The organism is Pseudomonas sp. LBUM1670 (genome assembly GCF_059695695.1).
Genome location: NZ_CP166783.1, coordinates 1,813,927 through 1,929,269 on the forward strand (window position 1 = coordinate 1,813,927; position 115,343 = coordinate 1,929,269).

Sequence of the window (115,343 nt, forward strand, 5' to 3'; positions counted from 1 at the left end):
TACCAAAGGTTTCTCATATCGACATGTGATCACTTCGTATTTATTGACAAGGCCGTTCAGCAACGATTTTCGATTGCCATGGGCGAGAATCATGCTTTTGATATTGTTCAAAATCCATTCAAGGGCGCTGCTGCAAGTGGAGCGCTGCCGGATGAGTTCGAAGCGCTCAAGAAGGATGGAAAAGTAATATTCGCCATTGCAGGCCGTATAGAAAATGGAAAGGGAGTTCTAGAAATCTGTAGCTCATTTCAAGCGCTTGCTCCTCCAAACGCAGTACTATTAGTCGTCGGCGGCGGGTCGAGTGGGTGTATTGTAGAACTGAAGGCCATTGCCGAGAAATCCCAAGGATCTATCGTCTATCTGGGACAGATTGCTGATTTACAGTCAACTGGATTCTTTGGGGAAATTGACTTCCTGGTCCGAGGCGAGCCGTACTTCTGCACCGGCCGGACCGTCTATGAGGCTCTTTATTCTGGTTCAAAAGTCATCGTTCCCGGGGCGGATAGGGACTTGGAAGGGGATGAGGTGTTGGTGGAATTCAAAGAGAAGGTTTTTTGCTACAATCCTGGAGATTTTGAAGGGTTGATGAAGATTGTCAATAAATTATCCAGTAGCGGAAAGTCGTCAGAGAATAAATATGTTCGTGACAATTATGACAAGTACTCTGCTGTGCTAAATGCTATTTATTCGAAGGTGGTTAAATGAGCGGAAAGAAAGCGCTGATCACGGGTGTTACGGGTCAGGATGGTTCTTACTTGGCCGAGTTTCTATTGGCTAAAGGTTACGAGGTTCATGGCATCAAGCGTCGCGCTTCTTCTTTCAATACTCAGCGTGTCGATCATATTTACCAAGATCCACATTTGGATAATCGAAATTTTGTTCTCCACTATGGTGATTTGAGCGATTCATCCAACCTCACGCGTATCATTCAAGAAGTGCAACCGGATGAAGTATATAACTTGGGCGCTCAGTCCCATGTGGCCGTGAGCTTCGAGTCGCCTGAATATACTGCTGATGTGGATGCAATGGGTACATTGCGCATTCTTGAGGCCATTCGCCTGCTCGGGCTGGAAAAAAAGACCCGGTTTTACCAAGCCTCGACCTCAGAGTTGTATGGCCTGGTTCAAGAATCCCCGCAAAAAGAAACGACCCCTTTTTACCCGCGCTCTCCTTACGCGGTCGCCAAGCTTTATGCCTATTGGATTACGGTTAATTACCGCGAAGCCTATGGAATGTATGCCTGTAACGGAATTTTGTTCAACCATGAGTCTCCGCGTCGTGGGGAAACCTTTGTAACACGTAAGATTACTCGGGCATTGGCCAACATTTCGCAGGGGCTAGAGCAGAATCTGTATCTCGGCAACATGGACGCCTTGCGTGACTGGGGACATGCCAAAGATTATGTCCGGATGCAATGGATGATGCTCCAGCAAGAGCAACCGGAGGACTTCGTCATCGCAACCGGCGTCCAGTATTCCGTTCGTGATTTTGTGCGCTGGTCGGCCGCAGAGCTGGGTGTCACGCTGCGCTTTGAGGGTGAAGGAGTAGACGAGCAGGGTGTGGTTGACAGGATTGATGGTGATTTGGCGCCAGCGCTGAAAGTCGGTGATGTTGTCGTTCGTGTCGATCCACGTTATTTCCGCCCAACCGAAGTGGAAACCTTGCTCGGAGACCCTACCAAGGCCAAGGAAAAACTCGGGTGGGTGCCGGAAATCACCGTTCAGGAAATGTGTGCCGAAATGGTTCGCGAGGATCTGAAGCAGGCTCAGCGCCATTCGTTGCTCAAGCAGCATGGTTTTGAAGTACCGGTTGCCGTGGAGAACTGATGATGTCGCGCGATTTAAACCAAAGCGTCTTTGTTGCAGGTCATCGCGGCATGGTGGGTTCCGCAATCGTTCGGCGTTTAAAGGCCATCGGGTACCGTCATATACTGTTTGCCGGTCGGGATGAACTTGATCTCCTCGATCAGCGAGCAGTACGTGCTTACTTTGCTGAACACCAGATAGATCAGGTTTACCTCAGCGCTGCGAAAGTTGGGGGCATTCACGCAAATAATACTTTTCCCGCTGATTTCATCTATGACAACTTGATGATTGAAGCGAATGTAATTCAGGCGGCGCATCAGTCGGATGTTCAGCGGATCCTGTTCCTGGGTTCTTCTTGCATTTATCCCAAGCATGCCGAGCAGCCAATGAAGGAAGAGGCATTGTTAACGGGCGTGCTTGAACCTACAAACGAACCTTATGCAATTGCCAAAATCGCAGGAATCAAGCTGTGCGAGAGCTACAATCGCCAGCATGGTCGGGATTATCGCAGTGTCATGCCGACCAATCTGTACGGTCCTCATGATAACTACCATCCTCAGAACAGCCATGTGATACCGGCGCTGCTAAGACGGTTTCATGAAGCGGTCAGGGATGAACTGCCTGAAGTGATAATTTGGGGAAGTGGCAGTCCGATGCGTGAATTTTTGCATGTGGATGATATGGCGGCTGCCAGCGTGCATGTCATGGAACTGGATTCGGATATCTACCAAGCCAACACTCAACCTATGCTCTCCCATATCAATGTTGGAACCGGCGTTGACTGCACCATTCGCGAATTGGCGCAGACTATCGCGAAGGTAACCGGCTTCAAAGGGCATCTGGGTTTTGATGCTACCAAACCGGATGGCGCGCCTCGTAAACTGCTGGACGTGTCACGGCTGCGCTCATTGGGTTGGGACGCCACCATCGGTCTGGAAAGTGGGTTGGAGGATGCTTATCGCTGGTTTGTCGCGCATGAGGTAGAGGCTAGAGGTTGAGGAGCCTTTACCTGCGTCGGAATTTTGAGTGGTCCTGGGGTCGACACTTCTGATCGCAGGCTGCTTCAGGTCATCCTTACAAAGGAATGAGTATTTTGGGAAAAGCACCTGTTCGGACGATGTCTGCAAGCCTTCAACCTGCGTTCATGAGACTATTAGCTCGTATCTGTTCGTATTGATCTAGTAAAAGTCAAAGGACGATTTTTGATGTTACTTCCGGTAATCATGGCGGGCGGCGTGGGCTCCCGTCTCTGGCCCCTGTCCCGCCAGCTCAATCCCAAGCAATTTTTGCCCTTGGTCGATGCCGAGCAATCGATGCTGCAGGCGACGATCAAGCGTTTGGAGGGGCTGGGCTGTAGCTTGCCTTTGTTGATCTGCAACGAACAGCATCGTTTTCTTGCGGCGGAACAATTGCGCCAGCTAGAAATGGATGAGGCCTGTATTTTGCTTGAGCCTGTAGGGCGTAACACTGCGCCGGCGATTGCCCTGGCGGCAATGCACGCTACGGCAGCAGGAGAAGACCCGATCTTGTTGGTGCTTGCAGCCGATCATCTTATTCACGATGTACAAGCTTTTCACGCCAGTATCCGCAATGCATATGAGTTGGCCGGGGCAGGGAAGCTGGTTACTTTTGGCATCGTCCCCACTCATCCGGAAACTGGCTATGGTTATCTGGAGAAAGGGGCGGAACTTGCTCATGGGGGGTTCGTTGTATCCCGTTTCGTGGAAAAGCCCGACCTGGAAACTGCGCAAAGCTACCTGAGCAGTGGTCGGTATTACTGGAACAGTGGCATGTTTATGTTTCGTGCCAGTCGTTACTTACAAGAGCTGGAGCAGTTTGCTCCAGACATCATGACTGCCTGTCGCACCTCTTTTGCAAATATTCAACAGGACATGCATTTCACTCGCGTCGACGCTGAGGCGTTCGCGGCCTGCCCGGAAAACTCCATAGATTATGCAGTCATGGAACATACGGCAGATGCCGTCGTTGTTCCCCTTGATGCGGGATGGAGCGACATTGGCTCTTGGTCAGCGCTATGGGAGGCCGGCAGCAAGGATGGTGAAGGCAATGTGCTCAGAGGCGATGTGCTTATTGAGCGCACGAACAATAGCTACCTGCATGCGACCCATCGATTGGTGGCGACGGTGGGGATTGATGATCTGGTTATCGTCGAAACAAAGGATGCTGTGCTGGTTGCTCATAAAGACCGTGTGCAAGATGTAAAAAAAATCGTCGATCAATTAAAAAACCGTAAGCGTCACGAACATACGAATCATCGTGAGGTGTATCGCCCTTGGGGCGTTTATGATTCGATTGATAATGGCCTTCGTTACCAGGTCAAGCGAATCACCGTCAATCCGGGTGCCAAGTTATCTGTACAGATGCATCATCACCGTGCGGAACACTGGATTGTCGTCAGTGGCACTGCACGTGTCACAAACGGGGACAAAAGCTATCTCGTAACAGAGAATCAGTCTACCTATATACCAATAGGCCAGATTCATGCGTTGGAAAACCCCGGCATTATTCCGCTAGAACTCATTGAAGTTCAATCAGGCACGTATTTGGGTGAAGATGATATCGTTCGCTTCGAAGACAAGTATGGTCGCAGCTAGGTGTTAGCATTGAAAATTTCTATTATTACAGTTTGCTATAACAGTGCTGAAACCATTCGCGATACTATTGAGTCGGTTTTGTCGCAGAGCTATCAAAATATTGAGTATATTGTTGTTGATGGTGCATCCAAAGATAACACCCTCGACATCATATCCCAGTTCGGAGATCGCATTTCCAAAGTCATAAGCGAGCCCGATAAAGGTATCTATGATGCCATGAATAAGGGTGTCATGGCGGCAACTGGTGATTTTGTTGGTATTTTGAATTCCGATGATATATTTGCTGGTGTCAATACTGTTAAGGATTTGGTGACGTACCTGCAAAATAATCCCCACGCAGATGCTTCGTATGCGGATTTGGTTTTCGTACAGCGTGAACAAACCGATATTGTAACTCGCAAGTATTCGTCGGCTAGTTTTACCCCTTGGAAGATTCGTTTTGGCTTTATGATTCCTCATCCGACTTTTTACGCACGTCGGCAATTGTTCGAGGCGTTGGGTAGTTACAAGTTGGGCTATCGTGTTTCAGCTGACTTTGAATTGATGGCGCGTTTTTTTTCGCGGGGCGTAAAAATGATCAGGTACCCGGCCGTCATGGTGAAAATGCGCGAAGGTGGAATCAGCACCACGGGGTTTTGGTGGCGCGTTCATCAAAATCTGGAAATAGTAAGAGCCTGTAAAGAAAATGGCATCTACACGAATATCTTATTGGTTGCAATGAAAGTCCCATTCAAACTGGCCAGCTATTTAAAGCGATGAAGCCAATGAATCGGATTTTAATGACGGGTAGTACAGGGTTTGTGGGACGTAGATTGCATAGGGAGCTCAGTTCTGCGTACTCGGTGGTGGCGACCTCTCGGTCGCCCCAGACGTTGTTTGACGGTTCCTCGGCTGTCGTTGTGGGTGATCTTTCAGCTGAAACCCGTTGGTCCGGTGCCTTACCGGGCGTCGATTGTATTGTGCATGTTGCCGGTCGTGCTCATAAATTGAATGATGCTACAGGCGATCCCTTGGGGGCCTTCAGACAAGTCAACGTCGAGGGAACTTTCAATCTTGCGCAACAGGCGTCTGATGCCGGCGTGAAACGATTTGTTTTCATCAGCTCAATTGGGGTCCACGGTGCAGTAACTGAAGGGGCACCGTTAAACGAACTCTCTCCATTGATCCCTCACGCGGATTATGCGTTATCGAAAATGGAGGCGGAGAGGCGATTGCGAGGTGTTGCGGACGCCAGTGGCATGGAACTTGTTATTATTCGCCCACCGTTGGTTTATGCGGGGCATGCACCAGGAAATTTTCAACTCTTGCTGAAGCTGGTTGCGAGCGGAATACCGCTACCCTTTGGCGGGGTGAACAATCAGCGAAGTATGATTGCGCTGGAAAATCTGATCGATCTGATCGCTCTGTGCATAGAACACCCTAACGCTGCCAACCAGACTTTTCTTGCGTCTGATGGCATTGATGTTTCGACGCCGCAAATCATTCGGTATTTGGCCGAGGGGATGGGGCGCAAGGCTCGGCTTTTTTCGGTCCCTGATTTCGCATTGCGTGGAGGGGCGGCTTTACTGGGCAGGAATACTGCCTACCATCAACTTTGCGGCTCTCTTGCCATAGATTCCGCTAAAGCGCGCAACCTGTTGGCGTGGATGCCTCGCCTAGCTCCTGCAGATGCCTTATTCAAAGCTGGGCAGGATTACGTTTCTGCGCAGCACCGCTGACGACTCAACAGGTTAGTTTTTCTTCCTCCTCACCTTAATGGACTACATTCGTTCAATGTCTCCTTGGATGCTAATACCTCTCGTTGCTCTACTGTCGCTTTTACTGACCGGAGCATTGCGTCGATACGCACTTGCTCGAAGCATCATCGATATCCCCAACGCTCGCAGTTCTCATACGGTGCCTACGCCTCGAGGTGGTGGTGTCGCAATTGTTCTGAGTTTTCTGTTGGCGTTACCGGTATTGGCGTTTTTCGGCGGGCTGCCTTGGTCGGCTACGTGCGCCATGTTGGGTGCGGGGGGAGGCGTGGCGATTCTCGGTTTTCTCGATGACCATGGGCATATAGCGGCGCGTTGGAGGTTGTTGGGGCATTTTGCTGGGGCGTGTTGGGCTTTGTATTGGTTAGGTGGCCTACCGACTATAGTCGTGTTTGGTTTGAGTCTTGAGATGGGCTGGCTGGGGAATATCTTGGCCATTTTTTATCTTGTCTGGATGCTCAACCTCTATAACTTCATGGATGGCATTGATGGAATTGCGAGCGTCGAGGCGGTTTGCACGTGCCTTGGTGCCTGCTTTATCTATTGGTTGACAGGAAATGAAGGGCTGATGATCGCCCCTATGTTGTTGGCCATGGCGGTCATGGGTTTCCTCTACTGGAACTTTCCACCCGCCAGGATTTTCATGGGTGATGCAGGAAGTGGTTTTCTCGGCTTGATCCTCGCGATCCTCTCCGTACAAGCTGCCTGGGCGGATCCGACGCTTCTCTGGGCCTGGTTGATTCTGCTAGGTGTTTTTATCGTAGACGCAACATTTACGTTGGGAAGGCGTTTGTTGCGAGGCGACAAAGTCTATGAAGCCCATCGCAGCCATGCTTACCAATTTGCGTCTCGTTTGTACGGGAGGCATCTTCCGGTGACTCTCGCCGTGCTGGTTATCAATCTACTGTGGCTGTTACCGCTTGCACTATGTGTGGCTTGGTGGAAGTTGGATGGCTTGTCGGGTTTGATCCTGGCTTATCTACCCCTGGTTTTGTTGGCAGCCAGATTCCATGCCGGAGAGCTTGAGAAGTGCTGACGAGAACGGTGGCATAGAGCCGTTTTCGAAGGTTGTTTTATCGAGCGCAGCGTGGCGCTGCTGTACACTCTGGAAACGGAACATGTCTTAGGAGCGGCTGAGGTGCGAAGAGGGTTTATGGAGAAGTTGAGAGAAAGCATGTTGGGTTTACCTAGACGTTTCAAACGTGCTCTGCAGGTAGTCACCGACGTTGTCTTGATCTGGCTTGCCCTATGGTTGGCTTTTCTGGTCCGTCTGGGCATCGAGGACGCTGCCGGCCCAATTGAAACGCATCCATGGCTTTTTATTTCCGCACCGATAGTTGCGATTCCGATTTTCATCCGTTTCGGTATGTATCGCGCCGTCATGCGTTATTTTGGCACCGATGCACTGATTACGATTTCTAAAGCAGTCAGTCTATCCTCGCTGCTGCTTGCTTTGGTCGTATTCTGGTACGGCAATCACACTGTAGTCGTACCGCGTTCGATCGTACTCAATTACTGGTGGTTGAGTTTGATCATGCTCGGTGGTTTGCGGTTGATCATGCGTCAGTATTTTCTTGGGGATTGGTTTGCCACCACTCTGCACGTGCCTTTTTACAATCGTGACAATGGGCTTCCCCGGGTAGCCATCTATGGCGCAGGTGCAGCCGGCAATCAACTGGTTGCGGCGTTACGCATGGGGCGAGTGATGCGTCCTGTGGCGTTTATCGATGACGACAGCAGTATTGCTGATCGCGTCATTTCAGGGTTGCAGGTCTACAAGCCTGAAGGTATTCAGCAGATGATCGATGCTACGGGGGCCGAAGAAATTTTACTTGCGATTCCCTCATCAAACCGTGGCCGCCGTCGAGAAATTCTGGGTTTTCTTGAGCGTTTTCCGCTACATGTCCGCAGTGTCCCGGGTTTTATGGATCTCGCGAGCGGGCGTGTGAAAGTCGATGACATTCAAGAAGTGGATATTGCCGATTTGCTGGGACGCGATACAGTTCCGGCCCAGGCCGATCTGCTCGCCCATTGCATAACCGGGCAAAATGTATTGGTGACGGGCGCAGGGGGGTCCATAGGTTCGGAGCTGTGTCGGCAGATCATTGCGCTCAAACCAACTTCGCTGCTTTTGTTCGACCACAGTGAGTTCAACCTCTACTCGATTTTATCGGAACTTGAGGCACGTATTCACAGAGAATCGTTGTCTATTCAACTACTGCCGATTCTGGGATCGGTGCGCAACCAGACGAAACTTCTAGATGTCATGAGGACTTGGCACGTTGACACGGTGTACCACGCCGCAGCGTACAAACACGTGCCCATGGTCGAGCACAATATTGCTGAAGGTGTTCTGAACAATGTGATCGGTACGCTCAATACTGCCCAAGCGGCTTTGCAGGCGGGGGTGGCGAACTTTGTATTGATATCTACGGACAAGGCTGTGCGCCCGACGAATGTAATGGGCAGTACCAAACGATTGGCAGAGTTGATCTTGCAAGCGTTGAGTGGGGAACTGGCACCGGTTTTGTTCGGTGACAGTTCCAACGTGTCCCGAGTCAATAAAACCCGTTTCACCATGGTGCGTTTTGGAAACGTCCTGGGTTCTTCCGGATCGGTAATTCCGCTGTTTCATAAGCAGATCAAGTCCGGTGGGCCGTTGACGGTCACGCATCCAAAGATCACCCGCTATTTTATGACCATCCCCGAAGCCGCCCAGTTGGTTATTCAGGCCGGGTCAATCGGTTTGGGAGGCGATGTTTATGTTCTGGACATGGGCGAGCCGGTCAAAATCATCGAGCTGGCTGAAAAGATGATTCATCTGTCGGGTTTGAGCGTGCGTTCGGACAAAAATCTGCAAGGCGATATTGCCATCGAATTTACCGGTTTACGCCCTGGCGAAAAGCTCTATGAAGAGTTGCTGATTGGCGATAACGTCGTTGCGACCCGACATCCAATGATTATGAGTGCAAACGAAGATTATTTGCCATGGGATGTTCTCAAGGCCAAGCTTGCCGAATTGCTGGTAGCCGTTGACCAGGACGACTATACCCGTGTCCGGCAATTGCTGCGCGGTACTGTCAGCGGCTATGCGCCGGACGGAGAGATTGTCGACTGGATATACCAGCAGCGCCGCCTGGAGCCTTGATAAACACAGCAGGCACCATTTTGATGTACTCATCATGATGGGTAATCGTCATTCATACTTCTTTTAGCGGCTCTTATGCGCGATTTTGATAGACCAGGCATTGTTCATTCATTTGTGGCCAATAAAACGGGTCGTGATTTCGTAGTAGGCGATATCCATGGTCATTTTGATCTACTACATGCTCTCATGACACGTGTCCGGTTTGATTACAATAGTGATCGATTGTACGCAGTCGGTGATGTCATTGATCGTGGTGCGCAGTCCCAACAGGTTGTTGGATGGTTAACAAAGCGCTGGTTTCATAGCGTACGTGGTAACCACGAACAAATGATTATTGATTGCACAGACGGTGATGGAGATATCCCGAGGCACTCTCGAAATGGCGGTGCATGGTTTTACTCTCTGTCGGCTACGGCACAGGCAAGTATCGCTACTGCATTACGAGAGCTTCCTTTGGCCATGGAATTGGAGCTGTCGAACGGGAATAGGGTGGGCATCATCCACGCCGAAGCACCGCTGTTGAATGCCAGTGATGACTGGCAGCAAGGCATGGCTGCTCTCACAGGCCAACGTGGTCAAGATGCCCTTCATGCGGCTAAAAATTTGGCCTTGTACGCTCGAATGAAATTTGACAATCGAGACGATGCGATCACCAACGGAATAGAAACTCTATACGTTGGTCATACGACGGTCCCCACGATTACGCGTCTTGGGAATACTGTTTACATGGACACTGGATGTTCCTTTTCGGATGGAGCGCTAAGTATCCTTGAACTAGACACCGGCTCAGTGACCACCATGGCCTGATCACTGTAGTTTGAAAATAATTAATTGAACAACATGCAACACCGGACATCAACGATCTCAGCTTCGACGAACGCCTCGGCCTGATGGTCGACCGCGAGCTAACCGAGCGTGAAGACGCTCGCCGGGCCACTCGCCTCAAAGACGCACGACAGCGCCATAACGCCTGCCTGGAAGACATCATGCTCGGGAAGTTAGTGGATGATCTCGATGCGCGGTAGATCGGCGGGCAGAGGCTTGCGTTTGCCGCTTGGTTGGCGCAACGACCTCTTTCTCTGCTGCTTCGGCGAGGGGCTCGGCGACGCTCTCCGCTTCATTGAAAAGGGTCAATTGCGGCGTTGCCGGATCAGCCGATTGTCCGGACTTGCGTCCGAACAAACACTGGCTTTGAATGTGGGTTCATGGAGCGCTTACGATTGTTTCACATCCTGCAACAGACACATTTTTGACAGTTTCAAGACATTGTCTAAATTTGGGTTACAGCTTCGGAAAAGCTGTTTCCCAATCGATGTCATGGAGCTTCATCTATGCGTACTGGCTACTTCAACTCTCTGGTTTTTGCCCTGCTCACCAGCACCTCTATTGCCGCAATTGCTGCCCCAACGGTCAAGCCCGAGGTCAGCAATGCACCACATACCATGGAGGCTGCACCTAAGATCCAATCTGACAAAGTCGATTTGAACCAGGCCGACGCTCCGACTCTGCAGCGTGAGTTGGCGGGAGTGGGGGAGGCGAAAGCCAAGGCTATTGTTGCTTATCGAGATAGCAATGGACCTTTCGCATCGATAGACGAGTTGTTGGAAGTAAAAGGGATCGGGAAGGCAATATTGGATAAAAATCGCGAGAAAATTGAAGCGAACTAAGCAACATGGCGTGATAGGGGGCCGGCATTTGCCGGCCTTCTATCGGATAGAATATCCAGGTACCCTTTACAGCAATCGAAAAGCACGTCGACTCAAAGCTAGCGCAACGCCTAGAGATAGACCAAGTAAAAGACCGAGCCCGGCGATTAGGGTTTTCCTTGGCTTAACAGGTGACTGAGGTTCAGCCGCAGGTTTGTCAATACGTACCAACTCAAGTTGATCAAAATTGATTGTCAAACTTTTCAATCGTGCGAGATCTGCACGGCTATCCACAAAGCCTTTGACAAACAATTCTTGATTTTCACGCTCTTTCAGAGCGCCCGCCTCGCGGTTGGTAGCCAGAAGGCTGAGCTCTTTCTGAATTTGATCAATGCGTGGCTCGGTGAAATCATCCGAGCGACGAGAAACTAAAGTTGAGCGTTCCGCTTCAAGAGCTAACTGTCCCATGAAATAAAGCGGAATTTGCTGGTTATTAACTTCGGTACGAACCGTGTTGCCTTCTCGATTACTACCCACTTCGGCTAATGAGGAGGGGGTGGAAGGTTTTGTAATACCGAGTTGTTTTGCAATCCCTATAGCCTCATCAAGTTCCTTGATACGGTTTTGCTTTCGGGTTTGCAGTTGCTGGCGCAATGCTTTCAGTTCGTCTTGAAGCCTCTGCTTTTTGATTTCATCCTTCTCAAGAAGGCGAGCTATGTCTGCGCTCGTATTAGCTTCATAGGCCGCTTTCTGGGAGTCGAAATTTTTCTCTATTCTGTCGATCCGGTTGGCAATCAAGGTCTTCAGGTTGGATTCGATTTTATCTTTTTCACTTGAGACCACAAACGTTGTGAAGTCATTCACGATACCCACACCATCAATATCCTTCGGATATCTTAAAGTCAGATCAATGGAATCTGAAAGGCGTACGTTCTTTTTTGAGTCATTCTGCGTTATGGACAAAGCACTGTTAAGCGACTCAAACGCCTTCTCTATCGAACTGCCCGGTGCACGGACTGGCTCCAGATATTGCGGGTAAGCCGTGAAAAACTTCAATCTGACATCATAAGACTCCATGGCGGAGCCGATTCGCTGTAACGCTTCCAGAGGACTTATTTTGTAGAGACCGGACTCATTGAGCTCATCGAGATCAGTAAATCCTACTGGCCTGATGGATGTGCTGATTTCATATTCTGGTGTGACAAGCGATGCATAGGTAAGCGCAGCAGCAAATCCAATACCAGTAAACAGTAGAACGACAGCTCGCTGCTTCCAGATGCTTTTTACTATTTCCCTTATTTCAATTACGTCGAGTCTATGGTCATGCATTATGTTGGCTGGAGTATTCATTGCTCGCTCAAACGTGATAGGCACTGTATCCAAACGTGCCTGGAGAATAGTCGTACTATTTGGTTGAGATATACATCGACTTACATTTTCATTTTTGCGCATTGAGCGACCCACTGCAAGATAGGAAGGGTTTTAATCTCTTGCGATAGACACCTCCGTTAAAATCTCAGACCCCTAGGGTTGCCATTTTTATGACACAAGCATTACCTCTAACCTTGTGTAGCAAAACTCACGTTAAAACGTTCTCGAGTGCACGCGTCGACTATGCTCATTCGGAGAGTTTTTTGGGTGCAGGTTGGCCTACAAGAGGTGGGCATCGCGAAGGATGGATGTTGATTGGCCGCGGTAAGAACGATGAGGAATTCGCCATTTATCGGAATAGAAAATTACGCATATAATATTTAAATTAAATTGTGCCTATAATCTATGTTCACCTCACGATCCGCAGGCGTCGGGCGTACAGGTTATTCCAACCATCCCAGGAGCACTGTCATGAATTCCGTACAAACCCAAGGCACAGCCCTCGTCACCGGGGCTTCAGCTGGCATCGGCGCTGTTTACGCCGAACGGTTGGCTGCACGCGGTTTTGATTTGGTGCTGGTCGCTCGTGACGAGCAACGTCTGGAAGCCGCAGCGACCAAGCTGCGCGCCGAGCACGGCGTTCAGGTCGAGGTGCTCAAGGCGGATCTGACGCAAAAGGATGAGGTCCTGAAGCTTGAACAGCGCCTTCGCAGCGATTCGAGTATCAGCCTGTTGCTGAACAACGCCGGTGTCGCTGCGGATGGCTTGCTGGCCAACGCCGATATGGAGCAGTTGGAGCGATTGATTCAACTCAATGTGACAACGGTCACGCGCTTGGCATCGGCGGCGGCCGCCAGTTTTGCCAAGGCTGGTCGGGGTACGATCATCAACATCGCCTCGGTGGTGGCGCTATTTCCCGAGCGCTTCAACGCAACGTACAGCGCCAGTAAGGCTTATGTGTTAAGCCTGACTCAGTCATTGAACGCCGAGCTCAATGGCACCGGTGTCAAAGTACAAGCCGTGTTGCCTGGCGTAACACGCACCGAAATCTGGGAGCGCTCCGGTATCGACGCCAGCCAGATACCCGCGGAGATGGTGATGGAAGCGGATGAAATGGTTGATGCAGCACTTTCGGGTCTGGACCAGGGCGAGCTGGTTACTATTCCTTCGTTACCGGAGGCAGCCGACTGGGATGCCTTTGTGGCGGCGCGACACGTGATGGCGCCAAACCTTTCCAAAAGCAAAGCCGCTGCGCGTTACAAATAACACACCAGGAATCGGCATGAGGACATTGCGGTATGAGTAATCGTCGAGTGGTTGTAACGGGCATGGGGCTGGTGTCGCCGCTGGGTAGTGGTGTCGAAGCGGTCTGGGCGCGTCTGTTGTCCGGACGTTCCGGTTTGCGCAATTTGCCGGACGAAGTAGTGGCCGATCTGCCGGCCAAGGTCGGCGGTGCAGTGCCGACGCTGGCCGATGACGCCGAGGCGGGTTTTGATCCGGACCGGGCCACGCCACCCAAAGAACAGAAGAAGATGGACCGCTTCATATTGTTCGCCATGGAAGCGGCGCGCCAGGCGCTCGAGCAAGCCGGTTGGCAGGCGCAAACCGCTGATGCTCAGGAGCGCACGGCCACCATCATCGGCTCCGGCGTCGGCGGTTTCGGCGCGATTGCCGATGCGGTGCGCACCACGGACAGTCGTGGCCCACGGCGTTTGTCGCCATTCACCATTCCTTCTTTTCTGGTCAACCTGGCCGCAGGCCATGTGTCGATCCAGCATGGTTTCAAGGGTCCTCTGGGTGCTCCGGTAACGGCGTGTGCGGCCGGGGTTCAGGCGATTGGCGATGCGGCGCGGCTGATTCGGAGCGGCGAGGCGGATATTGCGGTGTGTGGCGGAGCGGAAGCGGCGATCGATCGCGTCAGCCTCGCCGGGTTCGCCGCTGCTCGCGCCTTGTCCAGCGGGTTCAACGACACCCCGGAACGTGCTTCGCGCCCGTTCGACCGTGATCGCGATGGCTTCGTCATGGGCGAGGGCGCAGGTCTTCTGGTGATCGAATCCCTGGAACATGCTCTGGCTCGTGGCGCGCAACCGCTGGCGGAACTGGTCGGTTACGGCACCAGTGCCGACGCCTATCACCTGACCGCTGGCCCCGAGGATGGCAGTGGTGCGCGACGGGCGATGTCACTGGCGTTGGCTCAGGCGGGTATTTCACCGGCGCAGGTACAACATCTCAACGCTCACGCCACCTCAACACCGGTCGGCGATCTGGGGGAGCTGGCGGCGATCAAGTCGTTGTTTGGCACGGAAAACCGGATTGCAGTGACCTCGACCAAATCGGCTACCGGGCATTTGCTCGGCGCAGCGGGCGGGATCGAGGCGATCTTCACCCTGTTGGCGATTCGCGATCAGGTTGTGCCGGCCACTCTCAATTTCGATAACCCGGACCCGGCCACACAAGGTGTGGATATCGTTCACGGCAAGGCGCGACCGATGGCCATCGAATACGCGCTGTCCAACGGCTTCGGCTTTGGCGGGGTCAACGCCAGTGTATTGTTCAAACGCTGGCAGGGTTAATCCCGGGGTTGTTTGAGAAATTCGCGTGTGACGTCGAGAATCCGCTGAGCCAGCTCGGGGCTTTCGACACTGCGCGACAGCATCAACGCCCCGACCAGCGCAGACATGATGAAAATGCTCTGGTCGGCGGCGTCCTCGCCTTCAAGTGTGCCTTGTATTTGTTCGAGCCTCGCGTTGAGCACCACATCCGAAGTCGGACTTGGCTGTCCACGCAAGCCGAGCTCCGATGACATGGTTGGCAGCGGACACCCTTCATCGGGCGAAGTCTGGTGCCAGTCGGACAAATAGGTGTCGATGAACGCCTCCAGCGGGTGCTCCTGGGCGAACAGCTCGGCGCAGACAACGTCGCATTGCTCGCCAGCAGCCTGCAGGGCTTTTTCTACCAGTTCATCCTTGGATTTGAAATGCGAGTAGAAGCCACCGTGAGTCAAACCCAGCGCTTTCATCAGAGGTTGCAGGCCGGTCGCGCCAATACCGTCGCGGCGAAATCGCGCTGAAGCTTCCTTGATGATGCGTTGATGGGTCTGGGCTTTATGGTCCTGCGTGTAACGCATCTTGAATCTCCGCAACAATGCGCCATCTTAACCAATGAAAATGGGATGGTGACTGTACTTCAACTTCTAAAAAGCATGCAGATGCGTCCAACGCCGTCATGGCTCATTGAATGAGCTGGCACGGATAGTGATTACTCATTCGCTGACGATTGTTGAACAATCAGGAGGCGATGAGTATGAACAGCGGACTGTCTCTGGCCGATCACATCACATTGGAGTTGCGTGCCGACATCATTGGCGGCCGCTTGCTCCCCGGCATGGCGTTGGTGGAAAACGATCTGGTCTCGGCCTACAACGCTTCCCGCAACACGATTCGCGAAGCCTTGCATCGTTTGGGGCAGGAAGGTCTGACCCGTTATGTGCGCAATAAAGGCGTGATGGTGCGCAGGCTGGGAGCGGAGGATGTGCGTGACCTGTTCAACGTGCGTCGCACCCTCGAATTGCAAGCCATCAGCGCGAGTCAGCCATTGCGCAACTATCAGTCCGACCGGATGCTGGAAGCGCTGGAAGCCACCGAGCTGGCCCGTGAGCGCGAGGACTGGCGCGCCGTCGGCACTCACAGTCTGGCGTTTCATCAACACATCGTCGGGTTGCTGCGCAGTCCGTTGTTCGATGAGTTCTTCACCAATGTCGTCGCGCAACTGCGCCTGGTGTTTTGCACCGCTCCCGATGAATCAAGGTTTCAGGCGCCCTGGCTGGCGCGCGACCGGCAGATCCATGAGCTGCTCGCCGAAGGCGACAAGCGCGCCGCCGAAGATGCCATGAGCCTTTATCTCGACGACTCCGAACAGTTCCTGTTGCAAATGCTTGCCCCAAACTCCCATCACTGATCGAGGATTTGTGCCATGTACAAAGACTATCCGGCGGCTTATCAAGTCAGCAAAGGCTCGGCCTTGCAGGTGGATAAAGCCTTCTACGAAAAGATCCGGGATACGAAGGAGGGGCGCACGCTGATCGAGCAGTTCGAAGTGCCGATCCGCACCGGCCGCGCCTGGAAAGTTCCGGCCGGGCACGTGTTTCGCGTGACCACGCCGGTGGGTCCGCAAGTGGGAGATTTCAACGTCTGGAATGCCAACGATCCGCGTGAACGCTTGTGGGCGGCGCGAACCCGGCAGTTGCAGGGCGCGCACGTCAGCACCCATGACCGGCTCTGGTCGAACCTGCCTTTTTTACGCCCGCTGGTGACGATCACCGATGACAGCCTGGCCGGTTACGGCATCGACGAACATGGCGGTCGCCTGCACGATTTGCTCGGCACTCGCTGCGATCCCTATGTGAACAAAATGCTCACCGGCGAAGACTTCCATCATCACTGCCACTCCAACCTGACGCGCGCCGTGTTGCCCCATGGCCTGACCGAATTCGACGTGCATGACGTGCTGAACATTTTCCAGTGCACGGGCCTCAACCACGACGACATGTACTTCATGAAAGCCTGTCCGGCGCAGAAGGGCGATTACCTGGAGTTCTTTGCCGAGATTGACTTGTTGTGCGCGCTGTCGACCTGTCCGGGCGGTGATCTGTCGCTGGCCATGTGGGGGCCGGATGCGCAGGACCCGCTTAGCGTGTGTCGCCCGTTAGGGGTGGAGATTTACACGTTGGAGGATTCGTTGCTTGAAGGCTGGAGCCAGCCGGAACGTGCGGCCTACAAAGGGCTGCATGGCTTGCACATTGCCAAGGCCGAATGGGAGAAATAAACCCATGCCCTTATGGAGCTCGCTCGCGAAGAACGTTAACGATAACGCGCGCTTCCTGACCAAACGCGGCGCCCTCAGGTGCATCGCGAGCAAGCTCGCTCCTACAAAAACAAACCCCGCTCATAACAGCGGGGTTTTTGATCTAGCGGTCCTGCGCATCCTTGGCATCCGCTTCCGCGTTGCGTTCAGCGACGCGCTTACGTTGCTCTTCGGTCAGTTCAACTTTGTTGGCGGTGTCGCGCAACATCATCAAACCGCCCACGATCGAACCGATTGCAACGACCAGAATCAACCAGGCATACCAGGGCATAGGGGCTCTCCTTGAGGGCAGGCCGGTTGACGGGTTTCGCCAACCGATCGTGCATACCACTTTGAGCGAATCAATTTCGCAGTGGTTCCATTCTATGCCTGATATGCGCGCAGCACGGCGACTGTTTAGAGCCCGGTCAGCATCGCATCCGCCGGCGCATCGGCACGCAGTTGCGCAGTCAGCATGAAGTACACGAAACCCGCCGCCATGAAGCCGAGAAAAATCAACCCGATCAGCGCGTTGAACCAGGCCATTGCCACCAGGCATACCACCGCCAGCAACAATGCAATGAACGGCACCAACGGGTAGCACGGCGCGCGGAACGTACGCTCCAGGTTCGGTTCGGTTTTACGCAGTTTGAACAGGCTGAGCATGCTCATGATGTACATCACGATGGCGCCGAACACCGCCATGGTGATCATTGCCGCCGTCAGCGTCATGCCGCCCAGGTTGATCAAGCCGTCGCTGTAGATCGCGGCGATGCCGATGACACCGCCGGCGATGATGGCCCGGTGTGGCGTCTGGAAGCGCGAGAGTTTGGCCAGCGACGCCGGCAGATAACCGGCACGGGCGAGGGCGAAGAACTGCCGCGAGTAGCCGAGGATGATTCCGTGGAAACTCGCCACCAGGCCGAACAGGCCGATCCACACCAGCATGTGCAACCAGCCAGAGCTTTCGCCGACCACGGTTTTCATCGCTTGTGGCAGCGGGTCGTTGATGTTCGACAGGGTGCGCCAGTCGCCGACGCCGCCAGCAAGGAACATCACACCCATCGCCAATAACACCAGGGTCAGAATGCCGCTGATGTACGCCTTGGGGATCGTGCGTTTCGGATCCTTGGCTTCTTCGGCCGCCATGGCGGCGCCTTCGATAGCGAGGAAGAACCAGATTGCGAACGGAATCGCCGCGAACATTCCGGCGATCGCCGGCGCCCCGAATACATCAGAACCGGCCCAGCCGTTCAGCGCGAAACTGCTGAGGCTGAACGCCGGCGCCACCACGCCCATGAACACCAGCAACTCGGCGACTGCCAGGACGCAGACCACCAGCTCGAAGGTCGCCGCCAGTTTCACCCCAAGAATGTTCAGGCCCATGAACACGATGTAGGCGCCGACCGCTGCGTGTTTCGGGTCGAGAGCCGGAAACTGCACGTTCAGGTAGGCGCCGATCGCCAGCGCGATGGCCGGTGGGGCGAAAACGAATTCGATCAGCGTCGCCAACCCGGCGATCAATCCTCCTTTCTCGCCAAAGGCGCGGCGGCTGTAGGCAAAGGGACCGCCCGCGTGGGGAATGGCGGTGGTCAGCTCGGTGAAACTGAAGATGAAGCAGGTGTACATGGTGGCGACCATGAAGGACGTCACCAGGAAACCGAGTGTGCCTGCCACGCCCCAGCCGTAACTCCAGCCGAAATACTCACCGGAAATGACTAGCCCGACCGCGATACCCCACAGGTGCAGTGTGCCCAGCGTGGGTTTGAGTTGTGTGTTCATCGTTTGCTCCCTGAACGGTTTGGAAAGCTCGGGGGAGGGCGTGTGCAGTGGGCGTGCCAGTGTTGCGATGGCCGTCGTAAAGCGTAAAAAGGTGTCGTATCGGGGATGTTCGGCGTTGGATGTATGGGTTTTATGCATCAGTTGGGGGCATTGTTGCCTGTTATGCCGCCTTCGCGAGCAAGCCCGCTCCCACATTTGGAATGCGTACCCTGTGGGAGCGGGCTTGCTCGCGAAGAGGCCAGAACAAACGCCGCATAACTTGGCTGTAACAAAGCCATAAACCCACTCTTTACGCTTTTTTTATGCCCTGCCGCACCCCTCGATCTCGTTCCTTTACAGCCTTCCTTCCGACAATGACTCCACACGCGGCAATACGCCGTAACACGGAGAACTTCCATGAGCGTTCTGGATGGGGTGTCACTGCTGCTGGCAGTGGGGCTGTTCATTTATCTGTTGGTTGCGCTGTTGCGCGCGGATCGGAACTAGGAGGGACTATGCACAGTTATGACTATTGGCTGATCCTGGCCTTCTTCGCCGTGGTGCTGATTCCGGCACCGTTTCTCGGGCGCTTCTACTACAAGGTCATGGAAGGTCAGCGCACCTGGCTGACACCGATCCTGGGACCCGTGGAGAGTGGCTGTTATCGGGTGGCCGGCGTCGATCCGCAGGCCGAACAGAGCTGGCAGAAATACACCCTGGCGTTGCTGGCTTTCAACCTTGCGGGCTTCCTGCTGTTGTTTGTGATCCTGTTGTTCCAGGACCACCTGCCGCTGAACCCGCAAAACCTGCCGGGTCAGGAGTGGACGCTGGCCTTCAACACGGCCATCAGCTTCATGACCAACACCAACTGGCAGGCCTACAGCGGTGAAGCATCGCTGAGCTACCTGAGTCAGATGGCCGGCCTCACCGTGCAGAACTTCGTCAGCGCCGCCACTGGCCTCGCTGTGCTGGTTGCGCTGTGTCGCGGTATCGGTCGCAAATCGACCAGGACTCTGGGCAACTTCTGGGTCGACATGACCCGCGCCACCCTTTACGGCCTGCTGCCGCTGTGCCTGCTGCTGGCGCTGTATCTGGTCTGGCAGGGCGTGCCACAAACCTTCGCGCACTACGTGAATGCCGTGACCATGCAGGGCGTCGATCAGGTGATCCCGCTCGGCCCGGCCGCCAGCCAGATTGCGATCAAGCAATTGGGCACCAACGGCGGCGGCTTCTTCGGCGTCAACTCGGCGCACCCGTTCGAGAACCCGACGGCGTGGACCAACCTGTTCGAGTTGGCTTCGATCATCCTGATCCCGGTCGCGCTGGTGTTCACCTTCGGCCACTACGTGAAGGATCTGCGTCAGAGCCGGGCGATTGTGGCCTGCATGTTCGCGCTGTTCCTGATCGGCGGCGCCACCTCGCTGTGGGCTGAATACCAACCGAACCCTGCCCTGAACAACGTCGCCGTCGAACAGACCGCGCCGCTGGAAGGCAAGGAAGCGCGTTTCGGCACCACGGCCACGGTGTTGTGGTCGGTGACGACCACCGCCGCCTCCAACGGTTCGATCAACGCCATGCACGACAGCCTCAATCCGCTGACCGGCATGGTCGCGATGGTCAACATGATGGTCGGCGAAGTGATCTTCGGCGGCGTCGGTGCCGGGCTCTACGGCATGTTGCTCAACGTGCTGATCGCGGTGTTCCTCGCCGGCCTGATGATCGGGCGCACGCCGGAATACCTCGGCAAGAAACTGCAAGCCAAGGAAGTGCAACTGCTGGTAGTGACCTTGCTGGTGATGCCGATCGGCGTGCTGGTGCTTGGCGCGATTGCCGCGAGCCTGCCGGGTCCGGTCGCGGCGGTGAGCAACCCTGGCGCTCACGGTTTCAGTCAGTTGCTTTACGCCTACACCTCGGCCAGTGCCAACAACGGTTCGGCGTTCGGCGGCTTCGGTGCCAACACCGCGTTCCACAACCTGATGCTCGGCCTTGGCATGTTGATCGGTCGCTTCGGTTACATCCTTCCGGTGCTGGCTCTGGCCGGTAGCCTGGCCATGAAGAAAACCGCACCGATTGGCCAGAACAGCTTCCCGACCCACGGTCCGTTGTTCGTGACCCTGTTGACCGTGACCATTTTGCTGGTGGGTGGTTTGACCTTCCTGCCGACGCTGGCGCTGGGTCCTATTGCTGAACATTTGAGCATGGGCTTCTGAGGACTAGATGATGAATATGCCCGTAACTAAAACCGCCACCGTCAAGGCGCCGGAACAACCGAAAACAGCGATCTCGGCCCTGTGGCGTCCGGCGCTGGTGCAAGCCTTCGTCAAGCTCGACCCACGGCAATTGCAGCGTGCGCCGGTGATGCTGGTGGTCGAACTGACCGCCGTGCTGACCACCGTGTTGTGCTTCATTCCCGATAGCGCCGTGCCAACCTTCGTCGCCGCGCAAATCGCGCTGTGGCTGTGGTTCACCGTGCTCTTTGCCAACTTCGCCGAAGCCTTGGCCGAAGGTCGCGGCAAGGCCCGCGCCGACAGCCTCAAGGCCGGTAGCGAAGGCTTGAGCGCCCGGCGCAAAACCAGCAACGGCGCCTTTCAAGTGGTGCCGGCCACCAGCCTGCGCAAGGGCGATGTGGTGCGTGTCGAAGCCGGGGAAATGATCCCCGGTGACGGCGAAGTCATCGAAGGCATCGCGGCGGTCAACGAAGCGGCGATTACCGGTGAATCCGCGCCGGTGATCCGCGAATCCGGCGGCGACCGTTCGGCCGTCACCGGCAACACCCGCCTGGTCTCCGACTGGCTGCTGGTGCGCATCACCGCCAACCCCGGTGAGTCGACCCTCGACCGCATGATCGCGCTGGTCGAAGGCGCCAAACGCCAGAAGACCCCGAACGAAGTGGCGCTCGACATCCTGCTGATCGGCCTGACGCTGATCTTCCTGCTGGTGGTCGTCACCCTGCAACCGTTCGCCCACTTCGCCAACGGCAGCCTGCCGCTGGTGTTCCTGGTGGCGCTATTGGTCACGCTGATTCCGACCACCATCGGCGGTTTGCTCTCGGCCATCGGTATCGCCGGTATGGACCGTCTGGTGCGCCTGAACGTGATCGCCAAATCGGGCCGCGCCGTGGAAGCGGCGGGGGACGTGCATGTCCTGCTGCTGGACAAGACCGGCACCATCACTTTCGGTAACCGTCGCTGCACTGCGGTGTATGCCGCGCCAGGTGTGAATGCCAAGGAACTGGCCGAAGGCGCGCTGTTCGCCTCGCTGGCCGATGACACGGCGGAAGGCAAGTCCATCGTCGAGTACTTGCGCGGTCTGCATCCGCAGCCAGAGCCAAGCACCGAACTGCTGACTGCCGTGCCGTTCAGTGCCGAGACTCGCCTGTCCGGTGTTGACTACCAAGGGCGTGTGTACCGCAAGGGCGCAGTGGATTCGTTGCTGGCGTTCGTCGGCCTGAAACGCGCTGATCTCGCACCCACCCTGTCCCGTGAAATCGACAAGATTGCCCAAAGCGGCGGTACGCCGTTGCTGGTCTGCGCCGACGGCAAACTGCTCGGTGCGATTCACCTCAAGGACGTGGTCAAGCCCGGCATCCGCGAACGTTTTGCCGAGCTGCGCAAGTTGGGCATCCGCACCGTCATGGTGACCGGCGACAACCCGCTGACCGCAGCAGCCATTGCGGCCGAAGCGGGCGTCGACGACGTGCTGGCCGAAGCCACACCGGAGAAAAAACTGGCGCGTATTCGTCACGAGCAGAACGACGGTCGTCTGGTCGCGATGTGCGGCGACGGCGCCAACGACGCCCCGGCCCTGGCCCAGGCAGACGTCGGCATGGCGATGAACGACGGCACCCAGGCGGCGCGCGAGGCGGCGAACATGGTCGACCTCGATAGCGATCCGACCAAGTTGCTGGACGTGGTGCAGATCGGCAAGGAATTGCTGGTGACCCGCGGTGCGCTGACGACCTTTTCCATCGCCAACGACGTGGCCAAATACTTCGCGATCCTGCCAGCGCTGTTCGCCTCGATCTACCCGCAACTGGGTGTGCTCAACGTGATGCATTTGAGCAGTCCGCAGAGCGCGATTCTGTCGGCGATCGTGTTCAACGCCTTGATCATTGTGGTGCTGATTCCTCTGGCATTGCGCGGCGTGCGGGTGCAGGCAGCGAGTGCGGCGGCGTTGCTGCGTCGCAATCTGCTGATCTATGGATTGGGCGGGATTCTGGTGCCGTTTGTGGGCATCAAGGCGATCGACATGCTGTTGACGGCGTTGCATCTGGTTTGATTGTTGATGGGCGGGTGGAGGCTGCTTTTGTGGCGAGGGAGCTTGCTCCCGCTGGGCTGCGAAGCAGCCCCACCCTGGGCACTGTGTTTATTCAGGCACACCGCATTGACCGGTTTTACGACTGCTGCGCAGCCGAGCGGGAGCAAGCTCCCTCGCCACAGGTGATGTGTGTGCCTCTCACTGATTCGAGGATTTTGAAATGTCCACAATGATACGTCCGGCCCTGAGCCTGCTGGTCCTGATGACCTTGATCACCGGCGTTGCTTACCCCCTGGTGGTCACCGGCGTTGCCCAGGTCGCGTTCCCGGATCAAGCCAACGGCAGCCTCGTACATGATGCCGACGGCAAGGTCCGTGGATCGTCGCTGATTGCCCAGGATTTCGTCGGCGACGCCTGGTTCCATCCACGGCCATCCGCCGGTGCTTTCGCCACGGTGTCGAGCAGCGCCAGTAACCTTTCGCCGAGCAACCCGGCGCTGGCCACTCGGGTGATCGACGATGCCAATAAACTGCTGGTGCCGGGGCAGGGCCCAGTGCCATTGGCGCTGGTCACCACCTCCGGCAGTGGCCTCGATCCGCACTTGCCACCGGCCGCGATTGCCTATCAACTGGCGCGAGTTGCAGCGGCGCGGAATGTGCCGGTGTCTACGCTTCAGCAATTGATGAATGCGCACATCGAGCAGCCGTTGGTAGGACCGCCGGTGGTTAATGTGCTGGCGCTGAATATGGCGCTGGAAAAGCTGTAATTCGGTGGCGCGGCCATTCGCGAGCAAGCCCGCTCCCACATTTCCTTCAGTGGTCACAAATAATGTGCACGACATCCATCTAATGTGGGAGCGGGCTTGCTCGCGAAGACGGCGGCACAATCACCACATCAACATCTGAAAAAAGAGATCCCCAAGCATGAGTGACTCCGGCCGCGCCGACGCGCTGTTAGCAGACCTGCCCCGCGACGGCCGTGGCCGGCTCAAGGTTTTCCTCGGCGCCGCACCCGGTGTCGGCAAGACGTACGCCATGCTGCAAGCCGCTCACACACAACTGCGTCAAGGCGTAAAACTCATCGCTGGCGTCGTCGAAACCCATGGCCGCGCCGAGACCGAAGCGCTGCTCGGCGGCTTGCCGCAGCAACCCCTGGTGCGCTCGGAATACCGTGGCGTGATCCTCGAAGAAATGGACCTCGACGGCGTACTCGCCGCCAAACCGAAACTGGTGCTGGTGGACGAACTGGCCCACACCAACGCACCGGGCAGTCGTCACACCAAACGTTGGCAAGACATTCAGGAACTGCTCGCCGCCGGCATTGATGTGTACACCACGGTCAATGTCCAGCACCTGGAGAGCCTCAACGATCAGGTGCGCGGTATCACCGGCGTGCAGGTCCGCGAAACCCTGCCGGACTGGGTTCTGCAAGAAGCCTACGAATTGATGTTGGTCGACTTGCCCCCACGTGAGCTGCTTGAGCGTCTGCGTGACGGCAAGGTCTATGTGCCGGAGCAGGCGCGGGCGGCCATCGATGCGTACTTCTCCCAGACTAACCTCACCGCCCTGCGTGAACTGGCGATGCAAGCCGCTGCGGCTCAGGTCGATAACGATCTGGCCCAGGGTTATCGTCAACTCGGTCAGGCCGCACCCGCCGTGCGCGGTCGACTGCTGGTCGGCGTCGATGGCGATGCGCAGGCCGAACGTCTGGTGCGTCACGCCAGTCGCGTCGCCCAGCGTCGGCATCTGCCGTGGAGCCTGGTGCATGTGGACAACGGCAGCGTGCGTGATGAGCAATCACGCCTGCGTCTGCAAAGTGCCCAGCAACTGGCCGAACGCCTCGGCGGCGAAGTGGTGTTGCTGCGGGCCGGCGAGGTGGCGAAAACCTTGATTCAGCATGCCGCCGAACGACGCGCCAGCCTGGTACTGGTCGGCCAGACCCGGCAGCGATTGCGCCGTCGGCTGTTCGGGGGCGGCTTGGCGGCGCGTTTGTTGCGCCATGCGCGCGGACTGGAAATCAACGTCCTCGACAGCGATCACGAACAGCATCAGCCACGCCAGCGTTCGGAGCAGTCGCTGGTGCGGTTCGACTACGGGCTGGCCGTTGTCGCTACGATTTTGGCCAGTGTACTGGCCTGGGCCGTGTCGAGTGTTTTGCCGCTACCGAACATCTCACTGGTGTTCCTCGCTGCCGTGTTGCTGGTGGCAGTGCGCAGCAGTCTCGGCCCCGCGCTGGCCTGCGCGGGGCTGTCGTTTCTGACCTATGATTTTCTGTTTATCCCGCCAACCTTCTCCTTCAGCATTCAGCGCGAAGAAGATGTGCTGACCTTGCTGTTCTTCCTGCTGATGGCGGCGCTCACCGGCAACCTCGCGGCACGCCAGCGCCGGCAATTGCAGGCGCTGCGCGACACCCAGGAAGAGACAACCGAACTGCTCGACCTGTCGCGCAAACTGACTGCTGCCACGGACCGTCAGGCCGTGATAAATGCCGCCGCTCAACACCTCGAAGGCTGGAGCGATCTGCAATTGTGCTTGCTCAATCGCGACGGCCAGGGCGGCTGGAAAGTCGAAACCGGTGGCCCGCTGCAGTTTTCCGAAGCCGAACGCGCTGCCGCCGACTGGGCCTGGCAACACGATCAACCGGCGGGCGCGGGCACTGGCACGCTGCCGTTCGGGCGTTGGTGGTGGTGGCCGCTGTCCGTGGAAGACGGGCCGCTGGCACTGCTCGGCGTCTGTGCCAAAGAGGGTCAAACCTTGAGCGGCCAGCGTCGACGTCTGCTGACCGCGCTGAGTCAGCCGCTGGCCCAGGCCCTGGCTCGTGCGCAACTGGCCGAAGACCTGGAAGCGGCGCGGCTGCACGGCGAAACCGAGCAACTGCGCAGCGCCTTGCTGGCTTCGGTGTCCCACGATTTGCGCACACCGCTGACGTCCATGCGCGGCAGCATCGACAGCCTGTTGGCCCTCGGCGAGGCGATCCCGCTGGAGGACCGCCGTGAACTGCTCGAAGGTACCCGCGATGAGGCCGAGCGCCTTGATCGCTACATCCAGAATCTGCTGGACATGACCCGCCTCGGTCACGGCGCACTGAAGCTGGCGCGGGACTGGGTGTCGCCGGCCGACATCGTTGGCAGTTCGCTCAATCGCCTGCGCGCAGTGCTGGCGCCGTTGCAGGTCAGCACCGATGTGCCTCTGAAGCTGCCGCTGCTCTACGTTCACGCCGCGCTGATCGAACAGGCGCTGGTCAACGTGCTGGAAAACGCCGCGCGGTTCTCACCGGTTCATGGGCGTTTGCAATTACGCGCCGGAGCGGATGATAACGAGCTGTTCTTCTCGGTGAGCGATGAAGGACCGGGGATTCCCATCGATGAGCGGGCGAAGATTTTCGACATGTTCTACACCGCCGCGCGCGGTGATCGTGGCGGGCAGGGCACCGGGCTGGGGCTGGCGATCTGTCAGGGCATGGTCGGTGCACACGGCGGGCGAATCAGCGTCGGCGACGGTATTGAAGGGCGTGGCACTTGCATCACACTTCACCTGCCATTGCAGGAACAGCCTGCGTTTGAAAGTGAACGCTGACAGTGAAGCCTGATACCCTTTGGATCTCTCCATGCTGCGATCAGAAACCATGAGCCAGACCGCGACCATTTTGGTCATCGACGACGAACCGCAGATCCGCAAATTCCTGCGCATCAGCCTCGCTTCCCAGGGCTACAAAGTGCTGGAGGCCGGCACCGGAACCGAAGGTCTGGCGCAAGCCGCGCTGAACAAACCCGATTTGCTGGTGCTCGACCTCGGTCTGCCGGACATGGACGGCCAGCAAGTGCTGCGCGAGTTTCGTGAATGGTCGACGGTGCCGGTGCTGGTGCTGTCGGTGCGTGCCGGCGAAGGGCAGAAGGTCGAAGCGCTGGATGGCGGTGCGAATGACTACGTGACCAAGCCGTTCGGCATTCAGGAATTTCTGGCGCGGGTGCGTGCCTTGTTGCGTCAGGCGCCGGTCGGCGAGGCGCAGCAGGCGGCGTTGACGTTTGGTCCGCTGACCGTTGACCTGGCCTATCGCCGGGTGCTGCTCGACGGCGTCGAAGTGGCGTTGACCCGCAAGGAGTACGCGGTGCTGGCGCAATTGGCGCGGCATCCTGGACGGGTGATCACCCAGCAGCAATTGCTCAAGGACATCTGGGGGCCGACCCATACCGAAGACAGTCATTACTTGCGGATTGTGGTGGGGCATTTGCGGCAGAAGCTGGCGGATGATCCGACGCAGCCGCGGTTTATCGTGACCGAGGCGGGGGTTGGGTATCGGTTGTTGAGTGAGGGTAGTCTTTAGTTCTGGGTTGTCTGATCTGGCCCCTTCGCGAGCAAGCCCGCTCCCACATTTGACCGAGTTCTCCAATTAGAAACGGTCAAATGTGGGAGCGGGCTTGCTCGCGAAGAGGCCCTCGCATTCACCCGAGAACCTCAGGAATCCCGCTCATTCTCATACCGATCCAAGGTATCCCGCGCAATCTCCCGCCCCAGCGCGATCAACTCAGGCGCTTTGTAAAACTCGAAAAACCGGCACACCCGCTTCGGCACGTTGATCAGGATATCCGGTGGATAACCGGCAATCTTGTACTGCGCCAACGACGTCTGCATCACCTCGAAACTCTGGTTAATCAAGTCCAGCAAGGACGCCGGCCCCACGTTGTCGATGATGAACGAACCCGTGGCCGATTTCGGCGCGCCATCGCGCTCAGGGGCGGCCGCCGGTTGTTGGGCTTCGGGTTCGGCGGATTCGATCCAGGGGTTGATCTCGGCCGCTTCTGCAATCAATGCTTCCTTTTCCAGCAGCAGCAATTTTTCCGCCGGTTTGCGGCGGAATGGCATTTTCGAGCCTACCGAGCTCATCAGGCTGTCGAACCGGGTCTTGAACGCGGCCGGGCGCTGGATCACCGGCAGTTGATAGTGGCGCTGGTTGGTGGAGTTGAGGTTGACCGCGATGATCAGGTCGCAATGGCTCGACACCACCGGCACGATCGGCAACGGGTTGAGGATGCCGCCGTCTACCAGCATGCGATTGCCCTGCATCACCGGCGTGAACAGGCTGGGGATGGCCGCCGAGGCGCGCATCGCCTGGTGCAGGCAACCTTCCTGAAACCAGATTTCCTGCTGGTTGGTCAGGTCGGTGGCCACCGCCGTGTAGGGGATGCGCAGGTCTTCGATATTGATCTCGCCGACGATCTTGCGGATCTGCCCGAAGACCTTCTCCCCGCGAATCGCCCCCAGTCGAAAACTGACATCCACCAGACGCAACACGTCGAGGTAATCCAGGCTCTCGATCCAGTTGCGGTACTCATCCAGTTTGCCGGCGGCATAAATCCCGCCGACTACGGCACCCATCGAACAACCGGCGATGCAGGCGATGTCGTATCCACGTCGCTCGATCTCTTCAATGACACCGATATGGGCATAGCCCCGGGCTCCACCTGAGCCCAACACCAGTGCGACACGCTTTTTCATGAATCGCCCTCGTCTGACAAGGTTCAACAATGCACCCATCGAGGGGCGCGCTTCAATCGCTAAGGTCGCTAGGCAGGGTGAAGGCGTCGTTTTTTCGACACTCCATGGCGGCGGATGGTTATTCTCGCCAGCGCTGCAGTTTCTGCGGCGGGAGCAAGGCACTTTTCACGTGCCAGACCGTCTTACCTGCACGACTGTTTACCTATTGTTGAGGTGTAATTGATGAAAGCCTGGATCTGTGTGCCCTTGATTGCGCTGGCACTCGCCGGTTGTGCCGGCAAAACCGCTTACCGCGAGAGTTGCGGTAGCCAGATCGATGCTGCGTGGCATGAGCTGGATCTGGCCAAGGCCGAAGGGTTCGCCGGGAATGTCAGCTATTCCAAGGCCCTGTCACTGCTGACCGGTGCGAAGACCCAGCAACAATTCGAAGCCTACGAGGGCTGCACCCGCAAAGCCGAAAAGGCGCGCTTCTATATTCGTGAATCCCGCGCCGGCCGTTAAACAAACCGCTAATCTGTAGGAGCCGGCTTGCTGGCGAAGGCGTCATAACGGCCACCATCGCCAACAAGCCGGCTCCTACAAATGGAGTCAATCCCATGATTAATCGGTTGGTAGCTCATGTCCTGGGCCTGGAAGTTCGCTTGTTGGCCTGTCAGGCACGTTTGAATGCCCGCACCGACCCTGAAGCGTTGCACGATCTGCGCACCACGGTTCGCCGTTTGCGCAGTCTGCTGCGGCCGTTGCGCGGCTTGCCTGGAGTCGAGCAGCTCGAAGTGGCGGCGTCCCGGGTCGGTGACCTGACCACACCGTTGCGCGATCGTGAGGTGCTGGCGGCGTATCTGCTCCAGCACGATCAACCCGAGGCGGCGCAACGACGCATGGCGCAGATGGCCGAGGCCTATCCGGCGGTCGCGGCGAGCACCGAACTGGCGCAGTTGCTGATGATTTTCGACGCCTTTCCGCGTTTTCTGCGGGCGTCCCAGCGTCAGGGGTTGCTCAAGGGACTGCGCAAACGCATTGAAAAACGCTTGGCCAAGCAATGGAAGAAACTCGATCAGGCGCTGCACGATCCGGCTCATGATCGCCATCGACTGCGCTTGTTGATCAAGCGTGTGCGTTATGGCATCGAGGCTTATCCGGAACTGGACCGTTTGCCGAAACCGGCTCTGCCGAGGCTCAAATCCGCCCAGGCTGCGTTGGGCGATTGGCACGACTGCTGGCAATGGCTGGCCCGGGCTGAACAGGACGCCGATTTGCAACCCTGCGTCGCGGTCTGGAAAACCACCATGGCCCAGGCCGAAGGCCGTGCCGACCGTGTCCTCGACAAACTCAGTGCCGCCTGCTTCAAATCCTGAAATCACCACAAATCAAAATGTGGGAGCGGGCTTGCTCGCGAAAGCGGTTTCACATCCAACATTGATGTGACTGAGGGACCGCCTTCGCGAGCAAGCCCGCTCCCACATTTTGATTTGTGTTGAATCTAACGGCCTATCTGTCAGTCTCTTTGGCCAGAATAAGCGCTGTGCCATCCTCTCTGGCTGGTTAACATCCCTTCATCCATTTCTGCCCTTGAGGTTTTCATGCGCTTCTCCGATCTGCTCGACGCCGTCCGCAGCCAACCGCTCGAGCTGTCTATTCCTGCCGAATGGGCACAAGGGCGTGCCAGCTTCGGCGGCCTGGTCGCGGCTTTGCAATACGAAGCCATGCGCGCACGGGTGCCGGCGGATCGCCCCGTGCGCTCACTGGCGATCACCTTTGTCGGGCCCGTAGAGCCCGAAGTGCCGGTCAGTTTTGAAGTCGATGTCCTGCGCGAAGGCAAGGCGGTCAGCCAGGTATTGGGCCGGGCGATGCAGAAGGGGCAAGTTGTGACGTTGATCCAGGGCAGCTTCGGCGCCTCGCGACCGTCCGAAGTAGCAGTAACAGCCACGCCCGCCCCCGAAATGAAGCACTGGGACGATTGTCAGGAGCTGCCATTTGTCAAAGGCGTGCTCCCGGAATTCATGCGCCATCTGGCGATGCGCTGGAGTGTTGGCGGCCTGCCGTTCACCGGCAATAAATCCCGTGAGATGGGCGGTTGGGTGCGCTTGCGTGGGGATGTGAAAGAAGAGGCGGTCAGCGAGGCGCATATCCTGGCGCTGGTCGACGCCTGGCCACCGGCGCTGTTGCCGCACCTGAATAAAGTCGCGATGGGCAGCACGCTGACCTGGACCATCGAGTTCGTCCAGCCATTGCTCGAACTGAGCACGCTGGACTGGTGCAAATACCTCGTTGAAATCGAACATGCCGCTGACGGCTACGGTCATGCGGCCGCGAAACTGTGGAGCGCGGAGGGTCAGCTGATTGCCATGAGCCGGCAGACCGTGACGATTTTTGCCTGATCAGTGACGACGGTGGCGCTCACGCCAGGCGCGCCACCAGCCGCCGCTGAGGAAAAATCGCGGAAAAGTCAGGAATTGCTCGACCAGTAGGCGCGACACTGCATCTTTGCGATCACTGAACGGCTCGGAGGCTTGCGCCTCCAGGTTGTGACCGTGGCGTTGCAGGCCTAATGCAGCGAGCAGGCCGATGATGCCAATCGCGAAGTTCGCAAAACTCAGGCTGAACACCCCGCACACCAGCAGCAGAAACGCCACGATGAACAGCGGCACGGCAATCAGGTGCAGCACCAGATTGGCCGGGTGCTGATGGTTGTCCGGGTACGCGCGCCATTGCCAGGCGGGAAGGTTGGGGTGACGTTTGCCCATGATGCTGATCCTCGATCCATGTTGAACACGTGATTGAAGAATAGGCGCGGCATTGGCGGGCGGCGAATCGAGGATGGCTATCGGAGTGATAGGTGTCATGGCCGAAATTGATGTTGACCACACAGACGCCTTCGCGGTGCGCACAACCTGTAGGAGCGAGGCTTGCCCGCGAAGAGGCCTTCAGAGTTTCAACTGTCCGATGGCCTTGCTCAACTCCCCGGCCAACGCCGCCAACTCATTACTGGTCGTCGCCGAATCCACCGTCTGCTGCACCGTGTTCTCGGTCACATCGCGAATGCTCACCACCGCCCGGTTCATCTCTTCCGCCACCTGGCTCTGCTGCTCGGCCGCCACCGCGATCTGCGTGTTGCTTTCGCGCATCTGCGCCACGGCGCTGGTGATTTCCACCAACGCGGCGCCGGCCTCTTGAGCCTGTTGCACGCAATCGTCGGCCTTGAACGAGCTTTCCTGCATGAAGTCCACCGCGTCCCGGGTGCCGGCTTGCAACGCCGAGACCATCAGGGTGATCTCGTCCGTCGACGTCTGCACGCGTTTGGCCAGGTTGCGCACTTCATCGGCGACCACCGCAAACCCGCGACCCATTTCCCCGGCACGAGCTGCTTCGATGGCGGCGTTCAGCGCCAGCAGGTTGGTTTGCTCGGCGATGCTGTGAATCACATTGACCACGCCGTTGATCTTCTGACTGTCCTCGGCCAGACGCTGGATCATCTCGGCCGTCTGCTGCACGCCGGTGGACAACCCGGCAATCGACTTTTGCACGCGACTCACCACTTCCTGACCGCTGCCGGCCAGGGTATCGGCGGTTTGCGAGAGGTCGCGGGTCGCGCCGGCGTGCTGGGCGATGTGATAGACGGTGGCGGTCATTTCGTTGATCGCCGTGGCGGCCTGGTCGGTTTCGCTTTGCTGGCCAAGCATGCCGTGACGCACCTCGTTCATGCTCGATGCCAGGCGCGCCGCGCCGACATCCAGTTGCCGGGCGGTGCTGGCGACGGTGTTGACTACCCGCTGATAACCGGCCTGCATGGCGTTGAATGCGCTGGCCATCTGCCCGACTTCGTCAGTGCAGGCCAGCGGCACACGGGCCGCCAGGTCGCCCGTTTTTTCGACATGAAGCATCACATCTTTCAAGGTGTTGAGCTGACTCAGCAGAAAGCGGATCAACAATTGCGATGCCCCGAGCATCGCCAGCATCAGGATGAACACCGCCACCGCGTAGTTGGCGAAACGCTCGCCGAACACCTGGCTCAGGCTCGGGCCATAAGCGACCACCGCAACCTGGTGGCCATCGGTGCGCGTGAACACTTGAGCGCCCATCAACGGATTGTCGCCGAACAGCGGCATCGGATTGATTTCGACCCAGCCGTTGGCATCCGCCAATTCCAGGATGGGTTGCTGGTTCAGTAACGGCGCTTGCCCGCGACTGAACGTCAGCAGGTTATCGGCCTTGGGCAGCGCTTGCCCGGCAGGCCAGGCGTTGAGCAATCGCGCCTGCGCCTGAGCAGACGCTTGAGACGCATGACTGCGGGCCTGTTGTTCGAGCTGTACGGCGTACAGCACCAGCAACAGGGTGGTGACGAAGGCGACGGCGTTGACCGCCCAGAATTTATATTTCAGCGAGATGTTGCTAAGCCAGGCACCCATGGAGGTCTTCTCTGATAGCGGAAACAGTATTGGCAAGGTGCCAGCATTGTGCCGCTGCCCGAGGCGCCGGATCTTGATATGCGTCAACATTCTTGGCTTTGTGCCCGCGCAGGAATTGCGGGGCGTAATGCGCTATCCTTCGCGCCTTCAAAATTCCCTCGCTACAGGATTCCGCCTCCATGAAAGCCGCACTCGTCGAACTCATCAGCAAAATCAGCTCCGGGTGCATGAGCGAAGACGAAATCCTCAAAGTCGCTGAAGAAGCGGCCCAGGCCTACGCCGATCCAGAAGCTTTTCTGACGGCCAATCCGGACATCAACTACGACGACACCTTCCCGATTCCGTTGGGTGAGTGGGTCGTCGTCGGCAGCTTGCCGGAAACCGTGCTGTTCCAGGCTGACACCTATGTGGACCTGTTCGCGCAGATCGTCGCGTCGTTCGGCCCGGGCGTGGACTTCAACATCAAACCCAAGCAACTGGCCAAGACCGAAGCGCTGACCGCGCTCAATCGCATTCAGGTGCAGATGGGCAGCATGAACAAGGAAAACGGCGGTTACACGCTGATGAATTTCAGCCAGTTGCTCGACGACGAACTGCAAGTGGTGCTGGTCTACGGCAACGACGTGCCGCGTGTGCTCGAGTTGTGCGCCGAGGTCGGTATCGCGGCCGCGCCTTCTCTGGAAGCCTTGAAAGTGGCCCTCCACGTTTGACGCAATAAATCGGAACCCTCGCCGGAGCCGGCTATCCTAAGAATGCACATCACTCTTAGGGAGCGACACCATGGGTTCCACGTTCAACGGCCTGGTCGGCCTGATCATTCTTGCCCTGGACATCTGGGCAATCATCAACGTGCTGAAAAGTGGCGCCACCACCGGGATGAAAATCGTCTGGGTCCTGCTGATCCTGTTGCTGCCGGTTCTGGGCCTGATCATCTGGGCCATCGCCGGGCCACGGGGCGATGTGCGAGTCTGAGGACGTCCTGAAGGATGGCATCTTTCGTGTGGGAGCGGGCTTGCTCGCGAAAGCGGTGTATCAGTCGTCATGTTTATTGACTGATACACCGCTTTCGCGAGCAAGCCCGCTCCCACAAGGGGTTTGTGTCAATTTTCGAGTGACGTTCGACCTGTCATCTTCCGCGACGTAGAATGCGCGCCTTTCCCGGGCAATCGAGCAGATCGATGGCCCATCATGGGCGGGTAACCGTCCGTTGCCACCCGCATTCATCGGAGCACTTCCCATGAGCAACACCCCAACCAGCGATTACCTGGAAACCCTCTACGAAGGCTACGGCCAGCGTTTTCGCATGGAAAAACTGCTGCACGAAGTGCGCACCGAACACCAGCACCTGGTGATTTTCGAAAACCCGCGCATGGGCCGTGTCATGGCGCTGGATGGCGTGATCCAGACCACCGAAGCCGACGAATTCATCTACCACGAAATGCTCACCCACGTGCCGATCCTGGCGCACGGCAGCGCTAAACGTGTGTTGATCATCGGTGGCGGCGACGGCGGCATGCTGCGTGAAGTGGCCAAGCACCGCAGCATCGAGCACATCACCATGGTCGAAATCGACGGCACCGTGGTCGACATGTGCAAGGAATTCCTGCCGAACCACTCCAAGGGCGCGTTCGATGATCCACGCCTGAACCTGGTGATCGACGACGGCATGCGCTTCGTCGCTACCACCACCGAAAAGTTCGATGTGATCATCTCCGACTCCACCGACCCGATCGGCCCGGGCGAAGTGCTGTTCTCGGAAAACTTCTACCAGGCCTGCCGTCGCTGCCTGAACGAAGGCGGCATCCTGGTGACCCAGAACGGCACGCCGTTCATGCAGATCGAAGAAGTCAAAACCACCGCCGGGCGCCTGCGCAGCCTGTTCCCGGACTGGCACTTCTATCAGGCGGCCGTGCCGACCTACATCGGCGGCTCCATGACATTTGCCTGGGGCGCGACCAATACCGCCTATCGCAAACTGTCCCGCGAGACCCTGCAGCAGCGCTTCGCCGGCAGCGGCATCATCACCCGCTACTATAATCCTGAGATACACATTGGCGCGTTTGCCTTGCCGCAATACGTCCTGCAGGCGATCAACAAGCCAAGCAACGATTAAGGTTGTGCAAAGTCTCCTGTGGGAGCGGGCTTGCTCGCGAACGCGGTGAATCAGTCGACACGTGCATTGACTGATTCATCGCGTTCGCGAGCAAGCCCGCTCCCACAAGGTCCTGTGTTTTTCATGCTTGTGTGCGGTAATCCGTTTGAACGATCAGTCCGGGCAAAAGTCCAGATAGTTGTAAGCCCATTTGCGGGTTTGTTCGAGGAGGCACTGATGCAAAAGTGGAAGATCACTTTCGTGGATGATCATGGCGAAACAGTCGACGAAGTCTTTGAGTGCGACGAATGCCCGGACAACGAGTACGCCGCGAAACTGCTCAAAGAGAGGCTTTTCCCCGTTGCCGCCGAACTGGATCTGAACGATCTGGAAGGGCGAACTGCTGACGCTACCGTCAAAAACCTCAAGACCCAGAACAGCATACAAATCCTCGGCATTACTCCCGTCTGATACACCTCTGGCACACTCGTGAAACACCAGGCCTTGGCAGCGGCGCTTACTTGAGGCTACTCTGCAAGCGAGATCAGCGATTGGATCGCTAAGGTCTGGTCTTGTCAGCTACATGCTTGTTTCCCATCGGCAACCTGGTTGCCGCATCGCTCGCACCATTCGGTTGCGGGAGGCGGGAGTACGGAAAGTCTATCCATCGGTTTGAGGAGGACGTTTCATGAGCACAGCCTATCAAGAAGACATCAGCAGCTCGGTGCTGCGCCGCATGAAAGAAGGCGGTTTTGACTTTTCACGATTCCATCCCATCGAGTTCTACGCCATTTTCCCGGACGAGGAGCGGGCACGCAGGGCGGCAGGTCATTACTGTGGTGAATCCCTGAATGCACAAATCAGCGTGCGCGATGACGGCGCGTGGGCCCTGGAACTGAGCAAAGTGATGTACGCCACCTATGACGGCATCGGCGACTTTGAGCAGGACTTCGAGGCGGTGGTCGAGCCTTTGGGCGGCATTATCGAAGGATGGGGCGTCAAGCAGGAGGTACGAGGGCTACTCGCATAACACTATGAACAGCGACAATATCCACTAACGGCTGACCTTCGGGTTGGCCGTTTTCGTTTGCGCCGATTGAAACCGAAAAGAACCGTGTTGCTCAAATCAGGCGTGTACGCATCCGCCTGTAGGAGCGAGCTCGCTCGCGATGGTCGTTAACGATAACGCGGGCTGTCCGGATGAACCCGTTATCCAGACGTTTTTCGCGAGCAAGCTCGCTCCTACAGAGGGGGCAGGCCACGGACCACAAATTCGAAAACATAAAAAAGCCGCCTGGTGAGGCGGCTAAATGGGAAGTTCGGTGAGCTTTTTCAGCGAAAGCGCCGATTTTCCGCATCGTCCGCCGGGCAGTGAAATCAACTCTGGCTATGCTGGTGATAAGCGAAAGCATTGCTTCGCAATGAAGCGGGGGCAATCAGGTTGGGGTATTTGCCGCACAGGAATGGTGCGGTGCTCGCGCGACGAATATCTAACCGATTGATTTAAAAGCGTTTATGCCGATGGCACGGGCCTTGCGAAGGCCTGTAAGTCCGGGTGACAAGGAGTACGGCATGATCCGCAATTATTTTGATGAGATGTACGATGCCGGCGGCCAGGTCCGCCCGCATTACCGGGAGTTTGCCCGTTGGCTGGCCGAGACGCCTGAAGAGCTTCTGGCACAACGGCGACGCGAGGCCGATCTGTTGTTTCATCGGGCCGGGATTACGTTCACGCTCTACGGGGACGAGCAGGGGACAGAACGCCTGATTCCCTTCGACACCATTCCGCGCAGCATCCCCGCCAGCGAATGGCGGATCGTCGAACGCGGCTGCATCCAGCGGGTCAAGGCGTTGAACATGTTCCTCGCCGACCTCTATCACGAGCAGCGCATTATCAAGGCCGGCATCATTCCGGCCGAACAAGTGCTGGCCAACGAGCAGTACCAGTTGGCGATGCAAGGGCTGAATCTGCACCGGGATATCTATTCCCACATCTCCGGTGTCGATCTGGTGCGTGATGGTGACGGCACGTATTACGTGCTCGAAGACAACTTGCGTACACCGAGCGGCGTGAGCTACATGCTCGAAGACCGCAAGATGATGATGCGCCTGTTCCCCGAGTTGTTCTCGGCCCAGCGCATCGCGCCGATCGATCACTATCCGAACCTGCTGCTCGACACACTGAAAAGCTCCAGCCCGATCGATAACCCGAGCGTGGTGGTGCTGACGCCGGGTCGCTTCAACAGCGCATTTTTCGAGCATGCGTTCCTGGCGCGGGAAATGGGCGTCGAATTAGTGGAAGGCGCGGACCTGTTCGTGCGTGACGACAAGGTGTTCATGCGCACCACAGACGGGCCGAAAGCCGTCGACGTGATCTACCGCCGTCTCGACGATGCGTTCCTCGATCCGCTGGCGTTCAATCCGGACTCGATGCTCGGTGTTCCGGGGCTGCTGTCGTCCTATCGCTCGGGCAACGTGGTGCTGGCGAATGCCATCGGCACCGGGGTCGCGGACGACAAGTCGGTGTATCCGTTTGTCACGGACATGATCCGTTTCTACCTCGATGAAGAACCGATCCTGAAGAACGTGCCGACGTTCCAGTGTCGCAATCCTTCTGAACTGTCCCACGTGCTGGCCAATCTTCCAGACCTGGTGGTCAAGGAAACCCAAGGCTCCGGCGGTTACGGAATGCTGGTGGGGCCGGCGGCGACAGCGGCGGAAATCGAGTCGTTCCGCGCCCGCATCAAAGCCAAGCCCCACGCGTATATCGCGCAACCGACGTTGTCCCTGTCGACCTGTCCGACTTTTGTCGAAAACGGCATCGCTCCACGCCACATCGACCTGCGTCCGTTTGTATTGTCTGGCCGCGAGACCCGGGTCGTGCCCGGCGGTTTGACCCGTGTCGCCCTGCGTGAAGGCTCCCTGGTGGTGAATTCCTCCCAGGGCGGCGGAACCAAGGACACCTGGGTGGTTGAGGATTAAGGAAGCCTGCCATGTTAAGTAGAACTGCCTCGGATTTGTATTGGATGTCGCGTTACCTGGAGCGGGCGGAAAACCTCGCACGGATGCTCGACATCAGTTATTCACTGTCGCTGATGCCACAGGATGGACGCGGTGACGGTCTGCATGAACTCGCCATGCCGCTGCTGATTACCGGCACCCTGGACGATTATCTGGAGCGCCACGGCGAGCTGCATGCCGAACGGTTGCTGCATTTTTTCGCCCTCGACGCGGCCAACCCGGCGAGCATCTACAGCTGCCTCGGCGCCGCACGGGCCAGCGCCCATGCGGTGCGTGGGCGAATCACCGCCGACATGTGGGAAAACATCAACGCCACCTGGCTGGAAATTCGCGGGATCGCCGAGCAGGGCTTGAGTCGCTACGGCATGAGCCGTTTCTGCGAGTGGATCAAGGAACGTTCGCACCTGTTTCGCGGCGCGTCCTACGGCACCATCATGCGCAACGATGCGTTCCGTTTCATTCGGCTGGGCACGTTTATCGAAAGGGCCGACAACACCTTGCGCCTGCTCGACGCCCGCTACGAAATGGCCGGCGATCAGGCCGAAGCGGTCAGCGACGGCACAGCCCACGCCTATTACCAGTGGAGCGCTTTGTTAAGGGCGTTGTCGTCGTTCGAGGCCTACACCGAAATCTACCGCGACGCTCCCGGTGCCCGGCATGTGGCAGAACTGCTGCTGTTGCGTGCCGATGTGCCACGTTCGCTACGGGCCTGCACCGAAGAAATCGACCAGATCCTCGCCCAACTGCCCGGCGCCAACGGCCGCCCCGCGCAACGCCTTGCCGCCGAGATGGACGCGCGCCTGCGCTACACCGGCATCACCGAAATTCTCGACGAAGGCCTGCACGCCTGGCTGACCGAGTTCATTCCGCTGGTGCGCCAGTTGGGTAACGCCATACACAGTTCCTATCTGGAGGCTGCATGAGACTTTCCATTAGCCACGAGACCACCTATCACTACGAAGATCAGGTGCGGGCGAGCATCCAGTACTTGCGACTGACCCCTCACGACAGCGAGCGCCAGCACGTACTCAGCTGGCAACTCGACCTGCCGCGCCCGGTGCGTGCGCAACTCGATCCGTTCGGCAACATCTTGCACGTGCTGACCATGGACGAGCCGCATGAAGCGATCATCATCGGCGCCCGTGGCCAGGTCGACATCGACGAACTTCGCGAAGCCGAGCACGAGAGCCAGTCAGCGTTGCCCTTCCTGCGTTTCACCCGCCTGACCGAGGCCGACGAAGCCCTGCGCACGTTCGCCGAGAAGGCGTGCAAAAAGCGTCGGGATCGCACGGCGTTGATTGACTTGATGCACGGCCTGAACCAGCACATAACCTACACGCCGGGTTCCACTGAAGTGGACACCAGTGCGGCGCAGGCTTTCGCCGGGCGCTCGGGCGTGTGCCAGGACCACACTCACGCGTTCCTCGCCTGCGCCCGCAGCCTGGGCATTCCGTCGCGTTATGTGTCGGGGTATTTGTACAGCGAGAATTGCGAGCATCTGGCCAGTCACGCGTGGGCGGAAGCCTGGCTGGATGACGCGTGGTACAGCTTTGACGTGACCAATGAACTGGCGAGGCCGGAACGCCATTTGAAACTGGCGGTGGGCCTGGATTACCTGGATGCCTGTCCGGTGCGCGGGATGCGTCGCGGCGGCGGGTGTGAGCAGATGCATGCGAAGGTGTTGGTGTCGCCGACGCCGATACCTGTGATCTCAGTCCAGCAGCAGTAATCGCAGGCACCGCTCAAACCTTGTGGGAGCGGGCTTGCTCGCGAAAGCGGTCTTTCGGTCTGCATATTTGTAGCTGAGACATCGCTTTCGCGAGCAAGCCCGCTCCCACATGGGATAGCTGTCACGGCTTAACTTTGCGCCCGGCCATATGCTTCAAATACCCCACCAACCTCTCCAGATCGCCGTCGGGTAACACTTGCGCAGAAAACCCCGGCATCTTCGCCTGCGGCCACTGCCGCAAACTCTGCGGATCACGGATATACCTCTTCAAAAAGTCCGCCCCAAAATACTCGGTCGGGTTAAACGGAATATTCAGATCCGGCCCGAACTGCGCATCCCCGGCGCCATTGAGTCGATGACACGCCAGGCAGTTCTTTTGAAACAGAGCAAATCCCAGATTCACCGGATCGCCCGCCTTTAACGCCGGATCAGGCAGCAGGGCAGGGAAGCGCTCGGCCACCGGCGCCATGCGTTTGATGCTTGCCACTTGATAAGGCCATTGTTCAGGGCTGATGTTGCCCGCCTGCGGTTCTGTCCAGACCAGATAAAACGGCCCGGCACCGGGCTTGCCTTCGGACAGCGCCGGCCACGGATTGGCCGGGTCTTCAACCGCCAGCCACGCCCGCGCGCCCTTGGCATTGAGCAACGGCGCAGCCGCCAGTTCAGCGGCAAAACCATCCAGCGCCACAGCTTGCAGATGATCGTCAGGCTTGATGCCGGCCAACAACGCCGCCAGTGGCACGGCGCGATAGCTCATGTCCCGCTTATAGGAAACGTCGTTGGTAATCGTGATGGTCTGTAACTGAGGATGCTTGAGCAACTCCTCTGTCTGCCAGGTGCGACTGTCCGCGCCCAGCTCCAGGTTCAGCTGCGCGGCATAAAGGGGCGAGCCGAACAGCAAGGCCCCGAACAGAATGAGCGTTTTCAAATGAGCGCCGTCCATGTCGTGGAAGTGCCGCAAAGGTTGGCACACCCACGCTCGCCCGGGTAGCGAGCCAGTCACAATTTTGATGAGGCGATAAAAAATCCTGGCGCCGTATTTTTAATAACAGACTCAGCCGATCACCTTCGTCAGGTTCGGCAAAATCAACAACAGAGTAGTGGCGAAAAGAATGAGCCCGGCTTGACGTACTTTCGAATGCTTGAACATGGCTTGACCGCCTTTTTGTTATTACCGATGCCTGCCTGCATATCTCCATGACGGCAGCGCGTTGCACTTCCTGTAGTACGAGCGCCTCGGCAAAACCCGACGACAACTTCGCATATGTTCACCTTAGGGCCCGCGTCACTCGCGGCTTAGATCCCTTTCGTATGGCGTGCGCACTTATTGCTTTAAATAAGACATGAGGCCTATTGCCAGCTTCTTTGCCGCCCTTTTGCTAGACAGCTCGGTGTCCTGAAACGGTTAATCCGGTAGCCCACTACCGTCCGTCTGAGCGTGTCCGTCAACGTCCGTGAGCATTGCGGTCATTGAATCGGCGGCGACTCGGCATAAGGTAGTGGCTCACTAAAGATCAAAAGATCGCAGCCTGCGGCAGCTCCTGCATCTTGACGGGTTCCCTCGTAGGAGCTGCCGCAGGCTGCGATCTTTTGATGCGACCCACCTTCAGGTTCGAGGACGTCATGACCCAAGCTTTGATTTTCGACGCGTTACGCACGCCCCGTGGCAAAGGCAAGGCCGATGGCGCCTTGCACAGCGTCAAACCGGTGAACCTGGTGGCCGGGTTGCTCAGGGCGCTGCAGCAGCGCACCTCGCTGGACACCAGCCAGGTGGATGACGTGGTGCTTGGCTGCGTGACGCCGGTCGGCGATCAAGGCGCCGACATCGCCAAAACCGCGACACAAGTGGCCGACTGGGACGTCAGCGTCGCGGGGGTGCAGATCAACCGTTTCTGTGCGTCGGGTCTGGAGGCGGTGAACCTCGGGGCGATGAAAGTGCGCTCCGGCTTCGAAGAGCTGGTGGTGGTCGGCGGTGTCGAGTCGATGTCCCGGGTGCCGATGGGCAGCGACGGCGGCGCGTGGGCGCTGGACCCGGAAACCAATCTGCACAGCCATTTCACACCGCAAGGCGTGGGCGCCGACCTGATCGCCACCCTTGAAGGTTTCAGCCGTCAGGACGTCGATGCCTACGCGCTGCATTCTCAGCAAAAAGCCGCACGAGCCCGTGCCGATGGTTCGTTCATAAAATCGCTGGTGCCGGTGCAGGACCAGAACGGCATCCTCCTGCTCGATCACGATGAGTTCATTCGCGCCGATTCCACCCTGGAAGGCCTGGGCAAGCTCAAACCGAGCTTCGAGATGATGGGGCAGATGGGCTTCGACGCCACGGCGTTGCGGGTCTACAGCCATGTCGAGCGAATCAACCATGTGCACACACCGGGCAACAGCTCCGGGATCGTTGATGGCGCCGCGCTGATGTTGATCGGCTCCGAGGCGAAGGGTCGTGCGCTGGGCTTGCAGCCCCGGGCGCGGATTGTCGCCTCGGCGGTCACCAGCACCGACCCGACCATCATGCTCACCGGCCCGGCGCCGGCCACGCGCAAGGCGCTGGCCAAGGCCGGGTTGCGCGTCGAAGACATCGACCTGTTCGAGGTCAACGAGGCGTTTGCCTCTGTCGTGCTGAAATTCATCAAGGACATGTCCATCGACCCGGACAAGGTCAACGTCAATGGCGGCTCCATCGCCATGGGCCACCCGCTGGGCGCCACCGGTTGCGCGATCCTCGGCACGCTGCTCGATGAGCTGGAAACCCGGCGCCTGCGCTATGGCCTGGCGACGCTGTGTGTCGGCGGCGGCATGGGCATTGCCACCATCATCGAACGCCTCTGAGCCCCGATTTCCAGGAAACTGATTCTAAGGAAAAGAGCATGACTGAAGCCATTCGTTACGAAAAAGGGCAGGACCAGATCGTCGTCCTGACCATCGACATGCCGGGCCAGAGCGCCAACACCATGAACGCGGTCTACCGTGAGGCCATGGCTGGCTGCGTTGCCCGTTTGGTTGCTGAAAAAGAAAGCATCGCCGGCGTCATCATCACCTCGGCCAAGAAAACGTTCTTCGCCGGTGGCGACCTGAATGAACTGATCAAGGTTGGCAAGCCTGAGGCCAAAGCGTTCTACGACATGGTGCTGACGCTGAAGGGCCAATTGCGCACTTTGGAAACCCTCGGAAAACCTGTGGTCGCCGCGATTAACGGGGCCGCACTGGGTGGAGGCTGGGAAATCTGCCTGGCATGCCATCACCGCGTGGCGCTGGACAATTCATCGGTGCAGCTCGGCTTGCCGGAAGTCACCCTCGGCCTGTTGCCGGGCGGCGGCGGAGTGGTGCGCATGGTGCGCATGCTCGGTCTGGAAAAAGCCTTGCCGTATCTGCTTGAAGGCAAGAAGGTCCGCCCGCAGCAAGCGTTGCAGGCGGGTCTGATTGATGAGCTGGCAGCGAATAGTGATGAACTCCTGACCAAGGCGCGGGCCTGGGTCATCGCCAATCCAGCACCTGTGCAGCGTTGGGACGTGAAGGGCTATCAGATTCCGGGCGGTACGCCATCGAATCCAAAAGTCGCGCAAATGCTGGCGATAGCGCCGTCGATCCTGCGCACTAAAACCCAGGGCTGCATGCCCGCGCCGGAGAAAATCCTCTGCGCCGCGGTTGAAGGTGCACAGGTCGATTTCGACACGGCGCACCTGATCGAAACCCGTTACTTCACCGAGCTGACCACCGGCCAGATCTCGAAAAACCTGATCGGCACCTTCTGGTTCCAGCTCAACGAGATCAATGCGGGCGGCTCGCGGCCTCAAGGGTTTGCACCTTACGTGACGCAGCGCGTGGGTGTTTTGGGCGCCGGGATGATGGGCGCGGGGATCGCTTTTGTCAGCGCATTGGCGGGCATCGAAGTGGTGCTCAAGGACATCAACCTCGCGGCAGCGGAGAAGGGTAAGGCGCATTCGGCGACGTTACTGGACAAGAAAGTTGCTCGCGGCCAGTTCAGCGCCGAGCAGCGCGATGCGGTGCTGGCGCGAATTAAAACCACTGAAAATGACGCTGATCTGGCCGGTTGCGACCTGATCATCGAAGCCGTGTTCGAAGACCGCGAACTGAAAGCCAAAGTCTCTTCCGCCGCACAAAAAGTCGTCGGCCCGGACGCGGTGATCGCTTCCAACACCTCGACCTTGCCCATCACTGGACTCGCCGCCGCCGTACCGGATCAGAGCAAATACATCGGCCTGCATTTCTTCAGCCCCGTGGAAAAAATGCCCTTGGTGGAAATCATCAAAGGCGCCCACACCAGCGACGAAACCCTGGCCCGTGGTTTCGATTTCGTACTGCAAATCAAGAAAACTCCGATTGTGGTCAACGACAGCCGCGGCTTCTTCACCTCACGGGTGTTTGGCACCTTCACCAACGAAGGCATTGCCATGCTCGGCGAAGGCGTCAGCGCAGCGATGATCGAGACTGAAGCGCGCAAGGCCGGCATGCCGATCGGGCCTCTGGCGATCTCTGACGAAGTTTCCCTCAGTCTCATGAGCCATATCCGCCAGCAAACCGCCAAAGACCTGCAAGCGGAAGGGAAACCGCTGATTGAGCACCCCGCGTTTGCCGTGATTGACTTGCTGCTCAACGAGTACAAGCGTCCGGGCAAAGCCGCTGGAGGTGGTTTCTACGAGTACCCGGTCGGTGGCCAGAAGCATTTGTGGCCGGAGCTGAAAAGCCGCTTCGAGAAAGCCGACGGGCAGATTTCGCCAAAGGATGTGCGTGATCGCCTGCTGTTCGTGCAAGCCCTCGAAACCGTGCGCTGCGTGGAGGAGGGCGTGCTGATCTCGACGGCGGATGCCAACGTCGGGTCGATCTTCGGTATCGGTTTTGCGGCCTGGACCGGCGGTGCGCTGCAATTCATCAATCAGTACGGCGTGAAAGACTTCGTCGCCCGCGCGCAATACCTTGCCGAACAGTACGGGGAACGGTTCGCACCACCGCCATTGCTGCTGCAAAAAGCCGCCAGAGGGGAGGCGTTTTAAGGGACCGATGACGCACTTCGGGGCTTGCCTTGTCACCGTGTTTCGAGGCAGGCTCTGAGGTGTGCATTATTCCCATCACGTGTCAGGTATTTTTTATGTCGTTACGCATCTGCATTCTGGAAACCGACATCCTGCGTCCGGAACTGGTCGATCAATATCAGGGTTACGGGCAGATGTTCCAGCGTCTGTTTTCGCAGCAGCCCATCGCCGCCGAGTTCTCCGTCTACAACGTGATGCAGGGCGAATACCCGAGCGATGATGAGGCCTTTGACGCCTATCTCGTCACCGGCAGCAAGGCCGACTCCTTCGGCACCGACCCCTGGATCGAAACCCTCCGAGCTTATCTGCTGACCCGCTACGAGCGCGGCGACAAACTGCTGGGCGTGTGCTTCGGCCATCAGTTGCTGGCATTGCTGCTGGGCGGCAAGAGCGAACGCGCGACCCAAGGCTGGGGCGTCGGCACGCACAGCTACAAACTGGCGGCCAAGGCGCCGTGGATGAGCCCGTTGCGCGAAGAGCTGACATTGTTGATCAGTCATCAGGACCAGGTGACATCGCTACCGGAAAACGCCACGGTCATCGCCTCCAGCGAATTCTGTCCGTTTGCCGCGTACCACATCAACGATCAGGTGCTGTGCTTCCAGGGGCATCCGGAATTCATTCACGATTACTCGCGGGCGTTGCTGGATATTCGTCAGGAAGCGCTGGGCGAGCAGATTTACTCGAAAGGCATGGCGAGCCTTGAGCATGAGCATCACGGCACCACCGTTGCGGAGTGGATGATGCGGTTCGTGGCGCATAAACCAGAAGCTGTCTGAAGCTAAAAGCTTCGTCGGAACGCCGCCCGGAGCAAGTCGAATCGTCGCACCGCCGCTCCCACATTTGAAATGCGTTCCAATGTGGGAGCGGGCTTGCTCGCGAATTTCACAGACAACTCGGTGCCGGACTACAACCACCCCGATTTCTTGAAACTCGCCCACAAACCCACACACCCCACTGCAATAAACCCCAACACCGCGAAATACCCGTAATGCCAGGTCAGCTCCGGCATGTTCTCGAAATTCATCCCGTAAACACCGGCCACCGCCGTCGGGAACGCCAGAATCGCCGCCCACGCCGCAAACTTGCGCTGCACCACGCTCTGTCGTGACGCTTCCAGCAAAACCCCGACTTCAATGGTCTGACTGGCAATATCCGCCAGGGTCGTCAGGTCTTCCATCTGCCGTGTCACATGGATCTGCACATCGCGGAAATACGGGCGCATGTTCTTGTCGATGAACGGAAAGCTCAGCCTCTGCAACTCCTCGCCAATCTCCACCATCGGTGCCGCGTAACGACGCAGGCGCAATACGTCTCGGCGCAGGCCATGAAGCTTCTGGATGTCATGTTCATTCAGCGCGCTGCACAGCACGTTATGTTCCAGCTCATCGATCTCGGCATGGATGGCTTCGCCCATTGGCTGGTAGTTTTCAATCACAAAGTCGAGGATGGCATAGAGTACGAAATCTTCCCCGTGCTCCAGCAACAGCGGACGCGCCTCACAACGCTGTCGGACAAGGGCGTAGGACGCCGAGTGACCGTTGCGGGCGGTAATGATGTACCCATTGCCGGCAAAAATATGAGTCTCGATGAACTCCAGTTTGCCTTCATTACGAATAGGCGAATACGTGACGATAAACAGCGCGTCGCCAAAGGTTTCCAGCTTCGGTCGACTGTGTTTTTCCAGGGCGTCTTCAATGGCCAGTTCGTGCAGGTTGAACTGGCGTTGCAGATTGAACAACTCCTGGGCATTCGGCTCTTCAAGTCCGATCCAGACAAAGTGGCCAGGCTTGGCGGCCCAGGCAGCGCCTTCGTCGAGGGTAATATTGGTGACTTTTTTACCAGCGCTGTAAACCGCAGCAGCAACAACTCTACCCATGATTCAACTTCACTTCTTATTAGCAGGTGGCAGTAGCAGGCAATGTTCAGCTTAACCTTGTCTTCTACTTGATAGTCAGTGAAATCTGCAGAGTTCGAAGGCAAAAGCTCGCAAGCAAAAGAAAACCCGCACAGGGCGGGTTTCGTTTCACGCGACTTGCAGTTGCCGATCCATCGAGGCAATGCACTCGCGCATCTGCTCGCGGCACTGGGCGATCAGCAGGGGCATGTCGTCCAGGCTCAGTCCAGCCGTAGGAATTGCCGGCAGCGAACGGATCAGAATTTTCCCACTGCGCCAGCGGTTCAATCGCATGTGTTTAACGTAACTGCTGACACACACCGGGACGATCGGCACGCCGGCCGCGATCGCCATCTGGAACGCGCCTTTCTTGAAGGGCAGCAATTCTTCGCCAAGGTTGCGCGTGCCTTCCGGGAATACCCAGATCGAGGTGTCTTCATGCTGCAAGGTATGCGTCGTGGTCAGCATCGACTGGCGTGCCTTGTGCGAATTGCCACGGTCAATCAACACATTGCCGGCCAGCCAGAACAACTGGCCGAACAGCGGCACCCACTTCAGACTCTTCTTGCCGATGCACACGGTGCGGCGCGGCACCACGTTGCCGAACACAAACAGGTCGTAGTTGGACTGGTGGTTGGCGATGATCACGCAGCTGTCAGGCTTGTTCATCAACGGACCGACTTCTGCCTTCACACGCAAACGCAAAATACACATCGCCGGCCACGCATACAGACGCGCGCACAACCGGCTGTTGTCCGGATTGAACGGCCGACACAGACCCAGGATCACCCCCAGCACACCGGCCAGGATAAAGTGCAGGCCCATCAATAACATACGAAACACAAACAGCATTTACAGGCCCACCGGGACAAAAGGTGGCGCAGTGTACGGATGTGCACTGTTTTCGGCAATTGCCGCTATAGAGGTAGGAGATAGCCGATGTTTGAACGCATGTTTCCGACTTATTGGTCAGACGTGTTCTAGAGCGGTTGTAGGCTTTTCAACAGGGTGCGTACGAAAAAGCCCGACATGACAGTCGGGCTTTTCGGTGAAGCACGTTTGGGCTTAGCCCAAATGTGCCTGGTCCAGGATGATCGCGTTATCCAGCGATTCCAGCAGTGCCTTGCGCACTTTCAGCTTGGTGTTCATGTGTGCAGTCATATTGATCTTCTTCAATTGACGAGCCGCCGCCAGTGCCGCGCCTTGCAACTCTTCGGCCGAGACCACCACGTCGAGGAAGCCTGCATCCACTGCGCTCTGCGGATTGAACATCTCGCCATTGATCACGGAGCGGTGGAACGCCGATTTACGCAGACGATCACGCGCGATCTCGATACCGGCGTGGTGCATGGTCATGCCGATCTGCACTTCGTTCAGGCCAATGCTGAACGGGCCGTCGACACCAATGCGGTAATCCGCCGACAACAACAGGAACGCACCCTTGGCCACCGCGTGCCCCGGGCACGCAACGATCACCGGGAAGGGGTGCGACAGCAGGCGACGGGACAGGGTCGAACCGGCCGTCACCAGCGCCACGGCTTGTTCAGGGCCGGCTGTCATCACCTTCAAGTCATAACCGCCCGACAGAATCCCGGGCGTACCGGTAATGATCACCACTGCACGATCAGACACCGCCTGATCCAGCGCAGCATTAAACGCATCAATCACGTCCGGGGAGATGGCATTGACCTTGCCGTTGCTCAAAGTCAGGGTCGCGATACCGTCTTCGAGGTGGTAGGTAATCAACTCACTCATGACGCTTTTTCCTTGTATGAAAGTTGAGGCGAACGTTACCCACCGCCGCAGGCCAGGTAAAGCACTGTGACTGACCCGTCGGTCACACTTCCCCTGTCGGACAAACCCGGCCCGCCATGCCCCACGTGTATTGTCTTCTATATAGAGAAGAGGGCGCGACGCCGGAGATTGGCCGGTTTGCCATACCCCGAAACCCGCAGAACGCCTAAATCGCTAACCGCATGAAAATTCTGCAAAAAAAGTTTGCCATCGGAAAAGCTTTCGACTACATTAGCGCGCCTCGACAGACAGAACATGTTTGACGAGATACGGTGAAGTGTCCGAGTGGCTTAAGGAGCACGCCTGGAAAGTGTGTATACAAGAAATTGTATCGAGAGTTCGAATCTCTCCTTCACCGCCAAATTTTAACTTAAAGGCCCCGTTTTACGGGGCTTTTTTGTGTTCGCTGTATTTTGTTCCCCCATTTGTTCCCCCATCTGGTTTCGTAAAGCTTCTTCCTAGGAATTCTGTCGATGCTTTCTACCGTAAGCGCTTTCCAGCATTGCAATTTGTGGGATTAGCATCGACTCAAGGTGCAATCAGTCTTTTCGATCCGACCTCTGCTACTGGGTTTTAATCTGTGCTGGGCTTTAACACCCGCGCCTCCTCGACCGGAAGGACGAAAGGTTTTTTCTTTTGGAGTTTGAGATTTTTCAGGGGCAATTCAATGACGTCTTGGGTGGGCGTAAAAATGTCATTGATCTCCCGCTCTGGAAGGTGGTCTGCGGTGGCTGGTTGTTCAGTTAGATGCTCGTCCGCGATTTTTATTTCGGCTGCCTGGCTGTCTTGAGGCGGGGTGAGATTGGGGGCGCGGGTCCACTTCTGTGTCTGTGGTATTTCAGCGGCCGGCAACGGCTTCAATGTGTGCGCATCGAACTCTCCGGCTGTACTGTTTGCCTCGTGCTCCACTTTCTGAGTGGGATCAAGATGGCTGGCTGTCTCAGGTGGGTGAGCGGATTTCTGCCGTTCGTGGTTCTCCCCGATATTGTTCGAACCCTGAAATGAGTAATTACGGGCAGCTCGCGGGGAGTGCTTCGAGTGTTGCTTTTGTTGTCTGCGCAGATGGGCTGAGTGCGCCTTTGTAATCAGGCTCTCCAGCAGCGCGGTGGCGCTCTTGTTTTGTTCCTTGGCCATGATTTGTAGTTGGGTCTTGACTCTCGACTCGAGAGTAAACGCGCATACCTGGCGGCCACTCTCCTTATTCTTCTGCCTCTCTTTCTCCTGACGCCAAGCATCTTTCATATCGCCGAATAGTTCGCGTGCGGCCGGTTCCTGCTCCACATACATACCGGCATCCAGCATTTCGTTGTGTGACGGAAGCTGGTTGGGCAGGACGTGTTTGCTGTGATGGAAGAGATCAGCGAAACCTTTTGCTCGCAAATACTCCAGAGCCCACAGGCGTTGATGCGTATTTTCAGGCTCAAGCCAATCGAGGCCGATTATTCGCTTGCGTCCCATTCTCTTTTGCTCAGGCTGGTTGTCCTAGCATATTCGTTGTTAATAACGTTATTTGATAGCATTAAATAAATATTTCTGAATAAATAGGGTATATTTACCTTGTGTTAGCCAGGTATGCGTATGCTAATCGATCTTTTATCACTGATTTTAGGGGCGCTTGATGCAAAGGCCCGGTTCACTTTGGCGTCGTTTTACCAGCGCTACGAATTCTCGAATACAGGGCCACTCACTGTTGATGAGTTGGCGGGCTGCCTTGGAGTGCCTACGACAGAGTGTGCCGCTGCGCTCGGCTTCCTCGTGAAGGCGTCGGTATTGATCGCTTCAGCTGAGTCGAGTCGACGAGCCGGTCGGCCGAAAAAATCCTTCCGCCTGCATGACGATGTGGCGATCCAACTCCAGCTAGCGAGGGTCGTCACACGACCCCCAGCGGCTGCGCCGTACTTGAATGTGGTCGATCGCCTAATCAACGGGCCGCACATCCACGCCACGAAACCTGACACGGACATTCATGTGGTACCGGCGAATCCCGCGAGAATGGGGCAGAAGAGGGGGGCAGTGCCGAATCGCACTTCATTGCTCAGTCGATCCAATCGACTGCTTCTCGCAATACTATTCGCTCATGCCGACCGATTTGGGGTTGTAAGTTCGCTGGGGAATGTAGAGCTGTGTCGACTCGCCGGTCTTGAGCAGACAAGTCTTAAGCAGCGGATTAAGAAGCTTATTGAAATGGGGTTTATTCGACGACACGTGCCCGGCGTCGCCAGCCCAATTTTTGCTGAAAAAATCAAAAGCAGTTATGTCCTCAATCTGAACCATAGGCAAATCACGTCGGGGGCGGACAAGATCGGCTTCGTTGTGCATGAGTGTGTGGACGAGATGGCCGGCGATGTGCGGTATCTGGAGGGTGTTTGGTTTGATCTTGAGCTCTGGCGTAATCCTGCTGTTAGACACAGGCCCTCATTGTCTGAGCTTTCCACACCTGGTCCGGTTCTGCGTCTTTTCAGACGTGCACCCAGGCACGCGATGGAGCAGCTCGAGTTTTTTCTGAGCGGTTGCGTGACAGACCTGCTTACGCAGCACTGGAACCAACTCGGGGTGGCCAAGTCGCACTTATACCTGGGAACCCGAGACCGCGTCAGCGCATTTTTTCGCAAGCCGATGCGGGATGTTAAAGATGGCAGCTTGCTCGACGAGGCTGAAATCATAGATTTTTTATGGTGGATAACTATTCAGTTTGCACAAGAGTGCAAGCTGCGTTTTGCACAAGTTGAGGGGCATACCTGGCTAAGTCTGAGCTTCAGGCTTTTACCCATTGATTTGCAGCAGGGGTATGCGAGCTTGGGGATGTTGATTGATAACGGTGGCGGTGGTTGGCAGCTGAGAAAAGTCGGCAATGGCGCCGAATTGACGCAAATCACTACCGAAGCCCTCTGTCCCGTGGAGCTTAGATACCAAGCGGGGTTGTTAACGGCATCGCGAGCGAAAACCGTCTAGGCGGTTATTTTTTATCGCCCCCGCCAATCCTCTGAGCCATACAGAGGAGCCCGCTCATGCGAATCATCCGCCTGAAAGAAGTTATCGATTCGACCGGCCTGGCACGGTCGACCATCTACAAGTACATAGGGGAAGGCACCTTCCCTAAACCAGTGTCATTGGGTGACCGTTGTGTCGGCTGGGTTGAAAGCGAAGTACACGATTGGATCCTTGCAAGGATCGAGGAGCGTGATCTGGCAGAGGGCACTGCAGTGCGGTCCACCGGCCATCTGAGTATGGCCAGCTAGAAACCGGCATAAGCGCCATGACCTGCTATGGCTGGTCATGGCGCTTATGCTGTATAGGGAGGATTCTCAACTAACTCTCCCAAGATCCAGATGGGTCAATTTCGCGGTTGGCGCGGCAATATTGCTCCCCGTTGCCTTACCTGGCTGGGATGGTCGCTGGGGCTCGGATCGGGATCTAGTTATATAGATCTAGACTATCAATCCATAACCAATCAATAGCTGGAACTTGATAGCTACATAGCCATCACTACTCAGCTGATGGGGTGGGGCATCGTTTAAATAAATACACATCACGCACCTGATATGCCAACAACCAATCAGGTGCACCATGATGACCGAACGAAACAGCTACACCTGCCGCTCACAGTCCGATATCGCTATCCAGGTTGAGCGACTCATCAACGCCGTTCAACGTACAGATTGCCCAGCCTTCCGAATCACTTACTCGAAGCACGGGGGCGAGCAGGTCAACGCAACCAGGATTTCAAAATACTTCGATGGAATCGAGCAGATGGTCGCATTGTTCGAATGTGACGAGGAGTATCAGTACAGTTGGCATTTGAACCTTTTTCGGGAGGCCTGCCAGGCTATAAGGGTTGAGCGCACCCCATGTGGCATTACCTGCTTGAACGAAGGTGAAACTCGCTATCTGAGCACCAGTGAGACGTTGAACGAACTGACCAAGCACGTCCGAACGCTTCTCAGCAAAAAGCGATACAAGCGCTGGGAGCACGATCAGCGTTACCAGGCGATTAAGCAGGAAATGGAAGTCGGTCGTTACGTTGATGCTGTGCTTGATCGCTACGCCCGTACCTGTGTGATCAGGGTTGATCTGTATTATCGTGCCGAGGCTCAAGCTAGGTTGCGTGTGGAACACGTATTCGACGACTTGAGTCGGTTGATTGCTGAGCGTGAGCGTAGCCTGATTTTTGACCAAGGGACCGGCTACGTATGCAGCGTTGAGCAAGGCGAGGATCGGGGGTATCACATCCATACGGCCTTCTTCTTCAACGGTGCTGAAGTGATTGCCGATATCTACAGGGCGCAGCGGATCGGTGAGCTGTGGGAGCGTATTACCCGTGGTCAGGGCTACTTCAACAACTGCAACCTCGAAAAAGAAAAATACCAAGACAGGTTGGGGATTGGCCTAATCCACAGACGGGATCTGAATGCGCGAGGTAATGTGCAGTACGCCATGCGTTATTTGGTCAAGAATGATCAGCACCTGCGGCTCAAGCCTGTAGGGGCTCGTTGCTTGCGTAAGGGACAGGCAACGAAGGTTTCAGGGGCAGCTAACCGGTCCATTACTCGGAGAGAGTAATTTATTGAGCAAGCTGGGAGGTCCAGCCCTCCCAGGTGATGTGAGTTATTTTCCAAGCTGTTCTTTGAACGCGCCATCTACCTCTGCAAGGCGTCTATAAAGTCCTACGGGTTTAATCATCATGGGTTCGGAAGCCGCAGAGGTTAATTGCCTAGTCGATGGGTTCAGGGTGGTATCCCGTGAACATCTTGAGGGCATTCTGCGTGATGAGAAGCATTCTCTGGCCGATAGACCAGCTTGACGAGGATGATCAGTGCTCATTGTTTCCCGATGGGTTTTCTGCAAAACGTTTCGTGGCGATTGTCGAGCCCGATGAGCTCTGGCAAGGCATCTGTTAGCTGCGAGTACGCCACAGGTTTCGCGACCAATACATGCGTTCTTTATTTACAGATGAAAAGGTTTAGATGTCGTGGTCAGGCAGCCAGTGCGACTAGCGTGTAGCCGGGCGTATCAACTCGAACTAAGGAAGTGCTATGCAACTCAGCCATATTTTGACCGAGTACGACGATGAACTAAGCGGCGATAGCTATATCGATCCTCTTGGGGTTCTAGTGATCTGGTCGGCGTTCGGTCAGCGGATCTTCAAGAATAGGGTCAACTCCATCTCCAACGATGTGCGCAATTACACTCTTAACCTGCTGCACCATGCGTTGATCCGTGACCTGTGTGATGACGACTCTGTTCAACCGAGCAAGGCACTGGTCGACGAGGTAGGAGACAAACACAGCTTAGCGTTGCGCCAGGCCTGCCTTGTCTATCTGGAGAATATTTTTACCTATGCCATGGTGGAGCCTGCCAGTGCAGGCGTAGACAGTATGGGGGTTCTGGGTGCCAGCAAGGCTCGTGCTAGGCTTGAGCAGGCTCCAGGAGGTAATCCGCAGCTGCAGTTTACTCACAAAAAAGCAGGCTACCTGCTGGTCCGCCAATTGGGGCTTGGCGTAAGTGGGCGTTACAAAACTCCCTTCATGGAGATGGGCTTTTTCAACGCTGCATATAACTACCACCACAGACCCGATGCTGTGCTGCTGTGGAACAAGGCCCACTTACTGTTTCAGAACAATGAGCGACTGGGTGCTCTCTATCAAGAGGCTCGCCAGCATCTGCTGGAGCTGTTGGCGGGTTACAAGCGCAAAGCCCCAATTGCCTTAAACGATGTGCCGGCTAGCCTGCGAAATGCTTACCGGAAAACACTGCCAACTCCCGGACAGGTGGGGGCGGATACGCGCGACTTCTGGCTGGATATCACCGGCCTGGCTCAAGGCGCTTCAGGTGCTTTGTTAAGCGTATTGGATGAGCACGCGCAGCAGTCGCTTGAAATGCCCTTGCTGGCACAGCAGTTGTTTGCTTTAGCCGAGCAACGCTGTGATAGCACCGCGCAGCAGCTCAAGTTGGCGCATGTGCAAGTCCTAGAGCCACTCCTGGCTGAAGCACATTTACTATTTACCCTTGCGCACCACGCCAAGAGCCAACGCATTACCGAGATCGAGGCCCACTGGAAGGCGCTTGGGCGTGATGCCAGCACTCTGCCAGCGGCAGCTGCCCGGATAGAAGCGTTACCAACACTGACCAGCGTGCCGGTCGGCACTGGCCGTAAGCGTCTGGCGCAGCTGCTTAAGTTGGCCAGCGCTGAGAGCTTTGTCGGGCAACTGTGTGGTTTGCTGGAATATCACGCCTGGGTGATGCGTGGCCGTGGCCAATTGCCTTGGGCACAAGCGCAGGATCTTGAGCTAATCAAGGTCAATGCCCGCACTACGGCGTTGCCAACGGCTGAAAAATGGCCATTAGGCCGCTGGGTAAATAATTACTACATACCGCAGTTCCGCAATCTGCTGGCCGGTTACCGTGGAGTGCCGGCATGAAGTTGCTAAATGCCTTTGCCGAGCAGGTTAAAGACCTCGGCAAGCTAAAACGGGTGTGGTTAACCAGCTTCTGTATCGACATCGAGTTTATCGAAACCTATCTGCTACCTGCGGTGCTGGGGGCTGAGATTCCGCGTACGCGCATGGACTACGAGGCATTACAGCTGGTGCTGAATGAGCAGGGCATCGACTTTAGGGTGTTCTGCGATCGACGCTTTATCGGGGCCGATCAAAACAAGCGCACGGCGATACCGGTGCACGGTATTGCGCCAGGAAGCAATCCTCAGGAGGCTCGGCGGGGTATCAGCGAAGATAGCCTGTTCCATGCCAAGGTGATTTATCTTGAAGGAGCCGAGGGCCGTGTACTGGGCACGGGCAGCGCCAATCTGACTCTTAGTGGCTGGGGACGCAATCAGGAAGTCTTTCACTTTGTGCCGGTGCAAAGCCTGACGCTTTATCAGTCATTGAAAGCGTTTTTTCAGGCCGTCTTTGCCAATGTGGGGATGGAGTGTCCGCTGGAAATACGCAGGGCTTTTTCGTCTGAAAGCAGCGACGTGCGTTTCTGCCACAGCTTTCAGAGTGAGGTGTTTCTCCACCAGTTGTTTGGTGATGAGTCGTTACAGCGACTGGCAGTGTGGTCGCCGTATTTCTCAAAAGACCTGGCCAGCTTTATTCGCCACTTGAGGCAGGAATTTAACCAGCCGCAATTAAAGGTCAGTCTGGTAGCTGACCGAGTAGATGGTCAGTACCTGCGCACCCAGTGGAGCGATACGCTGGAGCAAATGCTTGCGGATCAAGAGCTGTTCTTGTGTCAGAACCCAAGCCAACTGGATGAGCGGGTAGCAATGACCCACGCCAAGCTCTGGAAAACCTCGAGCCATTTAGCCCTGGGCTCCTGGAACTTCACCCATGCGGGTGCCAATACGTGTATTGGTGCAGCCACCAGTGGGCGGCACAACAACATCGAGGCCGGTTTTATCATTGCCGACAGCAGTTCGATTGATCGCGTGCTAGGTAAGGTGCTGGATGCCCACGACGGCCTGTTTGCCACCGATGAGCAGCTAGCGGCTGAGGCCCTTGAGGTGCCTGAGCCACTGCCGTTTTCTATTGCGGTGCGGTTTGACTGGGCCAATCAGACTTATCACTTTAGTGGGCAGTGGAATGCAGCTTGCCCGCCAAAAAATGACTATTTATTGCGTATTCCTGATTATGAAAAACTCCTGCGTTTGAACTGGATGTCGCAGAAAAAAACTCTGCAGCTACCCGATCTTTCTATCGCCACAGTGCGTGCGCTGCTGACGGATCACTGTTTTAAAGTGTTTAACGGTGATCAGCTTTGCCATGTCGGTATGCTGATCGAAACCCAGCCGCAGTTCCGTCGTGCTCAGCAATACGATGATTTGAAGAGTTTGTTCGACTCCATGGCGTATGCCGGCAACGAGCCTTCGCTTGAGGATACGAGCTACCGTGTGCGCGAAACTGAGAGCGGTGAGTTACTGCTGGACGGTGCGCTCTGCGAGTCTAATGAGACGGCTAAGGCTCAAACTGAGGGTGCGGCAAGTGATATCAGCTACTTCCGCTTGTTTTCTGCTAGCTACCAGTACGCCGCACGCCTGCATGCCATTGAAAATATTCGTGCGCTTGAGCACTGGGTGTTTAGCCGACCGGGTTGCTTAGAGGAGTTGGTCGGCAAGACCGCCGAACGTATTGCGCAAGATGGCAGCAGTGTTTTCAGCTGGTTTCTGGCGCAGGAGGTCAATGGCCTGTGTGAATTGGCCCGGCGTATCCGTAAGCGTTTTCCTAAAGCTGAACAGTCCGTACCTCTGACGCGATGGCGAGCATTGTCGATTGCCGAGCCAACTTTACCGGCGAGCGCCAACGAGGCCTACCGGCAAAGTTTGCAGCAGGCGCATCAGAAAATCAGTGGCAGATGGGGCACACAATGAGTTCGCTAATATGGGGCAGGCTCGATCCGCAGCGTGTGTCGCAATGGATCAACTTCGAACGTAACAACCCCGATTGGCATTACCAGGCTAATGACCGTGAGTCGATGGCGGCCAAGCAGACCGAAGGTGTGGCTTACCTGTGGAACCTGCTGTCGACCAAGGGAGTTGCATTACTGGCCGATGAAGTTGGCATGGGTAAAACCTTTCAGGCGCTTGGCGTGGCGGCGTTGCTATGGAAGCTCAAACCCGATGCGCGGGTGTTGGTTATGGCCCCTGGTCGAGATATTTGCCGGCATTGGCGACGCGAATTCGAGACCTTTGTCCGTGTGCATTACCGCGATGCCGATCACTGCGTGAAGAACATCGTGGATGGCGGCCCAGTACCCTCGGTGCAGCAGTGTTATCGCCTCGATGATCTGGTGAGTGCGGTCGAACGACGAGCCGGGCATCTATACCTGACGACGATCCACGCACTAAGCGGCTTGGTGCCGTCCGAATTGAAATCAGAAGGCCCTCGTGCGGCCCGTGTTGCAGCCGAAAGTATTCATCAGCGCCTTAAGGCGGCTTTGGGAGAGGACGGCTTTGACCTGATCGTCGTCGATGAGGCGCATTACCTGCGCAACCTCAATGGTGGCTCACAGCGGGTTAGTGCTGCGCGCGCGTTGTTCGGTTCCGAGGGTAATCGGCTGGGCGCGAAGAATCTGTTGATGACAGCCACCCCCAGTCATACGCGCTTAATCGATGTACAGAGCATTCTCAGTTACTTCACCGAGATTGACCCCACGGGTGAGTTGGTCGGCTTGAGTGATTCAGCCAAGACCCGCTCGTTTTTGCAAACCTATGCGCTCAGGCGCTTGCGCCTGATGGAGGGGGTTGGTGGCTTACACGGCAAGCACCATTACCGTCATGAGAAAGCTTTAGCCGCAGGCTTTGAAGGGCGACCGAATGCTGAAATGTTCTTCGCCTTGTATCAAAAAAGGCTGGTGGCTGACCTGCGCAAACAAAAGGAAAACAAGAGCCTGATGTATGGCTACCTTGAGGGCTTTGAGTCGATTGGCCATCAACCTGAGGTGAGTGAGAGCGGTGAGGCTGAAGGTATTGAAGACAATGCCGTCGAGGACTTTTCCAAGGCCAGTGATACCGAGCTGCTACGCGAACTGACAGGAGATTACCTCAAGCAGTTCGGCACCTTCCCTGACCATCCCAAGTACGGGGCTTTGATCGAACAGTGCGTACCTAAAGACTTGTATGCGTCAGACAGCAAGCTTCACGACCATAAGCATTTGGTTTTTGTGCGGCGTATCCCTTCGGTCCGTGAGTTGACCCAGCGGATTAACGCGCGTTATGACGAATTGCTTGCAGAAATCATTCTGCGTGCCTGGGGCATCCCCGTGGATGACGCTCGAGTGGATATTTGGCGGCGTACTGGCTGGTCGCGCAAAGGTTTCGAGCAGCTCACTGCAGGGCTAAACCCTACGCTCGCGATGGATGATGCAGTGGAAGTCGTTGATGGTGACGAAGATGGCGACGAGGAAAGTGGCCAGCTGGCATCCCGCATTGCCGAGCTTTTTGTAGTCAAGAAGGGGCAGGGTGGGCAGACCGATTGCGCGAATGTGCGGTTGCGTTTCAGCAAGCCGGAAAGTGTCTTTGCTTTGTTTCTAGAGCCAGCCTCCGACTACCTGGAAGCTGGATATACGGGATATTACGCTCAAGCAGATACGAAGAAAGCGGACTATGCCAATGCTGCTAAATTCCTGCGCTTTCAATACAGTGGCAATCATGCACAGCTCAAGTCCGCAGTCGGTGATCGTCTAGCGTTGGACGGTAGCTTTGAGCAGCCCATGTATAGCGTCTGGTCGCTGCTGGTGCCCAGGCTACCGGAAGTGCTTCGAGAGAAGCTTGCGCACTGGGCGCAGTCAGACAAGGCAGTTGCAGAAAATTTCGGTAACTACCTCAAAGCGGGCTTTCTGCATGCAAGTCCAGTGGTTGTCGAACTGTACGGGTGGTTTGTTGAGTTTCAACGCGGTGAACGCGATAGGGATGCTCAGCGCTGGTATCGGAGTTTTTACGCGTGGGTTAGCGGAAAAATTGAAGGCTCGCTGATGCTGCGTTACTTCATCGCGGCGCTAGAGACCTTTGATCACTTGTGCGGCAAGATTATCGATCACGGTCTGGATCGCTGGGATCAGGAGTGGCGCAGTCTGAAAGGTCTCACCAGTCCAGGCTTCTATGCCAGTGGTGAGAACAGCAATAGCCGGCAGCGCTTGATTCTTGGGTTCAACAGCCCGTTTTATCCCAATGTACTGGTGACGACTTCGGTATTACAGGAGGGTGTCAACCTGCATATGCAGTGTCATCAGATCCATCACTACGGCCTGGCTGGCTCCCCCGGTGACAACGAACAGCGGATAGGCCGCCTTGATCGTTTGTTTGGCTGCGTCAATCAACGACTAAAACAAGCCGGTAATACTGATCTGAGCATCCATTACCCGTTTCTGCAACGCTCGGTTGATGAAGATCAAGTGGCTTCGTTTGTCGAGCGCAAATATCGGGTTGAGGAGCAGATGGATGCCTGCGTGCAGGCGCATTTCGACAAGGAAGTGCGGTTGAGCAATACCCAGGAGTGGAAGCAGTTTCTGCGCACGCCGGTTGGCCTTGTGCGGCAGGCTATTAATGACCCTTACGGAGCTTGTTTTGCTGATGGCGAGCAAGCCAATAGCTATGAGCCTTGTGCGATGCATACAGAGCATGAGGTGATGGTATTACTGGCGTCGTATCTGCAACAGGTGATTGATCCGAGCCAAGAGTCGTTTGAGTCTGTGGATGTTGGTCATGGCACGCCTCGAACCTTATTCCTGATCGATCCGCTGGTTGAGCAGGCCGCCGGCAGAAGGCGGCAGCCCATCTTCGTAAACCTAGCCTACGCTGCTGAGTTTTCTGCGTTGGTACCGGAGACCGCCTATCTACTGACGCTAACGTCACCCATCTCCAACAAGGTGCGGCTGGATGAGTACTGCCGAAGTCAGAAGGATGCTATTGCCCGGCTTGAAGAGTTCATCGAAGGGCTTCGCGCCCGTTATCCACTGGCCCGGCTAACCATCAACGAGGATGCGGACAACAGTTATTTCTACCTTAACGCGACGGTAGACCTACCACTTTTGGTCAAGCAGGGGCAGCTCGAAATACTTTCGCTGCATGAGGTTGAGATGGCCTTCAATGACCTCAAGCACTTCGCGGACGACCTTGAGACGGCGCTCTATGGTGCCAGCCAGGATCTGAGCCGGAATGATCTGCAGTCTGAGCGTCAGACGGTTGCGGGTGTGCGGTTGTTCAGCGCCGCCGGTAAGCAAGTTCTCGATGAGCTTATCTGGTGCGATGCAGGCGGTGTTCACGGCGGTGTGTCTTCTCTGTCAGAGGTGCTGCCAGCTGGTGCGCTAGAAAAGGCCGCCCGCTCTGCGGCGCTGGAGTTTGTCTCGGCGTCTCAGTTTTTCCGTCTGCTGCAGCTCAATCACCACTTCCCCTTTGTCACCTTCCTGAAAGAGGGGGATGCGTTCCGACTGGTACTGAACTTTCCTAAAGATGACTTGCAACCAGAAGAGCGGCAGCTGCTGGAACGTTGGTTCCGCTATATGTTGGCTGTTTGTCGATGAGCTGAGGGGCAGGTAGTGGTCAGCACAAAGTGATAGTGCGGCTGTTGTCTTGCTCACGATTGCATAACGATGGCCTGTCGGATGAGTAACTCTATTAAAGTGCTATTCGTTACACTGCACACACCTTGCCAGGCCGGTATTTTCCCGCTTGGTGTACTGCTCGCAGCGCAACGAAGCCGGGCAGTAACCCCATTATTCAATTCAGGCAGTCATACACAGTGATCACAGGCGCTATCAAATCCCAAGTTGACCAGATCTGGAATGCGTTCTGGAGCGGTGGTATTTCCAATCCCATGGAAGTCATCGAGCAGATGACCTACCTGCTGTTTATCAAGCGCCTCGACGAGTTGCAGACGGTTAAAGAGCGCAAGGCGGCGCGTACCGGGCAGCCGATTGATAAGCCGATTTTCAGCCCCTACCAGGCGCATTTGCGTTGGGCCGCGTTCAAGGTGTTGGGTGATCCGGCCAGCCTGTACGCGCTGATTGCCGACAAGGTGTTCCCCTTTATAAAAACCCTCGGCGGTGAGGATGGCGAGTCCACCTATGCCGGGCATATGAAGGATGCGCGTTTCACCATTCCTAACCCGGCGCTGCTGGTCAAGGTGGTGGACATGCTCGACGCCATCCCTATGGAAGACCGCGACACCAAGGGCGACCTCTACGAATACATGCTCGGCAAAATCGCCAGCGCCGGGCAGAACGGTCAGTTCCGCACTCCACGGCACATCATCAAACTGATGGTCGAGATGATGGCGCCCAAGCCGTCAGACACCATTTGCGACCCGGCCTGCGGCACAGCCGGCTTTCTGGTGACGGCTGCCGAATACCTCAACACCCACCACAGCCACGAGCTGTACCAGGATGCCGCCAGCGCCAAGCGCTTTAACCACGACACCTTCCACGGCTTCGACTTCGACAGCACCATGCTCCGCGTCGGCTCGATGAATATGCTGCTGCACGGCGTGGAGAACCCGGCGATTGAAAACCGCGACTCCCTCAGCGAAGGGCACGCCGGTGTTGAAGGGCAGTTCAGTTTGATTCTGGCCAACCCGCCGTTTGCCGGCAGCCTGGATTACGAGGCCTGCGCCAAAGACTTGCAGCAAATCGTTAAAACCAAAAAGACCGAGTTGCTGTTTCTCGCCCTATTTCTGCGCCTGATGAAGGCCGGCGGCCGCGCGGCGGTGATCGTCCCGGACGGCGTGCTGTTCGGCTCCAGCAAGGCACACAAGGCGCTGCGGCAGATGCTGGTGGAAGAGCACAAGCTGGACGGCATCATCTCCATGCCCTCGGGCGTGTTCCGCCCCTATGCCGGGGTGTCTACCGGCATTTTGCTGTTTACCAAAACCAACTCCGGCGGCACCGATAACGTCTGGTTTTACAACATGCAGGCCGACGGCTACTCGCTGGACGATAAACGTAACGGGCTGGCCAGCGACAAACACGAAAGCAACAACCTGCCCGACATCATCGCTCGCTGGCATAACCGCGCCGATGAAACAGGCCGCGCACGCACCGAACAGAGCTTTCTAGTGCCGAAGGCGGAAATCGCCGGCAATGACTACGACCTGTCGATTAACCGCTACAAGCAAGTGGTGTATGAGGAAGTGCAACACGAATCGCCGCAGAAAATTCTGGCCGATCTAAAGGCGCTGGAGGCGGAGATTATGCAGGGGATGGATGAGTTGGAGGGGATGTTGTCATGAGCTGGCCGATGGTCGCTCTTGGCGATATTTTTGAGATTGCTCGCGGTGGCTCGCCACGGCCAATCGATGAGTACATCACCGATGATCCTGATGGTGTTAATTGGATTTCCATTCGAGATGCCTCGAATAGCTCGAAATACATAACCAAGACTGAGAAGAAAATACTGCCTTCTGGGGTTTCTAAATCTCGACTAGTAAAGCCCGGCGATTTTCTGCTGACAAACTCGATGAGCTTTGGCCGTCCGTACATTCTCCAAACATCAGGATGCATCCATGACGGATGGTTGGTGCTCAGTGGAGATAAAGAGGTTGTTGATCAGGACTATTTCTATCATTTGCTGGGTAGTGACCTGATCTACCGTAAATTTGCATCCTTGGCTGCTGGTGCCGTTGTCAAAAACTTAAATAGTGATTTGGTAAGGAACGTGACGGTTCCGCTCCCGCCACTCCCCGAGCAACGCCGTATCGCAGCGATTTTGGATAAGGCTGACGCGCTGCGCGCCAAGCGCCGCGAAGCCGTTGCCAAGCTCGATCAACTACTGCAATCCGTATTTCTGGAAATGTTCTGCGACAACACCCAGGCGACCACATCAGTAGCAGAGCTTGCGCCTTCTGCTGGAGCTATTCGAACCGGTCCCTTTGGTAGTCAATTACTGCATAGCGAGCTTGTTGATCACGGCATCGCTGTTCTCGGCATAGATAACGCCGTATCCAATACGTTTGCATGGGCGAAGCCAAGATTCATTACGGCAGAAAAATACTCACAGCTCTCTCGCTATCGGGTTAATCCTGGCGACGTACTAATCACCATCATGGGTACCTGTGGCCGATGTGCTGTGGTGCCTGACGACGTTCCAACAGCGATTAATACAAAACACCTTTGCTGCATCTCGCTCGACCGCACGCGCTGCGAGCCGGAGTTCCTGCACTCGTACTTTCTGATGCATCCAATCGCCCGGAACTACCTTGAAAGCCGAGCTAAAGGCGCAATCATGGCGGGGCTCAATATGGGAATCATCAAAGAGCTACCGGTTGCGTTACCCTCGATAGAAGAGCAACGACGTTTTGTTGCGATCAAGAAGTCGCTAGAAAGACAGCACGCGCAAGAGGTAAACCAGGAAAACCGTTCTGACGAGCTTTTTGCTGCGCTCCAGCAACATGCATTTGCAGGTACGCTCTAGGTCATAACCAGTGCCCCAGCCCGCCAAGGAACAGGCAACCCCATATGGCTCAATTCTTCCCCGCTCGCACCACCTGCCGTTTCGACACCCCCGGCGAACGCCGGCTGGCCGAGCGTTTGGAGAAGAAGCTCGAAGACGACTACCTGTGCTGGTTCAATATCCCCGTGGGGCCAGAAGCCTTGCAGCCGGATTTTGTGCTGATGCATCCGCTGCGCGGGGTGTTGGTGCTGGAGGTTAAGGACTGGAAGCTGGAAACCATCCAGAGCATGGATCGCGGCCAGGCGAAAATTTATGCCGATGGCCTGCTGAAAACCCAGAAGAACCCGATGATGCAAGCGCGGGCCTACGCCATGGAAGTGGTGATGATGTTGCAGAAGGACCCGGCGCTAAAACAGCCCGCCGGTTCGCCACGTGCCGGCAACTTGATCATGCCGTTTGGTTGGGGAGTGGTAATGACCGCGATTACCCGCAAGCAGTTCGAGGGCACCGATCTGGCCGAGGTGCTCAACCCGCAGCAGGTACTGTTTCAGGATGAAATGACCGAGACGGTAGACACCGAAGCCTTTCAGCAGCGGCTGTGGGATATGTTCCACCATGTTTTCCCCTGCCAACTGAGCCTGCCGCAGATCGACCGCGTGCGTTATCACCTGTACCCCGAGGTGCGGGTCAATGCGCTGCCGGGGCAATTCGGTTTGTTCGCCGAACAGGACGCGCCACTGCCAAGCCTGATCAAGGTCATGGACTTGCAGCAAGAGCAACTGGCGCGCTCCCTCGGCGAGGGTCATCGGGTGATTCACGGCGCTGCTGGTTCCGGCAAGACCATGATCCTCGGCTATCGCTGTGCGCACCTGGCGCAAGTGTCGAGCAAGCCAGTGCTGGTGCTGTGCTACAACAAATCCCTGGCCGGCCGCTTGCAGCAGGTGCTGGCCGAGCGCGGCCTGAGCGATAAGGTCGTGGTGCGGAATTTTCACGCCTGGTGCTCGGATATGCTCACGGCCTTTAACATCGACCGCCCGGCGCAGAATCTGTCGATCAACGTGAAGATGGCGCAGATGGTCGAGAGCACCATTGATGGCGTCGACCGTGGGCAAATTCCCCGCGCTCAGCACGCGGCGGTGCTGATCGACGAGGGCCATGACTTTCAGCCCGAGTGGTTCAAGCTGGTGGTGCAGATGATCGACCCGGAGAGCAATTCGCTGCTGGTGCTGTACGACGATGCGCAGTCGATCTACCGCGGCAAGGACGGTAAAAGCGGCATGGATTTCAGCTTCGCCAGCGTCGGCGTGCAGGCTCAAGGCCGTACCACCATCCTGCGTCTGAATTACCGCAATACCGTGGAGGTGCTGTCGGTGGCGCGGGCCTTTGCCCTCGAGCTGCTGACCGCCCGCGATGCCGCCGAGGATGGCGTGCCCATCGTTGCGCCGCAAAGCGCTGGTCGGCGTGGTGCGTTCCCCGAGCTGCTGCGTTGTGAGTCCGATTGGCAGGAATACAACTGCACCGTAGAGCGCATCCGCGACGAGCAAGGCCAGGGCCGCGCGCTGGATGACATGGCGGTGATCTATCGCAGCACCGCTCAGGCTCAGCGTATTGAGCGGGCCTTGAGCGAGGCCGGCATCGCCTTTGCCTCGGGCCAGTCGGCCAAAGGCCGTGGCAGGTTGTATGGCAGCGAGGATGCAGTCAAGATCGTCAGCATGCATTCGAGCAAGGGCTTGGAATTCGGCCTGGTGCTGATCCCTAACCTGGGTGAAATGCCGAAGAAGGGTGAGGATGAGGTCGACGAGGCGCGCCTGCTCTATGTGGCCATGCCCCGTGCGATTGATCGGCTGGTGATGACCTATCGCGAGCCATCCAGCTTTACCCGCAGAATTCAGGACTCAATCGGCAGCGTGCGCCAGCACCTGGCCGAGATGGACTCACAGAAGGCAGTCGGCTGATATGAGCAACTTTGAATTTCTTATCCCCGAGTTCAAAACCCTGTTTGAACCGGCCAAGGGCGCGGAGCAGCTGGTGTATTCCGACCCGCGCGCCTGCTGCATGCGTACCCGTCATGCCCTGGAGCAAGCGGTGCATTGGCTGTACGAGCATGACCGCGACCTGCGCATGCCTTACGACAATGGCCTTAATTTGCTGCTGACTCAGGTGGAGTTTGTGCGCCTGCTACCGCCGCAGATCCATCAGAAGGCGCGGCTGATTCAGAAGTTTGGCAATCAGGCAGTGCACGCCAATCAGCCGATTAGCTACAGCGATGCGACGAAGCTGGTGCGTGAGCTGTTTCATCTGCTGTTCTGGCTGGCGCGTACTTACACCCGCGCCAGCGACCCGAAGAGCATCGACGCTGCGTTCGACGAAAAACGTGTGCCGCAGTTGGTCAGCGTTACCGACGCGGCAGCCTTTACCCGTGATGAGCTGAAAAAGCAGGAAGCCAAATTCCAGCAACAGATTGCCGCACAGCACGGAACTCTGGAGGCCCGCGAGGCGGCGATTGCCGAGCAGGCCGCCAGCCTAAGCGAGCGTGAAGCGCTGCTGGCGAAGCTGGATGCTGAACTGGTTGCCACCCGTGCGGCACTGGCCCAGGCCAAGACGAATAATATTGCTGTACCTGATAGCCATGATTACGACGAGGCCGACACCCGTCGTTTGTTTATCGACGTGTTGCTGCGCGAGGCCGGTTGGGAGTTGGGCAAAAACGCCGATGCCGAAGTGCCGGTCAGCGGCATGCCCAACGCGCAGGGCGAGGGTTTTGTCGATTACGTGCTGTGGGGTGCTAACGGCAAACCGCTGGCGGTGGTGGAAGCCAAGCGCAGTCTGAAAGACATTACTGCGGGACAGCAACAAGCCAAGTTGTATGCCGATTGCCTGGAGGCCGAGAAGGGCCAGCGCCCGCTGATTTTCTACAGCAACGGCACCCACACCGAACTGTGGGACGACCTCCGTGCGGGGCCCCGTGAAGTACAGGGCTTTTATACCCGCGAAGAGCTGGAACTGGCGATTCAGCGGCGCAGCCTGCAAACCGACTTGCGCGAACTGCCGATCAATAGCGAGATTGTTGAACGGGCTTATCAGCACCGGGCGATTCGTGCGATGACTGAATCACTGAGCCAGGGCCATCGCGCAGGTTTGCTGACCATGGCCACCGGTACCGGCAAGACGCGGATGTCGATTGCCTTGATCGAGCTGCTGATGCGTGGCAACTGGGTCAAGCGTGTGCTGTTTTTGGCTGACCGGGTGGCCTTGGTCAAACAAGCTACTAGTGCCTTCAAGGAATTCCTGACGGACTCCAGTCCGGTCAATCTGGTCACCGACAAGAATGGCCAGGGCCGGGTGTATCTGTGTACCTATCCGACCATGATGGGCTTGATCGAGCAGATGGAAGGCGATCGCCGCAAGTATGGCGTCGGCCATTTCGACTTGATCGTGATCGATGAGGCGCACCGCAGCGTGTACCAGAAGTACGGCGCGATTTTCCGTTACTTCGACAGTTATCTAGTCGGCCTAACCGCCACCCCGCGTGATGAAGTGGATCGCGACACCTATCACCTGTTCGGCCTTGAAACCGGCGTACCTACCGATGCGTACGGCCTGAATGAGGCTGTGGAAGACGGGTATCTGGTGCCGCCCAAGGCGTATTCGGTGCCGATCAAGTTTGTTCGCGAAGGCATTCGTTATGACCAGCTCAGCGATGATGAGAAAGAGCACTGGGAATCGCTGGATTGGGGCGACTACAGCGCCGAGGGCGATGCGCCCACCGAGGTGCTGGCGTCTGAGGTCAACAAACAGCTGTTCAACGAGCCAACTGTTGACCTGATGCTCAAGCACCTGATGCAGAATGGCCTGAAGGTTGAGGGTGGCGACAAACTCGGCAAAACCATTATTTTTGCGGTGAACCAGAAGCACGCCGAATTTATCGCCCGGCGCTTTAATCATCACTACCCGCATTTTAATGGTGAGTTTGCGCGGGTTATTACCCATGCAGTGAGTTATGCGCAGAGCCTGATCGATGACTTCAGCAGCAAGCTCAACAAGCTGCCACAGATCGCCATTTCGGTGGACATGCTCGACACCGGCATTGACGTGCCGCAGGTGCTGAATCTGGTGTTCTTCAAAGCAGTGCGCTCGAAAGTGAAGTTCCTGCAGATGATCGGGCGTGGTACACGCCTGTGTCCGGACTTGTTTGCGCCAGGCGAAGATAAGCGCGAGTTCGCCATCTTCGATTTCTGCGCCAACTTTGAATACTTCAACGAAAACCCCAAGGGCGCGTTGGGCGGCATGGCGGAGCCGTTGGGTAAGCGGTTGTTCAAAGCGCGGCTGGATCTGCTGTCGCTGTTGTCTGCCAAGGCGGCCCCTGTGCAGGGCGATCAGGCTGAAACCAGTGGCCAGTACGATGCCTTTGTCGAACTGCGCACGGACTTGACCAACGAGTTGCACGACGAAGTCGCGGCGATGAACCAGGACAACTTCATTGTGCGCACCGAACTTGAGCACGTGAGCCGCTTTGCCGAGCGTGAAGTGTGGAATGTGCTGGATGAGGCGGCGCTGGGCGATCTGCGTAGCCACGTCGCCGGCCTGCCGAGTGAGCGCGCTGCTGAGCACATCACCGCCAAGCTGTTTGATCTGGTCTGCCTGAACCTGCAACTGGCATTGCTGCGCTCAACCAGCGACTTCGTAACCTATCGCGACAAGGTGGTCGAACTGGCCAGCCAGTTGGAGGTGATGGAGAGCATTCCGGCGGTGCATGCCGAGCTGGCGTTGCTGCAGGACGTGCAAACCGACGAATACTGGCAGGACATCCGCTTGCCGATGCTTGAGCAGCTGCGCCGCAGGATGCGTGAGCTGATCAAGTTTATCGAGCGCCGCCCAAGTAACCCGGTGTACAGCGTGCTGAGCGATGAGATTGGCGAGCCGACGGTAGTCAATCTGAAAGACTTCAACACCGGTATCAACCTTGGGCAGTACAAGAAAAAAGTCGAAGCTTATATCCGCGCCAACGAAAACCACGTAGCCATCGCCAAGCTCAAGTTCAATCGACCACTGACACCGAGCGACCTGAGCGAGCTGGAGCATTTCGTCTACGAGTCGGAACCGGTACAGAGCCGCGAGCAGTTCGAACAGTGCTATGGCGCTGACCAACCGCTGACCCTGCTGATCCGTTCATTGGTAGGCTTGGACCGCAACGCTGCCAAAGAGGCTTTCGGCCAATTCCTCGATGAGAACCGCTACAGCAGCCAGCAGATTCGCTTTGTAGAAATGATCATCGAACGTCTCACCCGACAGGGTGTGATGGAAGCCGGGCAACTCTACGAACCGCCGTTTACCGCACTGCACCATGAGGGATTAGACGGTGCGTTTGGCGACGCTGATGCCAACGCGATTGTTGCAGTGATCGCGGCAATCAAACGCAGTGCGGCGGCGTGATGGTGGGCCAGGCGCACTATCAGCCGCCCTTTACGCTTAACGGCAGCATTCTGTCGTTGGTGGCGGAGATTGCTCAAAGTGTCGGCCGGTTAAGCGCTCCAGCCGGAGCATGCCAATACTTTACTGTTGCGTCGGATCAACCGTATTCGCACCGTACAAGGCTCGCTGGCCATTGAGGGTAATACGCTGAGCGAGGAGCAGATCACCGCGACTCGACGGTAAGCGTATCATCGCACCACCTAAGGACGTGCAAGAGGCGCGTAACACGCTGGCAGTTTACGAGCGGTTGGAGGCCTGGCAGCCTGCGAGTGAACAGCATCTGCTCGATGCTCACGCGCTGCTGATGAAAGGCCTGATCGACGATGCTGGGCATTACCGCCAAGGCGGCGTTGGCGTGATGAAAGGTGATAAGGTGGTGCACATGGCCCCGCCGGCCAATCGCGTGAGCAAGCTAATGCACGACCTACTGCATTGGCTGGAGATAACCGATCAGCCCCCGCTGATTGCCAGTTGCGTCTTTCACTACGAGTTCGAATTTATCCACCCCTTTGCCGATGGCAATGGTCGTATGGGTCGGCTTTCGCAAGCTTTGATTCTGAGCCGTTGGCAGCCACTGTTTGCACATGTGCCGGTGGAAAGCCTGGTGCACGCTCATCAAGCCGAGTACTACACGGCGATCAATGACAGCACCCAACAAGCCGACAGCGCGCCGTTTATTGTGTTTATGTTGAGCATGCTGCGCGATGCAATTCTAAGCATGCCCCCCCAAGTCACACCTCAAGTCGCCCCCCAAGTCGCTGAGCTGCTCAAACATGTGGTCGGCGAGGTCAGTCGTGAGACGCTGCAATCTGCGCTGGGCTTAGCCGACCGTAAATCTTTCCGCGAGCCCTATCTGCGTCCGGCGCTGGATGCAGGACTGATTGCCATGACCCGACCGGACAAACCTAACAGTCGCCTGCAGTGCTATTACCTGACGGCGCTGGGTGAGCAGACTCGGGGGTAGTTCACGTTGTAGTGCCTGTGTATTCGGTCAGCGAGTATTTGCGCAACATTTATGACTCGGGGGAGCAGCAGCGGGAGGTAACTGCCCGGAAATTCCGGACAGTTCAACCCCAGGGTGGGATCTGCAAGATCATCATCGACGTAGTCCCTGCTGGCGTGGCAACGGACAAGGTTTGTTCAAAAAATAAATGGCTGAGCATCCAGCGTGAGCAAGCTTTCGGCTGCTCTCGCTGGTCTATGTCGTTTACTGGGGAGGCTTGCCTGTCCTGTTCAGCAGCCTGCAGAGCATCCAGCACGCCAGCGCCGCTACGATCAGCAGCGGCGGAAAGCGCAGCATCAGCACAATGCTCACGACCAACGCCCCGGCTGCCGCCAGCGCGCCGATGAACGCAAACAAACAGAACAGAAATCGCAATAGCATCATCTCGATTCTCCAAAATACTGCCTGAAGCCAGGCCGGCGATAGGTCAGTGGGTTTGAGCGGCAAGCACTTCCAGCTTGCCGGCCAGTGAGCTGGGGTTGGGTTGTGGCGCTTCGCTTTGGGTGCTGGTGGATGCCGCATCCGGGCTGGAAAAGAACTCCTCGATCACAGCACCGCTGTCTTCCTCGCTCTCTTCAAACGCGCCGTTATCAAAGCCACGTCGTGCGGCCTCATCCAGCGCTACCTGATCGAATCCAGCTCCTTGCCGTTGTGCATCAAGATCGTTGGCAGTCTGCAGCGCCTGGGCCATATCCATGCCGATACGCACGGTGATGTCGACATAGAAGATCGGTGTGCCATGGCTCTGCCGAGTTGACTTGCCACGTAGACGCAGCTCCAGCGGCAGGCAGGCTAGCCGGTTGCCCGAAATAGCCTGGAAGTAATGCAGGCGCGCGGCCAAGGTGCGGATGCTATTGAAACCGGTGGTGCGGAACACAAAGCTGCCGAGCGGATCGTCATCGCCGATCAGTACATTCAGCCGGCCATAAGGTTTGCAGGCACCGCCTTTAGCCAGCGGGCAGGCATCCGGCGAGGGGCAAGGCAGCGACTGCATGCCATCCTGGGTAACACGCTTGCAGGTCTCGCCATTGCCCACGCACAGCGGCCTGCCAGACTGCCGATCAAACAGGGTGTAGTCGGCGCGGAAGTTCAGCTCCGGTTCGTTGAACAGCAGGCGTACTGGGATGGTGCGCAGCTTGTCCTCCTGGTTTTTGCGCAGTTCCTCATTGAGCGGGTGCAGTAGCCAGCCGTCCTTGCCTTGCACCTGTGAAGTGATGGTGAACTGATCATCTTTCTCCGGCAGGCGTTTGCCGTTCTTCTCGATGACCTTGCCTATGGAAATTCGCCCGAGTACCGGCGGGGTGATAGCCAGACCTTTGAGCATGGTGGTTCTCCTGCAAACGAAAAAAGGCCAGCCACGCAGCGTTAACTGCATGGGCTGGCCAAGGGGAGGGAATGGTTAGACGTGTTGGGATTAGCCGACCAGGAAGCGCCTGCTGCCTTCCTTGGGCTTGGTGTAGCGAACCTGCAGGTAGGGTTTGTCCTTCAGCATGCGTTCAACATCGAGCACGTTGCTGTCTTTGGATTTCTTCCAGCTGATAAAGCCGTGGCTGAACTCCGCGCGGGTGGCATCCCCCATGGCCTGTTGCAGCAACTGCTTGAGCTGGGCTTCGCGCGTTTCCTTCTCGCTGATGGATTGGCGCACAGCCTTGAGCTCTAGGTAGGCCGCTGCCAAACCAGCGCGGCCACTGAAATCAGCGGTCTGGCCGTTGTCCTCCGGATAGAGCGCGCGCAGTGCCATTTCAGCCGAGGCTGAGCCATCAGCAGGCGGTGGCGTGTCGGTCTCGACGTAGTGCCAGAACTTACGCTCCAGCTCGATCAGGCGGCCAATCATCTGCTCGTCCCGTTCGATGCGGTGGATCTCCAGCGTCTGGCCGCCCAGCAATACAGCGACATCCGCAGCCTGCTTGCCGGTGACTGCAAGCTGATGCATTACCTGCAGTTGCACATACTCGGGCACGCCTTCTTTCCAGAGGCGTGCGCCGTTTATGCCGGCAGTCTTGCATTCGAGGATCTGCACATCGTCAGCACCGATTACCTCTCGGTCGATGTTGGCCAGCATCCAGGACATCTCAGGGTTTGGATGCTGCAGTACGGCGTTGATGCGCCGTACGCGTTTGCTGGTGCGCTTGCTGTAATGCCAAGCCACGATCGGCTCCAGCACATTGCCCCAGTACATCGGGCTTTCCTCATCGTGCGGATCGGCCTTAGGCAGGGTGGTATCGCGACCTGTTTTCTCCAACCACAGCTCTAGCTGCGACTTGTAGGGATTTAGGCCTACTGCAGCGCCGGCATCCGAGCTGCCGATGCCCTGTTTACGCACCATCAGCCAATCTTCACGAGGCAGTTCCTTGGTACTGATTAAACGCAGCGCCGGGCGCGGCTTGCTGGCGCGGCTCAACGAAGTAGCTTTCATAGCGTTCACCTAGTGGACATAGAAACGCCCGATCAGCAACCAGGCTGATCGGGCTTTATGGGGTGGAGGAGGTAAGCGGTCAGGCGACCAGTTGCAGAGCGGTGTCCAAGGCGCGTTGCTTGATCTGCGCGCCTTGGCCGAACCATGCCGAATCCATGCGGTACTCATTGCTGCGCGCACGACGCTCGTGATCGACAAACTCGGTCACGGAGTTGAGCAGGCCCCAGGCGGTTCCACGTGCCGAGTCCAGCTGACTGCCCCGGCCCCGGCCTTCATACAGCTCCTGAACCTTGCGCAGGGCGCGCTCGTTGGGCAGCACCTCCGGCAGTGCGCCGGTCGGATTGGTCTCGCACAGCACGTTCATAAAGAAGCCCAGCGCCTCATGCCACTGCACCTTGCGCTCGGCCAGCGCACGCATGCGGTACATAAAGTCGTCCCATTGCGAGACGGCGATGCCGAGTTGTTTCTTCACCGCCTTCGGATCGAAGCGGGTGTTGTGGGGCACCTTGATCGCCCGGCTGGTGCCGTCCAAGGCGATGGTCAGGGTGTTGTTGCAGACTACGCGAACAGTGGTTGGCGTTGCTGTGGTGGCCAGGGTGCCGTCGCAGGAAGTTGCCAACAGCAGGTAGCCATTCACTTGGTCGTTACCCTTGAGCGCTGCACCTTGCCCGGTACGCGCCAGCGCCCAGAACTTGCGTCCACCTTTGAGCACGCCGGCTGTTTCCAGCTCGTAGCCAGAGACCTCAGTCAGGTCTCGGTAGAACTCCAAAACTTCCTTTGGCTGCACGGTGTGATAGCGATTGGAGACTACCGAAAGCGGTGCCTTGCTGTCCGAGCGGAACAGCACCTTCTGTTCGGGGTACGAGTGAATAGAACCCAGATGACCAATCGCATCTGCCTTGAAATGCACGGGGCTTTCCTGGATTGTCCAGTCCATGCCGGCTTCGCGTTGCCAGACCTCGATGGGTTGTTTCTGAGTGAGCGGATTGCCCAGGCCATGCCATGGGGCTGCGCCAGCGTAGGCCATTGTTTCGACGAGATGAGCCATGGTTGAGATTCCTTTAGGTGCACGCCGGCATAAAGCGCTGGGCATGCGCAGTCCCGGCAATGATTGATGGGGTTAGAAGTTAGGAGGTTGTTTGGATGTAGGCAGGTTGAAGCGATGACCACAGAGCAGGCAGAGGTTGTGGGCCAGGACGTGGCGGTCGAGCGATTCGCCCAGCTGCGCGCCGAGCGCACAACCACCAACCCCGCCGGCCAGGCCACCGAGGATGGCACCTGATACCGAACCGAGGGTGATACCGACAGGGCCGGCGAAAGCGCCAATAAGCGCCCCCGCTTGACCGCCAGCCAAGGCAGCGCTGACGCCACGTGCAGCACCACCCACGGTGCCGATGGCCGCGCCAATTTTCATGGCGTGATGGAAAGAAGCGATTTTGGGGGAGTGACAGCGAGGGCACTGCAATGACATGGGCAAACTCCTTGGTGGTGATGTCATTGCAGTTATGTATGATTGAAAAACTTTTGAATCGAGATAGATCGACTGTCAGGGTGTCCGGATGCAGCTAGTATCATCATTTTGATACTATCCGGCACACAGCCAAACGCGACGCTTTTTCAGGCGCCTTCTTGTTTAGTCAGGGCAGTGAGGGACTGCCAGAGGGGAGAAAAGTATGGCAAGCGAACACGGAAAAACAATCGACCAACTAGAACAGTCCCTCATGGAAATAGCCGTAGAAAGCTGGCGATTTTCACGCCTGTTTGCGCGCGTTGTTAACAAGCTGGATGCAGGTGAAGCCGGCCGATACATCAATCAGCTCCGCTACTTCCAAAAGGCGGTCGAAGAAAGCCTTGATGGCAGTGGGCTGAAGCTTGTGAACGTTGAAGGCCAGCTGTTCGACCCAGGAATGGCTGCCTCCGCCCTAAACATTGGCGATTTTGGTCCTGATGATGAGCTGCTGGTCGATCAAATGGTCGAGCCCATCATCGTGGGACCTGAAGGCTTACGGAAACAGGGCACGGTGATGCTTAGGAAGGTGCACGCATGAAATACGTCGGAATCGATCTTGGCACAACGAACAGTGCAATTTGCTCATACGACGGGGAGTCTGTGCGCCTTTACAAGAGCCCTGATCAAAATGATGTCACGCCATCCGCTATTTTCATTGATAGGCGAGGCAACAAGTACTTGGGTAAGCGCGCATACGATAGCGCCGCCAAGAACCCAGATAACGCTGCCACTAAGTTCAAGCGAATGATGGGGACAAGCACCCCGGTAAAGCTGGCAGCAGTCACCATTACGATGACTCCGGAAGAGTGTTCAGCCGAAATTCTCAAGCTGTGCTTCGGGTATCTCCCAGAGGAAATCAGGAATGGCGGAGACACGGGGACCGTGATTACGGTACCTGCTGCCTTCAATCAGATGCAAAAGGACGCAACGCTGGCTGCAGCTGAAATGGCTGGCCTGGGCAGCGTTGCGTTGATGCAAGAGCCAGTTGCGGCTGTCATGTGTGTCATGAAGCAGCGGAAAGGTGATGGCGTTTTTCTGGTGTTTGATCTCGGTGGTGGAACGTTGGATATTGCCATCGCAGAAAGTATCAGTGGTCGGGTTAGCCTGCTGGCCCACGGCGGCGTCGCGATGTGCGGTGGCACAGACTTCGATCGCTCCATTCTCGATAACGTAGTCAAGCCGTGGCTTATATCGAACTTTGATGTCCCTGAAGATTTCAGTGCAAGCCAAAAATACAAATCACTGCTGAGAATGTGTCTTTGGGCCTCAGAGAAGGCGAAGATTGAGCTTTCCGCCAAGGAAGATTCCGTAATCAGTCTTACAGAGTCTGACCTCGGTGTTAGTGATGAGTCCGGTTCGGAAATATATGTCGACATTCCTTTCACCAGAAAACTTCTCGATGAGTTGATTGCCAGCAAGGTGAATGAGTCGATTCAATCCGCTCGGGAAACTCTTGAGAAAGCAGGTCTGAGTCCTCACGATGTTGAACGTATTGTGTTTGTTGGTGGGCCCACGCAGTACAAGCCCCTGCGTGACCGAGTTGCGTTTGAACTGGGTATAGCGCCATCTACGGACGTGAATCCCATGACGGCTGTGGCAGAAGGTGCGGCAGTCTTTGCCGAATCTATTGACTGGGGTTCGCAAAGCCGCGGTCGGAAGAGTGCCAGGGGAGCGCTCAGCACGGGTGGGGCTCTGGATCTCTCTTTCAACTACATCGCGCGGACACCGGATTCGAAAGCGAAAGTCGTGGTCAAGCTTGGTGGGAGTGCTGCGGCTGGCGTTGAGTTTCAGATTGACAGTTTGGACACAGGTTGGTCTTCAGGTCGGATGGCTCTCAAAGATGGAGCCGCAGTCGAGCTCAACCTTGCGAAGCCTGGGGGGAACACATTCAAAGTTTTCGTATTTGACTCGAAGGGTGGGCCAGTCGTACTTCGAGATGACAAGATCGTTATCTCGCGGACAGCAGCTAGCATCGATGCGATTCCTGCGTCCCACTCGATTGGCGTTGAGGCGCGCGACAAGCTCGCCGGGCGATTTGTTCTCGATTACTTGGTTCGCGAAGGTGATCAATTGCCCAAGAAGGGCAAGAAGACCTTCAAAACTGAGGAGTCGCTCAAGGCAGGCAGTACCGGGTCAATCAAGTTCAAACTGTGGGAGGGGGAGATCTCCGACCCGGTCAATGACAATCGATTTATCGGTATGTTCGAGATCAAGGGATCTGACTTTGATGATGGTGTCATCTCAGCAGGCGCTGAGATGATCTGTGAGTACGAAGTGCTCGACTCCGGGAACATCATGATGGAGGTTTCTGTACCTTCGATCGGTAGTTCGTTCTCTAGCAGTCGCAATTTCTACTCCCGCCAAGAAGGCCAAATCGACTACACAAAGGCATCAAAACTTGTTGAGGAGCAGTCGGGGCATGCGCTCCAGCGCCTCGAGGAGATGGCATCGAAAATTGACGATCCGCGACTGGATCAAGCACGAGACAAGCTAAAGCAAGCAGAGTCGATTAAGTCCGGTGAATCAGACCCCGAAACTGCGAAGCAGGCAATGGATAACGTCCAGGAGGCCAAGCGGCTATTGGCTCTCGCTCGCAAGGAACATTTGAGGGATATTCGCCAGCTTGAACTGGATAAGATTGTCGAGTTCTTCGATCAGGCAGTACGTGAGCATGCTCGCCCTACTGAAGCCAATGCCTTCGATAATTTAGTTAAGACCGCTCAGCGAGCGATAGGCTACATCAATGGTGACTTTGAATCTCACCTGGATGATTTGCGCGGAAAGAACTTCATTATTCTTTGGCGTCAGGAATGGTTTGTAATCGATCGATTCAAATGGCTTGCGCAGGACGAGTACCTGTTTTCGGATGCGAGAGAGCATGCGCAGTTAGTCGCTGCCGGTGCCGACGCGCTCAAGGCGAATGACATCGACAAGCTGCGCGCGGTAGTCGGACATCTCGACTCGGTGCGTATCGGCTCAGCTGGCGATGATGAAATGATGGCTGGCGCTAATATCGTTCGGAGTTGACCAATGGCCCTTGATGCGTGGCTCCCAGTTGGGTACAAATTACCGGATGGCGCGAAGGCGCGAATCGCGGTGTCCGAGGGCACAAACTGGCAGATTCTAGAGACCCAAGGCGATGGGCGAGCGCTGGTTGCACATGATGAACTCGCCCATCGTTGGATAGACGCTGGATTGATGGAAACAGGCCTCTTCAGCTCATTCGACTTTGGAGATCAGCGCCTTTGGGCGATTTCATGTGGACCAAGCCAGGTGCTTTGCCCGGTCACCGAAGGAAGGTCTCCTGATACAAAAGCGGAGGCACTATCGTTTGCGCTGGCGCTGAAGGCAACACGTGACATAGATGCAGAGTCACCATTGCAAGACGCTTTGTATGTCGAGAAGATCAGCCGCCTCCTCCCAACCTACAGTATCAGTTCCAGAACGGACGATGATTTCGTACTCGGACACTGGCTGACAGGTGGCGCTAGCGTTTCTGCAAAATCGTTCCGTAGGCTTCGCCAGACTATGAGTTGGCTCGGCGCTGGTCATCTCAAGGAGGTAGTACAAGCGGCGGGGTTTGAAGTTGTTGAGATTATTCCGGCTGATAAGAGGCGAAGTGAGATGCCTCGGCCCGACGCAGTTCCCGATCAGCGCGCGAACAGAGTGGACGCTATACCTGAAGGCGCGCCAGCAGAAAAAGTATTTGAGCTGGCTGGTCGTCCTGAGCTTGCCAACTTCTTCAACGAACACATTGTCGACATCATCCAGAACCGTGACCGCTACAAGGCCCTAGGTATCGACTACCCGTCTGCTGTGGTTTTGCATGGACCACCCGGGTGCGGCAAAACTTTTGCAGTTGATCGACTGATCGACTTTCTTGGCTGGCCGAGCTTCCAGATTGATGCGTCGAGCGTTGCTAGCCCCTACATCCATGAAACCAGCAAGAAGGTGGCGGAGATTTTCGACAAAGCAATACAGAGCGCACCGTCAGTCCTCGTCATCGACGAGATGGAGGCATTTCTCGCCGATCGCGAGATGGGTTCGGGGCATCATCGTGTCGAGGAGGTCGCTGAGTTCCTACGGCGTATACCAGAGGCCGCAAAGAGCGAAGTGCTCATCGTCGCGATGACAAACCGGGTTGACATGATTGATCCCGCCATCATGCGAAGGGGCCGCTTCGATCACGTTGTCAAAGTGGACTATGCCAGTGAAGTCGAAGTTCTGTCGTTGTTAGAGAAGCTACTGTTGGCCTTGCCGAGTGAGGAAGACGTCGACCTGAAGCCATTTGCTCGGGAACTCACTGGAAGGCCATTGTCGGATGTGGCGTTCGTTGTGCGTGAGGGAGCGAGGCTTGCAGCCCGCTCTGGGAAGGATAGGCTAGACCAGGACAGTCTTTTGTCCGCGATGCGGTCGGCCCCCGCTAGAGAGCGTGAAGGCGGTGTGCCGCGTCGGATTGGATTTATTTGAGGGCTGGTGCGTGTCGTCTGGAGAAGAAGAGAAACAGGGTGATGAAAAAGGCTTTGCAGGCCTTTCTTCAATGGTGTCGGATATTGATGCCACGATTGCCGGCACTCTGGGGCAGGTGCAGGGTGCATCTTTGGGCTCATCTTCTCAGCAGTCTGCACAGACTAGTCGGCAGGTTCACCAAGAGCCCTCCAAACCTACTCCGCAGTCGTATCAACCACCTACTCAGCCATCTGGGGGCTCATCAACTGGCAAGTGGGTGTTTGGAATTGCTGCACTCATTGGAGTTATGTGGCTCATAACGTCCCAATCGGGAAACAACAGGTCCTCTGGGCTGGCGTATTCTCCTGGGACTTCTTCGACGTCAGTGGCACAGGCTCCGGCGTGGCAGTCGCCTGCCGTAAAACCTCAGGCACCGAGTCGCCCAGTCGAGGATAAACCTTCAGTTGGCCGTAATAATGTGCTCTCGACAGAGCAGATTCACTACTGCTTGGCCGAGAAGATGCGTATCGATGCATCGGACTCCGTGCTCGACAACCAAAACGAGTCGGACGTAAACCGATTCAATGCTTTCGTAGATGATTACAACAGCCGGTGTGGTGAATTTCGCTATCGAGACGGCACGCTTGAAAGCGCGCGAGCAGACGTTGAGCGGCATCGTGGTCAGCTTGAAACCGAGGGGCGCAACAGGTTCGCGCGCAGTCCCGCGGCAATAGTGAAAGCTCCGACGCGGATGGCCGCTCGGCCGATGCCGGACGCCACGGTTCAAGCGATTCAGCGCCGCTTAAATGAACTCGGATATGACGCTGGAAATGCCGATGGTTTGTTCGGGGATAAAACACACTTGGCGATTCAGGCCTTTCAGCGGGATAGCGGCCTTGTCTCAGATGGCATCGCTAGCACCTCGCTGCTTACACAGCTGAATGCCACGGCTCTGAACTCAAGCTCCTCGCTAAATGGAGGAACTATACGGGGAGGGGGAGCGGAAAGGGCTCCAAATGTTGCTCCCCAGCCCCAAAATGCGCGTCAATCTGAGCCAAGCAGGGATAAAGCAAATTTCGCTAAATGCATTGGCGGCCAGTATCCGGTGTTGTGTGACCATTCACTGCTGACTCAGTCTGAAGCGGCGCGTGTTGATGCAGCTGAGCGCAAAGCAAATTTCGCTAAGTGTATTGGCGGCCAGTATCCGGTGTTGTGTGACCATTCACTGCTGACTCAGTCTGAAGCGGCGCGTGTTGATGCAGCTGAGCGCAAAGCAAATTTCGCTAAGTGTATTGGCGGCCAGTATCCGGTGTTGTGTGACCATTCACTGCTGACTCAGTCTGAAGCGGCGCGTGTTGATGCAGCTGAGCGCAAAGCAAATTTCGCTATGTGCATTGGTGGCCAGTATCCGGCGCTATGCGACCATTCCAAACTTTCGTCTCAAGAGGCAATACGCGTTGGAGATGCCGAGAGGCGTGCTGTGCGTAGTTATTAGGTCGGCTGACTTGCCTAAGAACAGAGAAGCACCTGTTGAATTACTAGCATGACGAGCCTGCGGGGCTGAAAAGTTAGAAACCTTGGCTCCATGCCAGTCCTGCAGGCGTTACCGAAGGCAGAACACGAACGGGCTCTTTCGCTCGTTCTGTCCGAATGCCTATTCTCAGCAACGCAGCTTTCAGCTTTTGCTAATGAAATCCGCAATCACTTGGAAGCGCTTTTCAGTCACTGAGGATCCCTCCGTGACTGAAAAGGCTTGCCAGATCGGGTCGCAGCCAGCGACTGTATATCCGTATCACAATCAGTATCTGACTCATCGGGAACCCGGCGCCAGCGAAATATGCAGACGACAAATATCCACCAGAACCCATTTGCGCTTCTCGGAGTTACCACTAGGGATGACCGCAGGCGCATCGTCGAGTTGGCAGAAGAGAAGTCGCTAGAGTTGGATCATGACGCATGCCAAAAAGCGCGATCTGACTTGACCAGTCCGAGAACAAGGTTGATCGCTGAAATGGCATGGCTGCCTGGTGTGTCTCCCAGAAAAGCTTCGCAGCTTGTCGGGGTATTGCTTAAGGATCCGATGTCGGTACGTAGGGAATCTGGTCTACCAACCCTAGCTCACCTGAACCTTATGGCGGTGGCGTTTGAGGCGATCGACGACAGAGTCACTGCCGACGATGTTGCTGAGTTTATTCAGGAAATGGCTTACCTAGTCGACGATCTGTCCGTCGACCAAGTGTTACGTGATATCAACGAAGATCGATCTGTGTCCGGCTTCCCTGAGGTAAAGGGCGTGAATCAGATCGAAACTGAGCTTACAGAGCGAAAGCGTTATTACCGCAATGCTATCAAGGATGCGCTCAACAGACTTCCACCAACGTCTCTTGTTAATGCCATGACGGCAGCTGTCGACGGAGTTACGAGTGGAGGGGAGGATTATGCGCCAGAGTTGATAGACGATCTCGTGGATAGCTACGCCGTCGAAACGCAGGGATTCCTCCAGAAAGAGGCGGAGAATGTTCAGAAGCTCATTAAGGCTGCTAGAGACTCTGCGAAGTCAGGCGAGGGTGTCGTAAAGTCCATTGTGGATAAACTCGAAGCGGTAGCGCGCAATTGGGACAAGGTCGCACAACCAATCCAGTTGAGCGCCAAGGCTAGGGGTATCGATCACGAGCCGAGTCACGTGATTGCGTACTCTATCCGTAGTCTTGCGCTCGAGCTGTTTAACGAGCATGACATGCTTATCCAGTCGCGGAGACTGATTGGGCTGATACAAGAGCTCTTTGCCGAATTGCCAGAAGTCGCGGAGCGGGTTGAGCAGGATTTGGATGTTCTTACCGACATTTCGCAGCGCCGGAGCGAGTCTGCCGCGATCGATCCAATTCGCACGCTGTGTGAGAGCGTTCTCAAGAACATTGAACGGAACCCTCGCGCTGCGAATGACGAGGGACTGCGCTTGCTAAATGAGGGGGGGGAGTTGCTGAAGGCCGCGCCTGTTAAGGTGAACTCTCCAGCATACCGGGAGGCTAAAGACATACTCGCGGTTGCGCTCTTGCAGTGCGCGGTGACTTACGGCAATCAGACATCAAAGTGGGAGCCATGCATTTCGTTGCTGGAGAGGGCGCTGACGCTCGCATCGGAAGTGCAACTCCGCCAGAGGCTCAACGAGAACCTAGCTATCGTCAAGGCCAATCACGCCAGCCTCGGTGATCTTGAGCATATCGAGAAGGCGCCATCCTTGCGCTCTATCAACGGGATAGGCGTCACGCTTTATGGGAGTACAGACAAAAATCCTGTCGACGGTTCGTACATGGCGACGTATTACTTCGTCGTTTTCTTCATTCCGATCTTCCCAATTGCTCGCTATCGGGTTATTCCAACCGCTGGGGGCTATCGCTTCTTGGGTAAGGGGAGACTGCGCACTTTCGACAAGTGGCACATCGCTATTTCGCTGGGTTTGATTGTGCTGATGTTCGCCAACGGATGAGGGGGCCGATTTTACTTGTGGATTCAATCGAGGGATGCGACACGCTAAATCCTGCGTAGTCAGGAGGAATGTTGCAGATGCAGCAAAGCCCCCGGATCCATTGCACTGAAAGTCTGAAGACATTGATGTGGGACCGCTGGAAGCAGGGAGACTCGCTCCATCAGATCGCGCAGTTTTTTAATCGAAACCTCCGCGGGCGGTACAGGCCGCTCCAGCCCAGAACATTAAGCATCTGGCAGAACGAGGTTGCTCCATCAGTCTGCTCTGGGCCAGTACCCCGCGAAGCCTGCTTTTAATCTGTCGGTTCAATGAATCGATACGACTTTTTGGCCCCTGCTTTCCTTGATGGCTGCCACTGACAGGTTGCCGGTAGCTGCTTCCTGGATGTGCTCGCTCCACCACGCCATCATCGGGCGTCTGCGTTTGATGTAGTCCACCCGGTTGTATGCGCTGCGAACCTCGTCTTCGTCTACATGGGCAAGCGCCACCTCGATCAATTCAGGTTCCCATCCGTGCTCGTTGAGGATGGTGCTGGCCATTGAGCGCATGCTGTGGCTGACCAGGCGACCTTCGAAGCCCATGCGCTTCAACGTCATGTTGCTAAGGAATGGCTGACCCATTTACGTTGAGGGTCACAAAGTTGGCCCATTCAGTCATCAGCGAACGGCGCTTTTCCAACAAGTCACTGCGCCAGTAGGCGGCTTCCGCACCGTTGGCGACAACGTGAGCCAAAGCCATCTCACAGACTTCGCGTGCATGGTGCGTACATTCAGCCGCCCAATCCCTGAATGTGCTGCGAAAGCCGTGAGCTGTAATGACTCTATCGTTGCTATCGCGCCAGCCATTACCCCCATCTTCTAGGTCCTTTTGGTCCATGCGACGCAGGGTCATCAGCATGGCCATATTGCTAATCGGTCGCCCTTTGCGGGAGCCTGGGAACAGTAGTGAGCTGCCTTTAATACGTGGGAGCTCTTCCAGTAGCGCGATCAGGGTATCGGAGAGTGGCACAGTGTGGGCTTTGCCCGCTTTCATGCGCGCCGCTGGAATCGACCATAGCTTGGCTTTCAAGTCGACTTCACTCCAGTCAGCGTCAAGAACTTCGCTGGTTCTGCAGGCCGTGAGGATGGCTATTTTGAGGGCGCTGGCAGAGAGTCCTTCAACACTATTAAGTGCCTGCATGAAGCGAGACAACTCCGAGTAGGGCAATGCCGGGTGGTTTTGGGTGCGCTTAGCCTTGGAGCTTGGCGGTAACAGCTTGTCCAAGTGTCCACGCCAGCGGGCTGGATTTTCACCGTCGCGCAATCCACGCGCTTTAGCAGCATCTAGGACTAGTTCGATCCTGTTGCGCACCCGGCTAGCAGTTTCGGCTTTGCTGGCCCAAATAGGTTTCAGGATTTCGAGAAGATGCTCGGTGGTGATCTGGTTGGTGGCGAGTTCACCGATGACGGGAGCAGCGTAAGTAGCCAATGTGTTCGTCCACTGTTGAGCATGTTTGACGTTTTTCCAACCAGCACGATGGGCCTCTATGTAATCGTTGGATACGTCTTGGAACGTTACGGATTTCCTAATGCGATGGTGCTCAGCAGCTTGCAGTGCTGTGCGCTCATCATCACGTGCCTGCAACGGGTCAATGCCGTCCCGCAGTAAACGTCGCTTATCACTGCTGTTTTGCCGAGCCTCCTTAAGACCGACTGCGGGATAGGTGCCTAGGCCCATTTCTCTGCGCTTACCTGCAAGCTGGAAACGCAGCACCCAATATTTCTTCCCGTTGGGTTTGATCAGGAGGCGAAGACCGTCTCCATCTTCGTAGGTACCTGGAGTCGTTAGATTTTCGATTTGTTTAGCGGTCAGCTTTCCCAAGGGAGTATTCCTCAATCGTTTCTGTTCCCCCATCTGTTCCCCCACATAGGCTAGGAAGGTGACGGATGTTGGTGGATATCTTGAGACGATGATAGGCTTATGCTCCCTTTAAAACAAAGGGATATAGAATTGTCATGGTTGTTGATGGATATTAATTTGGCGGACTCCTTCACCGCCAAATTCGATGTAACCAGAACCCTTGATTTCGAAAGAAGTCAGGGGTTTTGTGGTTTCTGGGGTATGGATTTTGAGTTTGGCTGATGCTGTCTCAACGACAGCGGCAGAGGCGTTTCTGAATTTGATGTAGGAGATGTCCCGGGCGTGTGGGACGTCATGGTGGAAACCCAAGTGGTTGAGTGTTTCCATGGGAATCAGCCCCTAAATGCGCCTTCCCGGGCAAACGCAAGCGACCCCGCAAAGCTCCAGGTCCTCGATATGACCACCGCGCTCAAGTACAGCGAAGACTACGCCGACCCGAATGCCGAAGTCTGGGCTCATGCGAAAGCTGGCAGCCCGTTGCCCACGCCAAAGGACTACACAGGTCCGCGAAGTTACTACGAGTTTTTGCAGACGGTTCAACTGCAAGGCGAACACGGCAGCGCGTTTGCTTATAAGACCGTCAACACTGACGCTCTGGGTTGGGTCATCGCTCGAGTGACCGGGCGCAGTGTCGCGCAGTTATTGTCGGAGCGTATCTGGAGTCGGCTGGGTGCCGAGCAGGATGCCTATTTCACGGTGGATTCCATCGGCACTCCGTTTGCTGGCGGTGGGTTGAATACCGGTCTGCGGGACCTGGCGCGGTTTGGCGAGATGCTGCGCAATGAGGGTCGGTTCAATGGCCAACAGATCGTGCCCGAAGCAGTGGTCGATGACATTCGCCATGGTGGTGACAAAAACTTTTCGCCAAGGCCGGTTTCGACTTGTTGAAAGGGTGGAGTTACCGGTCGGTGTGGTGGGTGACGAACAAGGAAGGCGGGGCATTCATGGCGCGGGGCGTTCATGGGCAGCGCATCTATGTCGACCCTGCGGCCGAGATGGTCATCGTTCGATACGCTTCCCATCCCGTTGCCAGCAACTCGGCCAACGATCCCGTTACGTTGCCGGCGTTTGATGCGCTGGCTCAACATTTGTCCCGGTTGCCTTGAATGCCAAGGCCATGAAAAAGGAAAACCCATGATCACCACCACAACCCACACCATCGAAGGCCGACAGATCACCGCCTACCTGGACATTGTCAGCGCCGAGTCTGTGCAGGGCGTGAACGTTATTCGCGACATGTTCGCGGGGATGCGGGATTTTTTTGGCGGGCGGTCTCAGACATTGGAGCGTGCGTTGAACGAAGCGCGGATTCAGGCGACCGATGAGATCAAGGAACGGGCGCGGGCGATTCAGGCCGATGCCGTGGTGGGGCTCGATTATGAGATCAGCATGCCAGCCGGGAAGGGCGGGATGGTGGTGGTTTTCGTAACCGGGACGGCCGTTAAACTGAGGTGAGTCTGGTCTGGTGAGAAATCACGTGTTGGTTTTGTAGGAAGCGCTATATTCCATTCGTCGGGCGTTGAAGGATAGGAATTACAAGTCCGGTAATGACCGACTAGTCTAGAAAGCTTGGTGGTCGATATGTTTCAGGCAAAGGGTTTTGCCGGTGTCGATCCCGCATTTGAAAGGGGCGAAAAGATGGCTGATCCGTATATCGAAGACGATGGGGCTGAATTTCCAATCAACAATTGCGTGCAGTGTGGCCAGACAGACTATGAGCCGGGCTTTGGTGAGGACAAGGTCAAGCTCGGCAAGATGAAAACCATGGTGCGCCAGGGACCGAAGGCGAAATTTTTACCCAAGGTAGCGGCACCGGTCAGGAAGTAGATGCCCTGTATAGACCCCGTCATTGAGCGGGGTTTTTTATGCCTGAATGATTTTTTCTGGCGCCTGTTTTCTTGTCTGTTTTTTTCACAAAGTTTTCACAAGGTCTTACGTAATCTCAACTCATCCGTTAGAAAGCAACACCTGGCCCGTCTCCCCAGCGGGCTTTTTTTTGCCTGTCATAAAACCTTTTCCATAAACGTTGTCCAACCGTCGCCAATGGCGAGGTTAAGGTCAGTGCGTCTGGACTTTCTCGCCGCTAAAGCATTCAATCTCGCCCCTTTTTGATTTCCCCCCATTTTTGAGGTTCTTGTCATGCGTTTAACACTGCCCGCTCTGGTTCTGGGGCTTTTGGTTGCTCAAAGTGCAATGGCTGCTGGCGACGGCACGGCCGCGCTGGGTGGCGGTCTGGGTGGCGCGCTGGGTAACGTCGTCGGCCAAAGCATGGGTGGCAGCACGGGCGCAGCGATTGGTGCCGGTGTAGCGGGCGCAGCCGGCAGTGCGGTGGCAGCACGCAAAGGCAGTCGCACCAAAGCCGCGATCGGCGGCGGTGTGGGTGCAGCGGGCGGCTCGCTGATCGGCAACAGCCTGGGCGGCAAGACCGGCTCCACCATCGGTGCTGGTTTGGGCGGTGCATTGGGCGGCGGTGTTGGCAGCAACCTGGCCAAGGGCCACAAGCGGCACTGATACTGAGTGATCAGTTCAAAAGCCCGGCTTGATGCCGGGCTTTTTGTATCTAGCTGTTTCTCTTTCGCAGCTTTTGCATCTTTAGCGGTCCAACCGTCATCGCTGGCCGGATTCAGTGGTGGCAGGTGCTAGACTCCGCCGATCCGCAGCGCGTTCTTTTCCCCCGATGCGGAATTAGAGGTTCATATCATGCGTTTGACATTGTCCACGTTGGTTCTGGGACTTTTGGTCGCTCAAGGTGCAATGGCTGCCGGTGATGGCACCGCTGCAGTCGGCGGTGGCATTGGCGGTGCGTTGGGTAACGTGGTCGGCCAGCAAATGGGCGGCAGCACAGGTGCAGCTATTGGCGCAGGTGTGGGTGGCGCGGCGGGCAGTGCGGTTGGTGCGCCTAAAGGCAGCCGCACCGCAGCAGCCGTCGGTGGTGGCTTGGGCTCGGCGGGTGGTTCGGTGATTGGTAACAGCCTCGGTGGCTCAACCGGTTCCACCATCGGCGCGGGCCTGGGCGGTGCTGCGGGTGGCGCGGTGGGTAACAATCTGGGCACCGACAGCGGCAGTTCCCATTCCGGTAACGGGCAAAAACACAAACACAAGAATAAACACAAGAATAAACATCGCTGACTCGATAGCGAATAACAGTAGAAACCCGGCCTGGCGCCGGGTTTTTCGTTTGCGCGAGAAGTACTCCGGAACGTTTGACCCCAGGCTGCCTCGAAACCTCATACACACCTCAATATTGAGAGGTCTGCCATGACACCTGAAACCGAAGGCAAGGAAGAAAAAGGTCCGAGCGGATTACCATTTATCAATGATCCGGGTAATGAAGATCCGGGGTCGCTGATGGATGATGCAACGGTGCCGCTCAACGACGCCGATGACGCGGGTGACGTGGGCCAGACAGAGTTTGAAGATGAGTATGACGACGAAGACGAGCAATGATCAGCCGCTGCGATCGGAGCGACCGATCGTCCCCCAGATCGAACTGCATTCGTCACGCTGTCATCGAAATGTCAGGACCTGTTTTTCAGGCCCCTTGAGAGGTGCTTTATGAATGCTGAACCCAAAGACACCGATATCGATGATACCCCTGAGTACCCGCTGCCTTCGCCGACTGATTCGCTGAGTCGCGATCAGCGTCCACCGGATGATGAGGGTGGTGTGGAGCAGGTGCCTGACAGTGATGTAAAGCGCACGGATACTGATGTTGAAGCGCTTCCTGATGATCCGGATATTGCGGGGAAGGATGGCTCTAAAGAACCGAGTTGATCTTTTTCCGTGAAGAGTCGCCGAGTACGCGATGTATTGAACCCAGCTATCCGCTGGGTTTTTTGCATGGATAACTCATTACGACCCGTGGCGCCCCATGCTAGTGCGCTTATAAAACTGGCAGAGGTAGTAGAAACACGCGCAGAGTTCAGCCTCCGAAAGACGCGACCCAGCGCTGGTAAAAATCATGCTGCTGCTGAATGTCACTTGTAATGTCGGTCTCTTCGTAATCAAAGATGTTAACCACATCATCCGGTTCGGCCGGTCTACCCAACTGCAGTTCATACGCCGCTAACCCTGAGGACATTTGCGATGACATGCGCGAGGGATACACATTGAGTTTGGCGCCTTTGCATAAAAATTTAGTTTCCGGAAAATCAGCTCGCAACAGGCCAAAGCAAACGTAAAGATCACCGGCCGTATATGTTTTTCTTATGCCGTCTTCCATCACCAAAGTTAACGACAGCAGTTTCCGGTCGCATTCGATCACTGCCTTCTGAATAACCCCTCGGATGTTTGTACGTACTTCTATTATTTTCATCATGGCTTTCTGTTCGGATTAGGGGTTGAGTAGCCTTCGTAGCTGCCATCGGCACGCACGGGGGTTACACCGAGAATGTCTTTGCTATCTATTCCTCCGGGCATGGCAATTTCAGCCTCTCCTTTATGAGGGGAAAGCACACCCAGTTTTTTATTCACATCAATCCCGCGAATATTTTTTATTACGTACACAAACCCGTCTTCAAATCCGTAACCGGTTGCAAATTTTATAGCCTCTTTTTCAGAGGTGGTGGTGCTGACAAAAAAACTGGGAGGACTTCGGTTGTCGTGTGCGTGTAAATAAAGGTCCATGCTGTCTCCCAGAGGCTCAAATCCAGTCTCAAAAATTTCCCAGGATTCCCTCGAGTCTCCTCGGTACAAGTAACGATTGTTTGTTTTTGGGGATGGAGTGGCTGGCTCCCCTCCATCAGCCTTCACCTTCCCCGCCGGATCCTCAGCCCCCACCGCCGCCCCGCATTTCCCCGTCCCAGGACACTCACTCAACCCCAACGGATCAACCCACCCCGTCGGACTTCGCGTGTACTGATACTGGTTCAACCCTCCCGCCAACCCGCTCGGATCCGGCGTCAGATACCGTCCAACCTCCGGCTGGTAATACCGATGCCGGTTGTAGTGCAGCCCGGTTTCCGGGTCGAAGTACTGCCCCTGAAATCGCAACGGCTGGTCGAGGATCTGGTGGGTGTCTCGGTTGAGGCGAGTGAGGCGGCCGTAGGCGGTGTATCGGGCGGCCCAGACGATGTCACCGCTGTAGTCGGTGAGTTCCTGCGGTGTACCAAGATGGTCGAGTTGGTAGTAGAACGGGCAGGCCTTGCGCGGACCTTTGCCGTCGAGCATCGCCAGCGGGCGGAAGCTGCCCGGTTCGTAGACATAGCTGCGGTAGTGCTCGCGGCTGCTTTCGGCGACAAGGTTGTCGCCCTGCCAGAAGAACTCGGTGGTTTTGCCATCGACGGTTTTGCTGATACGACGGCCGAAGGCATCGTAGCGGTAGGCTGCCTGACTGCCGTTGGGCTGGGTGACGCCGACCAGCCGATGCTGGCAGTCGTAGCGGTATTCGGTGACAAGTTTTTGCGCAGTGCCACGGCGTTCGCGGATGAGGTTGCCGAAGCCGTCGTAATCGTAATGACGGTCGCCTTGCATCAGCAGGCGATTCCCAAGAACCTTCGCTACGCCATGGCGATCCTGCATCAGCAGATTTCCGGCCGGGTCGTGGGCGAAACTTTCCGGTTGCTGATCGCGGGAGTGACGGACACGAATCAGGCGGTCGAGCGCGTCGTAGTGGTAGCTGCGCTGGCCGTGGCGGGTGTCGGCGATGCTGTCGAGATTGCCATTAGCGTTGTAGGCATAATCGCGGCGATACAGCGATTGCTGCTGTTGGCTCACGGCGTGAGCTTTCAGACGCCCCTGGTCGTCGTACTGATAATTGCTGAGCAACAACCCCTGTCGGCGGGTTTGCTCGCGATCGGCCACGAAGGTATGCGACGTCAGGCGGGAACCATTGAGGTCAATGGCCGTCAGTGCACCGCCCTTGGCATGGTGGTAATCGAGCTTGCTGTTGTCCGGCAGACGCAGATGATTGAGTTGTCCAAGGGCATCGTAGCCATAGCGCAACGTGCCCCACCCTTGGTGTTCGGTGACTAGCCGATCCTGCTGGTCGTACTTGAATTCCAGTGGGTGATCGTGACTGTCATCGACGCTGACCAACCGTCCAAGACTGTCATAGCGGTACGCGACGTTGACGCCATCCGGCAGCGTCTTGACCAGCAACCGTCCAGTCGCATCCCGTTGATAAGCGGTAGCCAGTTGCGTGCCGTCATCACCGAACTCGGTTTTCTCCAGCAGATGACCGTTAAGGTCGTAGGCATACGCGGTGCGGCGGCCATCGAATCCGGTTTCTTGTCGGATCAGTCCATTGGGTGTGTAGTCCAGTTGATACTTTTCGCCGGATTCGTTTTCGATTTCGGTCAGCAACAGCCGCGCGTTGTCGTAGTGATAGCGCAGTTGGGTGCCGTCGGGATTGATCCGCCGACTGATCAGGTGCAGGTCGTCGAGGTATTCGTAGCGAGTGACGCGGCCCAGTTCATCGCGTTCGGCGGTGACCTTGCCGTAGGCGTTGTAGCTGAAGGCGCGACTGGCGCCTGTGGGAGAAGTCGTCTGGATCAGTCGTCCAACGGCGTCCCATTCGTACCGCGTGACGGCACCGTGTTCGTCCTGACGAGTAGTCCGCCGGCCAAACAGGTCGTAGGAAAAACGACGCTGACTACCGTTCGGCAAAGTCTCTTCGATCAACTGTCCCAAAGCATTACGGACGAAAAGATGCCGGCTGTTGTCCGGATAACGTGCCGACAGCAGCCGGCCTTTTTCGTCGTAGTGATAGTGGGTCAAGTGACCGTCAGGATCGGTCGCTTCGGTGACGTCACCCTGAGCGTTGCGCTGGTACTTCCAAACCGCTTTGCCGCGATACTGCGCATGCAGGAAACCATTGCGGTATTCGTAGGATGTCGGCTCGCCTTCAGGTGGAATCAGGGCTATCAGTCGCCCGATTTCGTCATAGCGGTATTGGGTAATCGCCCCCAGCGGATTCTTTTCGGCAATCAGCCGGCCCTGATCGTCATAGGCGTTGAAGTGTTCCGCTCCGTCCGGTTCAACCCGCTGCACGAGCCGCGCCTGATGATCGTGCTGGTAAAACGCTTCGTTGCCGTCGACGTTTTTTACCCGCACACCACCGTTGTCATCCCAGACATACCGCGTGTCCATTTGCGAAAACGACGCCCAATGTCGGACGCATCGCACAGACTTGCCGGACCTTTCCCACTCCCAGAAGAAACTTGCGCCACCGGCCAGTTGCCGCTGCAAAATGACCTGCTGTTCGTCGTAGTCGTAGCGCTCACGTTCACCGGCTGCGTTGGTCGCTTCGATCAAGCGATGGCAGGCGTCGTAGCGGTAGGCAACCAGTGTCTGCTCGGTACGCCAGGCGTCTTCCAGCGTGTCGGCGGGATGAAAGCTCTGATACTCGACCGCGGCGAGGTGTCGGCGGTCATAGCGCAATCGCAGCGAACGCCCGGCGCCGTTGTCGAGGCGCATGATTCTGTCGGACCTGTCGCGCTGCACCGTCAGCCGATTGCCATAAGCATCGCTGATGGCCGTCAGTCGTCCTGTCCGAAAGTGGTAAAAACGCGTTGCTTCGCCGGCCAGTGCGAGGATCAGTTCTTCTGGCTCGTCCCCCAGATAAATCGCCGCCCGCGAAAGGCTGTTGTGGATGGCCGGTCGTTCGCTGTTCGGCAGCGGGAAAGTGATGCGACGGTTTTCGTGGTCGATCCAGCTGACGTTTTTGCCATCGATTTCCAGCCGGTGCGCCAGGGAATGACTCCAGCCAAATCCGAGTCCGCAGTCGATTTCGACGGCACTGGTGCGATACACGCGGGTGAACTCGAACGGCAACAGACCATCAAGCGAGCCATCGATCAGGGTCAGCAGTTCTTCGCCGGTGACCATCGACACCGGGCAGCCATTGGTCACGGTGTTGTCCACTGAATCGACACTGTCACCGTTCGGGTTTTTCGCCGGGGCAGGGACATCATCGCGATGTTCCAGGCGGCTCAGGCGGGTCGTGGCTTCGGATTTGGCGCGAGCGATGGCGAGGGGATTGTTCACCTGCAATGCGGGTGATTCACCGGCGGTGATGAGTAACGGAACCGCCGGCGCGGGTTTGAGCGGCGCACTCCGGGCGTTGACCATCAAAGGTTTAAGCGCGCCCGCGTGATTGCCCAAATCAGCACGGGCGGTAAGGCTGGCCAAGCGCAAACCTGCCGCTGCCAGCCACTGGCGGGCTCGTTCGGACTTGACCTTGGCCAGCACTTTGGCGCTGATGCCGACCTGCAATCCTGCAGGACCAGTGAAGCGCGCCAGGAGGAAACCGATCAGTATTTCTGTGCGAATTTCCGCCACCACCTCGGCGATGAACTGCGGTGGCAACATCCGCAACCAAGTGGTGAAGGCGGCGAGGTGGATAAACATCAGCGGCTCATCGCTCAACATCAACAACATCTTGGCGATGGCCTCGGTCGAAGCATTCAGCAGCGTCGCGAGTTCAACCTCGGTCAGGTACTCAAGCAGTTTTTCGCTGTTGGCTTGCAGGTCCGCCATCAGCGCGTAGACCTGTTTCACGTTATCCCACAAACCGTGCAGCGACTTCTCGAAGCCACGCCAATCAGCCCGTTGCAGCAAGCCGTAGCGCTCGGTGAAACCGGCCTTGGAAAAATCCGCCCACAACGGCTCAAATTCGCTCGTCCACTCTTTGCGCAACCAGCCTTCAAGATCGTCGATCACGCTTTGATAAGAGGCGTAAAGCGCTTTGACATGATCCGTGGAAACGTTGGGAAAGAACGTGATGCGGTAACGCTGGCCACGCCAGCATTCGGGGATTTCGAGGATGCCGCTGGGGCCGATGACTTTGTGAATCGGCTCGCCAAATGTAGCGACGCCGTTGTCTTCGGCGAGCAGGGGTTCGAGCATCACCGGCGTATCGCCGATCGGCACGAAGCGCGCGGCTTCGAACATGTGCACAAGGGTCAAGGGGCCGCTGGCCGGGCACGTGGCGAGTGTCGAACTGACGGGCTCGGTAGAGTCTTTCGGTGCGCTTAAACGAACGTCGTTGCCGACCTTGAACACCTGCTCGACGTCCAGCGCCCATCCGGTCCAGAAGTTTTCCGCCCAGGCTTCGTAGTCGTTGAGGCAGAGACGAAAATCCCCGAGCAGCGCTTCGACGTCCGGTCGCCCGGGGTTCATGGCGGCGACCACGAGCAGACCGATGGCGTTGTTAAAGGCCGGGACCTTGTCGGGGTTGAACATTCGCAGTCTCTCGCGCGGATCGATATGGATCGCGAGACTTTGCGGGGGATCAACGGGGAAAGAAGTCGGGAAAGGAGGCGTTTGGTGTAGGGCGAATCGCTAAATCATGGGCCAGCGCTTCGGTTTGGGTTTCGCACCGTCGGGAGATTGCCCGTTGCTCTATGTCGGCCGCGCTCGTTATGCTGCTGAACCCTTTAATCAAATCCGCGATTCAGCCGTAGCTGAGTCGGTCGGGATGTCATTAAAAACGGATCAGATGCGATGAATGCACCGCTGAAAGCCTTCGGCCCGATCAAAGCCGTGATTTTCGATATGGACGGCTTGCTGCTGGACACCGAGGGCATTTACACCGAGGTCACGTCCATCATTGCCGGGCGCTATGGCCGGACTTTCGACTGGAGCGTCAAACAGAACATCATCGGCCGTGGCGCCGGCGATCTGGCGCGTTATGTGGTCGAGGCGCTGGAACTGCCGATCACTGCCGAGGAATTTCTGGTGATCCGCGAGCCACTGATGCGCGAGCGTTTTCCTACAGCGCGGGCGATGCCCGGTGCAGAGGAGCTGGTTCGGCACTTGAAGGCCAACAACATTCCGATCGCGGTCGGCACCAGTTCTTCGCGTCAGTCGTTCGGCCAGAAAACCACGTTGCACCGGGACTGGTTTGCGCTGTTCGACTTTGTGGTGACAGCGGATGACCCGGAGGTCGGCGCGGCCAAACCGGCGCCGGATATCTTCCTCACGGCAGCGCGACGTCTGGGTGTGGCGCCTGAGGATTGCCTGGTGTTCGAAGATTCGCCGTTCGGTGTCACGGCGGCGAAAGCGGCGGGAATGACGGCGATTGCGATCCCGGATGCGGCGATGGCTGATGAAAAATATGCACACGCCGATGGCATTCTTCGTACGCTGAAAGCGTTCACTCCGAGTGCATGTGGTTTGCCAGCGCTCAAATGGGCTTAACGACGGCAAATGTGGGAGCGGGCTTGCTCGCGAAAGCGGTGTGTCAGGCTACAGAGATGTCGACTGATGCACCGCCTTCGCGAGCAAGCCCGCTCCCACATTTGGACTGCGTCTAACTCATCAGGCGCCGAAACCACCGTCGATTGTCAGGCTAGCCCCGGTGATATAGCCGGCTTCCGGCCCTACAAGGTAGGCGACGAAACTGGCGATCTCTTCCGCTTTACCGTAACGGCCCACCGCCATCAGCGGGATCAGGCTCTCGGCGAAGTCGCCGCTGGCCGGGTTCATGTCGGTATCGACCGGGCCGGGTTGCACGTTGTTGATAGTGATGCCGCGCGGGCCGAGGTCACGGGCCAGGCCTTTGGTCAGGCCAACCAGGGCCGCTTTGCTCATGGCGTACGGGCCACCACCGGCGAAGGGCATGCGGTCAGCGTTGGTGCTGCCGATGTTGATGATGCGACCGCCTTCGGTCATGTGTTTCGCGGCGGCCTGGGTGGCGATGAACACGCTGCGTACGTTGATCGCCAGCGTCTGGTCGAAGTCTTCAAGTTTGAAATCTTCCAGCGGGGCAACGGCCAGCACGCCGGCGTTGTTGACCAGGATGTCCAGGCGACCGAAGGCTTTGACGGTGGCGCTCACAGCGTTGCGAATGGCCTCGGCGTCGGCACTGTCAGCCTTGATCGCCAGCGCCTTGCCGCCGCTACCGGTGATGCTGTTTTGCAACTCTTCGGCCTTGGCCGTGGAGCTGACGTAAGTGAAGGCAACGGTCGCGCCTTCAGCGGCCAGGCGTTTGACGATGGCTGCGCCGATGCCGCGCGACCCGCCTTGAATCAAAGCCACTTTGCCGCTGAGGTTCTGAGTAGTCATGTCGATCTCCAAAGTCCCGAGGCGATATGTCCCGGTTGATGGAGCCTAGTATCGATTCCGGATTACACGCTGAGTAGCCGGTACTTGCGATAGTCTGTGTAAACCAGAAGTTTATAGTGGCGCCTATGGAAACCTTCAGCAGTATCGAATGCTTCGTGCGCAGCGCGGAAGTTGGCAGCTTTGCCGAAGCGGCGCGACGACTGAGCCTGACGCCGGCAGCGGTGGGCAAGAGTGTTGCAAAACTTGAAGCGCGCCTCGGCGTGCGGCTGTTCCAGCGCAGCACCCGCAGCCTGACGTTGACCGAAGCCGGTCATCTGTTTCTCGGCGAAGTCAGTTCCAGTCTGATGACAATCCAGAATGCGGTGGCTAACCTCGCCAGCGCCGAAGGACGCCCGGCCGGTACGCTGAAAGTCAGCATGGGCACGGTGTTTGGGCGGTTATATGTCGTGCCGTTGCTGGGCGAGTTTCTGCGGCGGTTTCCGGCGATCAACCCGGATTGGCATTTCGATAACCGACAGGTCGATCTGATCGCTCAGGGATTCGATGCCGCGATAGGTGGGGGATTCGAGCTGCCGCAAGGCGTTGTGGCGCGCAAGCTGACGCCGGCCCATCGGGTGTTGGTGGCTTCGGCCGAGTATCTCGCAGGGCGTGAAGCGATCGTCGAGCCCGATGATCTCAAGCATCACGATGGCATCCTCATTCGGTCGCCACAGACGGGGCGCGTGCGTTCCTGGCAGTTGACCAGTCGCACTCAGCAACACAGTCCTTTGACGCTCAAGGCGCGGATGACCATGAGCGATTCGGAAGCGGCCTGTGCGACCGCGACACAGGGTTTGGGGATTGCGCTGGTGAGCATGCCGTTCGCAGTGGGGTATCTGGAGGCGGGGACGCTGCAGCGGGTGTTGCCGGACTGGTATGTCGACGATGGCAACATTTCCATCTATTACGCGGAGCACAAATTGTTACCGGGGAAGACCCGGGCGTTTGTGGATTTCATTATTGAGCAGTTTGCGGAGCAGGGGTTGGGATCGCGGTTTAGTGCGGTTTGAGTCGGCTGGAGACCGAGTCGCCCCCTTCGCGAGCAAGCCCGCTCCCACATTGGATCTGTGTCGTTCACAAATCCCCTGTGGGAGCGGGCTTGCTCGCGAAGAACGATAACGCGGTCTACCTGCCAAACGGCCCCGGCCAGCCAATAATCTTCTTCGGCCGTGGCGTCGCATACGTCCGCACCTTCGACGTCGACAAGCCCAACCGCACCAGCGACTCGGCAATGGCTACCGCCGCCGTCACACCATCCACCACCGGAACGCCGGTGCGTCGGCGAATCTGTTCATCCAGCCCGGCCATCCCGCCGCAACCGAGGCAGATCACCTCGGCCTTGTCTTCAAGCACCGCCCGTTCAGCCTGATGGATTATCGCTTCCAGCGCCCGTTGCGGATCGGATTCCAGCTCCAGCACCGCCAGGCCGCTGGCCCGCACCGACGCACAGCGGTCCCAGAGCCCGGACAGTTTCAGGCGGTCTTCGATCAGCGGCACCGTACGGTCCAGGGTGGTGACCACCGAATAGGCATGACCGAGGAACATCGCCGTGCTCGCCGCCGCGTCGGTGATGTCCACCACCGGAACGTTGAGCAATTCCTGCAAGCCTTCGCGGCCGTGCTCGCCGTAACCCGCCTGGATCACCGCATCGAAGGGTTGGTCGTAGGACATCACCCGGTCCATCACGGCGATAGCGGCCAGGTAGCTTTCAAAATTGCCCTCGATGGAGTCGGCGCCGAAACGTGGCGTCAGGCCGATAATTTCCGTGCCGGGCGCGGCGACGGCTTGAGCCGAACGTGCAATGGCCTGGGTGATGGATTCGGTGGTGTTGACGTTGACCACGAGAATTCGCATGGAAAGTCCTTATAGCTCGGTGTTCTGCGGCGATCAGCACTGCAGGAATGAACGTCGCCACCGCACGTAAATTGGCGCCACGGCTGTAGTAACAAGTGCCGTCGGGATCCTCGCTGTACAACTGCGACACGTTGACCTGACCTTTTCGTACAAGCCAGTAGTCGACCATGATCACGCCATACAACGGGCCGAGCAGGGCGCCGAGGCCGGACAGGAAATACTTGTTTTGTAGTAATTGTATACAAAACATGTATGCGCTTAAGCCAGAACCATGCCAATCAGCGATCTATGAAATTCGCCAGTAGTTTCGTTTTGTTATCTTTGAAGGGTAAGTGGCTGAAATAAAGGCGATATAAATAGACCGATTGAACAGGTAAATATTTTTTATCGGGACGTGTGGGAAAGGTCGACTGAGGCAGTCAGGAAGGGCGGATGTAGCCCTTTGGGGCGCAAAAACAAAAAGTGCACACATAAATGGCACCTATGGTGGCAGTCGTATGTACACATTTTTAAAGTCCAGCGCAGATCAAATGTGGGAGCGGGCTTGCTCGCGAAAGCGGTGTATTAGTCAATTCATGTGTCTACTGATACACCGCTTTCGCGAGCAAGCCCGTTCCCACAGGGGGGATTTCACAAGGCTTGGAGTTATGCCTTGGATTTACTGATGATATTCCCCGCATGCAACCCGCATTCTTTCTGCGTCGCCTCTTCCCACCACCAACGGCCTTCACGTTCATGCTGGTTCGGCAGCACCGGGCGGGTGCACGGTTCGCAGCCGATGCTGATGAAACCGCGTTCGTGCAGGCTGTTGTACGGCAGTTCAAGCATGCGGATGTAACCCCAGATCTCTTCGCTGGTCATTTGCGCCAGCGGGTTGAATTTGTACAGGGTGCGTTCCGGAGTGGAGAAAGCAGTGTCGATTTCCAGCACCGCGACGGCGCTGCGAGTGCCGGGGCTCTGGTCCCGGCGCTGGCCGGTGGCCCAGGCGGTCACGCCCGACAGCTTGCGGCGCAACGGTTCGATCTTGCGGATGCCGCAGCACTCGCCATGGCCGTCCTTGTAGAAGCTGAACAGGCCCTTTTCCTTCACGAACGGTTCAAGTTTCGTGTAGTCCGGCGACACCAGTTCGATGTCGATCTTGTAGTGCTCGCGCACCTGATCGATGAAGCGGTAGGTCTCGGGGTGCAAGCGACCAGTGTCGAGGCTGAACACTTTGACGTTCTTGTTCAGCTTCCAGGCCATGTCCACCAGCACCACGTCTTCGGCGCCGCTGAAAGAGATCCACAGATCATCGCCGAACTCGGCAAACGCGAGTTTCAGGATGTCTTGGGCGGATTTGTTGGCATAGGTCGTGGCGAGTTCCACGACATCGAACGATGGGCTCATCAGGGCGGCTTCCTACAGGTCGGTGGCGCTGGGCGCTCTATATGGGCTTGATGGTAACAAAATCCTGCAGTAACTGGCGCGCCCTCTGCGTTGCGCAGGTCCGCCCGAGTCGCTAGAGTTCGGCAGTCCTTTTGCTCGCTCGACTCAATAATCAATACAAATGGGAGTGTCTTGTGGAAATTGCGTGTCTGGATCTTGAAGGTGTGCTGGTCCCGGAAATCTGGATCGCCTTCGCTGAAAAAACCGGGATTGAATCCCTCAGGGCCACCACCCGGGACATCCCTGACTATGACGTGCTGATGAAGCAGCGCCTGCGGATTCTCGACGAGCACGGCTTGAAACTCACCGACATCCAGGAAGTGATCGCCACGCTCAAGCCACTGGACGGTGCTATCGAGTTCGTCAACTGGCTGCGCGAGCGCTTTCAGGTGGTGATTCTGTCAGACACGTTCTATGAGTTTTCCCAGCCGCTGATGCGCCAACTGGGCTTCCCGACCTTGCTCTGCCACCGTCTGATTACCGACGATGCCGGGCGGGTGACCAGCTATCAGTTGCGTCAGAAAGATCCGAAGCGTCAGTCGGTTCTGGCGTTCAAGAGCCTTTATTACCGGGTGATTGCGGCGGGGGATTCGTACAACGACACCACGATGTTGGGCGAGGCGGATGCGGGGATTCTGTTTCATGCGCCGGATAATGTGATTCGCGAGTTTCCGCAGTTCCCGGCGGTGCACAGTTTTGAGGAGTTGAAGCAGGAGTTCATCAAGGCTTCAAACCGGGCCTTGAGTTTATAGTCGTCTGGTCGGCCGCCTTCGCGAGCAAGCCCGCTCCCACTTTGGATCTGTGCCATGCCGAGGATCCAGTGTGGGAGCGGGCTTGCTCGCGAAGCTTTTAAAGGTTTTGCAAGGTGTCGAGCAGCACCTTCACCTTGGTAATCGACTCCTGATACTCGGCCTGCCACTCCGAGTCCGCGACGATCCCGCCGCCGCCCCAGCAACACACCTGCCCATCTTTCACCAGCAAGCTGCGAATGGCGATTGAACTGTCCATCTCCCCGCGCACATCCAGATACAGCAACGAACCGCAGTACAAACCGCGCCGGGTCGGCTCCAACTCATCGATGATCTGCATCGCGCGAATCTTCGGTGCGCCGGTAATCGAGCCACCCGGGAAGCTGCCGGCAATCAGGTCCAGGGCATCCCGGTCATCCGCCAGTTCGCCGGTCACGCTGCTCACCAGGTGATGCACGTTCGGATAACTTTCCAGGCTGAACAACTCCGGCACCCGCACCGAACCGATGCGGCATGTACGGCCGAGGTCGTTGCGCAGCAGATCGACGATCATCAGGTTTTCCGCGCGGTCCTTGGGGCTGGCCAGCAGTTCGGCGGCGTTTGCCGCATCTTCGGCGGCGGTCAGGCCGCGAGGGCGGGTGCCTTTGATCGGGCGGGTTTCAACGTGGCGTTCGCTGACTTTGACGAAACGTTCAGGCGACAGACTCAGCACTGCGCCACCGTCGGGCAGGCTCTGGAAACCGGAGAAGGGCGTCGGACACGCCGCCCGTAATGCGCAGTAAGCGGCCCACGGATCGCCTTCGCACTTGGCGCGAAAACGCTGGGCGAAGTTGACCTGGTAGCAGTCGCCTGCCTGGATGTATTGCTGAATGCGCTCTAGTGCCCGGCGATATTCATCAGCGCTCAGGTCGGCGCTCATCGGGGCTTTCAACTTGAAAGGTTCTACCGCTTCAACCGAACGTTCACTGAACAGTGCGATAAGACGCTGACGTTCGCTGTCGATCAGAGACGGGTGGAAGACCAACTGACTTGTAATCAGTTGGTGATCGGTGATCAGCGCCCAGTCGTACAGTCCGAAACGCGCATCTGGCAATTGCAAATCGTCTTGTGCCTGGCTCGGCATCTGCTCCAGATGCCGACCGAAGTCGTAGCTCAGGTAACCGATGAGGCCGCCAGCGAAGGGCAGGTCAAGCGGAGCATCGGCTTCACCGAGTCGTGTCAGATTGTCGCGAAGGCGTTGCAGGAAATCGCTGCCGCTTTCGTCAGGCAACACCGCCAGTTGTTCCAGCGGCCACGCACTGAGCAGGTCATAGCGACCGCGATCGGCTGTTGGCCGGCCGCTGTCGAGCAGTATGGCACCGGGGGCATGACGAATCGCCGCGAAGTACTCGGCGGGATTGGCGCGATAGGGCAGCGGGTGTACGGAACAGGTCAACATGGGCGGGGCAGATCAGCCATCGAGGCGGGGGTGGCGATTGTAGTCCTCTGCAGGATTTGCTCCTAGAGGGGATGTCGGTGTTGGGCAGATTGGGGGCAAGGTTAGATGCTGTAGTGACTTGGAGTCCGTCTTCGCGAGCAAGCCCGCTCCCACAGGTGACCGCGTTCCAATGTGGGAGCGGGCTTGCTCGCGAAGGGCGCGACTCTTTCTTGGATCAGCCCTCAACCGCAGGAATATGCCCGAACATCTCCTGAGCAAACTCGACCCGCTCCTGCACTGTCTCGGTAATCCCGCGAGCCTTCAGCTCTTCCAGGCGCGCCTCGACCGCATGGGTGCGCAACGTCAGCCCGCAATCATTGGCAATCTGAATGTTCAACCCCGGCCGGGCGTTCAGCTCAAGAATCAACGGCCCTTTCTCCTGGTCCAGCACCATGTCGACACCGATGTAACCCAGCCCGCACAGCTCATAGCAGCCGGCGGCGAGTTTCATGAAACCGTCCCAGTAGGGCAGTTGCACACCGTCCACCGCGTTGGTGGTGTCCGGGTGTTTGGTGATGATGTTGTTCAGCCAGGTGCCGCGCAGGGTCAGGCCGGTGGCGAGGTCGACACCGACGCCGATGGCGCCCTGGTGCAGGTTGGCCTTGCCGCCGGACTGGCGTGTCGGCAGGCGCAACATCGCCATCACCGGATAGCCCATCAGCACAATGATGCGGATATCCGGTACGCCTTCGTAACTGATGCTTTTGAAAATCTGATCGGGGGTCACGCGGTATTCAATCAGCGCGCGATCGCGGTGACCGCCCAGGGAGTACAGGCCGGTGAGGATGCTGGAGACATGGTGCTCGATTTCCTCATGACTGATGATCTTGCCGGACACCGTGCGATAGCGCCCCTCGAAACGGTCGGCAACCACAATGATGCCGTCGCCGCCCGCGCCCTGGGCCGGTTTGATCACGAAGTCGTTGCGCCCGCCGATGATCTCGTCGAGGTTGTCGATCTCTTTCTCGGTGGAAATCACGCCATACAGTTCAGGCACGTGAATGCCGGCGGCGATGGCTCGCTCCTTGGTGATGATCTTGTCATCGACGATCGGGTACAGGCTGCGCTTGTTGTACTTGAGCACGTAGTCCGCGTTGCGCCGATTGATCCCCATGATGCCCCGCGCTTCCAGGGCCTTCCAGGTCTTCCAGAAACCGAACATCAGGCGTCAGCCTTTTTCAGGAACGCCTTGAAACGGACCAGTTCGGTCAGGCGGTAGCCGCGATAGCGACCCATCGCCAGCATGAAGCCCACCAGGATCAGCAGGATCGCCGGGAAGGTGAACACGAAGTACACCAGTTCCGGCACGCTCATGATCAGGTGCGCCAGAGTGGCGGCGAACAAGGTGCCGATCGCCACTTTCATCGCATGCCCGGAACCGCGTTCTTCCCAGGTGATCGACAGGCGTTCGATGGTCATGGTCAGAATCACCATCGGGAATAGCGCCACGGACAACCCGCGTTCCAGGCCGAGCTTATGGCTGAGCAGACTGATCGCCGCGATCAGCACCACGACAAAGGTCAGCACCACCGACAGCCTTGGCAACATTTGCAGTTTCAGGTGTTCAAGGTACGAGCGCAGCGACAGCCCCAGCGCGGTGATGATGGTGAACAGCACGATGCCGAAGCCGAGCTGGGTTTCGCGGAAGGCGAGGGCGATCAGTACCGGGGTAAAGGTGCCGAGGGTCTGCAAGCCGATCAGGTTGCGCAGGATCAGGATCACCAGCACGCCGATCGGGATCATCACCATGATCATGAAGGTCTGCTGGGTTTGCAGCGGCAGCCCGTACAGCGAGTATTCGAGGAAGTTGGCGTCGGTGTTTTCGTCGGTCAGCTTGGCCAGGCGAATGGCGTTCATTTCGCTGTTGTTCAGGCTGAACGTGACGGTGGCTTTCTTGCCGCCATCGACGGTGATCAGGTTTTCGTCACCGGTCCACCACAGCAGGCGGTCGGTCGGCAGGCCTTGCTCGCCGGTTTCCGGGTTGAAGTACAGCCAGTCGGTGCCGTTGAAGCTGCGCAGCCAGAGTTCCGGTGTCTGCGGTTGGTCGGCAACCAGACGGATGGTGTGGACTTTTTCCACCGGCACGTGGGCGATGGACAGTACCAGTTCGACGATTTTGGCCTTGTGCCCGCTGGACGGGTCGCCGCCCAACAACAGCTTCACGTTGTCGTCGTTGAGGTTGTTGACCCGCTTGATCGCTTCGCCGATGAAGGTTTCAACGTCGGCCGAGTGCTGGCGAATCGGTGCGAGCAGGGCTTCGGCGGCGACTTTTTCCGCGCCTTCGACGGCGATGCTGTCGCGGAAGGTCGGGCCTTTGATCTTGGATTTTTCACCGGTGTAGCGCTTGGTCAGCACCAGACGGTAATAAAGCGTCTGGTTGCCCTTGGCCCGACGCGCCGACCAGGTGACTTTGCGATTACCGTCGACACGGTTCACGGCCACGCCGTAGTTATTGGAAATGAAGCTCTCGTTGAGGCTGACGTAATCGCGGCTCAGCGGCGGCACGAACATCTGGATCTTGACCGGGTCCTTGGCATTGGGGACGAACTCGACCTTGGCGTCGATGTTCCACAAGTCGTCGGTGGCATCTTCGGTCACCGGAATGCCAAGCACGAAGATCTGATAGGCCGTAACTGAAATGCCCAGCACCACCAGGATGGCGATCAGCATTTTCAGATGGAGGGTAAGAGAGCGCATTGGAATTACTCTGCGGTATGTGCGTCGGTGGCGCAGGCGGGTTTGCCAGCAGCGTATTTAAGACTGGGGTCGACCAGCGCATCAAAGCGCTTGAGCGCTTCGGAGCCGATCAGGAGCGGATATTGGAAGGCACTTCGGTCGGTCAAGTTCACTTCGATGCTGCGTAAAGCCGAACCCATGCAGATATCCAGCTCGATCACCGGACGGGCGGTGTACTTTTTGCCTTCTTCCGGATCGTAGTCGCCGGCGCGGCGCTTGATCTTGCTGACGCGGGCCAGTGGCCGTTCGATCGGGTGCGAGTGCGCCGCGTCGATCGCCAGATAGAAGCGCACCCAGGACTCGCCATTGCGTTTGAAGCGTTTGATGTCGCGGGCGCTCAGGGAAGCGGTTTTCGCCCCGGTGTCGAGTTTCGCCGCGACTTCCAGGTTGATGCCTTCCAGCGAGGCGTACTCGTTGAGGCCGTACACGGTCTTTTCCCCCGCCGCGGCGACACCGGGCAGGCAAAGCAGATAAAGGAAGGTGGGGAAGGGCTTGAGTCTCATAAATCCTGGTGCGCAGCGGTCCGTGTTTCGATTCAAGGCCCTGGCATCGCTGCGCAAGCTCCCTCGTATGCCTATCAGCTATTTATGACAATGAGTGCAGATGTCACAAACAAATGCGGGCGGCATTCTAGCACGGTGGTTTTATGGCGCCAGCGCTGGGGGCTTCGGCGCTCTGTTCGTTTGGGTGTATATCCGTTTTTGCGGTAACGGCGGCTATTGGTTTCGCTTTTACAGCGAGTCACTTTGAAAAGCGCAAAGTAACCCAACGCTCTTGCCCCACCACTCGGCACCTCGCTAGGGCTCGGTGTGCCCGCACTCCGGCATTGCTCCGCGGGTCGCCGCGATGGGCCATCCGTGGCCCAGCGCGGCTAAACCGGCATCCTTGCCGGTTTCCCCGCTGCGCAAAGCCTGCGTTCGGCCATCGTGGTTAACGGGGCGCCTTAGATCAAAATCAAAACCGCGGCGGCCTCTGGGCCGACCGAGGTCTCAAGCGGGCGCGCTACGCTTATTTGACCATGCACATCCTCTGGGCTGACGCGATCCCCTTTAGGAGCGAGCCTGCTCGCGACGGACGTTAACGATAACGTGTGCTGTCTGAATGAACGCGTTGGCTGGACGTTTTTCGCCGGCAAGCCGGTCTCGCTCCTACAGGGGGTATGCGTACGACCAGAGAGCCAGGTCGGCTATCAGGCCGCCTCGATTTTGATTTTGATCTAAGGCGCCCCGTTAACCACGCTGGCCGAACGCAGGTATTGCGTAGCGGGGAAACCGGCAAGGATGCCGGTTTAGCCGCGCTGGGCCAGGGATGGCCCATCGCGGCGACCCGCGGAGCAATGCCGGAGTGAGGGCACACCGAGCCTAAGCGAGGTGCCGAGTGGTGGGGCAAGAGCCTTTGCTTACTTTGGGCTTTTCAAAGTGACTCGCTGTAAAAGCGAAACCAATAGCCGCCGTTACCGCAAAAACGGATATATACGCGATTCAGGACCCGCATCCACTCCCCGCAAAACCAATCCAGTTATTAGACGATTGTCGACAATGCCAATTTATCCTTTGACTATTAACCCTGTATTCGCTAGTTTTTGCCGCATCAGCTTCCAAGGTGTCAACAATATGCTGGATCAACTCGATCCCCCGGTCATTGCCCAGGACGATTCGGAAACGCTTTCCGAGAACGTCTTCCGGCGCATTCAGGCAGCCATCGTCAAGGGCGAGATCGCCCCGGGCAGCAAGATCTCCGAACCGGAACTGGCGCGCACCTATGGCATCAGCCGTGGCCCGTTGCGTGAAGCGATCCACCGTCTGGAAGGCCAGCGCCTGCTGGTTCGTGTGCCGCACGTCGGGGCGCGGGTGGTTTCCCTGAGCCACGCCGAGCTGCTGGAACTCTATGAAATCCGCGAGTCCCTCGAAGGCATGGCCTGCCGTCTTGCGGCGGAACGCATGACCGTCGAAGAAATCGACGAACTGCGCCGCGTCCTCGAAACCCACGAGCGCGATGCGGCGTTTCAGGCCGGTGTCGGCTATTACCAGCAGGAAGGCGATTTCGACTTTCATTACCGGATCATCCAGGGCAGCGGCAACCGCACGCTGACGCAGATGCTCTGCGGCGAGCTCTATCAACTGGTGCGCATGTACCGCATCCAGTTTTCCACCACACCCAATCGCCCGCGCCAGGCCTTTGCCGAGCACCACCGGATTCTCGACGCCATCGCCGACCGTGACGGTGAACTGGCCGAGTTGTTGATGCGCCGTCACATCGGCGCCTCCAAACGCAATATCGCCCGTCATTACCAGGACGGCGCCACTAAGACAGCCACTGAACGAGGTGAGTCATGAGTTTCAACAAGAGCACTCCAGGCCAGCGTTTCCGCGATGCGGTCGCCAGCGAGCATCCGCTGCAAGTGGTCGGCGCGATCAACGCCAACCATGCGCTGCTGGCCAAGCGCGCCGGTTTCAAGGCGATTTACCTGTCGGGTGGCGGGGTGGCTGCCGGCTCCCTCGGCGTGCCGGACCTGGGCATCACCGGCCTGGATGACGTGCTGACCGACGTGCGCCGCATCACCGACGTCTGCGACCTGCCGCTGCTGGTGGACGTGGACACCGGTTTCGGTTCCTCGGCGTTCAACGTTGCGCGCACCGTCAAGTCGATGATCAAGTTCGGCGCGGCGGCGATTCACATCGAAGACCAGGTCGGCGCCAAGCGCTGCGGTCACCGTCCTAATAAAGAGATCGTTTCGCAGCAGGAAATGGTCGACCGCATCAAGGCTGCGGTTGATGCGCGCACCGATGACAGCTTCGTGATCATGGCCCGCACCGATGCGCTGGCCGTTGAAGGTCTGGAGTCCGCACTGGATCGCGCTGCGGCGTGCATCGAGGCCGGCGCCGACATGATCTTCCCGGAAGCCATCACCGAACTGGAGATGTACAAGCTGTTCGCCAGTCGCGTGAAAGCGCCGATCCTGGCCAACATCACCGAATTCGGCGCGACGCCGCTGTACACCACCGAGCAGTTGGCCGGTGCCGATGTGTCGCTGGTGCTATACCCATTGTCCGCGTTCCGCGCCATGAACAAAGCTGCGGAAAACGTCTACACCGCGATCCGCCGCGACGGCACGCAACAGAACGTGATCGACACCATGCAGACGCGCATGGAGCTTTACGATCGCATCGACTACCACACGTTCGAGCAGAAGCTCGATGCGTTGTTTGCCGCCAAAAAGTAATGAAAGCCCTGTAGGAGCGAAGCTTGCTCGCGATGGTCGCCAACGATAACGCGGGAAACCTGATGCCCCGCGGCGATCTGATGTTTTTCGCGAGCAAGCTCGCTCCTACAAGTTTCCCCAACAAATTCAAAAATACTGGAGACAGCAATGGCCGAAGCAAAAGTACTCAGTGGCGCCGGGCTCCGTGGCCAGGTTGCCGGGCAAACCGCACTGTCCACCGTGGGCCAGTCGGGCGCAGGCCTGACCTATCGCGGCTACGACGTTCGCGAACTGGCGGCTGACGCCCAGTTCGAAGAAGTCGCCTACCTGCTGCTGTACGGCGAACTGCCGACCAAAGCACAACTCGCTGCTTACGAGGACAAACTGAGCAAGCTGCGCGACCTGCCGCAAGCGCTCAAGGAAGTGCTGGAACGCATCCCCGCCGACGCTCATCCGATGGACGTGATGCGCACCGGTTGCTCGTTCCTCGGCAACATCGAGCCGGAGAAAGATTTCTCCGAGCAGCACGACAAAACCGACCGGCTGCTGGCCGCATTCCCGGCGATCATGTGCTACTGGTATCGCTTCAGCCACGACGGCAAGCGCATCAGCTGCGTGAGCGACGAACAGTCCATCGGCGGCCATTTCCTGCACCTGCTGCACGACAAGAAACCGAGCGAGCTGCACGTCAAAGTGATGAACGTTTCGCTGATCCTCTACGCGGAACACGAATTCAACGCCTCGACCTTCACTGCTCGGGTGTGCGCATCGACCTTGTCCGACCTGTTCTCCTGCGTCACGGCCGCCATCGGCTCCCTGCGCGGTCCGCTGCACGGCGGCGCCAACGAAGCGGCGATGGAAATGATCGAGCGCTTCTCGTCGCCGGAAGAGGCGATCAAAGGCACCCTCGGCATGCTCGAGCGCAAGGACAAGATCATGGGCTTCGGCCACGCGATCTATAAGGACAACGATCCACGCAACGAGGTGATCAAGGGCTGGTCGAAAAAACTCGCTGACGAAGTGGGCGACACGGTGTTGTTCCCGGTGTCCGAAGCCATCGACAAGACCATGTGGGAGCAGAAAAAACTGTTCCCGAACGCCGACTTCTACCATGCGTCGACGTACCACTTCATGGGCATTCCGACCAAGTTGTTCACGCCGATTTTCGTTTGCTCGCGCCTGACCGGCTGGGCAGCGCATGTGTTCGAACAACGTGCCAACAACCGCATCATCCGCCCGAGCGCCGAATACACCGGCGTCGAACAGCGCAAGTTCGTGCCAATCGAACAACGCTGAATGGTGGGGCTAACGCACTGGTTACTGACTGAACCGGAAACCATTGTGGGAGCGGGCTTGCTCGCGAAGACGGACCGACATTCAACATTGATGTCGACTGAAAAACCGCTTTCGCGAGCAAGCCCGCTCCCACATTTGACCGAGTCCACTTCAGTACCGATGCCGGCCCACCTTTTGAAATTACCGTGACCGAGTCCTGACGATGAACACTGAATTCCGTAAACCGCTGCCCGGCAGCCATCTGGATTACTTCGACGTCCGTGCGGCTGTCGAAGCCATCCAGCCCGGCGCCTACGACACTCTGCCGTACACCTCCCGCGTGCTGGCGGAAAACCTGGTGCGTCGCTGCGATCCGGCCACGCTCACCGAATCCCTGAAGCAATTCATCGAGCGCAAACGCGACCTCGACTTTCCGTGGTTCCCGGCCCGCGTGGTGTGCCACGACATTCTCGGCCAGACCGCGCTGGTCGACCTCGCCGGCCTGCGTGACGCCATCGCCCTGCAAGGCGGCGACCCGGCGCAAGTAAACCCGGTGGTGCCGACGCAACTGATCGTCGACCACTCCCTGGCCGTCGAGCGCGGTGGCTTCGATCCCGAGGCGTTCGAGAAGAACCGCGCCATCGAAGACCGTCGCAACGAAGACCGTTTCCACTTCATCAACTGGACCAAGAAAGCGTTCAAGAACGTTGACGTGATTCCGCCCGGCAACGGGATCATGCACCAGATCAACCTGGAGAAAATGTCTCCGGTGATTCAGGTGCGCGATGGCGTGGCGTTCCCTGATACCTGCGTCGGCACCGACAGTCACACCCCGCATGTCGATGCGCTGGGCGTGATCGCCATCGGCGTCGGTGGTCTGGAAGCCGAGAGCGTGATGCTCGGCCGCGCATCGTGGATGCGTCTGCCGGAAAGCGTCGGCGTCGAACTGACCGGCAAGCTGCAACCGGGCATCACCGCCACCGACATGGTGCTGGCGCTGACCGAGTTCCTGCGCAAGCAAAAAGTCGTTGGCGCATGGCTGGAATTCTTCGGTGAAGGCGCCTCCGCGCTGACCCTCGGCGACCGCGCAACCATTTCCAACATGGCCCCGGAATACGGCGCCACCGCGGCGATGTTCTACATCGACCAGCAAACCATCGACTACCTCAAACTCACTGGCCGTGAAGACGAGCAAGTGCAACTGGTCGAGCATTACGCCAAGACCACGGGCCTGTGGGCCGACAGCCTGAAGGGCGCGCAATACGAGCGCGGCTTGACCTTCAACCTGTCCTCGGTGGTGCGCAACATGGCCGGCCCGAGCAATCCGCACGCCCGCGTTGCGACCTCGGATCTGGCCGCTCAGGGCATCTCCGGCCAGTGGGACGACGTGCCCGGCCAGATGCCGGACGGCGCGGTGATCATCGCCGCCATCACCAGCTGCACTAACACCAGCAACCCGCGCAACGTGATTGCCGCCGGCCTGCTGGCGCGCAACGCGAACAAGCTCGGTCTGACCCGCAAGCCGTGGGTCAAATCGTCCCTGGCGCCGGGTTCGAAAACCGTGGCGTTGTATCTTGATGAAGCGGGCCTGACTGACGAGCTGGAACAACTCGGTTTCGGCGTCGTGGCCTTCGCCTGCACCACCTGCAACGGCATGTCCGGTGCGCTCGATCCGGTGATCCAGCAAGAGATCATCGACCGCGACCTGTACGCCACCGCCGTGCTCTCCGGCAACCGCAACTTCGACGGCCGGATTCACCCGTACGCCAAACAAGCATTCCTCGCTTCGCCGCCGTTGGTGGTCGCGTATGCCATCGCCGGCACCATCCGTTTCGATATCGAAAAAGATGTGCTGGGCCTGGATGCGAACGGCAAGGAAATCCGCCTGAAAGACATCTGGCCGAGCGACGAAGAGATCGACGCGGTGGTCAAAGCCTCGGTCAAACCAGAGCAGTTCCGTCAGGTCTACATCCCGATGTTCGCCATCCATGAAGACACCGGCCCGAAGGTCACGCCGCTGTACGACTGGCGCGAGATGAGCACCTACATCCGTCGTCCGCCGTACTGGGAAGGCGCGCTGGCCGGTGCGCGTCCGCTCAAGGGCATGCGCCCGCTGGCGGTGCTGCCGGACAACATCACCACCGATCACCTGTCGCCGTCGAACGCGATCATGCTCGACAGCGCCGCCGGCGAATACCTGGCGAAAATGGGCCTGCCGGAAGAGGACTTCAACTCCTACGCCACGCACCGCGGCGACCACCTGACCGCGCAGCGCGCCACCTTCGCCAACCCGAAACTGTTCAACGAAATGGTCCAGGAAAACGGCAAGGTCAAGCAGGGCTCGCTGGCCCGCGTCGAGCCGGAAGGCCAGGTGATGCGCATGTGGGAAGCCATCGAAACCTACATGGAACGCAAGCAGCCGCTGATCATCATTGCCGGCGCCGACTACGGTCAGGGTTCATCCCGCGACTGGGCTGCGAAGGGCGTGCGTCTGGCCGGTGTGGAAGCGATTGCCGCCGAAGGTTTCGAACGCATTCACCGCACCAACCTGGTGGGCATGGGCGTGTTGCCGCTGGAGTTCAAACCGGGCACCGACCGCCACACCCTGGCCATCGACGGCAGTGAAACCTACGACGTGATCGGCGAGCGCACGCCGCGCGCCGAGCTGACGCTGGTGATCAACCGCAAGAACGGTGAGCGCGTCGAAGTGCCGGTGACCTGCCGTCTCGACACCGCTGAAGAAGTGTCGATCTATGAGGCCGGCGGCGTGTTGCAACGCTTCGCTCAGGACTTCCTCGAAGAATCGGCAGTCGCCGTCTAAAACCCGGTTTGCGGGCAGGGGATTTCAAGTCTCTTGCCCGCTATGAAGGAGTAACAATGGCTCACGCACCGCAGATCGCCCCTCAAATCAAAATCGCCGCCACCTACATGCGTGGCGGCACCAGCAAAGGCGTGTTCTTCAGCCTGAAAGACTTGCCCGAAGCGGCGCAAGTTCCTGGCCCGGCGCGCGATGCGCTGTTGCTGCGCGTGATCGGCAGCCCCGACCCGTACGACAAGCAAATCGACGGCATGGGCGGCGCGACCTCCAGCACCAGCAAAACCGTGATCCTGTCAAAAAGCCTCAAGGCCGATCACGACGTCGATTACCTGTTCGGTCAGGTGTCGATCGACAAGCCTTTCGTGGACTGGAGCGGCAACTGCGGCAACCTGTCGGCGGCGGTCGGTTCGTTCGCCATCAGCAACGGCCTGGTCGACGCCAGCCGCATTCCGCACAACGGTGTGGCGGTGGTGCGCGTGTGGCAGGCCAACATCGGCAAGACCATCATCGCCCACGTGCCGATCACCAACGGTGAAGTGCAGGAAACCGGCGACTTCGAACTCGACGGCGTGACCTTTCCGGCGGCCGAAGTGCAGGTCGAATTCATGGACCCGGCGGCGGAAGAAGAGGGCGGTGGTGGGTCGATGTTTCCTACCGGGAATCTGGTGGACGACCTCGAAGTGCCCGGCGTAGGGACGTTCAAGGCGACCATGATTAATGCCGGTATTCCGACCATTTTCGTCAATGCCGAAGACATCGGCTACACGGGTACCGAGTTGCAGGGTGCTATCAACGGTGATCCGAAAGCGTTGGCGATGTTCGAAACGATTCGGGCTTATGGTGCGTTGCGTATGGGGCTGATCAAATCGCTGGACGAAGCGGTCAAACGTCAACACACGCCGAAGGTTGCCTTTGTCGCAAAGCCTGCGGATTACGTGGCATCGAGCGGCAAAGCGATTGCTGCGGGTGATGTCGATCTGTTGGTGCGCGCGTTGTCGATGGGCAAGTTGCACCACGCGATGATGGGCACCGCTGCGGTGGCCATCGGCACGGCGGCAGCCATTTCCGGCACCCTGGTAAACCTCGCTGCGGGCGGTGTCGAACGCAGTGCCGTGCGCTTCGGCCATCCATCGGGCACCTTGCGCGTCGGCGCCGAAGCCAGCCAGGTCGACGGCGAGTGGACCGTCAACAAAGCCATCATGAGCCGCAGTGCGCGGGTGTTGATGGAAGGCTTCGTCCGTGTGCCGGGGGGTTCTTTCTGATCCGACACTGAGCCAATGTGGGAGCGGGCTTGCTCGCGAAGACGGACTGACATTCAACATTGTTGTGGCTGATACACCGCCTTCGCGAGCAAGCCCGCTCCCACAGTTGAATGCATTTCAAAAATAAGAAATCAGTAAACCGCTGAGATTGATCCCTGAACCGAGGTCCCATCAACGAACCACTTCAAGAGTGAATCGAGCATGAGCACCAACGTCGACCAGAACAACCGCCCCGACTACGACACGGTCCTGCAGGACATTGCCGATTACGTCCTCAACTTCAAGATCGAGTCCAGGGAAGCCTTGGACACCGCCCGCAACTGCCTGATCGACACACTCGGCTGCGGCCTTCTGGCCCTGCGCTTTCCCGAATGCACCAAACACCTGGGCCCGATCGTCGAAGGCACCGTCGTTCCGTTCGGCGCGCGCGTGCCCGGCACCAGCTACCGTCTCGATCCGGTCAAAGCCGCGTGGGACATTGGCTGTATCGTTCGCTGGCTCGACTACAACGACACTTGGCTTGCTGCCGAATGGGGCCATCCGTCCGATAACCTCGGCGGCATCCTCGCGGTGGCCGATCACCTGTCGCAAAAGCGCCTGGCCAATGGCGACGCGCCGCTGACCGTTCGCGCCGTACTTGAAGCCATGATCATGGCCCACGAGATTCAGGGCGTCATCGCGCTGGAAAACTCCTTCAATCGTGTAGGCCTCGATCACGTCATTCTGGTGAAAGTCGCCTCGACCGCCGTTACCGCCAAACTGATGGGCGCCAATCGCGAGCAGTTGCTGTCCGCGTTGTCCCATGCCTTTGCCGACGGGCAAGCGCTGCGCACCTATCGGCATGCGCCGAATGCCGGTTCACGCAAATCCTGGGCGGCGGGTGATGCGACCAGTCGAGGCGTGCGCCTGGCGGACATCGCGATGCGTGGCGAGATGGGCATTCCCGGCGTACTGACCGCCCGGCAGTGGGGCTTTTACGACGTGTTGTTCAGCCACACCAACAACGACCTGGCGCTCAAGGCCGAAGGCAAGCGTGCCTTCAGTTTTACCCGATCCTATGGCAGCTACGTGATGGAAAACGTGCTGTTCAAAATCAGCTTCCCGGCCGAATTCCACGCGCAAACGGCCTGCGAAGCCGCCGTCACCTTGCACCCGCAGGTCAGAAATCGCCTGCACGACATCGACAGAATCGTCATCACCACCCACGAATCGGCGATCCGCATCATTTCCAAAGTCGGCCCGCTGGCCAATGCGGCGGATCGCGATCACTGCCTCCAGTACATGACGGCGGTGCCGCTGGCCTTCGGCAATCTGGTGGCCGAGCAGTACGAAGACGACTTCCATGCGGCGCATCCGGTCATCGATGTGCTGCGCGAGAAAATGGTCATCGTCGAAGACCCGCACTACACCCGTGAATACCTGGAGGCGGACAAACGCTCCATTGCCAATGCGATACAGGTGTTTTTCAAGGACGGTTCAAGCACCGAAAAGGTGGTGGTTGAATACCCGATCGGTCATCGTCGGCGTCGCGCGGAGGGTATTGCGCTGCTGGAAGACAAGTTCAAGGCGAACCTGGCGACGCGATTCACGGCGCAGCACAGTGCCGAGATTTTTGCGTTGTGCAAGGATCAGGCGCGGCTTGAGGCGACGCCGGTGAATCGGTTTGTGGATTTGTTTGTGATCTGAAGGATCGCGTTATCGTTCTTCGCGAGCAAGCCCGCTCCCACATTAGACCGCGTCACGCAATCTAATGTGGGAGCGGGCTTGCTCGCGAAGGCGTCCGAACAAGGCGCTATAGAACTACTTGAACCGCCGCTCAACCCCTTTCTCCACAAGAATTTTCGCGGAGATTTCTTCCACCGAAAAATGCGTGGAATTGATGTGCGCAATATTCTCGCGGCGGAACAGGTTCTCCACCTCACGCACTTCAAACTCGCACTGCGCGTAGCTCGAATAGCGGCTGTTGGGCTTGCGTTCGTTGCGGATCGCGGTGAGGCGGTCTGGGTCGATGGTCAGCCCGAACAGCTTGTGCTGGTGGGCGCGCAGGGCGTTTGGCAGGGTCAGGCGTTCCATGTCATCTTCGGTCAGCGGGTAGTTGGCCGCACGGATGCCGAACTGCATGGCCATGTACAGGCACGTCGGTGTCTTGCCGCAACGCGACACCCCCACCAGGATCAGATCGGCCTTGTCGTAATAATGCGTGCGCGCGCCGTCGTCGTTGTCGAGGGCGAAGTTCACCGCCTCGATGCGTTCCATGTAATTGGAGTTGTGGCCGATCGAATGGGACTTGCCGACGGTGTAGGAAGAATGCTCGGTCAGTTCCTGTTCAAGCGGTGCCAGGAAGGTCGAGAAAATGTCGATCATGAAACCATTGGACGTTGCGAGGATCTCACGGATGTCCTGATTGACGATGGTGTCGAAGATGATCGGCCGGAAGCCGTCTGTTTCGGCGGCTTTGTTGATTTGTTGTACCATGGCCCGCGCTTTGTCCACGTTGTCGATGTACGGCCGCGTGAATTTGCTGAAGGTAATGTTTTCGAACTGCGCCAGGAGGCTTTGACCCAGGGTTTCGGCTGTAATGCCCGTGCCATCGGAGATAAAGAAAGCAGATCGTTTCATTTGCACCTTGGGCCTTAAGCTAATGTTCATTCTTGGATATGATAGGCGCGATTTGCCGGCCGCCAATGGCCCGCATTCTCACTTATTTTCCAGGTCCAGGCCATACAGTCGGCAAACGCTCCTTTACAGAGCGCCGGCTTCTGAGCTTTTCCAACACAGTTAGTGGAGAGATCACCTTGGTAGAGTACGTAGTTTCCCTCGATAAGCTCGGCGTCCATGATGTGGAGCACGTAGGGGGCAAGAACGCATCCCTGGGCGAGATGATCAGTAACCTTGCAGGTGCCGGTGTATCGGTGCCCGGTGGCTTCGCCACGACAGCTCAGGCTTATCGTGATTTTCTGGAACTGAGCGGCCTGAACGATCAGATCCACGCCGCCCTCGACGCCCTGGACGTCGATGATGTCAACGCCCTGGCCAAGACAGGCGCCCAGATCCGTCAATGGATCATGGAAGCCGAATTCCCCGAGAAGCTCAACGCCGAGATCCGCACTGCGTTCGCCACGCTGTCGGCCGGCAACCCTGACATGGCCGTGGCCGTGCGCTCTTCCGCTACCGCCGAGGACTTGCCGGACGCTTCCTTCGCCGGTCAGCAGGAAACCTTCCTGAACATCCGTGGTGTCGAAAACGTCATTCGCGCCGCCAAAGAGGTGTTCGCTTCGCTGTTCAACGACCGCGCCATTTCCTACCGCGTGCACCAGGGCTTCGACCACAAACTGGTGGCCCTGTCGGCTGGCGTGCAGCGCATGGTCCGCTCCGAAACCGGCACCGCCGGCGTGATGTTCACCCTCGATACCGAATCGGGCTTCCGTGACGTGGTGTTCATCACCGGCGCCTACGGCCTGGGTGAAACCGTCGTACAAGGCGCGGTGAACCCGGACGAATTCTACGTCCACAAACAAACGCTTGAGGCCGGTCGCCCGGCGATCCTGCGCCGTAACCTCGGCAGCAAGGCCATCAAGATGATCTACGGCGAAGTCGCCACGGCCGGCAAGTCGGTCAAGACCATCGACGTCGACAAGGCTGATCGCGCACGTTTCTGCCTCAGCGACGCCGAAGTCAGCGAGCTGGCCAAGCAAGCGATG

95 protein-coding genes, 1 tRNA gene and 5 pseudogenes (2 of these 101 only partly in view) are annotated in these 115,343 nt (G+C 57.3%); 69 read left to right on the forward strand and 32 right to left on the reverse strand.

Annotated elements, in window-relative coordinates; genetic code table 11:
• From ACA073_RS08340 to ACA073_RS08385, 10 genes and pseudogenes are all read left to right on the forward strand, one after another.
• On the forward strand, nucleotides 1-705 hold the 3' portion of the coding sequence (locus ACA073_RS08340) for a glycosyltransferase family protein (RefSeq protein WP_497402864.1). Its footprint begins 438 nt before the window's first position; only the last 705 of its 1,143 coding nucleotides appear in the window; its start codon lies beyond the left edge, outside the window; it ends in the stop codon at nucleotides 703-705.
• Entirely contained in the window at nucleotides 702-1,826 is a 1,125-nt protein-coding gene (gene gmd / locus ACA073_RS08345) for a GDP-mannose 4,6-dehydratase (RefSeq protein WP_497402865.1), read from the forward strand. Before ACA073_RS08340 ends, gmd begins: the two co-directional genes overlap by 4 nt.
• Before the next feature lie 2 nt (nucleotides 1,827-1,828).
• Nucleotides 1,829-2,803: a GDP-L-fucose synthase gene (fcl, locus tag ACA073_RS08350; protein WP_497404013.1), complete on the forward strand. Its 975-nt coding sequence runs from the start codon at nucleotides 1,829-1,831 to the stop codon at nucleotides 2,801-2,803.
• A 207-nt stretch (nucleotides 2,804-3,010) separates the two neighbouring features.
• On the forward strand, nucleotides 3,011-4,420 hold the full coding sequence (locus ACA073_RS08355) for a mannose-1-phosphate guanylyltransferase/mannose-6-phosphate isomerase (RefSeq protein WP_497402866.1): 1,410 nt from the start codon (nucleotides 3,011-3,013) through the stop codon (nucleotides 4,418-4,420).
• Between the two features lie 9 nt (nucleotides 4,421-4,429).
• Nucleotides 4,430-5,179, forward strand: a complete 750-nt coding sequence (locus ACA073_RS08360) for a glycosyltransferase family 2 protein (protein WP_497402867.1) — start codon at nucleotides 4,430-4,432, stop codon at nucleotides 5,177-5,179.
• A gap of 20 nt (nucleotides 5,180-5,199) precedes the next feature.
• Nucleotides 5,200-6,138, forward strand: coding sequence for an NAD-dependent epimerase/dehydratase family protein (locus tag ACA073_RS08365; protein ID WP_497404015.1), 939 nt, complete (start codon nucleotides 5,200-5,202; stop codon nucleotides 6,136-6,138).
• Nucleotides 6,139-6,193: 55 nt separating this feature from the next.
• Nucleotides 6,194-7,210, forward strand: a complete 1,017-nt coding sequence (locus tag ACA073_RS08370; protein WP_497402868.1) for an MraY family glycosyltransferase — start codon at nucleotides 6,194-6,196, stop codon at nucleotides 7,208-7,210.
• 117 nt (nucleotides 7,211-7,327) lie between these two features.
• Nucleotides 7,328-9,322 (forward strand): polysaccharide biosynthesis protein, encoded by a 1,995-nt coding sequence (locus ACA073_RS08375; RefSeq protein ID WP_497404017.1) that lies wholly within the window; start codon nucleotides 7,328-7,330, stop codon nucleotides 9,320-9,322.
• A 75-nt stretch (nucleotides 9,323-9,397) separates the two neighbouring features.
• A complete protein-coding gene (locus ACA073_RS08380; protein WP_497402869.1) occupies nucleotides 9,398-10,129 on the forward strand; it encodes a metallophosphoesterase in 732 nt (243 codons plus the stop codon).
• 20 nt (nucleotides 10,130-10,149) lie between these two features.
• Nucleotides 10,150-10,308 (forward strand): annotated as a pseudogene (locus ACA073_RS08385) (AAA family ATPase); the annotation flags it as partial.
• A 15-nt stretch (nucleotides 10,309-10,323) separates the two neighbouring features.
• Here ACA073_RS08385 and ACA073_RS08390 read toward each other — a convergent pair.
• Nucleotides 10,324-10,504: pseudogene (locus ACA073_RS08390) on the reverse strand (IS66 family transposase); the annotation flags it as partial.
• A 149-nt stretch (nucleotides 10,505-10,653) separates the two neighbouring features.
• Between ACA073_RS08390 and ACA073_RS08395 the strand changes: the two are divergent.
• Nucleotides 10,654-10,989 carry a ComEA family DNA-binding protein gene (locus ACA073_RS08395; protein WP_497402870.1) on the forward strand — a complete coding sequence of 112 codons (336 nt, stop codon included), beginning with the start codon at nucleotides 10,654-10,656 and terminating at the stop codon, nucleotides 10,987-10,989.
• A 66-nt stretch (nucleotides 10,990-11,055) separates the two neighbouring features.
• Here the strand turns inward: ACA073_RS08395 and ACA073_RS08400 are convergent, their stop codons facing one another.
• Complete coding sequence (locus tag ACA073_RS08400; protein WP_497402871.1) at nucleotides 11,056-12,318, reverse strand: Wzz/FepE/Etk N-terminal domain-containing protein; 1,263 nt, start codon at nucleotides 12,316-12,318, stop codon at nucleotides 11,056-11,058.
• A gap of 492 nt (nucleotides 12,319-12,810) precedes the next feature.
• On the opposite strand from ACA073_RS08400, the gene ACA073_RS08405 reads away from it, so the two are divergent.
• Together ACA073_RS08405 and fabF are read left to right on the forward strand one after the other, a co-directional pair.
• Complete coding sequence (locus ACA073_RS08405) at nucleotides 12,811-13,605, forward strand: SDR family NAD(P)-dependent oxidoreductase (RefSeq protein ID WP_497402872.1); 795 nt, start codon at nucleotides 12,811-12,813, stop codon at nucleotides 13,603-13,605.
• A gap of 32 nt (nucleotides 13,606-13,637) precedes the next feature.
• Nucleotides 13,638-14,912: a beta-ketoacyl-ACP synthase II gene (fabF, locus tag ACA073_RS08410; RefSeq protein WP_497402873.1), complete on the forward strand. Its 1,275-nt coding sequence runs from the start codon at nucleotides 13,638-13,640 to the stop codon at nucleotides 14,910-14,912.
• On the opposite strand, the gene ACA073_RS08415 is transcribed toward fabF, so the two are convergent.
• Nucleotides 14,909-15,466: a TetR/AcrR family transcriptional regulator gene (locus tag ACA073_RS08415; protein ID WP_497402874.1), complete on the reverse strand. Its 558-nt coding sequence runs from the start codon at nucleotides 15,464-15,466 to the stop codon at nucleotides 14,909-14,911. The genes fabF and ACA073_RS08415 overlap by 4 nt on opposite strands.
• A 176-nt stretch (nucleotides 15,467-15,642) precedes the next feature.
• Between ACA073_RS08415 and ACA073_RS08420 the strand changes: the two genes are divergently transcribed.
• Both ACA073_RS08420 and ACA073_RS08425 read left to right on the forward strand, forming a co-directional pair.
• Nucleotides 15,643-16,296, forward strand: coding sequence for a GntR family transcriptional regulator (locus ACA073_RS08420; RefSeq protein WP_497402875.1), 654 nt, complete (start codon nucleotides 15,643-15,645; stop codon nucleotides 16,294-16,296).
• Between the two features lie 15 nt (nucleotides 16,297-16,311).
• Complete coding sequence (locus ACA073_RS08425; RefSeq protein ID WP_497402876.1) at nucleotides 16,312-17,163, forward strand: urea carboxylase-associated family protein; 852 nt, start codon at nucleotides 16,312-16,314, stop codon at nucleotides 17,161-17,163.
• Between the two features lie 142 nt (nucleotides 17,164-17,305).
• Here ACA073_RS08425 and ACA073_RS08430 read toward each other — a convergent pair whose 3' ends face one another.
• The gene (locus ACA073_RS08430; RefSeq protein WP_010461642.1) at nucleotides 17,306-17,473 is read right to left on the reverse strand and encodes a DUF2897 family protein; all 168 of its coding nucleotides are present in this window, start codon (nucleotides 17,471-17,473) and stop codon (nucleotides 17,306-17,308) included.
• A 125-nt stretch (nucleotides 17,474-17,598) separates the two neighbouring features.
• Nucleotides 17,599-18,963 carry an ethanolamine permease gene (eat, locus tag ACA073_RS08435; RefSeq protein ID WP_497402877.1) on the reverse strand — a complete coding sequence of 455 codons (1,365 nt, stop codon included), beginning with the start codon at nucleotides 18,961-18,963 and terminating at the stop codon, nucleotides 17,599-17,601.
• A gap of 396 nt (nucleotides 18,964-19,359) precedes the next feature.
• Between eat and kdpF the strand changes: the two genes are divergently transcribed.
• From kdpF to ACA073_RS08465, 6 genes are all read left to right on the forward strand, one after another.
• Nucleotides 19,360-19,449: a K(+)-transporting ATPase subunit F gene (gene kdpF / locus ACA073_RS08440; protein ID WP_007899818.1), complete on the forward strand. Its 90-nt coding sequence runs from the start codon at nucleotides 19,360-19,362 to the stop codon at nucleotides 19,447-19,449.
• Between the two features lie 8 nt (nucleotides 19,450-19,457).
• Nucleotides 19,458-21,152 (forward strand): potassium-transporting ATPase subunit KdpA, encoded by a 1,695-nt coding sequence (gene kdpA / locus ACA073_RS08445; RefSeq protein ID WP_497402878.1) that lies wholly within the window; start codon nucleotides 19,458-19,460, stop codon nucleotides 21,150-21,152.
• Nucleotides 21,153-21,162: 10 nt separating this feature from the next.
• Complete coding sequence (gene kdpB, locus ACA073_RS08450; protein ID WP_497402879.1) at nucleotides 21,163-23,220, forward strand: potassium-transporting ATPase subunit KdpB; 2,058 nt, start codon at nucleotides 21,163-21,165, stop codon at nucleotides 23,218-23,220.
• A 199-nt stretch (nucleotides 23,221-23,419) separates the two neighbouring features.
• Entirely contained in the window at nucleotides 23,420-23,965 is a 546-nt protein-coding gene (kdpC, locus tag ACA073_RS08455; RefSeq protein WP_497402880.1) for a potassium-transporting ATPase subunit KdpC, read from the forward strand.
• A gap of 157 nt (nucleotides 23,966-24,122) precedes the next feature.
• Nucleotides 24,123-26,774 (forward strand): DUF4118 domain-containing protein, encoded by a 2,652-nt coding sequence (locus tag ACA073_RS08460; protein WP_497402881.1) that lies wholly within the window; start codon nucleotides 24,123-24,125, stop codon nucleotides 26,772-26,774.
• 49 nt (nucleotides 26,775-26,823) lie between these two features.
• Nucleotides 26,824-27,522 carry a response regulator gene (locus ACA073_RS08465; RefSeq protein WP_497404019.1) on the forward strand — a complete coding sequence of 233 codons (699 nt, stop codon included), beginning with the start codon at nucleotides 26,824-26,826 and terminating at the stop codon, nucleotides 27,520-27,522.
• Between the two features lie 131 nt (nucleotides 27,523-27,653).
• On the opposite strand, the gene ACA073_RS08470 is transcribed toward ACA073_RS08465, so the two are convergent.
• Nucleotides 27,654-28,694, reverse strand: a complete 1,041-nt coding sequence (locus ACA073_RS08470) for a patatin-like phospholipase family protein (protein ID WP_497402882.1) — start codon at nucleotides 28,692-28,694, stop codon at nucleotides 27,654-27,656.
• 222 nt (nucleotides 28,695-28,916) lie between these two features.
• Between ACA073_RS08470 and ACA073_RS08475 the strand changes: the two genes are divergently transcribed.
• From ACA073_RS08475 to ACA073_RS08485, 3 genes are all read left to right on the forward strand, one after another.
• A complete protein-coding gene (locus ACA073_RS08475; RefSeq protein ID WP_497402883.1) occupies nucleotides 28,917-29,195 on the forward strand; it encodes a hypothetical protein in 279 nt (92 codons plus the stop codon).
• 95 nt (nucleotides 29,196-29,290) lie between these two features.
• On the forward strand, nucleotides 29,291-30,049 hold the full coding sequence (locus ACA073_RS08480) for a CHAD domain-containing protein (protein WP_497402884.1): 759 nt from the start codon (nucleotides 29,291-29,293) through the stop codon (nucleotides 30,047-30,049).
• A gap of 225 nt (nucleotides 30,050-30,274) precedes the next feature.
• A complete protein-coding gene (locus ACA073_RS08485) occupies nucleotides 30,275-31,072 on the forward strand; it encodes an acyl-CoA thioesterase (protein WP_497402885.1) in 798 nt (265 codons plus the stop codon).
• Here ACA073_RS08485 and ACA073_RS08490 read toward each other — a convergent pair whose 3' ends face one another.
• Both ACA073_RS08490 and ACA073_RS08495 read right to left on the reverse strand, forming a co-directional pair.
• On the reverse strand, nucleotides 31,073-31,438 hold the full coding sequence (locus ACA073_RS08490; RefSeq protein ID WP_497402886.1) for a terminase: 366 nt from the start codon (nucleotides 31,436-31,438) through the stop codon (nucleotides 31,073-31,075).
• A 180-nt stretch (nucleotides 31,439-31,618) separates the two neighbouring features.
• Nucleotides 31,619-33,100, reverse strand: a complete 1,482-nt coding sequence (locus tag ACA073_RS08495; RefSeq protein ID WP_497402887.1) for a methyl-accepting chemotaxis protein — start codon at nucleotides 33,098-33,100, stop codon at nucleotides 31,619-31,621.
• Between the two features lie 179 nt (nucleotides 33,101-33,279).
• Between ACA073_RS08495 and ACA073_RS08500 the strand changes: the two genes are divergently transcribed.
• The 8 genes from ACA073_RS08500 to ACA073_RS08535 all read left to right on the forward strand — a co-directional run bounded on the left by ACA073_RS08500 (nucleotide 33,280) and on the right by ACA073_RS08535 (nucleotide 39,942).
• The gene (locus ACA073_RS08500; protein ID WP_497402888.1) at nucleotides 33,280-33,810 is read left to right on the forward strand and encodes a hypothetical protein; all 531 of its coding nucleotides are present in this window, start codon (nucleotides 33,280-33,282) and stop codon (nucleotides 33,808-33,810) included.
• Between the two features lie 70 nt (nucleotides 33,811-33,880).
• Nucleotides 33,881-34,072: a PLDc N-terminal domain-containing protein gene (locus ACA073_RS08505; RefSeq protein ID WP_497402889.1), complete on the forward strand. Its 192-nt coding sequence runs from the start codon at nucleotides 33,881-33,883 to the stop codon at nucleotides 34,070-34,072.
• Nucleotides 34,073-34,337: 265 nt separating this feature from the next.
• On the forward strand, nucleotides 34,338-35,213 hold the full coding sequence (speE, locus tag ACA073_RS08510) for a polyamine aminopropyltransferase (protein ID WP_461951159.1): 876 nt from the start codon (nucleotides 34,338-34,340) through the stop codon (nucleotides 35,211-35,213).
• Between the two features lie 216 nt (nucleotides 35,214-35,429).
• Entirely contained in the window at nucleotides 35,430-35,663 is a 234-nt protein-coding gene (locus tag ACA073_RS08515) for a hypothetical protein (protein WP_497402890.1), read from the forward strand.
• A gap of 217 nt (nucleotides 35,664-35,880) precedes the next feature.
• The gene (locus ACA073_RS08520) at nucleotides 35,881-36,222 is read left to right on the forward strand and encodes a ribonuclease E inhibitor RraB (RefSeq protein WP_090181832.1); all 342 of its coding nucleotides are present in this window, start codon (nucleotides 35,881-35,883) and stop codon (nucleotides 36,220-36,222) included.
• Nucleotides 36,223-36,764: 542 nt separating this feature from the next.
• Nucleotides 36,765-38,174: a circularly permuted type 2 ATP-grasp protein gene (locus ACA073_RS08525; RefSeq protein ID WP_497402891.1), complete on the forward strand. Its 1,410-nt coding sequence runs from the start codon at nucleotides 36,765-36,767 to the stop codon at nucleotides 38,172-38,174.
• 11 nt (nucleotides 38,175-38,185) lie between these two features.
• The gene (locus ACA073_RS08530) at nucleotides 38,186-39,136 is read left to right on the forward strand and encodes an alpha-E domain-containing protein (protein WP_095945245.1); all 951 of its coding nucleotides are present in this window, start codon (nucleotides 38,186-38,188) and stop codon (nucleotides 39,134-39,136) included.
• Nucleotides 39,133-39,942, forward strand: a complete 810-nt coding sequence (locus tag ACA073_RS08535; RefSeq protein WP_497402892.1) for a transglutaminase family protein — start codon at nucleotides 39,133-39,135, stop codon at nucleotides 39,940-39,942. Before ACA073_RS08530 ends, ACA073_RS08535 begins: the two co-directional genes overlap by 4 nt.
• A 121-nt stretch (nucleotides 39,943-40,063) precedes the next feature.
• Here the strand turns inward: ACA073_RS08535 and ACA073_RS08540 are convergent, their stop codons facing one another.
• On the reverse strand, nucleotides 40,064-40,885 hold the full coding sequence (locus ACA073_RS08540; protein ID WP_497404021.1) for a c-type cytochrome: 822 nt from the start codon (nucleotides 40,883-40,885) through the stop codon (nucleotides 40,064-40,066).
• A 680-nt stretch (nucleotides 40,886-41,565) separates the two neighbouring features.
• Here ACA073_RS08540 and ACA073_RS08545 point away from each other — a divergent pair.
• The 3 genes from ACA073_RS08545 to ACA073_RS08555 all read left to right on the forward strand — a co-directional run bounded on the left by ACA073_RS08545 (nucleotide 41,566) and on the right by ACA073_RS08555 (nucleotide 45,772).
• Nucleotides 41,566-42,771: an acetyl-CoA C-acetyltransferase gene (locus ACA073_RS08545; RefSeq protein WP_497402893.1), complete on the forward strand. Its 1,206-nt coding sequence runs from the start codon at nucleotides 41,566-41,568 to the stop codon at nucleotides 42,769-42,771.
• A 38-nt stretch (nucleotides 42,772-42,809) separates the two neighbouring features.
• A complete protein-coding gene (locus tag ACA073_RS08550) occupies nucleotides 42,810-44,954 on the forward strand; it encodes a 3-hydroxyacyl-CoA dehydrogenase NAD-binding domain-containing protein (protein ID WP_497402894.1) in 2,145 nt (714 codons plus the stop codon).
• A gap of 95 nt (nucleotides 44,955-45,049) precedes the next feature.
• Nucleotides 45,050-45,772 (forward strand): amidotransferase, encoded by a 723-nt coding sequence (locus tag ACA073_RS08555; RefSeq protein WP_497402895.1) that lies wholly within the window; start codon nucleotides 45,050-45,052, stop codon nucleotides 45,770-45,772.
• A gap of 128 nt (nucleotides 45,773-45,900) precedes the next feature.
• On the opposite strand, the gene ACA073_RS08560 is transcribed toward ACA073_RS08555, so the two are convergent.
• The 3 genes from ACA073_RS08560 to ACA073_RS08570 form a co-directional block, all read right to left on the reverse strand.
• Nucleotides 45,901-46,872, reverse strand: coding sequence for a magnesium and cobalt transport protein CorA (locus ACA073_RS08560; RefSeq protein WP_497402896.1), 972 nt, complete (start codon nucleotides 46,870-46,872; stop codon nucleotides 45,901-45,903).
• A gap of 147 nt (nucleotides 46,873-47,019) precedes the next feature.
• Nucleotides 47,020-47,742, reverse strand: a complete 723-nt coding sequence (locus ACA073_RS08565; protein ID WP_497402897.1) for a 1-acylglycerol-3-phosphate O-acyltransferase — start codon at nucleotides 47,740-47,742, stop codon at nucleotides 47,020-47,022.
• Nucleotides 47,743-47,955: 213 nt separating this feature from the next.
• Nucleotides 47,956-48,645, reverse strand: a complete 690-nt coding sequence (locus tag ACA073_RS08570) for a crotonase/enoyl-CoA hydratase family protein (RefSeq protein ID WP_497402898.1) — start codon at nucleotides 48,643-48,645, stop codon at nucleotides 47,956-47,958.
• A gap of 310 nt (nucleotides 48,646-48,955) precedes the next feature.
• On the opposite strand from ACA073_RS08570, the gene ACA073_RS08575 reads away from it, so the two are divergent.
• Nucleotides 48,956-49,045: transfer RNA gene (locus ACA073_RS08575), tRNA-Ser, on the forward strand.
• Between the two features lie 212 nt (nucleotides 49,046-49,257).
• On the opposite strand, the gene ACA073_RS08580 is transcribed toward ACA073_RS08575, so the two are convergent.
• Nucleotides 49,258-50,142 (reverse strand): hypothetical protein, encoded by an 885-nt coding sequence (locus ACA073_RS08580; protein ID WP_497402899.1) that lies wholly within the window; start codon nucleotides 50,140-50,142, stop codon nucleotides 49,258-49,260.
• 120 nt (nucleotides 50,143-50,262) lie between these two features.
• Here ACA073_RS08580 and ACA073_RS08585 point away from each other — a divergent pair, with 120 nt between their 5' ends.
• The 11 genes from ACA073_RS08585 to ACA073_RS08635 all read left to right on the forward strand — a co-directional run bounded on the left by ACA073_RS08585 (nucleotide 50,263) and on the right by ACA073_RS08635 (nucleotide 69,998).
• Entirely contained in the window at nucleotides 50,263-51,636 is a 1,374-nt protein-coding gene (locus ACA073_RS08585; protein WP_497402900.1) for a hypothetical protein, read from the forward strand.
• 56 nt (nucleotides 51,637-51,692) lie between these two features.
• Nucleotides 51,693-51,923 (forward strand): helix-turn-helix transcriptional regulator, encoded by a 231-nt coding sequence (locus ACA073_RS08590; RefSeq protein WP_497402901.1) that lies wholly within the window; start codon nucleotides 51,693-51,695, stop codon nucleotides 51,921-51,923.
• A 331-nt stretch (nucleotides 51,924-52,254) separates the two neighbouring features.
• Nucleotides 52,255-53,244: a YagK/YfjJ domain-containing protein gene (locus tag ACA073_RS08595; protein ID WP_497404023.1), complete on the forward strand. Its 990-nt coding sequence runs from the start codon at nucleotides 52,255-52,257 to the stop codon at nucleotides 53,242-53,244.
• A gap of 473 nt (nucleotides 53,245-53,717) precedes the next feature.
• Nucleotides 53,718-55,103 carry a hypothetical protein gene (locus tag ACA073_RS08600; protein WP_497402902.1) on the forward strand — a complete coding sequence of 462 codons (1,386 nt, stop codon included), beginning with the start codon at nucleotides 53,718-53,720 and terminating at the stop codon, nucleotides 55,101-55,103.
• Entirely contained in the window at nucleotides 55,100-57,049 is a 1,950-nt protein-coding gene (locus ACA073_RS08605) for a phospholipase D-like domain-containing protein (RefSeq protein WP_497402903.1), read from the forward strand. The genes ACA073_RS08600 and ACA073_RS08605 overlap by 4 nt, the downstream gene beginning before the upstream one ends.
• Nucleotides 57,046-60,699: a DEAD/DEAH box helicase gene (locus tag ACA073_RS08610; protein ID WP_497402904.1), complete on the forward strand. Its 3,654-nt coding sequence runs from the start codon at nucleotides 57,046-57,048 to the stop codon at nucleotides 60,697-60,699. The genes ACA073_RS08605 and ACA073_RS08610 overlap by 4 nt, the downstream gene beginning before the upstream one ends.
• Nucleotides 60,700-60,917: 218 nt before the next feature.
• Nucleotides 60,918-62,402 (forward strand): type I restriction-modification system subunit M, encoded by a 1,485-nt coding sequence (locus ACA073_RS08615; protein WP_497402905.1) that lies wholly within the window; start codon nucleotides 60,918-60,920, stop codon nucleotides 62,400-62,402.
• Nucleotides 62,399-63,583 carry a restriction endonuclease subunit S gene (locus ACA073_RS08620; protein ID WP_497402906.1) on the forward strand — a complete coding sequence of 395 codons (1,185 nt, stop codon included), beginning with the start codon at nucleotides 62,399-62,401 and terminating at the stop codon, nucleotides 63,581-63,583. The genes ACA073_RS08615 and ACA073_RS08620 overlap by 4 nt, the downstream gene beginning before the upstream one ends.
• A gap of 44 nt (nucleotides 63,584-63,627) precedes the next feature.
• The gene (locus tag ACA073_RS08625; RefSeq protein WP_497402907.1) at nucleotides 63,628-65,517 is read left to right on the forward strand and encodes a DEAD/DEAH box helicase; all 1,890 of its coding nucleotides are present in this window, start codon (nucleotides 63,628-63,630) and stop codon (nucleotides 65,515-65,517) included.
• Between the two features lies 1 nt (nucleotide 65,518).
• Nucleotides 65,519-68,995, forward strand: a complete 3,477-nt coding sequence (locus ACA073_RS08630; RefSeq protein WP_497402908.1) for a DEAD/DEAH box helicase family protein — start codon at nucleotides 65,519-65,521, stop codon at nucleotides 68,993-68,995.
• A 343-nt stretch (nucleotides 68,996-69,338) separates the two neighbouring features.
• Nucleotides 69,339-69,998 carry a Fic family protein gene (locus ACA073_RS08635; RefSeq protein ID WP_497402909.1) on the forward strand — a complete coding sequence of 220 codons (660 nt, stop codon included), beginning with the start codon at nucleotides 69,339-69,341 and terminating at the stop codon, nucleotides 69,996-69,998.
• Between the two features lie 243 nt (nucleotides 69,999-70,241).
• Here the strand turns inward: ACA073_RS08635 and ACA073_RS08640 are convergent, their stop codons facing one another.
• The 5 genes from ACA073_RS08640 to ACA073_RS08660 form a co-directional block, all read right to left on the reverse strand.
• Nucleotides 70,242-70,484 carry a hypothetical protein gene (locus ACA073_RS08640; protein WP_497402910.1) on the reverse strand — a complete coding sequence of 81 codons (243 nt, stop codon included), beginning with the start codon at nucleotides 70,482-70,484 and terminating at the stop codon, nucleotides 70,242-70,244.
• Entirely contained in the window at nucleotides 70,465-71,361 is an 897-nt protein-coding gene (locus ACA073_RS08645; RefSeq protein WP_497402911.1) for a recombination directionality factor, read from the reverse strand. Before ACA073_RS08645 ends, ACA073_RS08640 begins: the two co-directional genes overlap by 20 nt.
• 90 nt (nucleotides 71,362-71,451) lie before the next feature.
• Complete coding sequence (locus ACA073_RS08650; protein ID WP_497402912.1) at nucleotides 71,452-72,453, reverse strand: YqaJ viral recombinase family nuclease; 1,002 nt, start codon at nucleotides 72,451-72,453, stop codon at nucleotides 71,452-71,454.
• 79 nt (nucleotides 72,454-72,532) lie between these two features.
• Nucleotides 72,533-73,501 (reverse strand): DUF932 domain-containing protein, encoded by a 969-nt coding sequence (locus ACA073_RS08655; RefSeq protein WP_497402913.1) that lies wholly within the window; start codon nucleotides 73,499-73,501, stop codon nucleotides 72,533-72,535.
• Nucleotides 73,502-73,573: 72 nt separating this feature from the next.
• Entirely contained in the window at nucleotides 73,574-73,924 is a 351-nt protein-coding gene (locus ACA073_RS08660) for a hypothetical protein (RefSeq protein WP_497402914.1), read from the reverse strand.
• Between the two features lie 202 nt (nucleotides 73,925-74,126).
• Between ACA073_RS08660 and ACA073_RS08665 the strand changes: the two genes are divergently transcribed.
• The 5 genes from ACA073_RS08665 (at nucleotide 74,127) to ACA073_RS08685 (ending at nucleotide 81,899) form a co-directional block, all read left to right on the forward strand.
• On the forward strand, nucleotides 74,127-74,501 hold the full coding sequence (locus ACA073_RS08665) for a hypothetical protein (protein ID WP_497402915.1): 375 nt from the start codon (nucleotides 74,127-74,129) through the stop codon (nucleotides 74,499-74,501).
• Nucleotides 74,498-76,990 (forward strand): Hsp70 family protein, encoded by a 2,493-nt coding sequence (locus ACA073_RS08670; RefSeq protein ID WP_497402916.1) that lies wholly within the window; start codon nucleotides 74,498-74,500, stop codon nucleotides 76,988-76,990. The genes ACA073_RS08665 and ACA073_RS08670 overlap by 4 nt, the downstream gene beginning before the upstream one ends.
• Before the next feature lie 3 nt (nucleotides 76,991-76,993).
• Nucleotides 76,994-78,433: an ATP-binding protein gene (locus tag ACA073_RS08675; RefSeq protein WP_497402917.1), complete on the forward strand. Its 1,440-nt coding sequence runs from the start codon at nucleotides 76,994-76,996 to the stop codon at nucleotides 78,431-78,433.
• A complete protein-coding gene (locus ACA073_RS08680) occupies nucleotides 78,420-79,907 on the forward strand; it encodes a peptidoglycan-binding domain-containing protein (RefSeq protein WP_497402918.1) in 1,488 nt (495 codons plus the stop codon). Before ACA073_RS08675 ends, ACA073_RS08680 begins: the two co-directional genes overlap by 14 nt.
• 342 nt (nucleotides 79,908-80,249) lie before the next feature.
• On the forward strand, nucleotides 80,250-81,899 hold the full coding sequence (locus ACA073_RS08685; protein WP_497402919.1) for a hypothetical protein: 1,650 nt from the start codon (nucleotides 80,250-80,252) through the stop codon (nucleotides 81,897-81,899).
• A 305-nt stretch (nucleotides 81,900-82,204) separates the two neighbouring features.
• On the opposite strand, the pseudogene ACA073_RS08690 reads toward ACA073_RS08685, so the two are convergent.
• From ACA073_RS08690 to ACA073_RS08700, 3 genes and pseudogenes are all read right to left on the reverse strand, one after another.
• Nucleotides 82,205-82,501 (reverse strand): annotated as a pseudogene (locus ACA073_RS08690) (tyrosine-type recombinase/integrase); the annotation flags it as partial.
• A complete protein-coding gene (locus ACA073_RS08695) occupies nucleotides 82,500-83,759 on the reverse strand; it encodes a tyrosine-type recombinase/integrase (RefSeq protein ID WP_497402920.1) in 1,260 nt (419 codons plus the stop codon). The pseudogene ACA073_RS08690 and the gene ACA073_RS08695, both read right to left, overlap by 2 nt.
• A gap of 132 nt (nucleotides 83,760-83,891) precedes the next feature.
• Complete coding sequence (locus ACA073_RS08700) at nucleotides 83,892-84,125, reverse strand: hypothetical protein (protein WP_497404250.1); 234 nt, start codon at nucleotides 84,123-84,125, stop codon at nucleotides 83,892-83,894.
• 57 nt (nucleotides 84,126-84,182) lie between these two features.
• On the opposite strand from ACA073_RS08700, the pseudogene ACA073_RS08705 reads away from it, so the two are divergent.
• The 7 genes and pseudogenes from ACA073_RS08705 to ACA073_RS08735 form a co-directional block, all read left to right on the forward strand.
• Nucleotides 84,183-84,904, forward strand: a pseudogene (locus tag ACA073_RS08705) (serine hydrolase domain-containing protein); the annotation flags it as partial.
• 28 nt (nucleotides 84,905-84,932) lie between these two features.
• A complete protein-coding gene (locus tag ACA073_RS08710; protein WP_497402921.1) occupies nucleotides 84,933-85,253 on the forward strand; it encodes a YbjQ family protein in 321 nt (106 codons plus the stop codon).
• Nucleotides 85,254-85,436: 183 nt separating this feature from the next.
• The gene (locus ACA073_RS08715; RefSeq protein WP_497404025.1) at nucleotides 85,437-85,625 is read left to right on the forward strand and encodes a hypothetical protein; all 189 of its coding nucleotides are present in this window, start codon (nucleotides 85,437-85,439) and stop codon (nucleotides 85,623-85,625) included.
• A 312-nt stretch (nucleotides 85,626-85,937) separates the two neighbouring features.
• Entirely contained in the window at nucleotides 85,938-86,309 is a 372-nt protein-coding gene (locus tag ACA073_RS08720; RefSeq protein WP_497402922.1) for a bacteriocin, read from the forward strand.
• A gap of 189 nt (nucleotides 86,310-86,498) precedes the next feature.
• Complete coding sequence (locus ACA073_RS08725) at nucleotides 86,499-86,927, forward strand: glycine zipper domain-containing protein (protein WP_497402923.1); 429 nt, start codon at nucleotides 86,499-86,501, stop codon at nucleotides 86,925-86,927.
• A 129-nt stretch (nucleotides 86,928-87,056) separates the two neighbouring features.
• Nucleotides 87,057-87,245: a hypothetical protein gene (locus tag ACA073_RS08730; protein WP_497402924.1), complete on the forward strand. Its 189-nt coding sequence runs from the start codon at nucleotides 87,057-87,059 to the stop codon at nucleotides 87,243-87,245.
• A gap of 108 nt (nucleotides 87,246-87,353) precedes the next feature.
• Nucleotides 87,354-87,572, forward strand: a complete 219-nt coding sequence (locus ACA073_RS08735) for a hypothetical protein (protein ID WP_497402925.1) — start codon at nucleotides 87,354-87,356, stop codon at nucleotides 87,570-87,572.
• Nucleotides 87,573-87,720: 148 nt separating this feature from the next.
• Here ACA073_RS08735 and ACA073_RS08740 read toward each other — a convergent pair whose 3' ends face one another.
• Nucleotides 87,721-88,113 (reverse strand): hypothetical protein, encoded by a 393-nt coding sequence (locus ACA073_RS08740; protein WP_497402926.1) that lies wholly within the window; start codon nucleotides 88,111-88,113, stop codon nucleotides 87,721-87,723.
• Entirely contained in the window at nucleotides 88,113-92,981 is a 4,869-nt protein-coding gene (locus tag ACA073_RS08745) for an RHS repeat-associated core domain-containing protein (RefSeq protein WP_497402927.1), read from the reverse strand. Before ACA073_RS08745 ends, ACA073_RS08740 begins: the two co-directional genes overlap by 1 nt.
• 261 nt (nucleotides 92,982-93,242) lie before the next feature.
• Here ACA073_RS08745 and ACA073_RS08750 point away from each other — a divergent pair, with 261 nt between their 5' ends.
• On the forward strand, nucleotides 93,243-93,938 hold the full coding sequence (locus ACA073_RS08750; RefSeq protein ID WP_497402928.1) for an HAD-IA family hydrolase: 696 nt from the start codon (nucleotides 93,243-93,245) through the stop codon (nucleotides 93,936-93,938).
• Between the two features lie 120 nt (nucleotides 93,939-94,058).
• Here the strand turns inward: ACA073_RS08750 and ACA073_RS08755 are convergent, their stop codons facing one another.
• Nucleotides 94,059-94,805, reverse strand: coding sequence for a 3-oxoacyl-ACP reductase family protein (locus tag ACA073_RS08755; protein WP_497402929.1), 747 nt, complete (start codon nucleotides 94,803-94,805; stop codon nucleotides 94,059-94,061).
• A gap of 125 nt (nucleotides 94,806-94,930) precedes the next feature.
• Here ACA073_RS08755 and ACA073_RS08760 point away from each other — a divergent pair, with 125 nt between their 5' ends.
• On the forward strand, nucleotides 94,931-95,854 hold the full coding sequence (locus tag ACA073_RS08760) for a LysR family transcriptional regulator (RefSeq protein ID WP_497402930.1): 924 nt from the start codon (nucleotides 94,931-94,933) through the stop codon (nucleotides 95,852-95,854).
• A gap of 115 nt (nucleotides 95,855-95,969) precedes the next feature.
• Here the strand turns inward: ACA073_RS08760 and ACA073_RS08765 are convergent, their stop codons facing one another.
• The 3 genes and pseudogenes from ACA073_RS08765 to ACA073_RS08775 all read right to left on the reverse strand — a co-directional run bounded on the left by ACA073_RS08765 (nucleotide 95,970) and on the right by ACA073_RS08775 (nucleotide 98,084).
• A complete protein-coding gene (locus ACA073_RS08765) occupies nucleotides 95,970-96,698 on the reverse strand; it encodes an aspartate/glutamate racemase family protein (protein ID WP_497402931.1) in 729 nt (242 codons plus the stop codon).
• A 28-nt stretch (nucleotides 96,699-96,726) separates the two neighbouring features.
• Nucleotides 96,727-96,918 (reverse strand): annotated as a pseudogene (locus ACA073_RS08770) (cytosine permease); the annotation flags it as partial.
• 425 nt (nucleotides 96,919-97,343) lie between these two features.
• Nucleotides 97,344-98,084, reverse strand: coding sequence for a phosphoadenylyl-sulfate reductase (locus ACA073_RS08775; RefSeq protein ID WP_008042297.1), 741 nt, complete (start codon nucleotides 98,082-98,084; stop codon nucleotides 97,344-97,346).
• Nucleotides 98,085-98,257: 173 nt separating this feature from the next.
• Here ACA073_RS08775 and thrH point away from each other — a divergent pair, with 173 nt between their 5' ends.
• Nucleotides 98,258-98,875 (forward strand): bifunctional phosphoserine phosphatase/homoserine phosphotransferase ThrH, encoded by a 618-nt coding sequence (gene thrH, locus ACA073_RS08780; protein WP_497402932.1) that lies wholly within the window; start codon nucleotides 98,258-98,260, stop codon nucleotides 98,873-98,875.
• A 97-nt stretch (nucleotides 98,876-98,972) separates the two neighbouring features.
• On the opposite strand, the gene pabB is transcribed toward thrH, so the two are convergent.
• The 4 genes from pabB to rloA all read right to left on the reverse strand — a co-directional run bounded on the left by pabB (nucleotide 98,973) and on the right by rloA (nucleotide 103,588).
• Complete coding sequence (pabB, locus tag ACA073_RS08785; RefSeq protein WP_497402933.1) at nucleotides 98,973-100,310, reverse strand: aminodeoxychorismate synthase component I; 1,338 nt, start codon at nucleotides 100,308-100,310, stop codon at nucleotides 98,973-98,975.
• Between the two features lie 214 nt (nucleotides 100,311-100,524).
• Complete coding sequence (locus ACA073_RS08790; RefSeq protein ID WP_497402934.1) at nucleotides 100,525-101,511, reverse strand: alpha-L-glutamate ligase-like protein; 987 nt, start codon at nucleotides 101,509-101,511, stop codon at nucleotides 100,525-100,527.
• Nucleotides 101,511-103,046 (reverse strand): osmotic stress tolerance membrane protein RloB, encoded by a 1,536-nt coding sequence (rloB, locus tag ACA073_RS08795; protein ID WP_497402935.1) that lies wholly within the window; start codon nucleotides 103,044-103,046, stop codon nucleotides 101,511-101,513. The genes ACA073_RS08790 and rloB overlap by 1 nt, the downstream gene beginning before the upstream one ends.
• A gap of 5 nt (nucleotides 103,047-103,051) precedes the next feature.
• Nucleotides 103,052-103,588: a retropepsin-like aspartic peptidase RloA gene (gene rloA, locus ACA073_RS08800; RefSeq protein ID WP_497402936.1), complete on the reverse strand. Its 537-nt coding sequence runs from the start codon at nucleotides 103,586-103,588 to the stop codon at nucleotides 103,052-103,054.
• A 1,113-nt stretch (nucleotides 103,589-104,701) separates the two neighbouring features.
• On the opposite strand from rloA, the gene ACA073_RS08805 reads away from it, so the two are divergent.
• From ACA073_RS08805 to prpD, 6 genes are all read left to right on the forward strand, one after another.
• Nucleotides 104,702-105,421 (forward strand): GntR family transcriptional regulator, encoded by a 720-nt coding sequence (locus ACA073_RS08805; RefSeq protein ID WP_497404027.1) that lies wholly within the window; start codon nucleotides 104,702-104,704, stop codon nucleotides 105,419-105,421.
• Complete coding sequence (gene prpB, locus ACA073_RS08810) at nucleotides 105,418-106,308, forward strand: methylisocitrate lyase (protein WP_461951125.1); 891 nt, start codon at nucleotides 105,418-105,420, stop codon at nucleotides 106,306-106,308. Before ACA073_RS08805 ends, prpB begins: the two co-directional genes overlap by 4 nt.
• Nucleotides 106,309-106,455: 147 nt before the next feature.
• Complete coding sequence (gene prpC / locus ACA073_RS08815) at nucleotides 106,456-107,583, forward strand: bifunctional 2-methylcitrate synthase/citrate synthase (RefSeq protein WP_497402937.1); 1,128 nt, start codon at nucleotides 106,456-106,458, stop codon at nucleotides 107,581-107,583.
• A 202-nt stretch (nucleotides 107,584-107,785) separates the two neighbouring features.
• Nucleotides 107,786-110,383, forward strand: coding sequence for a Fe/S-dependent 2-methylisocitrate dehydratase AcnD (acnD, locus tag ACA073_RS08820; RefSeq protein ID WP_497402938.1), 2,598 nt, complete (start codon nucleotides 107,786-107,788; stop codon nucleotides 110,381-110,383).
• 56 nt (nucleotides 110,384-110,439) lie between these two features.
• Nucleotides 110,440-111,642, forward strand: a complete 1,203-nt coding sequence (gene prpF / locus ACA073_RS08825) for a 2-methylaconitate cis-trans isomerase PrpF (RefSeq protein WP_497402939.1) — start codon at nucleotides 110,440-110,442, stop codon at nucleotides 111,640-111,642.
• A 201-nt stretch (nucleotides 111,643-111,843) separates the two neighbouring features.
• Complete coding sequence (gene prpD, locus ACA073_RS08830; RefSeq protein WP_497402940.1) at nucleotides 111,844-113,328, forward strand: 2-methylcitrate dehydratase; 1,485 nt, start codon at nucleotides 111,844-111,846, stop codon at nucleotides 113,326-113,328.
• 114 nt (nucleotides 113,329-113,442) lie between these two features.
• Here prpD and ppsR read toward each other — a convergent pair whose 3' ends face one another.
• Nucleotides 113,443-114,261 (reverse strand): posphoenolpyruvate synthetase regulatory kinase/phosphorylase PpsR, encoded by an 819-nt coding sequence (gene ppsR, locus ACA073_RS08835; protein ID WP_461951120.1) that lies wholly within the window; start codon nucleotides 114,259-114,261, stop codon nucleotides 113,443-113,445.
• A 176-nt stretch (nucleotides 114,262-114,437) separates the two neighbouring features.
• Between ppsR and ppsA the strand changes: the two genes are divergently transcribed.
• Nucleotides 114,438-115,343: the start of a phosphoenolpyruvate synthase gene (ppsA, locus tag ACA073_RS08840; protein ID WP_497402941.1), read on the forward strand. The gene runs 1,470 nt beyond the window's last position; 906 of the gene's 2,376 nt are visible here — the first part of the coding sequence; its start codon is at nucleotides 114,438-114,440; its stop codon lies beyond the right edge, outside the window.

Excerpts from the sequence above, each read along its gene's own strand:
- ACA073_RS08405 (WP_497402872.1), top strand. The coding sequence starts at position 12,811 with ATGAATTCCGTACAAACCCAAGGCACAGCCCTCGTCACCGGGGCTTCA.
- ACA073_RS08630 (WP_497402908.1), top strand. The coding sequence starts at position 65,519 with ATGAGCAACTTTGAATTTCTTATCCCCGAGTTCAAAACCCTGTTTGAA.
- ACA073_RS08465 (WP_497404019.1), top strand. The coding sequence starts at position 26,824 with ATGAGCCAGACCGCGACCATTTTGGTCATCGACGACGAACCGCAGATC.
- ACA073_RS08475 (WP_497402883.1), top strand. The coding sequence starts at position 28,917 with ATGAAAGCCTGGATCTGTGTGCCCTTGATTGCGCTGGCACTCGCCGGT.
- ACA073_RS08665 (WP_497402915.1), top strand. The coding sequence starts at position 74,127 with ATGGCAAGCGAACACGGAAAAACAATCGACCAACTAGAACAGTCCCTC.
- ACA073_RS08420 (WP_497402875.1), top strand. The coding sequence starts at position 15,643 with ATGAACAGCGGACTGTCTCTGGCCGATCACATCACATTGGAGTTGCGT.
- fcl (WP_497404013.1), top strand. The coding sequence starts at position 1,829 with ATGTCGCGCGATTTAAACCAAAGCGTCTTTGTTGCAGGTCATCGCGGC.
- ACA073_RS08610 (WP_497402904.1), top strand. The coding sequence starts at position 57,046 with ATGAGTTCGCTAATATGGGGCAGGCTCGATCCGCAGCGTGTGTCGCAA.
- ACA073_RS08750 (WP_497402928.1), top strand. The coding sequence starts at position 93,243 with ATGAATGCACCGCTGAAAGCCTTCGGCCCGATCAAAGCCGTGATTTTC.
- ACA073_RS08460 (WP_497402881.1), top strand. The coding sequence starts at position 24,123 with ATGAGTGACTCCGGCCGCGCCGACGCGCTGTTAGCAGACCTGCCCCGC.
- ACA073_RS08580 (WP_497402899.1), bottom strand. The coding sequence starts at position 50,142 with ATGGGACGCAAGCGAATAATCGGCCTCGATTGGCTTGAGCCTGAAAAT.
- ACA073_RS08515 (WP_497402890.1), top strand. The coding sequence starts at position 35,430 with ATGCAAAAGTGGAAGATCACTTTCGTGGATGATCATGGCGAAACAGTC.
- ACA073_RS08365 (WP_497404015.1), top strand. The coding sequence starts at position 5,200 with ATGACGGGTAGTACAGGGTTTGTGGGACGTAGATTGCATAGGGAGCTC.
- ACA073_RS08620 (WP_497402906.1), top strand. The coding sequence starts at position 62,399 with ATGAGCTGGCCGATGGTCGCTCTTGGCGATATTTTTGAGATTGCTCGC.
- ACA073_RS08540 (WP_497404021.1), bottom strand. The coding sequence starts at position 40,885 with ATGGACGGCGCTCATTTGAAAACGCTCATTCTGTTCGGGGCCTTGCTG.
- ACA073_RS08520 (WP_090181832.1), top strand. The coding sequence starts at position 35,881 with ATGAGCACAGCCTATCAAGAAGACATCAGCAGCTCGGTGCTGCGCCGC.
- ACA073_RS08585 (WP_497402900.1), top strand. The coding sequence starts at position 50,263 with ATGCTAATCGATCTTTTATCACTGATTTTAGGGGCGCTTGATGCAAAG.
- eat (WP_497402877.1), bottom strand. The coding sequence starts at position 18,963 with ATGAACACACAACTCAAACCCACGCTGGGCACACTGCACCTGTGGGGT.
- ACA073_RS08775 (WP_008042297.1), bottom strand. The coding sequence starts at position 98,084 with ATGAGCCCATCGTTCGATGTCGTGGAACTCGCCACGACCTATGCCAAC.
- ACA073_RS08535 (WP_497402892.1), top strand. The coding sequence starts at position 39,133 with ATGAGACTTTCCATTAGCCACGAGACCACCTATCACTACGAAGATCAG.
- ACA073_RS08560 (WP_497402896.1), bottom strand. The coding sequence starts at position 46,872 with ATGGGTAGAGTTGTTGCTGCTGCGGTTTACAGCGCTGGTAAAAAAGTC.
- ACA073_RS08525 (WP_497402891.1), top strand. The coding sequence starts at position 36,765 with ATGATCCGCAATTATTTTGATGAGATGTACGATGCCGGCGGCCAGGTC.
- ACA073_RS08495 (WP_497402887.1), bottom strand. The coding sequence starts at position 33,100 with ATGGGTGCCTGGCTTAGCAACATCTCGCTGAAATATAAATTCTGGGCG.
- ACA073_RS08380 (WP_497402869.1), top strand. The coding sequence starts at position 9,398 with ATGCGCGATTTTGATAGACCAGGCATTGTTCATTCATTTGTGGCCAAT.
- rloB (WP_497402935.1), bottom strand. The coding sequence starts at position 103,046 with ATGCGCTCTCTTACCCTCCATCTGAAAATGCTGATCGCCATCCTGGTG.
- ACA073_RS08480 (WP_497402884.1), top strand. The coding sequence starts at position 29,291 with ATGATTAATCGGTTGGTAGCTCATGTCCTGGGCCTGGAAGTTCGCTTG.
- ACA073_RS08355 (WP_497402866.1), top strand. The coding sequence starts at position 3,011 with ATGTTACTTCCGGTAATCATGGCGGGCGGCGTGGGCTCCCGTCTCTGG.
- ACA073_RS08685 (WP_497402919.1), top strand. The coding sequence starts at position 80,250 with ATGCAGACGACAAATATCCACCAGAACCCATTTGCGCTTCTCGGAGTT.
- ACA073_RS08670 (WP_497402916.1), top strand. The coding sequence starts at position 74,498 with ATGAAATACGTCGGAATCGATCTTGGCACAACGAACAGTGCAATTTGC.
- prpF (WP_497402939.1), top strand. The coding sequence starts at position 110,440 with ATGGCTCACGCACCGCAGATCGCCCCTCAAATCAAAATCGCCGCCACC.
- ACA073_RS08570 (WP_497402898.1), bottom strand. The coding sequence starts at position 48,645 with ATGAGTGAGTTGATTACCTACCACCTCGAAGACGGTATCGCGACCCTG.
- ACA073_RS08700 (WP_497404250.1), bottom strand. The coding sequence starts at position 84,125 with ATGGAAACACTCAACCACTTGGGTTTCCACCATGACGTCCCACACGCC.
- ACA073_RS08555 (WP_497402895.1), top strand. The coding sequence starts at position 45,050 with ATGTCGTTACGCATCTGCATTCTGGAAACCGACATCCTGCGTCCGGAA.
- ACA073_RS08490 (WP_497402886.1), bottom strand. The coding sequence starts at position 31,438 with ATGGGCAAACGTCACCCCAACCTTCCCGCCTGGCAATGGCGCGCGTAC.
- prpB (WP_461951125.1), top strand. The coding sequence starts at position 105,418 with ATGAGTTTCAACAAGAGCACTCCAGGCCAGCGTTTCCGCGATGCGGTC.
- ACA073_RS08645 (WP_497402911.1), bottom strand. The coding sequence starts at position 71,361 with ATGCTCAAAGGTCTGGCTATCACCCCGCCGGTACTCGGGCGAATTTCC.
- kdpA (WP_497402878.1), top strand. The coding sequence starts at position 19,458 with ATGCACAGTTATGACTATTGGCTGATCCTGGCCTTCTTCGCCGTGGTG.
- prpD (WP_497402940.1), top strand. The coding sequence starts at position 111,844 with ATGAGCACCAACGTCGACCAGAACAACCGCCCCGACTACGACACGGTC.
- ACA073_RS08500 (WP_497402888.1), top strand. The coding sequence starts at position 33,280 with ATGAAAGCCGCACTCGTCGAACTCATCAGCAAAATCAGCTCCGGGTGC.
- ACA073_RS08625 (WP_497402907.1), top strand. The coding sequence starts at position 63,628 with ATGGCTCAATTCTTCCCCGCTCGCACCACCTGCCGTTTCGACACCCCC.
- ACA073_RS08650 (WP_497402912.1), bottom strand. The coding sequence starts at position 72,453 with ATGAAAGCTACTTCGTTGAGCCGCGCCAGCAAGCCGCGCCCGGCGCTG.
- ACA073_RS08790 (WP_497402934.1), bottom strand. The coding sequence starts at position 101,511 with ATGTTCGGTTTCTGGAAGACCTGGAAGGCCCTGGAAGCGCGGGGCATC.
- gmd (WP_497402865.1), top strand. The coding sequence starts at position 702 with ATGAGCGGAAAGAAAGCGCTGATCACGGGTGTTACGGGTCAGGATGGT.
- ACA073_RS08590 (WP_497402901.1), top strand. The coding sequence starts at position 51,693 with ATGCGAATCATCCGCCTGAAAGAAGTTATCGATTCGACCGGCCTGGCA.
- ACA073_RS08595 (WP_497404023.1), top strand. The coding sequence starts at position 52,255 with ATGACCGAACGAAACAGCTACACCTGCCGCTCACAGTCCGATATCGCT.
- ACA073_RS08660 (WP_497402914.1), bottom strand. The coding sequence starts at position 73,924 with ATGTCATTGCAGTGCCCTCGCTGTCACTCCCCCAAAATCGCTTCTTTC.
- ACA073_RS08605 (WP_497402903.1), top strand. The coding sequence starts at position 55,100 with ATGAAGTTGCTAAATGCCTTTGCCGAGCAGGTTAAAGACCTCGGCAAG.
- kdpB (WP_497402879.1), top strand. The coding sequence starts at position 21,163 with ATGAATATGCCCGTAACTAAAACCGCCACCGTCAAGGCGCCGGAACAA.
- ACA073_RS08675 (WP_497402917.1), top strand. The coding sequence starts at position 76,994 with ATGGCCCTTGATGCGTGGCTCCCAGTTGGGTACAAATTACCGGATGGC.
- fabF (WP_497402873.1), top strand. The coding sequence starts at position 13,638 with ATGAGTAATCGTCGAGTGGTTGTAACGGGCATGGGGCTGGTGTCGCCG.
- ACA073_RS08370 (WP_497402868.1), top strand. The coding sequence starts at position 6,194 with ATGTCTCCTTGGATGCTAATACCTCTCGTTGCTCTACTGTCGCTTTTA.
- ACA073_RS08530 (WP_095945245.1), top strand. The coding sequence starts at position 38,186 with ATGTTAAGTAGAACTGCCTCGGATTTGTATTGGATGTCGCGTTACCTG.
- ACA073_RS08400 (WP_497402871.1), bottom strand. The coding sequence starts at position 12,318 with ATGAATACTCCAGCCAACATAATGCATGACCATAGACTCGACGTAATT.
- ACA073_RS08715 (WP_497404025.1), top strand. The coding sequence starts at position 85,437 with ATGGCTGATCCGTATATCGAAGACGATGGGGCTGAATTTCCAATCAAC.
- ACA073_RS08600 (WP_497402902.1), top strand. The coding sequence starts at position 53,718 with ATGCAACTCAGCCATATTTTGACCGAGTACGACGATGAACTAAGCGGC.
- ACA073_RS08485 (WP_497402885.1), top strand. The coding sequence starts at position 30,275 with ATGCGCTTCTCCGATCTGCTCGACGCCGTCCGCAGCCAACCGCTCGAG.
- rloA (WP_497402936.1), bottom strand. The coding sequence starts at position 103,588 with ATGAGACTCAAGCCCTTCCCCACCTTCCTTTATCTGCTTTGCCTGCCC.
- ACA073_RS08545 (WP_497402893.1), top strand. The coding sequence starts at position 41,566 with ATGACCCAAGCTTTGATTTTCGACGCGTTACGCACGCCCCGTGGCAAA.
- ACA073_RS08740 (WP_497402926.1), bottom strand. The coding sequence starts at position 88,113 with ATGAAAATAATAGAAGTACGTACAAACATCCGAGGGGTTATTCAGAAG.
- ACA073_RS08655 (WP_497402913.1), bottom strand. The coding sequence starts at position 73,501 with ATGGCTCATCTCGTCGAAACAATGGCCTACGCTGGCGCAGCCCCATGG.
- ACA073_RS08635 (WP_497402909.1), top strand. The coding sequence starts at position 69,339 with ATGAAAGGCCTGATCGACGATGCTGGGCATTACCGCCAAGGCGGCGTT.
- ACA073_RS08710 (WP_497402921.1), top strand. The coding sequence starts at position 84,933 with ATGATCACCACCACAACCCACACCATCGAAGGCCGACAGATCACCGCC.
- ACA073_RS08735 (WP_497402925.1), top strand. The coding sequence starts at position 87,354 with ATGAATGCTGAACCCAAAGACACCGATATCGATGATACCCCTGAGTAC.
- ACA073_RS08745 (WP_497402927.1), bottom strand. The coding sequence starts at position 92,981 with ATGTTCAACCCCGACAAGGTCCCGGCCTTTAACAACGCCATCGGTCTG.
- ACA073_RS08765 (WP_497402931.1), bottom strand. The coding sequence starts at position 96,698 with ATGCGAATTCTCGTGGTCAACGTCAACACCACCGAATCCATCACCCAG.
- ACA073_RS08550 (WP_497402894.1), top strand. The coding sequence starts at position 42,810 with ATGACTGAAGCCATTCGTTACGAAAAAGGGCAGGACCAGATCGTCGTC.
- acnD (WP_497402938.1), top strand. The coding sequence starts at position 107,786 with ATGAACACTGAATTCCGTAAACCGCTGCCCGGCAGCCATCTGGATTAC.
- prpC (WP_497402937.1), top strand. The coding sequence starts at position 106,456 with ATGGCCGAAGCAAAAGTACTCAGTGGCGCCGGGCTCCGTGGCCAGGTT.
- ACA073_RS08730 (WP_497402924.1), top strand. The coding sequence starts at position 87,057 with ATGACACCTGAAACCGAAGGCAAGGAAGAAAAAGGTCCGAGCGGATTA.
- ACA073_RS08720 (WP_497402922.1), top strand. The coding sequence starts at position 85,938 with ATGCGTTTAACACTGCCCGCTCTGGTTCTGGGGCTTTTGGTTGCTCAA.
- speE (WP_461951159.1), top strand. The coding sequence starts at position 34,338 with ATGAGCAACACCCCAACCAGCGATTACCTGGAAACCCTCTACGAAGGC.
- kdpF (WP_007899818.1), top strand. The coding sequence starts at position 19,360 with ATGAGCGTTCTGGATGGGGTGTCACTGCTGCTGGCAGTGGGGCTGTTC.
- kdpC (WP_497402880.1), top strand. The coding sequence starts at position 23,420 with ATGTCCACAATGATACGTCCGGCCCTGAGCCTGCTGGTCCTGATGACC.
- ACA073_RS08470 (WP_497402882.1), bottom strand. The coding sequence starts at position 28,694 with ATGAAAAAGCGTGTCGCACTGGTGTTGGGCTCAGGTGGAGCCCGGGGC.
- ACA073_RS08760 (WP_497402930.1), top strand. The coding sequence starts at position 94,931 with ATGGAAACCTTCAGCAGTATCGAATGCTTCGTGCGCAGCGCGGAAGTT.
- pabB (WP_497402933.1), bottom strand. The coding sequence starts at position 100,310 with ATGTTGACCTGTTCCGTACACCCGCTGCCCTATCGCGCCAATCCCGCC.
- ACA073_RS08430 (WP_010461642.1), bottom strand. The coding sequence starts at position 17,473 with ATGCCCTGGTATGCCTGGTTGATTCTGGTCGTTGCAATCGGTTCGATC.
- ACA073_RS08755 (WP_497402929.1), bottom strand. The coding sequence starts at position 94,805 with ATGACTACTCAGAACCTCAGCGGCAAAGTGGCTTTGATTCAAGGCGGG.
- ppsR (WP_461951120.1), bottom strand. The coding sequence starts at position 114,261 with ATGAAACGATCTGCTTTCTTTATCTCCGATGGCACGGGCATTACAGCC.
- ACA073_RS08395 (WP_497402870.1), top strand. The coding sequence starts at position 10,654 with ATGCGTACTGGCTACTTCAACTCTCTGGTTTTTGCCCTGCTCACCAGC.
- ACA073_RS08505 (WP_497402889.1), top strand. The coding sequence starts at position 33,881 with ATGGGTTCCACGTTCAACGGCCTGGTCGGCCTGATCATTCTTGCCCTG.
- ACA073_RS08375 (WP_497404017.1), top strand. The coding sequence starts at position 7,328 with ATGGAGAAGTTGAGAGAAAGCATGTTGGGTTTACCTAGACGTTTCAAA.
- ACA073_RS08415 (WP_497402874.1), bottom strand. The coding sequence starts at position 15,466 with ATGCGTTACACGCAGGACCATAAAGCCCAGACCCATCAACGCATCATC.
- ACA073_RS08565 (WP_497402897.1), bottom strand. The coding sequence starts at position 47,742 with ATGCTGTTTGTGTTTCGTATGTTATTGATGGGCCTGCACTTTATCCTG.
- ACA073_RS08425 (WP_497402876.1), top strand. The coding sequence starts at position 16,312 with ATGTACAAAGACTATCCGGCGGCTTATCAAGTCAGCAAAGGCTCGGCC.
- ACA073_RS08725 (WP_497402923.1), top strand. The coding sequence starts at position 86,499 with ATGCGTTTGACATTGTCCACGTTGGTTCTGGGACTTTTGGTCGCTCAA.